Source organism: Stenotrophomonas sp. ZAC14A_NAIMI4_1 (assembly GCF_003086915.1).
In the GTDB taxonomy this organism is placed as follows: Bacteria; Pseudomonadota; Gammaproteobacteria; order Xanthomonadales; family Xanthomonadaceae; genus Stenotrophomonas.
In genome coordinates this window covers 1-114,764 of record NZ_CP026002.1, presented here as the reverse complement: position 1 = coordinate 114,764, position 114,764 = coordinate 1, and the positions used below count along the sequence as shown (strand labels likewise).

92 protein-coding genes are annotated in these 114,764 nt (G+C 68.0%); 27 read left to right on the top strand and 65 right to left on the bottom strand.

Annotation, left to right across the window (positions count from 1 at the left end; genetic code table 11):
- Positions 1-101: 101 nt before the first annotated feature.
- Complete coding sequence (locus C1926_RS00460; protein ID WP_108757897.1) at positions 102-1,208, bottom strand: SDR family oxidoreductase; 1,107 nt, start codon at positions 1,206-1,208, stop codon at positions 102-104.
- 196 nt (positions 1,209-1,404) lie between these two features.
- On the opposite strand from C1926_RS00460, the gene C1926_RS00455 reads away from it, so the two are divergent.
- Positions 1,405-1,749, top strand: coding sequence for a hypothetical protein (locus tag C1926_RS00455; RefSeq protein WP_108757896.1), 345 nt, complete (start codon positions 1,405-1,407; stop codon positions 1,747-1,749).
- Positions 1,750-1,782: 33 nt separating this feature from the next.
- On the opposite strand, the gene C1926_RS00450 is transcribed toward C1926_RS00455, so the two are convergent.
- Positions 1,783-2,835, bottom strand: coding sequence for a DNA topoisomerase IB (locus C1926_RS00450; protein ID WP_108757895.1), 1,053 nt, complete (start codon positions 2,833-2,835; stop codon positions 1,783-1,785).
- 116 nt (positions 2,836-2,951) lie between these two features.
- Here C1926_RS00450 and C1926_RS00445 point away from each other — a divergent pair, with 116 nt between their 5' ends.
- The 3 genes from C1926_RS00445 (at position 2,952) to C1926_RS00435 (ending at position 9,476) form a co-directional block, all read left to right on the top strand.
- Positions 2,952-3,341, top strand: a complete 390-nt coding sequence (locus C1926_RS00445; RefSeq protein ID WP_079225454.1) for an I78 family peptidase inhibitor — start codon at positions 2,952-2,954, stop codon at positions 3,339-3,341.
- Between the two features lie 173 nt (positions 3,342-3,514).
- The gene (gene gltB / locus C1926_RS00440) at positions 3,515-7,969 is read left to right on the top strand and encodes a glutamate synthase large subunit (RefSeq protein ID WP_108757894.1); all 4,455 of its coding nucleotides are present in this window, start codon (positions 3,515-3,517) and stop codon (positions 7,967-7,969) included.
- Positions 7,970-8,030: 61 nt separating this feature from the next.
- Positions 8,031-9,476, top strand: coding sequence for an FAD-dependent oxidoreductase (locus C1926_RS00435; RefSeq protein WP_108757893.1), 1,446 nt, complete (start codon positions 8,031-8,033; stop codon positions 9,474-9,476).
- Here C1926_RS00435 and C1926_RS00430 read toward each other — a convergent pair.
- On the bottom strand, positions 9,462-10,868 hold the full coding sequence (locus tag C1926_RS00430; protein WP_343125647.1) for an ATP-binding protein: 1,407 nt from the start codon (positions 10,866-10,868) through the stop codon (positions 9,462-9,464). The genes C1926_RS00435 and C1926_RS00430 overlap by 15 nt on opposite strands.
- 162 nt (positions 10,869-11,030) lie before the next feature.
- On the opposite strand from C1926_RS00430, the gene C1926_RS00425 reads away from it, so the two are divergent.
- Positions 11,031-11,903 carry a methylglyoxal synthase gene (locus C1926_RS00425; RefSeq protein WP_108757891.1) on the top strand — a complete coding sequence of 291 codons (873 nt, stop codon included), beginning with the start codon at positions 11,031-11,033 and terminating at the stop codon, positions 11,901-11,903.
- Positions 11,904-12,197: 294 nt separating this feature from the next.
- On the opposite strand, the gene C1926_RS00420 is transcribed toward C1926_RS00425, so the two are convergent.
- From C1926_RS00420 to ttcA, 3 genes are read right to left on the bottom strand one after another with little or no spacing between them, the layout of a single operon-like run.
- Complete coding sequence (locus C1926_RS00420) at positions 12,198-12,977, bottom strand: SprT family zinc-dependent metalloprotease (protein ID WP_079224586.1); 780 nt, start codon at positions 12,975-12,977, stop codon at positions 12,198-12,200.
- A 59-nt stretch (positions 12,978-13,036) separates the two neighbouring features.
- A complete protein-coding gene (locus tag C1926_RS00415; RefSeq protein WP_005411825.1) occupies positions 13,037-13,942 on the bottom strand; it encodes a recombination-associated protein RdgC in 906 nt (301 codons plus the stop codon).
- A gap of 36 nt (positions 13,943-13,978) precedes the next feature.
- Positions 13,979-14,908: a tRNA 2-thiocytidine(32) synthetase TtcA gene (gene ttcA, locus C1926_RS00410; RefSeq protein ID WP_108757890.1), complete on the bottom strand. Its 930-nt coding sequence runs from the start codon at positions 14,906-14,908 to the stop codon at positions 13,979-13,981.
- Positions 14,909-14,991: 83 nt separating this feature from the next.
- Here ttcA and C1926_RS00405 point away from each other — a divergent pair, with 83 nt between their 5' ends.
- Entirely contained in the window at positions 14,992-15,195 is a 204-nt protein-coding gene (locus tag C1926_RS00405) for a YdcH family protein (RefSeq protein ID WP_079224582.1), read from the top strand.
- 77 nt (positions 15,196-15,272) lie between these two features.
- Here the strand turns inward: C1926_RS00405 and C1926_RS00400 are convergent, their stop codons facing one another.
- From C1926_RS00400 to C1926_RS00375, 6 genes are all read right to left on the bottom strand, one after another.
- A complete protein-coding gene (locus C1926_RS00400; protein WP_108757889.1) occupies positions 15,273-15,584 on the bottom strand; it encodes a hypothetical protein in 312 nt (103 codons plus the stop codon).
- Positions 15,581-18,217 carry a glycerol-3-phosphate 1-O-acyltransferase PlsB gene (plsB, locus tag C1926_RS00395; RefSeq protein ID WP_079224579.1) on the bottom strand — a complete coding sequence of 879 codons (2,637 nt, stop codon included), beginning with the start codon at positions 18,215-18,217 and terminating at the stop codon, positions 15,581-15,583. Before plsB ends, C1926_RS00400 begins: the two co-directional genes overlap by 4 nt.
- The gene (locus C1926_RS00390; protein ID WP_108757888.1) at positions 18,217-19,170 is read right to left on the bottom strand and encodes a hypothetical protein; all 954 of its coding nucleotides are present in this window, start codon (positions 19,168-19,170) and stop codon (positions 18,217-18,219) included. Before C1926_RS00390 ends, plsB begins: the two co-directional genes overlap by 1 nt.
- Before the next feature lie 337 nt (positions 19,171-19,507).
- The gene (locus C1926_RS00385) at positions 19,508-20,329 is read right to left on the bottom strand and encodes a serine protease (protein ID WP_108757887.1); all 822 of its coding nucleotides are present in this window, start codon (positions 20,327-20,329) and stop codon (positions 19,508-19,510) included.
- A 219-nt stretch (positions 20,330-20,548) separates the two neighbouring features.
- Positions 20,549-21,274 (bottom strand): orotidine-5'-phosphate decarboxylase, encoded by a 726-nt coding sequence (gene pyrF / locus C1926_RS00380; protein ID WP_108757886.1) that lies wholly within the window; start codon positions 21,272-21,274, stop codon positions 20,549-20,551.
- The gene (locus C1926_RS00375) at positions 21,271-22,194 is read right to left on the bottom strand and encodes a 5'-nucleotidase, lipoprotein e(P4) family (RefSeq protein WP_079224572.1); all 924 of its coding nucleotides are present in this window, start codon (positions 22,192-22,194) and stop codon (positions 21,271-21,273) included. Before C1926_RS00375 ends, pyrF begins: the two co-directional genes overlap by 4 nt.
- 102 nt (positions 22,195-22,296) lie before the next feature.
- Here C1926_RS00375 and C1926_RS00370 point away from each other — a divergent pair, with 102 nt between their 5' ends.
- On the top strand, positions 22,297-22,953 hold the full coding sequence (locus C1926_RS00370) for a DUF480 domain-containing protein (protein ID WP_108757885.1): 657 nt from the start codon (positions 22,297-22,299) through the stop codon (positions 22,951-22,953).
- Positions 22,954-23,094: 141 nt separating this feature from the next.
- Here C1926_RS00370 and C1926_RS00365 read toward each other — a convergent pair whose 3' ends face one another.
- A complete protein-coding gene (locus tag C1926_RS00365) occupies positions 23,095-23,619 on the bottom strand; it encodes a GNAT family N-acetyltransferase (protein WP_108757884.1) in 525 nt (174 codons plus the stop codon).
- A 117-nt stretch (positions 23,620-23,736) separates the two neighbouring features.
- On the bottom strand, positions 23,737-25,713 hold the full coding sequence (locus C1926_RS00360; protein ID WP_108757883.1) for a UvrD-helicase domain-containing protein: 1,977 nt from the start codon (positions 25,711-25,713) through the stop codon (positions 23,737-23,739).
- Between the two features lie 101 nt (positions 25,714-25,814).
- Here C1926_RS00360 and C1926_RS00355 point away from each other — a divergent pair, with 101 nt between their 5' ends.
- Positions 25,815-26,435: a thymidine kinase gene (locus C1926_RS00355; RefSeq protein WP_079224565.1), complete on the top strand. Its 621-nt coding sequence runs from the start codon at positions 25,815-25,817 to the stop codon at positions 26,433-26,435.
- A gap of 83 nt (positions 26,436-26,518) precedes the next feature.
- The gene (locus C1926_RS00350) at positions 26,519-27,250 is read left to right on the top strand and encodes a sel1 repeat family protein (RefSeq protein WP_108757882.1); all 732 of its coding nucleotides are present in this window, start codon (positions 26,519-26,521) and stop codon (positions 27,248-27,250) included.
- Positions 27,251-27,314: 64 nt separating this feature from the next.
- Here C1926_RS00350 and C1926_RS00345 read toward each other — a convergent pair whose 3' ends face one another.
- From C1926_RS00345 to C1926_RS00320, 6 genes are all read right to left on the bottom strand, one after another.
- Positions 27,315-28,919 carry a glucan biosynthesis protein D gene (locus C1926_RS00345; protein WP_079224561.1) on the bottom strand — a complete coding sequence of 535 codons (1,605 nt, stop codon included), beginning with the start codon at positions 28,917-28,919 and terminating at the stop codon, positions 27,315-27,317.
- A 48-nt stretch (positions 28,920-28,967) separates the two neighbouring features.
- Entirely contained in the window at positions 28,968-31,433 is a 2,466-nt protein-coding gene (locus tag C1926_RS00340) for a serine/threonine-protein kinase (protein WP_108757881.1), read from the bottom strand.
- Between the two features lie 16 nt (positions 31,434-31,449).
- Positions 31,450-32,016, bottom strand: coding sequence for an ECF-type sigma factor (locus tag C1926_RS00335; RefSeq protein ID WP_079224557.1), 567 nt, complete (start codon positions 32,014-32,016; stop codon positions 31,450-31,452).
- A 67-nt stretch (positions 32,017-32,083) separates the two neighbouring features.
- Positions 32,084-32,896 (bottom strand): bifunctional DNA-formamidopyrimidine glycosylase/DNA-(apurinic or apyrimidinic site) lyase, encoded by an 813-nt coding sequence (gene mutM, locus C1926_RS00330; protein ID WP_108757880.1) that lies wholly within the window; start codon positions 32,894-32,896, stop codon positions 32,084-32,086.
- Between the two features lie 125 nt (positions 32,897-33,021).
- Positions 33,022-33,351: an EF-hand domain-containing protein gene (locus C1926_RS00325; RefSeq protein WP_108745616.1), complete on the bottom strand. Its 330-nt coding sequence runs from the start codon at positions 33,349-33,351 to the stop codon at positions 33,022-33,024.
- Positions 33,348-34,550 (bottom strand): fatty acid desaturase, encoded by a 1,203-nt coding sequence (locus tag C1926_RS00320; RefSeq protein ID WP_108757879.1) that lies wholly within the window; start codon positions 34,548-34,550, stop codon positions 33,348-33,350. Before C1926_RS00320 ends, C1926_RS00325 begins: the two co-directional genes overlap by 4 nt.
- A 153-nt stretch (positions 34,551-34,703) precedes the next feature.
- On the opposite strand from C1926_RS00320, the gene C1926_RS00315 reads away from it, so the two are divergent.
- Positions 34,704-35,525, top strand: coding sequence for an ATP-binding cassette domain-containing protein (locus C1926_RS00315; RefSeq protein WP_174208711.1), 822 nt, complete (start codon positions 34,704-34,706; stop codon positions 35,523-35,525).
- A 168-nt stretch (positions 35,526-35,693) separates the two neighbouring features.
- Here the strand turns inward: C1926_RS00315 and C1926_RS00310 are convergent, their stop codons facing one another.
- Together C1926_RS00310 and C1926_RS00305 are read right to left on the bottom strand one after the other, a co-directional pair.
- A complete protein-coding gene (locus C1926_RS00310; protein ID WP_108760593.1) occupies positions 35,694-36,896 on the bottom strand; it encodes a DUF4785 domain-containing protein in 1,203 nt (400 codons plus the stop codon).
- An 11-nt stretch (positions 36,897-36,907) separates the two neighbouring features.
- On the bottom strand, positions 36,908-37,786 hold the full coding sequence (locus tag C1926_RS00305) for a hypothetical protein (protein ID WP_108757878.1): 879 nt from the start codon (positions 37,784-37,786) through the stop codon (positions 36,908-36,910).
- A 243-nt stretch (positions 37,787-38,029) separates the two neighbouring features.
- On the opposite strand from C1926_RS00305, the gene C1926_RS00300 reads away from it, so the two are divergent.
- The gene (locus tag C1926_RS00300) at positions 38,030-38,869 is read left to right on the top strand and encodes a phosphatase PAP2 family protein (protein ID WP_108757877.1); all 840 of its coding nucleotides are present in this window, start codon (positions 38,030-38,032) and stop codon (positions 38,867-38,869) included.
- Between the two features lie 138 nt (positions 38,870-39,007).
- Here the strand turns inward: C1926_RS00300 and C1926_RS00295 are convergent, their stop codons facing one another.
- Positions 39,008-41,275 (bottom strand): TonB-dependent receptor, encoded by a 2,268-nt coding sequence (locus C1926_RS00295; RefSeq protein ID WP_079224549.1) that lies wholly within the window; start codon positions 41,273-41,275, stop codon positions 39,008-39,010.
- A gap of 160 nt (positions 41,276-41,435) precedes the next feature.
- Between C1926_RS00295 and C1926_RS00290 the strand changes: the two genes are divergently transcribed.
- Together C1926_RS00290 and C1926_RS00285 are read left to right on the top strand one after the other, a co-directional pair.
- Positions 41,436-42,482 (top strand): TIGR00266 family protein, encoded by a 1,047-nt coding sequence (locus tag C1926_RS00290; RefSeq protein WP_108757876.1) that lies wholly within the window; start codon positions 41,436-41,438, stop codon positions 42,480-42,482.
- Between the two features lie 133 nt (positions 42,483-42,615).
- Complete coding sequence (locus C1926_RS00285) at positions 42,616-43,608, top strand: patatin-like phospholipase family protein (protein ID WP_108757875.1); 993 nt, start codon at positions 42,616-42,618, stop codon at positions 43,606-43,608.
- Between the two features lie 41 nt (positions 43,609-43,649).
- Here the strand turns inward: C1926_RS00285 and C1926_RS00280 are convergent, their stop codons facing one another.
- Both C1926_RS00280 and C1926_RS00275 read right to left on the bottom strand, forming a co-directional pair.
- The gene (locus tag C1926_RS00280) at positions 43,650-45,647 is read right to left on the bottom strand and encodes a hypothetical protein (protein WP_108757874.1); all 1,998 of its coding nucleotides are present in this window, start codon (positions 45,645-45,647) and stop codon (positions 43,650-43,652) included.
- 87 nt (positions 45,648-45,734) lie between these two features.
- Complete coding sequence (locus C1926_RS00275) at positions 45,735-46,217, bottom strand: Lrp/AsnC family transcriptional regulator (RefSeq protein WP_079224542.1); 483 nt, start codon at positions 46,215-46,217, stop codon at positions 45,735-45,737.
- Between the two features lie 125 nt (positions 46,218-46,342).
- Between C1926_RS00275 and phhA the strand changes: the two genes are divergently transcribed.
- Positions 46,343-47,236 (top strand): phenylalanine 4-monooxygenase, encoded by an 894-nt coding sequence (gene phhA / locus C1926_RS00270; RefSeq protein ID WP_079224541.1) that lies wholly within the window; start codon positions 46,343-46,345, stop codon positions 47,234-47,236.
- A gap of 9 nt (positions 47,237-47,245) precedes the next feature.
- Here the strand turns inward: phhA and C1926_RS21385 are convergent, their stop codons facing one another.
- Positions 47,246-48,448, bottom strand: a complete 1,203-nt coding sequence (locus tag C1926_RS21385; RefSeq protein ID WP_159095011.1) for a Fic/DOC family N-terminal domain-containing protein — start codon at positions 48,446-48,448, stop codon at positions 47,246-47,248.
- A 136-nt stretch (positions 48,449-48,584) separates the two neighbouring features.
- On the opposite strand from C1926_RS21385, the gene C1926_RS00255 reads away from it, so the two are divergent.
- Positions 48,585-49,253 (top strand): DUF4375 domain-containing protein, encoded by a 669-nt coding sequence (locus tag C1926_RS00255; protein ID WP_108757873.1) that lies wholly within the window; start codon positions 48,585-48,587, stop codon positions 49,251-49,253.
- A gap of 46 nt (positions 49,254-49,299) precedes the next feature.
- Here C1926_RS00255 and C1926_RS00250 read toward each other — a convergent pair whose 3' ends face one another.
- The 10 genes from C1926_RS00250 to C1926_RS00205 form a co-directional block, all read right to left on the bottom strand.
- Positions 49,300-50,397, bottom strand: coding sequence for a GDSL-type esterase/lipase family protein (locus C1926_RS00250; protein ID WP_108757872.1), 1,098 nt, complete (start codon positions 50,395-50,397; stop codon positions 49,300-49,302).
- A 103-nt stretch (positions 50,398-50,500) separates the two neighbouring features.
- Positions 50,501-51,256, bottom strand: coding sequence for a 2-dehydro-3-deoxy-D-gluconate 5-dehydrogenase KduD (gene kduD, locus C1926_RS00245; protein WP_108745609.1), 756 nt, complete (start codon positions 51,254-51,256; stop codon positions 50,501-50,503).
- A gap of 81 nt (positions 51,257-51,337) precedes the next feature.
- Complete coding sequence (gene kduI, locus C1926_RS00240) at positions 51,338-52,186, bottom strand: 5-dehydro-4-deoxy-D-glucuronate isomerase (RefSeq protein WP_079224536.1); 849 nt, start codon at positions 52,184-52,186, stop codon at positions 51,338-51,340.
- Between the two features lie 205 nt (positions 52,187-52,391).
- Positions 52,392-53,438, bottom strand: coding sequence for a LacI family DNA-binding transcriptional regulator (locus C1926_RS00235; RefSeq protein WP_108757871.1), 1,047 nt, complete (start codon positions 53,436-53,438; stop codon positions 52,392-52,394).
- A 38-nt stretch (positions 53,439-53,476) separates the two neighbouring features.
- The gene (locus tag C1926_RS00230; RefSeq protein WP_108757870.1) at positions 53,477-55,069 is read right to left on the bottom strand and encodes a family 43 glycosylhydrolase; all 1,593 of its coding nucleotides are present in this window, start codon (positions 55,067-55,069) and stop codon (positions 53,477-53,479) included.
- Between the two features lie 40 nt (positions 55,070-55,109).
- Entirely contained in the window at positions 55,110-56,258 is a 1,149-nt protein-coding gene (gene pelA, locus C1926_RS00225) for a pectate lyase (RefSeq protein WP_254057352.1), read from the bottom strand.
- Positions 56,255-57,538 (bottom strand): TRAP transporter large permease, encoded by a 1,284-nt coding sequence (locus tag C1926_RS00220; protein WP_079224528.1) that lies wholly within the window; start codon positions 57,536-57,538, stop codon positions 56,255-56,257. The genes pelA and C1926_RS00220 overlap by 4 nt, the downstream gene beginning before the upstream one ends.
- A 3-nt stretch (positions 57,539-57,541) precedes the next feature.
- Positions 57,542-58,072, bottom strand: coding sequence for a TRAP transporter small permease (locus tag C1926_RS00215; RefSeq protein ID WP_108757868.1), 531 nt, complete (start codon positions 58,070-58,072; stop codon positions 57,542-57,544).
- Between the two features lie 10 nt (positions 58,073-58,082).
- Entirely contained in the window at positions 58,083-59,084 is a 1,002-nt protein-coding gene (locus C1926_RS00210; RefSeq protein WP_108757867.1) for a TRAP transporter substrate-binding protein, read from the bottom strand.
- 40 nt (positions 59,085-59,124) lie between these two features.
- Positions 59,125-59,952: a 2-keto-4-pentenoate hydratase gene (locus C1926_RS00205; protein WP_108757866.1), complete on the bottom strand. Its 828-nt coding sequence runs from the start codon at positions 59,950-59,952 to the stop codon at positions 59,125-59,127.
- A gap of 174 nt (positions 59,953-60,126) precedes the next feature.
- On the opposite strand from C1926_RS00205, the gene C1926_RS00200 reads away from it, so the two are divergent.
- The 4 genes from C1926_RS00200 to C1926_RS00185 all read left to right on the top strand — a co-directional run bounded on the left by C1926_RS00200 (position 60,127) and on the right by C1926_RS00185 (position 64,337).
- Positions 60,127-61,149, top strand: coding sequence for an alpha/beta hydrolase (locus C1926_RS00200; RefSeq protein ID WP_108757865.1), 1,023 nt, complete (start codon positions 60,127-60,129; stop codon positions 61,147-61,149).
- Positions 61,146-62,771, top strand: a complete 1,626-nt coding sequence (locus C1926_RS00195) for a carboxylesterase family protein (protein WP_108757864.1) — start codon at positions 61,146-61,148, stop codon at positions 62,769-62,771. The genes C1926_RS00200 and C1926_RS00195 overlap by 4 nt, the downstream gene beginning before the upstream one ends.
- 1 nt (position 62,772) lies before the next feature.
- Positions 62,773-63,630 (top strand): rhamnogalacturonan acetylesterase, encoded by an 858-nt coding sequence (locus C1926_RS00190; RefSeq protein ID WP_108757863.1) that lies wholly within the window; start codon positions 62,773-62,775, stop codon positions 63,628-63,630.
- A gap of 119 nt (positions 63,631-63,749) precedes the next feature.
- Complete coding sequence (locus C1926_RS00185) at positions 63,750-64,337, top strand: cysteine dioxygenase family protein (RefSeq protein ID WP_108757862.1); 588 nt, start codon at positions 63,750-63,752, stop codon at positions 64,335-64,337.
- Positions 64,338-64,452: 115 nt separating this feature from the next.
- Here C1926_RS00185 and C1926_RS00180 read toward each other — a convergent pair whose 3' ends face one another.
- From C1926_RS00180 to C1926_RS00170, 3 genes are all read right to left on the bottom strand, one after another.
- Positions 64,453-68,280, bottom strand: coding sequence for a LamG-like jellyroll fold domain-containing protein (locus tag C1926_RS00180; protein WP_108757861.1), 3,828 nt, complete (start codon positions 68,278-68,280; stop codon positions 64,453-64,455).
- A gap of 75 nt (positions 68,281-68,355) precedes the next feature.
- A complete protein-coding gene (locus C1926_RS00175) occupies positions 68,356-71,532 on the bottom strand; it encodes a TonB-dependent receptor (RefSeq protein WP_108757860.1) in 3,177 nt (1,058 codons plus the stop codon).
- Between the two features lie 225 nt (positions 71,533-71,757).
- On the bottom strand, positions 71,758-74,538 hold the full coding sequence (locus C1926_RS00170; RefSeq protein WP_079224511.1) for a TonB-dependent receptor: 2,781 nt from the start codon (positions 74,536-74,538) through the stop codon (positions 71,758-71,760).
- 285 nt (positions 74,539-74,823) lie between these two features.
- Between C1926_RS00170 and C1926_RS00165 the strand changes: the two genes are divergently transcribed.
- From C1926_RS00165 to C1926_RS00150, 4 genes are all read left to right on the top strand, one after another.
- Positions 74,824-75,843 (top strand): sugar kinase, encoded by a 1,020-nt coding sequence (locus tag C1926_RS00165; protein WP_108757859.1) that lies wholly within the window; start codon positions 74,824-74,826, stop codon positions 75,841-75,843.
- On the top strand, positions 75,830-76,468 hold the full coding sequence (gene eda / locus C1926_RS00160; RefSeq protein WP_079224507.1) for a bifunctional 4-hydroxy-2-oxoglutarate aldolase/2-dehydro-3-deoxy-phosphogluconate aldolase: 639 nt from the start codon (positions 75,830-75,832) through the stop codon (positions 76,466-76,468). The genes C1926_RS00165 and eda overlap by 14 nt, the downstream gene beginning before the upstream one ends.
- 488 nt (positions 76,469-76,956) lie before the next feature.
- Positions 76,957-77,352 carry a hypothetical protein gene (locus C1926_RS00155; protein WP_108760591.1) on the top strand — a complete coding sequence of 132 codons (396 nt, stop codon included), beginning with the start codon at positions 76,957-76,959 and terminating at the stop codon, positions 77,350-77,352.
- Positions 77,353-77,521: 169 nt separating this feature from the next.
- Positions 77,522-80,272 carry a TonB-dependent receptor gene (locus C1926_RS00150; RefSeq protein ID WP_254057351.1) on the top strand — a complete coding sequence of 917 codons (2,751 nt, stop codon included), beginning with the start codon at positions 77,522-77,524 and terminating at the stop codon, positions 80,270-80,272.
- An 88-nt stretch (positions 80,273-80,360) separates the two neighbouring features.
- On the opposite strand, the gene ligD is transcribed toward C1926_RS00150, so the two are convergent.
- The 3 genes from ligD to C1926_RS00135 form a co-directional block, all read right to left on the bottom strand.
- Positions 80,361-82,823 carry a DNA ligase D gene (ligD, locus tag C1926_RS00145; RefSeq protein WP_108757857.1) on the bottom strand — a complete coding sequence of 821 codons (2,463 nt, stop codon included), beginning with the start codon at positions 82,821-82,823 and terminating at the stop codon, positions 80,361-80,363.
- 3 nt (positions 82,824-82,826) lie between these two features.
- Positions 82,827-83,756, bottom strand: coding sequence for a Ku protein (locus C1926_RS00140; RefSeq protein WP_108760590.1), 930 nt, complete (start codon positions 83,754-83,756; stop codon positions 82,827-82,829).
- Positions 83,757-83,855: 99 nt separating this feature from the next.
- Complete coding sequence (locus tag C1926_RS00135; RefSeq protein ID WP_108757856.1) at positions 83,856-84,254, bottom strand: hypothetical protein; 399 nt, start codon at positions 84,252-84,254, stop codon at positions 83,856-83,858.
- Positions 84,255-84,402: 148 nt separating this feature from the next.
- Here C1926_RS00135 and C1926_RS00130 point away from each other — a divergent pair, with 148 nt between their 5' ends.
- Positions 84,403-84,726, top strand: coding sequence for a hypothetical protein (locus C1926_RS00130; RefSeq protein WP_108757855.1), 324 nt, complete (start codon positions 84,403-84,405; stop codon positions 84,724-84,726).
- Positions 84,727-84,843: 117 nt separating this feature from the next.
- On the opposite strand, the gene C1926_RS00125 is transcribed toward C1926_RS00130, so the two are convergent.
- From C1926_RS00125 to C1926_RS00110, 4 genes are all read right to left on the bottom strand, one after another.
- Positions 84,844-86,232, bottom strand: coding sequence for an ATP-binding protein (locus tag C1926_RS00125; RefSeq protein ID WP_108757854.1), 1,389 nt, complete (start codon positions 86,230-86,232; stop codon positions 84,844-84,846).
- On the bottom strand, positions 86,225-86,962 hold the full coding sequence (locus tag C1926_RS00120) for a response regulator transcription factor (RefSeq protein WP_108757853.1): 738 nt from the start codon (positions 86,960-86,962) through the stop codon (positions 86,225-86,227). Before C1926_RS00120 ends, C1926_RS00125 begins: the two co-directional genes overlap by 8 nt.
- A 62-nt stretch (positions 86,963-87,024) precedes the next feature.
- On the bottom strand, positions 87,025-89,340 hold the full coding sequence (locus tag C1926_RS00115) for a TonB-dependent siderophore receptor (protein WP_200732572.1): 2,316 nt from the start codon (positions 89,338-89,340) through the stop codon (positions 87,025-87,027).
- Positions 89,341-89,463: 123 nt separating this feature from the next.
- Positions 89,464-91,584, bottom strand: a complete 2,121-nt coding sequence (locus C1926_RS00110; protein ID WP_108757852.1) for a TonB-dependent receptor — start codon at positions 91,582-91,584, stop codon at positions 89,464-89,466.
- A 168-nt stretch (positions 91,585-91,752) separates the two neighbouring features.
- Here C1926_RS00110 and C1926_RS00105 point away from each other — a divergent pair, with 168 nt between their 5' ends.
- The 3 genes from C1926_RS00105 (at position 91,753) to C1926_RS00095 (ending at position 95,127) form a co-directional block, all read left to right on the top strand.
- Entirely contained in the window at positions 91,753-92,955 is a 1,203-nt protein-coding gene (locus tag C1926_RS00105) for an amino acid aminotransferase (protein ID WP_108757851.1), read from the top strand.
- A gap of 339 nt (positions 92,956-93,294) precedes the next feature.
- Complete coding sequence (locus C1926_RS00100; protein WP_108757850.1) at positions 93,295-94,311, top strand: class 1 fructose-bisphosphatase; 1,017 nt, start codon at positions 93,295-93,297, stop codon at positions 94,309-94,311.
- Between the two features lie 108 nt (positions 94,312-94,419).
- A complete protein-coding gene (locus tag C1926_RS00095; protein WP_108757849.1) occupies positions 94,420-95,127 on the top strand; it encodes a 2OG-Fe(II) oxygenase in 708 nt (235 codons plus the stop codon).
- A 62-nt stretch (positions 95,128-95,189) separates the two neighbouring features.
- Here C1926_RS00095 and C1926_RS00090 read toward each other — a convergent pair whose 3' ends face one another.
- From C1926_RS00090 to dnaA, 19 genes are all read right to left on the bottom strand, one after another.
- Positions 95,190-95,546 carry a hypothetical protein gene (locus C1926_RS00090; protein WP_216822037.1) on the bottom strand — a complete coding sequence of 119 codons (357 nt, stop codon included), beginning with the start codon at positions 95,544-95,546 and terminating at the stop codon, positions 95,190-95,192.
- A 614-nt stretch (positions 95,547-96,160) separates the two neighbouring features.
- Positions 96,161-96,769 (bottom strand): hypothetical protein, encoded by a 609-nt coding sequence (locus C1926_RS21380; RefSeq protein ID WP_159095009.1) that lies wholly within the window; start codon positions 96,767-96,769, stop codon positions 96,161-96,163.
- Positions 96,770-96,925: 156 nt separating this feature from the next.
- Positions 96,926-97,129, bottom strand: a complete 204-nt coding sequence (locus C1926_RS00085; protein WP_108757847.1) for a hypothetical protein — start codon at positions 97,127-97,129, stop codon at positions 96,926-96,928.
- A gap of 76 nt (positions 97,130-97,205) precedes the next feature.
- Positions 97,206-97,568, bottom strand: a complete 363-nt coding sequence (locus tag C1926_RS00080) for a hypothetical protein (protein ID WP_159095008.1) — start codon at positions 97,566-97,568, stop codon at positions 97,206-97,208.
- A gap of 160 nt (positions 97,569-97,728) precedes the next feature.
- Positions 97,729-98,841 carry a PA0069 family radical SAM protein gene (locus C1926_RS00075; RefSeq protein ID WP_108757845.1) on the bottom strand — a complete coding sequence of 371 codons (1,113 nt, stop codon included), beginning with the start codon at positions 98,839-98,841 and terminating at the stop codon, positions 97,729-97,731.
- Between the two features lie 246 nt (positions 98,842-99,087).
- Positions 99,088-99,831 carry a pyridoxine 5'-phosphate synthase gene (locus C1926_RS00070; RefSeq protein ID WP_108757844.1) on the bottom strand — a complete coding sequence of 248 codons (744 nt, stop codon included), beginning with the start codon at positions 99,829-99,831 and terminating at the stop codon, positions 99,088-99,090.
- 9 nt (positions 99,832-99,840) lie between these two features.
- Entirely contained in the window at positions 99,841-100,101 is a 261-nt protein-coding gene (locus tag C1926_RS00065; protein WP_079224468.1) for a hypothetical protein, read from the bottom strand.
- 41 nt (positions 100,102-100,142) lie between these two features.
- Positions 100,143-101,603, bottom strand: a complete 1,461-nt coding sequence (gene cls, locus C1926_RS00060; protein WP_108757843.1) for a cardiolipin synthase — start codon at positions 101,601-101,603, stop codon at positions 100,143-100,145.
- 225 nt (positions 101,604-101,828) lie between these two features.
- Positions 101,829-102,242: a biopolymer transporter ExbD gene (locus tag C1926_RS00055; RefSeq protein ID WP_079224464.1), complete on the bottom strand. Its 414-nt coding sequence runs from the start codon at positions 102,240-102,242 to the stop codon at positions 101,829-101,831.
- Positions 102,243-102,245: 3 nt separating this feature from the next.
- Positions 102,246-102,671: a biopolymer transporter ExbD gene (locus tag C1926_RS00050; protein ID WP_079224462.1), complete on the bottom strand. Its 426-nt coding sequence runs from the start codon at positions 102,669-102,671 to the stop codon at positions 102,246-102,248.
- 59 nt (positions 102,672-102,730) lie between these two features.
- A complete protein-coding gene (exbB, locus tag C1926_RS00045) occupies positions 102,731-103,492 on the bottom strand; it encodes a TonB-system energizer ExbB (RefSeq protein ID WP_079224460.1) in 762 nt (253 codons plus the stop codon).
- Positions 103,493-103,584: 92 nt separating this feature from the next.
- A complete protein-coding gene (locus C1926_RS00040; RefSeq protein ID WP_174208710.1) occupies positions 103,585-104,142 on the bottom strand; it encodes an energy transducer TonB in 558 nt (185 codons plus the stop codon).
- Positions 104,143-104,396: 254 nt separating this feature from the next.
- Positions 104,397-105,584 carry a tetratricopeptide repeat protein gene (locus tag C1926_RS00035; protein WP_108757842.1) on the bottom strand — a complete coding sequence of 396 codons (1,188 nt, stop codon included), beginning with the start codon at positions 105,582-105,584 and terminating at the stop codon, positions 104,397-104,399.
- Between the two features lie 131 nt (positions 105,585-105,715).
- Complete coding sequence (locus tag C1926_RS00030) at positions 105,716-106,522, bottom strand: M48 family metallopeptidase (protein ID WP_108757841.1); 807 nt, start codon at positions 106,520-106,522, stop codon at positions 105,716-105,718.
- Between the two features lie 69 nt (positions 106,523-106,591).
- The gene (locus C1926_RS00025; RefSeq protein ID WP_108757840.1) at positions 106,592-107,437 is read right to left on the bottom strand and encodes a CPBP family intramembrane glutamic endopeptidase; all 846 of its coding nucleotides are present in this window, start codon (positions 107,435-107,437) and stop codon (positions 106,592-106,594) included.
- A gap of 65 nt (positions 107,438-107,502) precedes the next feature.
- The gene (gene gyrB / locus C1926_RS00020) at positions 107,503-109,962 is read right to left on the bottom strand and encodes a DNA topoisomerase (ATP-hydrolyzing) subunit B (protein WP_108757839.1); all 2,460 of its coding nucleotides are present in this window, start codon (positions 109,960-109,962) and stop codon (positions 107,503-107,505) included.
- A 111-nt stretch (positions 109,963-110,073) separates the two neighbouring features.
- A complete protein-coding gene (gene recF, locus C1926_RS00015; RefSeq protein ID WP_079224449.1) occupies positions 110,074-111,168 on the bottom strand; it encodes a DNA replication/repair protein RecF in 1,095 nt (364 codons plus the stop codon).
- 888 nt (positions 111,169-112,056) lie between these two features.
- A complete protein-coding gene (gene dnaN / locus C1926_RS00010) occupies positions 112,057-113,157 on the bottom strand; it encodes a DNA polymerase III subunit beta (protein ID WP_108757838.1) in 1,101 nt (366 codons plus the stop codon).
- Between the two features lie 275 nt (positions 113,158-113,432).
- Positions 113,433-114,764, bottom strand: coding sequence for a chromosomal replication initiator protein DnaA (gene dnaA / locus C1926_RS00005; protein WP_108757837.1), 1,332 nt, complete (start codon positions 114,762-114,764; stop codon positions 113,433-113,435).

Sequence of the window (114,764 nt, the reverse complement as noted above, 5' to 3'; positions counted from 1 at the left end):
TCGTTGTCCGCTGCCCATCGAGTAGTTAACCAATGGGCTGAGGTCAAAGTGCGTCCCAGGGCTGGCAATAACGACTTGCGTCTACGCGGGCCACGTTCTCCCTATCCCCGCGGACCGCCCATCACTGGCAGGATCGCGCCGCTGATGTAGCTGGCGCACGCGGGCGAGGCCAGGAATACATAGGCCGGTGACAGCTCTTCCGGCTGCGCGGGGCGGCCCATGTCGCTGTCCTTGCCGAACTCGGCCACGTCCTCGGCCTGCTTGTCGGCAGGGTTCAGCGGCGTCCACACCGGCCCCGGGGCCACGCAGTTCACCCGGATGCCACGCGGCAGCAGCTGGCTGGCCAGCGCCTTGGTGAAAGCATGGATGGCGCCCTTGGTGGCCGAATAGTCGATGAGGGCCTTGCTGCCGAACAGGCCGGTTTCCGAGCCGGTGTTGATGATGCTGGCGCCCTCGCCCAGATGCGGCAGCACCGCCCGCGCCATCTGGATGTAACCGCCGATGTTGGTCTGCAGGGTTTCCTGCAGGTGCGCGTCCTCCAGATCTTCCAGGCGCTCGCAGTGCAGCTGGAACGCCGCATTGTTGACCAGGATGTCGATGCCGCCGAACGCCTTGGCCACCTGCTTTATCGCCTTGTTGCAGAAGCGTGGATCGCGCACGTCGCCGGCAATCACCACGCAGCGCCCGCCTTCGCGTTCCACGTGCTGGCGGGTGATGTCCGCGTCCTCCGCTTCATCCAGATGCAGCACGGCGACATCGGCGCCTTCGCGGGCGAACAGCACGGCCACGGCGCGGCCGATGCCGGAATCACCGCCGGTGATGATCGCGCGCATGCCCTGCAGCTTGCCGCTGCCGACGTAGTCCGGGGCGAGGAAACGCGGCGCCAGTTCCAATGCATGCTCATGCCCGGGCTTGGCCAGGTGCTGGGCCGGCATGGTTTCCGGCTGCCGGCGCGCACCCGCCTGGGTGGTGGTCTTCTTCGTCGCCTTCCTGGTGGCGCGTGCGTCCTTGGCCTTCTCCTGGTCCTGCAGGCGCCGCTGCCGCGAGGCCACCCGGGCCGCGCGAGGATCACTCGACGCGGCCTTGCGGGTGGCGGTCTTCACCACGCGCGGGCGGTCGGTTTCGGCGACGGTCTTTGCCGTGGTGCTGCCTTTGCGCACCTTGGGCGATGCCTTGCGGCGGGCGGGGGTCTTTTTGGTGGTGGCCATGCAGGTCTCCTCGGGAGGGGGATGGGGTTGCCGGCCAGCGGCCGGCACTACCGGGGGCGGCGTGCGCCGCTCGTGCAGTGTCCCTGCCCGCGCTGTCGGTGGCGGTGAGCGCACCGTGTCCACCGCGTGCATGGCATTCATTCCGCCACCACGCGTGTCGTCGCACTCTTCAGGCCAAGACACGAGGAATGCCCAGATGAAACATGCGATTGCCACCGCCGCCGTCTGCTTTGCCCTTGCCGCCTGCAGCAGCAGTCCGGTTGCCCAGATCCAGCCGATCGATGGCGTGATTTCCGGCCAGTGCCACACCAACATGGTGCGCGGCGCCGTGGGCCTGGCCGCTTCGGCGATGACCGTCGAGCGCGCGCGCGTGGACAGCGACAGCCTGCACGTGCAGGTCACCCGCGGCAGCCGCGAGCAGAGCGGCAACACCGCCAGCGGCAATGCCGATCCGGCGGCGGGTGCGGCGCAGGAGGGCGGTGATCGCCTGACCATCGAAACCGGCCGCACCAACAACATCACCGCCATCTATTGCGGGTAAGCGCCGTCGCGCAATCGCGACGCGACACAGCGCTCAGGCGCTGCGCTTGGCCAGCCGTCGCGCCCGGCGCAGTACCTTCAGCGTGGCCTGCTCCCACTGCCGCGGGCCGCGCAGGCCCGCCAGCGACGCAAGCTCGCCGCGCTCCCAGCCGGCAAACACGCAGGGGTCGATATAGGCCTTGCGGCAGACCGCTGGCGTATTGCCCAGCCGCGCGGCCACCTGGCACACCACTTCGCGCTGCGCCTTGGCCAGCGCGCGCTGGCTGGCCGGCTCCGGCAGCTCGGTGGCGGCGAAGGTCTGCACCGCCGCCAGGGTGCCGCCCCAGGTACGGAAGTCCTTGGCGGTGAAATCCTCGCCCATCACCTCGCGCAGGTAGTCATTGACCGCACCGGAATCGACCGGCTGCACGACACCGTCGTCGTCGCGGTACTGGAACAGCGCCTGCCCCGGCAGCTGCTGCACGCCGCGCACCAGCGTGCCCAGCCTGCGGTCGCCCACGGTCACCTCGTGCAGCTGCCCGGATTTGCCGCGGAAGCGCATGCGCACGCGGCCACCGCGCAGCAGGTCCAGGTGGCGGTTGCGCAGCGTGGTCAGGCCAAAGGATTTGTTTTCCTTGGCATAGGTTTCATTGCCCACCCGCACCAGGGTGTCGGCCAGCAGCGCGACCACCACCGCCAGCACCTTCCCGCGGGGGAAACCGCGCGGCTTTAGATCGCGGCTGAGCCTGCGCCGCAGGGTCGGCAATGCTTCGCCGAAGGCGATGGTGCGGTCGAACTTGCCCGAATCGCGCACCGCCGCCCAGTCGGCGTGGTAGCGGTACTGCTTGCGCCCGCGCGCATCGCGGCCGGTGGCCTGCAGGTGGCCGTTGGCATGGGCGCAGATCCACACGGCGGTGTAGGCCGGCGGGATGGCCAGCGCGCGGATGCGCTGCAGGGTGGCGGCATCGCGCACGGCATGGCCATCGGCATCGCGGTAGGCAAAGCCCTTGCCTGCGCGGCGCCGGCTGATGCCGGGCTGGGTGTCATCGACATAGCGCAGGCCCGCCGCGCGTGCGGCCTGTCGTTCGGGGGTGGGGGCAGGAGACATGCCGCCAGTGTGGCGATCAGCGCGGCGTGGCCACGTCAATAACGCAAGACAAACACGTGAGGGGCCACGGGCGGCTATGCTCGGGTCTTCACAGTCCCTTCCGTTCCGGAGTCATGATGCCGTTCCAGATCCGCGCCCGTTCGCTCTCCGCCCTGCTGCTGCCGGCCGTGCTGGCGTTGTCCGCCTGCCAGGCGCCCGCGCTGGATGAGCAGGATTCGGCCACCGCCCACGCCCAGCAGGCCGCCGAAGCCGCCAAGGCCCCGGCCGATGAAGCCGGCAAGGCCACCGAAGCACCGCCGGCCGGCAACTGCGATGCCAGCCAGGTGCAGAGCCTGGTCGGCCAGGCCTACACCGACGCGCTGGGCAAGCAGGCCCAGGAAGATGCCGCCGCCAGCCAGGTGCGCGTGCTCAAGCCCAGCGACGTGGCCACGATGGAGTTCCTGGGCGATCGCCTGAACATCGAAGTGGACGAAAAGGGCCTGGTCAGCGGCGCCCGCTGCGGTTGAGTGAAAGCCAACGCCGGCAAGGGTTTGCCGGCGTTTTGGTTGCACGCGCAACCGTGTATTGCGGCGTTGCAACAACTGTGATCTAGTCGAGGCATCCGGTGGCCTCATGATGCGCTCCAGGGATTGGGCGGGCACGAGTGTCCCTGCTCATTTCATTACGCATCGAGGTAGAGATGGCCCCCCGCAACCGCCAAGGGCTTTACGACCCGCGCTCCGAGCGCGATGCCTGTGGATTCGGCATGGTCGCGCAGCTTGACGACCAGCCCTCGCGTCTACTGGTCGACACCGCCATCGCCGCGCTTTCGCGCATGACCCACCGTGGCGGCGTCGCCGCCGACGGCCTGACCGGCGATGGCTGCGGCCTGCTGCTGCGCCGCCCCGATGCCTTCCTGAAACTGCTGGCCAGCGAAGCCGGCATCACCGTGGGCGCGCGCTTCGCCGCCGGCCTGGTGTTCCTGCCGCACGATGCCGACGCCGCCCAGGCCTGCCGCACGCAGCTGCAGGCGCAGGTGGAAGCGGTGGGCTGCAAGGTCGCGGGCTGGCGCGAGGTGCCCACCGATGACAGCGTCTGCGGCCAGCTGGCCCGCGACACGCTGCCGCGCATCGAACAGGTCTTCGTCGACGCCGGTGTCGGCCAGGATGACGGCGGCTTCGCGCTGGCGCTGTTCTTGGCCCGCCGCCGCAGCGAACAGCAGCTGCGCGAGCATGCCGATTACTACGTCACCACCCTCAGCCCCAACGCGATCAGCTACAAGGGCATGGTGCTGCCGGACAAGCTGAGCCGCTTCTTCCCGGACCTGCAGCGCCGCGAACTGGCCTCCAGCGCCATCGTGTTCCACCAGCGCTTTTCCACCAACACGCTGCCGCGCTGGCCGCTGGCGCACCCGTTCCGCATGCTCGCCCACAACGGCGAGATCAACACCATCGAAGGCAACCGGCGCTGGGCGCAGGCGCGCAGCAAGGTGTGGAAGACCCCGCGCTTCGACATCGGCGAATTCGATCCGGTCATCTCCATGCACGGCTCGGATTCGCAGAGCCTGGACAACATGCTGGAACTGATGGTGTCCGGTGGCATGGAGCTGATCCAGGCGCTGCGCATCCTGGTGCCGCCAGCGACCCAGTCGCTGGAGTTCAAGGATCCCGACCTGGCCGCGTTCTACGAGTTCCATGGCCTGAACAGCGAGCCGTGGGACGGCCCGGCCGGCATCGTCGCCTGCGACAGCCGCTATGCGGTGTGTACGCTGGACCGCAACGGCCTGCGCCCGGCGCGCTGGATGCTGACCGCCGACCGCCACTTCCTGGTCGCCTCCGAAGCGGGCGTGTGGGAAGTGCCGACCGAGCGCGTGGTGCGCAAGGGCAAGCTCGGCCCGGGCGAGATGATCGCCATCGACCTCAAGCGCGGCGACCTGCTCGATTCGGAAGCCATCGACCGCATCAACCGTGGCCGCGCGCCGTACAAGCAGTGGCTGCAGCAGGGCGTCACCTACCTGCAGACCGAACTGATCGATCCCTCGCTGGTGGAGGAACCCTTCGACGAGGGCACCCTGCGCAGCTACCACAAGCTGTACCAGCTCAGCAGCGAGGAAGTGGAGCAGGTGCTGCGGCCGCTGGCCGAGACCGAGCAGGAAGCCACCGGCTCGATGGGCGATGACACGCCGATGGCCGTGCTCAGCCAGCGCAGCCGCCCGCTGTACGACTACTTCCGCCAGGCCTTCGCGCAGGTCACCAACCCGCCGATCGACCCGCTGCGCGAAGACTGCGCGATGTCCCTGTCCACCCAGCTCGGCAAGGAGACCAACATCTTCCACGCCGGCCCGGAGACGGTGAACCACGTCATCCTCAACTCGCCGGTGCTGAGCCAGCGCAAGCTGCGCCAGCTGCTGAAGATGGACCAGTACGTGCAGGCCAACCGCCTGCTCGACCTGTCCTACAGCGAGGACGAAGGCCTGCGCGCCGGCATCGAGCGCATCTGCGCCGAGGCCGAGCAGGCTGCCCGCGAGGGCATGGTGATGCTGCTGCTGTCCGACCGCTACCCGGTGGCCGGGCGGCCGATGGTGCACGCCCTGCTGGCCACCAGCGCCATCCACCACCACCTCTCGCGCCTGGGCCTGCGCTGCGACGTCAACCTGATCGTCGAGACCGGCACCGCCCGCGACCCGCACCACATGGCCTGCCTGCTCGGCTTCGGTGCCACCGCTGTGTACCCGTACCTGGCCTACCAGACCCTGTTCGACCTGGGCCGCCGCGGCATCCTCAAGCTCAGCAAGGGCGGCGAGCAGTCGCAGATCGGCCGCCGCTACCGCAAGGGCGTCTACAAGGGCCTGTCGAAGATCATCTCGAAGATGGGCATCTGTACCGTGGCCAGCTACCGCGGCGCGCAGCTGTTCGAGATCATCGGCCTGGAACCGGAGGTGGTCGACCTGTGCTTCCCCGATACCGCCTCGCGCATCGGTGGCGCCGGTTTCGCGCGCCTGGATGCCGATGCGCGCGAGCTGTGCGCGCAGGCCTGGGATGCGCAGCAGGGCGTGGATGTCGGCGGCCTGCTGAAGTACGTGCACGGCGGCGAATACCACATGTACAACCCGGACGTGGTGACCACCCTGCAGCGCGCGGCGCGCAGCGGTGACCCGCGTGCGTGGCAGCAGTACTGCGATGCCGTGCATGCACGGCCGCCGTCGGCGCTGCGCGACCTGCTGGAACTGGTGCCGGCGGGCACGCCGGTACCGCTGGACGAGGTGGCCCCGGCCAGCGAACTGTTCCCGCGCTTCGACACCGCCGCCATCAGCCTCGGCGCGCTGTCGCCGGAGGCGCATGAAGCGCTGGCCATCGCCATGAACCGCCTCGGCGGCCGCAGCAATTCCGGCGAAGGTGGCGAAGACCCCGCGCGCTACGGCACGCAGCGCCGCAGCAAGATCAAGCAGGTGGCCTCGGGCCGTTTCGGCGTCACCGCCGAATACCTGGTCAACGCCGAAGTGCTGCAGATCAAGGTCGCCCAGGGCGCCAAGCCTGGCGAAGGCGGCCAGCTGCCCGGCCACAAGGTCAACGAGCTGATCGCTCGCCTGCGCTATGCCAAGCCGGGCATCGGCCTGATCTCGCCGCCGCCGCACCACGACATCTATTCCATCGAAGACCTCGCGCAGCTGATCTACGACCTCAAGCAGGTCAACCCGACCGCGCTGGTGTCGGTGAAGCTGGTCAGCCATGCCGGCGTTGGCACGATTGCCGCCGGCGTGGTCAAGGCCGGTGCGGACCTGATCACCATCTCCGGCCATGACGGCGGCACCGGCGCCTCGCCGGTCAGCTCGATCCGCTATGCCGGCGTGCCGTGGGAACTGGGCGTGGCCGAAGCGCACCAGGCGCTGCTGGCCAACGACCTGCGCGGGCGCACCCTGCTGCAGACCGATGGCGGCCTGAAGACCGGCCTGGACGTGGTCAAGGCCGCGCTGCTGGGCGCGGACAGCTTCGGCTTCGGCACCGCGCCGATGATCGTGCTGGGCTGCAAGTACCTGCGCATCTGCCACCTCAACAACTGCGCCACCGGCGTGGCCACCCAGGATGACCGCCTGCGCGAGAACCACTTCACCGGCCAGCCCGAGCGCGTGGAGAACTTCTTCCGCCTGCTGGCCGAGGAAGTGCGTGGCTGGCTGTCCTACCTGGGCGCGCGTTCGCTGGAGGAGATCGTCGGCCGTACCGACCTGCTGCGGCAGATCGAGGCGGCGCCGCGCGATGGCGTGCGCGTGGACCTGTCGCGCCTGTTGGCCGATGCCCGTTACGAAGGCAGCCACTGCGCCGCGCAGCGCCTGTACGAATCGCCGGACAGCCTGGCCACGCAGATGGATGGCCTGCTGGCCGCGGCCATCGAACACAAGCAGGGCGGCGAACACCGCTTCCTGATCCACAACACCGACCGCAGCATCGGCACCCGCCTGGCCGGTGCCGTGGCCCGCGCGCATGGCAACCAGGGCATGGCCGAGGCACCGCTGGAACTGCGCTTCCGCGGCAGCGCCGGGCAGAGTTTCGGCGCCTTCAACGTCGGCGGCCTGCATCTGGAAGTGGAAGGCGAAGCCAACGACTACGTCGGCAAGGGCATGGCCGGCGGCCGCCTGGTGGTGCGCCCGCCGCGTGGCGCGCGCTTCGAGGCCCGCAGCACTGCCATCATCGGCAACACCTGCCTGTACGGCGCCACCGGTGGCGAGCTGTTCGCCGCCGGCCGCGCGGGCGAGCGCTTCGCGGTGCGCAATTCCGGCGCACTGGCGGTGGTGGAGGGTGCCGGTGACCACTGCTGCGAGTACATGACCGACGGCGTGGTGCTGGTGCTGGGCAAGGTCGGCCTGAACTTCGGCGCCGGCTTCACCGGTGGCCTGGCCTACGTGCTGGACGTGGATCGCGATTTCGTCGACCGCTACAACCACGAGCTGATCGACATCCACCGCGTGTCGGCCGAGGGGTTCGAGAACTACCGCCAGCACCTGCACCGCCTGATCGGCCGCCACCGCGAGCTGACCGGCAGCATCTGGGCGCAGCAGATCATGGACGAGTTCCGCGATTACATCGGCAAGTTCTGGCTGGTCAAACCCAAGGCCGCCAGCATCGAGTCGCTGACTGAAACCCTGCGACGCGCCGCGTGATTCCGCCCGGTAGTGCCGGCCACTGGCCGGCAACGTTCCCCTTCGCATTCCAGAGCCAGCCATGAGCCGCAAGCACGCTTTCCAGTTCCTCGACCTGCCCCGGACCATGCCGCAGCGCATCCCGGTCGAACTGCGCACCTCCGGCGACTGGGGTGAGCTGTACGGCAAGTTCGGCAAGGAAGACGCCCAGTACCAGGCCGGCCGCTGCCTGGATTGCGGCAACCCGTACTGCAGCTGGAAGTGCCCCGTGCACAACGCCATCCCGCAGTGGCTGCAGCTGGTGCAGGAAAACCGCATCCACGAAGCGGCCACGCTGTGCCACAGCACCAACCCGCTGCCGGAAGTGTGCGGCCGCGTCTGCCCGCAGGACCGCCTGTGCGAAGGCAGCTGCACGCTGGAGGAATTCGGCGCGGTGACCATCGGTGCGGTGGAGAAGTACATCGTCGATACCGCCCTGGCCAGCGGCTGGCGCCCGGACCTGGGCGCGGTGCAGCCCACCGGCCAGAGCGTGGCGGTGATCGGTGCCGGTCCGGCCGGCCTGGCCTGCGCCGACCGCCTGGCGCGTGCCGGCATCACCGCCGTGGTCTATGACCGCTACGAACAGATCGGCGGCCTGCTGCAGTTCGGCATCCCCAGCTTCAAGCTGGACAAGGACGTGATCCACCGCCGCCGCGAGGTGCTGGAGGGCATGGGCGTGCAGTTCCGCCTGGGCGTGGAGATCGGCCGCGATGTCAGCGTGCAGCAGCTGCTGGACAGCCACGATGCGGTCTTCGTCGGCACCGGCGCCTACCGCTACACCGATGGCGGGCTGGACGGGCAGGACCTGAAGGGCGTGCTGCCGGCCCTGCCGTTCCTGGTGCAGAACAGCCGCATCGTCAGCGGCGATGATCCGAAGGGCCGGCCGATTGCCGGCTGGGAGGACACCATCGCCCTGCCCGACCTCAACGGCAAGCGCGTGGTGGTGCTCGGCGGCGGCGACACCGGCATGGACTGCGTGCGCAGCGCCGTGCGCCTGGGCGCGGCCAAGGTGACCTGCGCCTACCGCCGCGACGAGGCCAACATGCCCGGCAGCGCGCGCGAGGTGGCCAACGCGCGCGAGGAGGGCGTGCGTTTCCTGTTCAACCGCCAGCCGCTGTCGATCGAAGCCGGTGCCGATGACGAAGTGATCGGGGTGACCGTGGTCGAGACCCACCTGGGCGAACCCGATGCCAATGGCCGCCAGAACGCGGTGCCGATCGAGGGCAGCGAATCGCTGCTGGAGGCGGACGTGGTGATCATTGCCTTCGGCTTCTCGCCGACCCTGCCGGCGTGGCTGACCGAACACGGCGTGGAAGGCCAGTCCAACGGCCGCATCGTGGCCGGTGGCAAGGACCGGCTGCCGTACCAGACCGCCCACCCGCGCCTGTTCGCCGGTGGCGACGCGGTGCGCGGCGCGGATCTGGTGGTGACTGCCGTCGCCGAGGGCCGCGACGCCGCGGCCAGCATCGTGCGTCTACTGGCGCACTGATCCGGCCGTCGCCGCCGCCTGTGCGGCCCGTGGCGCCGACGCTGGAGGGGCGTCGCACGCGGGCAGGTACAGGTCGAGGCTGACAGTGGTGCCCTCGCCGGGAATGCTGTGCAGCTGCAGTTCGCCGCCCAGTGCGGTGGCCAGCTCGCGGCAGATGGCCAGGCCCAGGCCGCTGCCACCGAAGCGGCGCGGGGTGGACGCTTCGGCCTGGGTGTAGGGCGCGAACACCGCCTGCTGCCGCGCCGGGCTGATGCCCACGCCGGTGTCGGCCACCTGCACGCGCAGGTACTGGCCCGAGGCGGCCTGGCGAAGCACCTGCAGGCGCAGCTCCACCCCGCCGTGCGCGGTGAACTTGAGCGCATTGCCGGCCAGGTTGAACAGGATCTGCTGCAGGCGTAGGCCATCGACCCTCGAGCGGGCCTGCAGCGCCGGATCCAGCACGCAGCGCAGCTGCAGGCCCTTGCCCGCGGCCAGTGGTGCCAGCAGGCGCTGCACGCCCCGCAGCAGCGCGGCGAGGTCGGTCGGCACGGCCTGCGGGGGCCGGCTGCCGATCGGCTGCCGCGCGCTGTCCAGCACCTCGTCGAGGATCTGCCGGAGCATCACGGCGGCCTCCTCGAGGCTGGCCAGCAGGTGCCGCTGCCGCGGGTCCAGCCGCGTACCGGCCAGGCCATCGAGCATGCCCACCAGGGTGTTCATCGGCGCGCCGATCTCCTGACGCATGGCCGCCAGGAAGTGGGCCTTGGCCACGACCGCCTGCTCCGCCTCGCGGCGGGCCTCGTCCAGGGCACTCGCATGCCGCCGTGCTTCAGTCACGTCCATCCAGTAGCCACGCCATTCGACCGCGTGGCTGTCACCGTCGCCACGGGGCAGCGGTCGCCCGTGCGAGCGCACCCAGCGCCAGCCCATCCGCCCCTGGCTGCGGAAGGTGACGTCGATCGGCCCGCGCACCCGTGCCGCGGCCTCGACATGGGCCATCACCGATGCGCGGTCGTCGGGGTGCACGGCCGCCAGCAGGCGTGCGTGCTCGACGCGCGCGCTGTCCACGTCCATGCCGAACAGGGCGTGCACGTCACCCGCAAGGTAGGGCACGCTGTAATCGCCACTGCCGCTGCGCCGCACCCGATAGACCACCGCCGGCAGGCCAGCGCTGAGTATCTGCAGGCGCTGCTGCAGTGCCCGGCGGCGCTGCACTTCGCGACGCAGCCGCCAGCGTCCAAGGGCATGCAGCAGGCCCAGCCCGAGCAGGGCCAGCAACGCGACGGCCAACCCGCGCGGCCACGGCTGTGGATGGCTGGCGGCGACCGGCAGGGCCACCAGCAGGACCAGCAGCACGCCGCCACAACGCCAGCGACGGTGCGCAGCGGCGGCATCAGGACAACCAGCGACACTCACGAAGAACTCCTCACGCCGCAGGCCGGACACACGGCTGCACGACGCAGCAGCCACCTGCCACGCTAGCGACACGGCGCGCAGCAGCAATGAGGAAAATTGCAAAACGCTCCAGCGTGCTGATAGCGACATACACTGCCGCCTCTACCACTGAGGGAGCCCGCGATGCGCATCGGCCTGGCCGCCAACCGCCTGCACCACCATGACGCGCGCGCTGCGCTGTTCCGCTGGCTGCGTGCCAGCGAGCCGGGCCTGCGCGAGCTGGGCGTGTCCCTGCATGCGGTCGGGCGCACCCACGACGCCATCGAGCGCAACGGCTTCCTGGCCGGTTATGCAGGCCTGCGGCGCTATCCCTACGGGCGCCAGGGTGGCCTGATGAAGCTGGTGGCCGAAGTGGTCGGCATGGGCCCGGAGCGGACCCTCGATGGTGCGATCTACTTCATCGATCCGGTCGATCCTTCGTCGGTGTTTCCCGAAGCGACCGCGCTCAAGCGGCAGTGCGTGATCCACGGCAAGCCGTTCATTTCGACGGTGGCCACCGCGCGCGACTGGATCGAGAACGAACGCATCCACGCTGGGCTGGCGGCCGATACCGGCGCCGATGACCTGCACGCGTTCGAGGGGCAGACCCTGGCGCTGATCGCCCACGATGCGATGAAGCCGGCGATGCTGGCCTTCGCCGACGAGCACTTCGATGTGCTGGCGCGCTTCGGCGAGCGCGTGGCGACCGGCACCACCGGCCAGCGCCTGAACGAACTGGCCTGGAGCCGCGGCTGGCCAAGCGATGCGCCGTGGGTGACGCGCTACCAGAGCGGCCCGATGGGCGGTGATGCGCAGATTGCCGACCGGGTGCTGGAGGGGCGTTGCCAGCGCGCGATCTTCTTCGAGGATCCGCACGTGGCGCGCCAGCATGAGGCTGACATCCAGCTGCTGGAGCGGGCGGTGACGACGGTGACCGACGAGGCGGTGTGCATTACCGCACCGCGGGTGGCGGCACGCTGGGCGACGGCGGCGGCGCTGCGCGCGGCCCGGTCATGATTGCGGCCAACGGCAGGTAGAGTCGACTGTTAGTCGACTGGCGTCGTGGCTTGGCCGGGTGGGGTGGGCTGCGCAGGACACGCCGTAAACCCATCCCTGGGGGCTCGTAGGCGCCATCCATGGCGCCTGCGGTCCTGCGCAACCCACCCCACCCGGCCACGGACAGTTTCCGTGCCGCCACGGAAGAAGAAACAAAGAGCAGGAGCGGGTCGCGCGCTGCGCACGCTTCTGTAGAGTCGAGCTTGCTCGACTGGGCGCGGTGCCGGAATCAACCGCAGTCGAGCAAGCTCGACGCTACAAAAGCTGGCGCAGCATGGCCTTGAGTCTGCGGCCTTCCAGCTGGAAGTAATCGCGCTGTTCGCGCCAGGCGGGGAAGCGTTGTTCCACTTCGTGCCAGAACGCGGGCGAGTGGTTGGGCTGGATCAGGTGGCAGAGTTCGTGCACCAGCACGTATTCGAAGGCGTCCGGGCGGCCCAGCACCAGGGCCAGGTCCAGCGCCATGCTGCCGTCCGGGGCCAGCGAGCCCCATTGCGAGGACATCACCTTCAGCCGCACGCGGCTGGGTGCGCGTGGCAGGCCGGGCAGGTACTTCGGCAGCCAGCGGCCGACGTCGGCGCGGGTCTGCGCCTCGTAGAACTCACGCAGCAGGCGGCGCAGGGTGGCATCGCCGGCACGGGTCGGCCATTGCACGCAGGCGCCGTTGCCGTCGATCTCCAGCCGCGCGAAGCGGCCTTCCTGCCAGCGCACCGGCAGCAGTTCGCCGCGCAGCGGCAGCATGCCGCCCTCGCCCGGTTGCAGCGGCGCCGGCAGGCCGTTGTCCTGGTAGACGCGCAGCTGCTGCGCCAGCCAGTCGCGGTGCTGTTCGAGGAAGCGCTCGCCCATCACCAGGCTCGCCCGCGGCGGCAGGGTCAGGCGCGCACCGCGCTCGTCCACGCTCAGCTTGATGCGGCGCGCGCGTGGATCGCGCACGCGCAGTACCTCGATCTCGGCATCATCCAGGCGCAGGCGAACGGTGTCGCGCTGCACGGTGGCGGGCGGGGTCGGGCCGATCAGGCGGCGCAGCAGGCGGCTCATGTGCCCAGCATAGCGCTGCGCGGGGCCGCTGGATGACCGGCGGCCCGCGCAGTGCCTGTTCAGTCAGCCTTGCTGAGCTTGAAGGCTTCTTCCAGCAACAGGAACAGGCGACGGATCTCGGCGCTCTGCAGGGCGAAGCGGGCGTCGAACTCGGCGCGGCGGCCGTCTTCGTCGGCATGCTCCAGCTGGTCCAGGGCACCGTCGAGGAACTTCAGCTTGCGCACGATCAGGTCGTCGCCGATGACGAAGGACAGGTTGTCCTCGAAGATCAGGGCCAGCTTGGTCACCTGCTTGCCGGCATCCAGGTGCTTGTCGATCTCGTCGCAGCGCAGCTCCTGGTGCTGGCACTTGACCACCGCGCCGCCTTCCACCGGGTCCTTCATCTCGCACTCTTCGCCCAGGCTCAGGCCGGTCGGCAGCGGCTCGCCGGCGATCCAGCCGGTCAGGATCGAGCGCGGCGCGACTTCGGCGTTCAGCGGCATGGCCGGGAAGCTGCCGAGCAGGCCACGGATGTCGGACATGAAGTACTCGCCGGTCTTGCGGCTGGAGGTGTCCACCGCGACGTAGCCGTGCTGCAGGTCGATGAAGGCATCGTTGCGCGAGGACTTCACGAAGGCGCGCGGCAGCAGCTCATGCAGCAGGTCGTCCTTCATGCGCTTGCGCTCGCGGCCACCGGGGCGGCGGCCTTCCTTTTCCTCGATCTCCTCCAGCTTGCGCTCGAGCAGGTCGTTGACCACCGCCGCCGGCAGGATCTTGTCCTCGCCGCCCACGGTCAGCCACAGGTGTTCGGCGATGCGGTGCGACAGCAGTTCCTTCTCCTCGCGGCCGAAGGGCGAGATGAAGCCGCGCGAATTCATTTCCAGCGCACCGACCGGCTTGAGCAGGGCGTGCGGCAGCAGGGTGTCCACTTCGGAGAAATCGGTGGTGGTCGGGAAACGGAAGAACGTCAGGTTGCGAAAGAACATGGAATTCCGGATGGCGAAGAGGAAGGGCGTCCCACCTTAAGCGGCGGGCGTCTCGGGAACTGCGTCGGCGTCGGCCGGAAAACCGGCCAGCCAGGCATGGGCATCGGACACGGGTGCAGCGTCGCGACGGCCCAGCGCCATGAAGTCGAACAGGCTGGCATCGGCCAGCTGCGAGGGGTGGATCTGGCCCATGGCCCGGGCGATCTGGTCGATGCGGCCGGGATGGTCCTTTTCCCACTGCTGGAGCATCAGCCCGACCTGGCGGCGTTGCAGGTTTTCCTGGCTGCCACACAGGTTGCACGGGATGATCGGGAAATCACGGGCCCGGGCGTACGCGACGATGTCGTGCTCGCGTACGTAGGCCAGTGGGCGGATGACCACGTGGCGGCCGTCGTCGCTGCGCAGTTTCGGCGGCATGCCCGACAGCTTGGCGTGGTGGAACAGGTTCATGAAGAAGGTGGCCACCATGTCGTCGCGGTGGTGGCCCAGCGCGATGCGGGTGAAGCCGTGCTTCTCGGCGTGGTTGTACAGCGCGCCGCGGCGCAGGCGCGAGCACAGCGAACACATCGTGCGGCCTTCGGGGATGACCCGGCTGACCACCGAATAGGTGTCCTGCTCGATGATCTGGTACGGCACGCCCAGGCCGGCCAGGTACTGCGGCAGCACGTGTTCGGGGAAGCCGGGCTGCTTCTGGTCCAGGTTCACCGCCACCAGCTCGAACGGCACCGGCGCCTTCTTCTGCAGCTGCAGCAGCAGGTCCAGCAGCGTGTAGCTGTCCTTGCCGCCGGACAGGCAGACCATGACCTTGTCACCGGCCTCGATCATGCCGAAGTCGGCAATGGCCTGGCCGACCTGGCGGCGCAGGCGCTTTGCCAGCCGGTGCTCCGCGCCCACGTCCCGGCGCGGTGCGACAGTCGCACGCGGCAGGGGATCGGGCAGGGAAATCACGGCGCTCATGGGCTCCATTCTACCGGCTTGGGGCCGGCGCCGGCCGCGGCGCGGGGCCGCCCTCTCCCGATGGTCATCGGCGCTGTGTATGCTCGGAGGCTGTGGATACCTATAGCCCCGCCGAGATCGTCGAACGCCTCGTCGCCCTGCGCGCCGAACACCGCGTGCTGGATGAACAGATCACCCGGATGGCCGCCAATGGCGAGGACGAGCTGGAGTCGAAACGGCTGAAGCGGCGCAAGCTGCAGTTGAAGGACTGCATCGCCAAGCTGGAAAGCCTGCAGATTCCCGACGAGCCGGCGTAAGCGCGGTCCCCATCCACGCATGGCGTGGATCTACCTGTCCGGGATGTCGGCGTTCCACGCCGGTTCGCCGTCGACGCTCAGCGCGCAGCGGCGCACGGCCCGTCCACGCGGCAATGCAGGCGCAGCGGGTGGCCGTACCAGTCGCCCTGCAGGCCCGCGCCGGCGGCTGCGTCTTCATCGCCGGCAATGCGCTCGGCACCGGCCAGCCACAGGGTGTAGCGCGGCACAGCGCCGTCGCCGGCGTCCACGCACAGGCGCACCGGTGCATCGGCCAACCGCCCCGGCAGGGTGTCCTCCACGCAGGCCGGTGCCGCCTGGGCAGTGCCGGCGGCGAGCAGCAGGGCCGGCAGCAGCCACGCGGGGCTGATCCACCGGCCAGCGCGGTTCATGGCTGCGGCGTCGGTTCTTCCGGGCGCGCCGCTTCCGGGCTGACGCGCTCGATGGTGTGGCGCAGTTCGCGGCCGAGGATGAACTTGGCATCCTTGGCCCAGCTGTCCAGGCGGTCGTCGAACAGCAGCTTGCTGTTCTCGTCCGGCCACACCAGGCGCAGCTCGCGCAGCTTCTGGATGAAGCCACGGAACAGCGACTTGTCGAAGAACTCCGGCGCGGCCGGCGCGTACAGTAGGCTCAGGCGCTGCGCAGCCTGCTGGCACAGGCTTTCCAGCTCGGCGGTGCCCAGCGTGCCCGGGCCGTTCTTCACCAGCACCGAAATGGCGATGTAGTACCGCTCGAACGCCTGCTGCAGCGAATGGCCGATGGCACGCAGGCGGAACACCTCGTCGGTCTGCCCGGTGTTGCGGGTCAGCATGCCGCCGTCATCGTCGTTGACCTGCTGCAGCAGGCCCTCGCGGATGAACACGTCGATGGTCTGTTCGATGCGCTGGGCGAACTCGTCCTCGTTCCACGGCAGGAACAGCTCGGCCTGCAGGAACGGGTACACGGTGCGGCCCAGGCGGACCAGGCCGGTGCGGCTCATGCGGCGGTTGTTCTGGAAGCAGCAGGCCACCCACGACGAGGCGGTGAACAGGTGCACCACGTTGTTGCGGAAGTAGCTGAGCAGCACCGCGGTATCGCCGCTGACGCTGAGCACGTCGCCCAGCGGGTGCTTGATGCGGGTGAGGACGTTGATTTCCTCGGCGTGGGCGATGATGCGCTCCGGCGAGTGCGGGGTCACCGTCACCCGGCCCGAATACGGCATCTCTTCCAGCAGCGTCTTGCACAGCTCGATCTGCGCGATCAGGTCGGCCTCGCCCATCGCGTGCTTGGGCGTGGACAGCAGCGCCAGCGCCAGCAGGTTGATCGGGTTGACGTCGGCGGCACCGTTGATGCGCACCTGGATGCGGTCGGCCAGGGTGTCCACGGTGGTCGACAGCCACGACGGCTTCTCATCCTCCGGCACCGCCTCGCCGTTCCACTCCGGCGCCTTCTCGGCCAGCACGTCGTTCAGGGCGATCGGTTCACCGAAGTTCACCACCACCTGGCCGTAGTTCTGCTTGAGCACCTTGGGGATGCCCCACAGCAGCGACCAGATCGATTCCTTCTCCTTCGGCCGCCCGGACAGTTCGTCCAGGTAGCTGCCGCCTTCCATCAGCTTCTCGTAGCCGATGTAGATGGGCTGGAACAGCACCGGCTTGCGCGGCTGGCGCAGGAACGCGCGCAGGGTCATCGAGATCATGCCGCCCTTGGGCTGCAGCAGGCGCCCGGTGCGCGAACGGCCACCCTCGACGAAGTACTCGATGGAATAGCCGCCGGCCACCAGCTGCGCGACGTATTCGCTGAGCACGGCCGAGTACAGCGCGTTGCCGCGGATCGAGCGGCGGATGAAGAACGCACCGCCCTTGCGCAGCAGGGTGCCGACCACCGGCAGGTTCAGGTTGATGCCGGCCACGATGTGCGGCGGCACGATGCCACGGTCGTACAGCAGGTAGGACAGCAGCAGGTAGTCCATGTGGCTGCGGTGGCTGGGCACGTACACCACTTCGTGGCCCGGCGCGGCGGCCTTGAACTTGTCCAGGTGGTGCACCAGCACGCCGGCGTAGATGCGGTTCCACACGTGGCTGAGCATGAAGCTGGCCGAACGCACCACCGGGCTGGAATAGTCCGCGGCGATTTCCCAGGCGTAGGCGTGCGCCTTCTTCCAGGCGTCGGCGGGCTTGGAGTTGTCGCGCTTGGCCTGGGCGGCAATCGCCTCGCGCACCGGTTCGGCGGCCAGCACCTGGTCCACCAGCAGGCGCCGGGTGGACAGGTCGGGGCCGATGACCGATTCGCGGATGCGGCGGAAATGGGTACGCAGCACGCGCTGCAGCTTGCGCACGGTGCGTTCGGGCTCCAGGCCCTCGTCCACGGTGCTGCGCAGCGAGATCGGCGGGGCGAAGCGCACGATGGTGCTGCGGCCGTTCAGCAGCAGCCCCAGCAGGCGACGGAAGCGGCCGACCAGCGCCCAGTTTTCCGAGAACAGCACGGCGAACCAGCCGCTCTGCTTGTCCGGCGCGCGGCCGACGAAGATCGACACCGGCACCAGGTGCACGTCCAGGTCATCGCGCACGCGGTGCGCCTGCAGGACCTTGGCCAGCGAATCGGAGTGGGTCTTGGCGCCGCGCTGCTCGGGGATGAGCGAGTTGCTGGAACTGCGCCGCGACAGGGCCAGGTAGGCGCGCTTGCGGCCGGTCGGGTCGCCGGCCAGCGGCACCAGCGGCGACGGCAGGCCGGCCTGGCGGCAGGCCTTGTCCAGGATCAGCGCGTTGGACAGGCCGTAGTCTTCCAGCACGTAGACGACCGGGCGGCCATCGTTGTACTGGCCCGGGTCTTCCGGCTCGATCTTCAGGGCCAGCCACGGCTCGACCAGGCGGCCAAGCAGTCTTGCCCACAGGGGGCGGCGGCCAGCGGGACGGGCGTGCGCGGGCGGCGGCACCGGGTTGGGGCCGGTGCCGGTCGAGGGAGACGCCGCGGCCGGATCGGCGGGCGTCTGCTGGGGTTCTTCGCCGGGGAACGGCAGCGGGTTCTGTTTCGACATCGGCGCCATTATGGCTTAGGCGGCGTGGTTGCCGCTTCCCCGCTGGCGGCGGGGGCCTGCGCAGGCGCCGGCGCGGCCGCCGCGCGGGCCGCATCGGCCTTGCGCAGCAGGGCGTCGGTATCGGCCAGGGTGCGGGTCAGGTACCAGTGGCCTTCACGCCGGCTCAGCGGCAGCTGCAGCTGCAGGGTGCGCCCGGCCAGTTCGTACTCCATGCGCACCAGGGCGTTGTCGCCTTCCACTGAAAGCAGTTCCCCGCGCAGGCTGCGCAGGGCGTCGTCCACGCCCAGCCCGTAGCTGGCCAGGACCGCCTTGACCGTGTGCAGAAACGGCGCCAGCTGCTGCAGGCTGCCTTCCATGCCGGCTGCACGCAGGCCGTCTTCATCGTCGAAGCCCACCTTGGCGGCGGCCTCGACCAGCGCGGCGATGCTGCTGCGGGCGCGGGCCCGGTCGCTGATCGGCGCGCCCTGCGCCCAGCCGGCCAGGGTTTCCACCAGGGCGATGTAATGCGTCTGCTGGCTGGGGGTGTAGCCCTTCTGGTGGCGCAGGTACTGCACGCCGAAGTTGCCCATCGACTGGGCCGCCTGGCGCACCGCGCTGGCCTGGCCGGCCAGCTGGCGGTCGAAACTGCGCTGCAGCTGGGTGGCGGCCTGCGGCTCGCGCAGGGCGGCCAGCATCGGCAGCATCTGGTCGCCCAGAGGCAGCTCGCCCAGTGGCCACTGGCTGTGGCCCTCGGTCCAGGCCTGCTGCAGGCGCTGGTACTGGCCCGGCGGCACCGACAGGCGCGCGTACCCGACCAGATCATCCTCGACCAGGCGCTGGGCCATGGCCTGCACCGCCGCCACCGGCTCGGCCGCCGGCTTGGCCGGGTCGCTGCCGGATTGGCGGCACGCGGCCATCGCCAGAAGCACCATGGCTGCCAGCCCCCATCCACGCGCAGACCTTCGTCGCACTGCCACGCTCATGCAATCGGACTCCCCGTACCGGCCCGCATCTTGCGGCCTGCAAGGTGACAGCGGCAAGCCGTGCGATCACGGTTCCGCCAGGAAAGTGGGCCGGATCCTTGGGCAAACGGCCAAGCAGCGGGGTCAGAGCCCTTTCGCGCGCGAAAGGGATCCGACCCCGGGCGATAAAAAAAGAGCCCGGATCACGGGGATCGCAGGCTCTTCAAACCGGCGCGGGGGCCGGTGGACAGTTGTGGCACATCTCCGGCCCAGGGGCCGGATGGCGGCGATGCTACGCCGCCGCCGAAGTTAAGGCAATACGTCATGTAACATGACTTAAATAATTGATTTTATTGAATCAATCCTTCTGCCAGACCGATTCAATGAAATCTACGGCATGTTTTTCGGCGATTCGGGCATAAACGCCGGGGTAACCGGGCCGCGCGCAGCCCTCACCCCAGCTGACGATGCCGAACTGGGTCCAGCCGTCGCGCAGCTTGAGCATCAGCGGGCCGCCGGAATCGCCCTGGCAGCTGTCGACGCCCGCGCGCCCGGCGCAGATGACCTTGCCGCGCGCGAGCTCGCCGGCGTATGCGTGCTGGCAGTCGGCAAACGGCACGAACGGCACCTGCACCGTCTGCAGCTGGGTCGGCAGCTCGCTGGCGCCCTCCTCGGTGGTGCCCCAGCCGATCACGGTGAAGTCGCGACCCGGCTTGAGGTAGCTGGCGTCCGGGCGCAGGCGCAGGGTCACCGGCTGCGCATCGGCCAGCGGGGCGTCCAGCTGGATCAGGGCGAGGTCGTGTTCCAGCGAATTGCCGCTGTTGAAGGCCGGATGCACATGGATGGCCTTGACGTTGGAGGCGCGCGGCGCGGCGCCGGTGGACAGCGCAGTGACGTTGCCGGCCACCGCGATTCCGGCGGGCGCTTCACCCTGCATGCAGTGCGCGGCGGTCAGCACCCACGACGGCGAAATGAGGGTGCCGCCGCAGAAGTGGCGGTCATGGTCGGTGTCACCGTCGAAAACGCCCTGGATGCTGACCATGAACGGGTACTGCCCCGGCTGGGCGTCCTCGCCGCCGATGATGCGCGGCGTTTCGCGGGGCTCGGGTGCGGCGAAGGCGGGCGCCGCGCTGACAGCCAGCAACAGGCCGGCAAGCACTGCAGAGGTGCTGCGATACATATCCGTGTACTCCCTCTCTGATGGTTGGAACCGGCGCAGCCGTGGGCGGCGCCGGTGCATCGATTGGGAGGGAGCGGCGTTCCGATCCAGTGCGACCGTGCGCACGGTTTTTCGCTGCGGGGTCGACAGCGACAGCGCTGGGCCCACAAATGCGAACGCCATCCCACACGAGGCGGGATGGCGTTCGGTATTGCGCTGTGACCGGCGGCGCCGGCAGGCTCAGCGTGCAGCCAGAGCCGACGCGATTTCCTGCTGGATCGCCCGCGCAGCCGACTGCGGATCGGCGGCCAGGCGGATCGGGCGGCCGACCACGATGGCATCGGCGCCATCGGCGAAGGCCTGGGCCACGCCGACGGTGCGCTTCTGGTCATCGCCTACCGGGCCGCCCGGACGGATGCCCGGGCAGACGATCGAGAACCCGGCGCCGGTGGCGGCGCGGATCGGGCCAGCTTCCTGGCCGGAGGCGATCACGCCATCGATGCCGGCGGCCTGGGCGGCCAGCGCGCGCTCGACCACCACGTCCACCGGCTCGCGGTCGATGCCCATCTGCGCCAGGTCCGGGCGCCCCATCGAGGTCAGCACCGTCACCGCCAGCAGGCGCATGTCGCTGCTGTTGGCGGCCGCGCAGGCCTCCATCATCGCCGGGTGCCAGCCGTGGATGGTGGCGTAGCTGACCGGCCACTGCGACAAGCGCTTGATCACCGCCGCAGCGGTGGCCGGGATGTCGAAGAACTTCAGGTCGACGAACACGCGCTTGTCGCGGCGCGCCAGCTCCTCCAGCACCTGGAAATACTCGCCGGAGGCGAGCAGTTCCATGCCGATCTTGTAGAACGCCACGCTGTCGCCCAGGCGATCGACCCACGCCAGCGCCTGCACGCGGTCAGGCACGTCCAGGGCGAAGATCAGCCGTTCGTCATCGCGCAGCGGCAGCGGTGCGCGGCTCACGGTGCGTAATCCAGCGCCGCACGCTTGGCGTCGTGGCGGGCCTGGCGCGACTGGGTGTAGTCATTGTTGAACTGGGCCGGCTCGAAACCGCCGTAGGTCGGGTTCGGCAGCATCCACCAGCGCTCGCCGAACCAGTCGTGGTACTGCTGCAGCAGCGCGTCGCGGCCTTCGTTGGTGTTGGCGGTCACTTCCACGAAGTCACCCATCTGGTCACCAAACTGCATCAGCACGCGGTACTGCTGGCCGGCCAGGCGGCGGCGGCAGTTCTTCTCGCTGCCGTTCTGCTCGCAGTCCTTCACCACGGTGCCCAGGCCCAGGAACACGCTGTCGTCGGCCACCGGCAGGCCCTGCTCGCGCAGGTTGGCCAGGGTCGCGTCCTTCAGGTGCACGGCGCGGTTGGAGATGTACAGCAGGGTCACGCCCTTGGCGTTGGCGGCCTTGGCGAAATCAACCACGCCGGGGATGGCCTTGGCCTTCTTCTCGGCCACCCACTGGTCCCAGGTCAGCTCGTCGTATTCCTTGCCGTCGCGCACCAGGCGCGCCTGGTAGGGCGAGTTGTCCAGCACGGTTTCATCCACGTCCAGCACCACGGCCGGCTTCAGGCCCTTGGCCGCGTTGCCGCGTTCTTCCGGCACCAGCGCATCCCAGTGGGCTTCCTTCAGCGCGGCGTCCAGGTGGTCGGCGGCGGCGCGGTAGGTCTGTTCGGTGATCGCCTTGTACTCCTGCGCACGCTGCATCCACAGCACGGCATTGAGGTTGTCATTGGCGGTCGCATCAAGCGCACCGTCGGCCTTGGCGGCCGCGGCCGGGGCATCGGGGGCGGGGGTCTCGGCGGCAGGCGCATCCACGCGCTTGCAGGCAGACAGGCCGATCGCCGCAGTGGCGAGCAGGGTCAGGGACAGGGAAACGGGACGACGCATCAGGATTCACCGGCAATCAGATATACCCGGCCATTTTACCGGCAAAGATGACCGTGGCACGGCTATGCTTCGGGGTTGACCCGTTGCCTTGCGGAGGCCGCCATGACCGATCCCGTCCAGACCCCCGACGTCCCCCTGCTCGATGCCGTCCAGGCCCGCCTGCTGGGCTGCCTGGTGGAAAAGGAGGCGACCACCCCGGATACCTACCCGCTGACGGTCAATGCCGCGCAGTCGGCGGCCAACCAGAAGACCGCCCGCGAGCCGGTGATGAACGTCGATGCCGGCAGCGTGCAGCACGCCCTGCGCCAGCTGGAGACACTGGGCCTGGCGCGCCAGCACTTCTCCTCGCGCGCCGACCGCTACGAGCACCGCCTGCAGGGCGCGCTGGACCTGACCCGGCAGCAGACCGTGCTGCTGGCGATGCTGCTGCTGCGCGGTCCGCAGACCTTGGGCGAACTGGTCACCCGCAGCGAGCGCCTGTACCGCTTCGCCGACGTGGACGAAGCCCGCCACGCCATCGAGCGCCTGCAGCAGCGCGCCCTGCTGGTGGTGCTGCCGCGCGCCAGCGGCCAGCGCGAGGACCGCTACATGCACCTGCTGTGCGGTGAAGTGGACGGTGCAGCCCTGGCGGCGAAGTACGCCAGCAGCGGCGGTGGCAGCAGCGAAGCGGCCGACCCCGGCCTGGCCGAGCGCGTGGCCCAGCTGGAAGCGGCAGTGGCCGAGCTGCAGGCGCAGCTGGCCGAACTGCGCGGCGGTTGAGGGCATCCGCCGGGCATGGCCCGGCGCTACCGGATGCCGTGCGCAGGGTAGCGCCGGGCCATGCCCGGCGAGCACAGCGGCGCGTGAACCTGGCCATGGGGTCGGAGCCCGCCTTGCGGGATCCGACCCCAACCAGCACGGTCAGACCTCGGCCGCCCCCGCCGTGGCGTACAGCCGGCTGGGGCTGTCCACGCCCGGCAGCTGGATCACCCCGCGTTCCTGCATGCCCAGCCCCAGCAGGATCCGCCCGGAGGCCACGTTGTCCAGGTCGGTGATGCCGTACAGGTCCTCGATGCCCAGCTCGGCACGCGCGTGCGCCACGACCGCCCGTGCCGCCTCGCTGGCATAGCCCTGCCCCGCGAACTCCGACAGCACCGCATAGCCGATATCCGGCCCCGGCAGGCCATCGCGCCGCACCAGCCCGGCATTGCCCAGCCACGCGCCGTCGGCCAGGCGCTCGATCGCGTACATGCCGAACCCGTTCAACGCATAGCTGTGCAGCACGCGCAGCGCGATGTACTCCCGCGCCTGTTCCTCGCTGTGCACGTTGCGGTCGCCGATGAAGCGCACGAAGCCTGGATCATTGAGCAGCGCCAGCATCGGCGCAGCATCCCGGTCTGGTTCCAGGCGGCGCAGCCGCAGACGTTCGCTTTCGATGGGTTGCATGCACGGATCTCCGTGGACTGGCGGGGTCGGATCCCTTCGCGCAGCGAAGGGCTCTGACCCGGGTCAGTCCGGTCTAGGGGTCAGAGCCCTTCCCCATGGGAAGGGATCCGACCCCTGTTAGTCGAACAGCGCCTCGATCGCGGCCAACCCCGCCGTCGCGCGCTCCTTCTTCCGCGCCGCATCCGCCACCGGGTCCGCGCCATCGCGCTGGATCTCCTCGGCCGGAATCTCCTCGAAGAACCGGCTCGGCTTCAGCCGCACGTGCTCGCCGAACTTGCGCGTCAGCTTGCTGTAGCTCATCCACAGCTGGATCTTGGCGCGGGTGATGCCCACGTACAGCAGGCGCCGCTCTTCCTGCAGGTTGCCTTCGTCCAGGCTGATCTGGTGCGGCAGCACGCCGTCCTCGCAGCCAACGATGAAGACATAGGGGAATTCCAGGCCCTTGGACGCGTGCATCGTCATCATGCGCACCTGGTTGCCGCCCTCATCCTTGTCGCTGCGCGAGAGCAGCGCCAGCTGGCCGGCCAGATCAGCCGCGGTGGCGCCGCGCGGGCCGCCCTCGAACCACTGCGCCAGTTCTTCGATGTTGTTGGCACGGCGCTGGTAGCTGGCCTCTTCCTTGGCCTGCTGGCGCAGCTCGCTCAACAGGCCTGATTCCTTGGCGACCTTGCGGATCATGTCGCCGGACGTGATCTGCCGGGTCTGCGCGCGCAGGTCGCGCAGGATGTCGGTGAAGCGCGCCAGGCTGTTGGCCGCGCGCGGCGGCAGCTGCTGCAGCGCGCCGATCGCCTCGGCGGCATGCGCCATCGGGATGTCTTTTTCCTGCGCCAGCTCGGCCAGCTTGGCCAGCGTACCGGCGCCGACATCGCGCTTGGGCGACTGCACCGCACGCATGAACGCGGTGTCGTCGTCCGGGTTCACCAGCAGCCGCAGCCAGGCCAGCGTGTCCTTCACTTCCTGGCGTTCCAGGAACATGGTGCCGCCGGTCAGGTGGTAGGGGATGCGCAGCAGCTGCATCGCCTTTTCCAGCGGCCGCGACTGGAAGTTGCCGCGGAACAGGATGCAGAAATCACTCCACGGCACCTTGTGCGCCTGCGCCACGAAGGCGATCTCGGCAGCGACCTTTTCTGCTTCGTGTTCGCTGTTGCGGCACTCCCACACGCGGATGCGCTCGCCGTCGGCCTGGTCGCTCCACAGCTTCTTCAGGTGTTCGTGCGGGTTGTTGGCGATGAGTGCGTTGGCCGCGCGCAGCACGCGGTTGGAGCAGCGGTAGTTCTGCTCCAGCTTGATGATTTCCAGCGCCGGATAATCGCGCCCCATCTGCTGCAGGTTTTCCGGGTTGGCACCGCGCCAGGCGTAGATCGACTGGTCGTCGTCGCCCACGCAGGTGAAGTTGCCTTTCTCGCCGGCCAGCTGCTTGAGCATGCGGTACTGCGCGTCGTTGGTGTCCTGGCATTCGTCCACCAGCAGGTAGCCGATGCGTTCGCGCCAGGCCACGGCGATGTCCGGGTTCTCTTCCAGCACCTGCACCGGCAGGCGGATCAGGTCGTCGAAGTCCACCGCGTTGAACGCGGTCAGGCGCAGCTGGTAGCGCTCGTAGACGCTGGCCGCCTCCTTCTCGCGGTTGCTGCGCGCGGCGGCCATCGCCTGTTCGGGCGACAGGCCGGCGTTCTTCGCGCGCGACACCAGGTTCTTCATGTCCTCGATGTCGTCAGGCTTGGCGCCGGACATCAGATCCTTGATCTGCGCGGCGGCATCGTCGGCATCGAAGATCGAGAAGCCGCGCTTCAGGCCCACCGCCGCGTGTTCGATCTGCAGGAACTTCAGGCCCAGGGCGTGGAAGGTGCAGATGGTCACCTCGTCGGCGTCCTGCTCGCGCAGGCGCTTGGCCACGCGCTCGCGCATTTCCTTGGCCGACTTGTTGGTGAAGGTGATCGCCGCGATGCGGCGCGCGGGGTAACGCCCGCAGCCGATCAGGTGGGCGATCTTCTCGACGATCACGCGCGTCTTGCCACTGCCGGCACCGGCGAGCACCAGCAACGGGCCTTCGATGTGCAGGACGGCGGCGGCTTGGGGAGGATTGAGACCGTGCATTGGAGGGGGATTGTAGCGGTCCCGGGTGACGGCCACAGCCGTCGGCCGGTGGGGATGCTGAACGGCTTCGGCGCGCCGGGGCAGCGGCGTACAATCGGCCGATGGCCAAGCTCTATTTCTACTATTCGGCGATGAACGCCGGCAAGACCACCACCCTGCTGCAGAGCGCGCACAACTACCGCGAGCGCGGCATGCGGGTGGCGATCCTGACCCCGCGCCTGGACGACCGCGCCGGTGCCGGCGTGGTCGCCTCACGCATCGGCCTGCGCGCCGAGGGCATGGCCTTCGACCGCGACAGCGACCTGCAGCGCTGGGTGGCGCAGGACCTGGACGACAACGGCCCGATGGGCTGCGTGCTGGTGGACGAGGCACAGTTCCTGACCCGCGCGCAGGTCTGGCAGCTGAGCGAGGTGGTCGACCAGCTGCGCATCCCGGTGCTGTGCTACGGCCTGCGCACCGATTTCCGCGGCGAGCTGTTCGAGGGCAGCCAGTACCTGCTGGCCTGGGCCGACGAGATGCAGGAGATCAAGACGATCTGCCACAGCGGCAAGAAGGCGACGATGACCGTGCGCGTGGACGAGCATGGCCACGCCGTGCAGGACGGCCCGCAGGTCGAGATCGGTGGCAACGAGCGCTATGTGTCGGTGAGCCGGGCGGAATTCAAGAAAATCACCCGCGGTGAAGGCCGGATCGACCCGGCGCAGGCGCCCCTGCCGCTGTAGGCGGGCGTGACGTCCGGCCGTTTACAAGGCCGCGGTGACCGCCCTAGGCTGGGCCAACGTCACCGTTGATCGGGAAGTCCGTCATGCGCTCCGTCCTGTTGCTGCTTCCTTTGATGTTCCTGCCGGGGCTTGCCACGGCAGCCGGCCAGGCGGCTTCGCCGCAGGACGATGCGGCGCTGCTCGGCGCCGGCTTCCTGGATGGCCATCCGGACATGAAGTTCCGCCAGTGGGGAATGAATGCCCTGCAGCAGGGTGATGCCGAGGCGGCGATGGACAATTTCCGCAAGGCTGCCCGCTATGCGGACAAGCCGGCACAGGGCCTGCTCGGCGAGATGTACTGGTACGGCGTCAAGCGTGCCGCCGACCCGGTCATGGCCTACGCCTGGATGGATGTCGCCTCCGAGCGCGGCTACCCGCTGATGCTTGAGCTGCGTGACAGGTTCTGGGCCGCATTGCCGCTGGAAAAGCAGGCAGAGGCACGGGCGCAGGCACTGCGGCTGCGCGATGAGTACGGTGATGCAGCGGCCCGGCCGCGCCTGGCCGCCGAACTGCAGCGCGGCAAGCGGGCGATGACCGGCAGCCGCACCGGCTCGCTGTCCAACAACGTGGACATTGTCTACATGGACGGGGGCGTGAGCCGCACCATCAAGGCCGATCGCCTGTATGACCCCACCTATTGGGATCCCGACCGCTACCAGCGCTGGCAGGACGAAAACTGGATGAAGATCCGGCGCGGCACGGTTGACGTCGGCGTGCCCACCGTCGCACCTGCACCACCGCCGGTACCTGCACCGGCAGACACCGGCGGCAAGTAACACCGCCGGCATGGCGTGCAGGGCGGCGCCCTGCACGCCCACATGCTCCGGTTACAGCGCGGCCTCAGTACAGCGTGCGCTCCGGTGCGCCCGCCGGCGGCGGGGTGTACTGGTACAGCCAGGTTTCGGTGAGCGGCTTGCCGCCACTGCGCAGGTACAGGCGGATGTCGATCTGCTCGGTGCTGCCCTCCGGCGGCACCAGGTCGAACATCGCGCGGTAGCCGTTGATCTCGCGCAGCGGCCGCGCCGACACGATCTCCACCCGGCCGCGGCTGGCTTCCACCACCGCCTCCACTTCGCCCTTGTCGATCAGCCTGGCCAGCTCGCCGCCTTCGAAGTCCACCGCAAAGCGCCAGCTGAAGTACTCGCGCTTCTTGCCCACCACGCCGCCCAGGCCGGTGTGGGTGGCCACGCAGTGCGCCAGCGGCGTGCGTGCCGGCGGCTCGGCGCCCCAGAACAGGCGGTAGCCGACCAGCAGCTCCTGGCCCGGCTGCGGCTTTTCCTTCGGGTTCCAGAACGCCACGATGTTGTCGAAGGTTTCGTCCACGGTGGGGATCTCCACCAGCTGCACCGAACCATCGCCCCACTCGCCCTTCGGTTCCACCCACAGGCACGGGCGCTTCTCGTAGAACACGCCGTCATCCTGGTAATGGTCGAAGTTGCGGTCACGCTGCAGCAGGCCGAAGCCGCGCGGGTTGTGGTCGACGAACATGTTGAAGCGCAGGTTGCGCGGGTTCACCAGCGGTCGCCAGATCCATTCGCCGGCACCGGTCCACATCGACAGGCCATCGGTGTCGTGGATTTCCGGGCGCCAGTCCCACCCCATGCGGCGGTCGTTCTCGCCCACCTGGTACATGCTGGTGCACGGGGCGATGCCCAGGCGCTCGATCGCCTTGCGCGGGTACAGTGCACTGTCGATATCCATCAGCAGCACGTCGCCATTGGTGATGGCGAAGCGGTAGGCGCCGGCCACGCTGGGCGAATCGAGCAGGCCGTAGACCACGATCGTGTCCGAGTCGGCCGCCGGCTGTTCCAGGTAGTAGGCGATGAAATCGGGGAATTCCTCCGGCTTGCCCATGCCGGTATCGATGGCCAGCGCACGCGCGGACTGGCCGTACTGGCCTTCCTTGCCGACGGCGCGGAAATAGCTGGCGCCGAGGAAGGCGGCAAAATCGCGGTCGGTGTCCTTGCGGGTGTTCAGGCGGAACCCGGCAAAGCCCAGGTCGGCCGGCAGCTCGCCGTTCTTCAGGCCGCTCTTGCCGTAGTTGAACGCTGCACCGTCATAGGCCAGTTCCTGCGCCTTGCCGTCGACCACGTCGAACATCCGCACCGGCGAATGGAAATACAGGCCCAGGTGGAAGAACTTCGCCTGGAACTTGCCGGGCTGGTCGGCCCACAGCGCATGGTCCTGGCGGTAGCCGATGGATTGGTACTGGTCCCAGTCGAGGGCTTCCAGCGGCTTGGGCAGCACCCGCTTGTGGCTCTGGTACGGCGCCTGCGCCAGTGCGCGGGCCTGGCCCTTCAGGGTGGCGAAGTCGAACGGCTGCGGCTGGCCGAGCCGGCGCAGGCCGAGCTGGCCACTCTTCCCGGCCGCGCAGGCCGGCAGGGTCGGCAGGCCAAAGGCGGCCAGGGCCAGGGAGGCATTGCGGAGGAAGTCGCGTCGTTGCATGCAGGCGCGGAAGCAAAGGAAAGGTCGGCCATCATAGGCAGACAAACGTTAACGGGCAGCGGAGGGCTGTACGGCTGGTTCAGGCTGCGCCAGCGCGGCCAGCCGCGCGTCCAGCTCACGCAGTGCCGGGGCCTGTGCCCCGCGCTGGGCCAGCAGCAGCTGGCGCGCTTCGGCCAGCGCAGCGCGCGCGGGGCCCGGTTGCCCGGCCTGCTGCAGCGCGCTTGCCTGTGCCAGCAACGCCTGCGGCAGCAGGGCGGTGTGGTCGGGCTGGCGCCAGATCGCCACCGCCCGCGCGTAGTGCCTGGCGGCCAGGGCGGCATCCCCCCGATCGCTGGCCCATTGCCCCAGTGCGAACTCGCCCTGGCCCACTTCGCGGTGGGCCGGGCCCAACGCGGCCAGCAACTGCGCCTGGACCTGCTGCAGCTCCTGCCCTGCCTGTTCGCCCTGCCCGCGCTGCAGGGCCAGCATCGCGCGGGCGCGGCGCACCACCAGCGCCTCGGGATGGCGCGGGCCCCAGGCATCCTGTGCCGCCTGCCAGGCCAGGTCCAGTTCGCTGGCAGCGGCCTCGGTCCGGCCTTGCCGCGCCAACACTTCGCCCCGCTGGCGGTGCAGGCCGATCACCTGCGGGCTGCGGCCATCGCTCGGCTGGTCCAGCAGGCCCAACGCCTGCTGGTAACCTGCCAGCGCCGCAGGCAGGTCGCCGGCGCTGGCATCCAGCCCGGCCAGGTCGGCCAGCGATTCGGCGCGGCCAAAGCGCTGGCCGATGCCCTCGTGGCGCAGGGCGAGGGCCTGTTCGAATGACGCGCGCGCCGCCTCCGCATTGCCCAGCTGCGCCTGGCAGCGACCCAGCTGGCTGTGGAACTCGGCCACCGTCGCCGGCAGTGCGTCGGCTTCGCTGGCGGCCAATGGCTGCAGCGGTTGCAGGTGCGCCAGGCAGTCGCGGTCGCGGCCCAGCATGCGCAGCGCGCGACCCCGCTGGGTCACTGCTTCCAGCTGCAGGGCAGGCGGCACGTCGTCCACCTGCTGCAGGAGCCGGCGTTGCTGGTCCAGGGTCTGCAGGGCCAGCTGGTAGTCGCCCAGGCCGATCCGCAGGCGGCCGATCACGCCTTCCAGTTCGGCCAGCGCCAGGGGCTGGTCGGCCAGCTCTGCCTCACCGCGCTGCTGCCCGGTGGCCAGCAGCTGCGGCACGTCGAAATGGCCATGGCGCTCACTGGCCGCCTTGTCGAACAGGCTGACGGTGAAATCCTGCATCGCCTGCGCGCGGGCCATTTCCACCTGCGCCTGGCGCGCCTGCCACAACGCGATGGAGGTGGTACCGAGCAGGGCCAGCACCGCCAGCGAGGCCAGCGCCACGCCCCAGCGGTGGCGGCCGATGTACTTGTTCACCCGGTAGCCCACGCCGGGCGGCCGGGCCTGGATCGGCCGGCCCTGCAGGTAGCGTTGCAGGTCGCCGGCCAGCGCCTCGGCCGAGGCGTAGCGCTGTGCGGGATCCTTCTGCAGGGCCTTTTCCAGCAGCACGTCGAGGTCGCCGCGCAGCTGCCGGGCCTGCCGCTGCAGCGCGCGCCGGGCGGCACCCGGCTGGTCGGCCAGGCGCTGCAGCAGCGCCGAAGCGCGCGGGACCTGCACGTCCAGGATCGACCGTTCCCATTCGGCATCGCTGTGCCGGCGCAGGCGGTAGGGCTTGTGCCCGGTCACCACCTCGAACAGCACCACGCCCAGCGAGTAGACATCGGTGAGGGTGGTCACCGCCTCGCCGCGCACCTGTTCCGGCGCGGCGTAGTGCAGGGTGAACGCGCGCACCTCGGTGGGCGGGTGGGTGGCATCGGCATCGTCGTGGTCGAGCAGCGCGGCGATACCGAAATCGAGCAGCTTCACCGTGCCATCGGCGCGCACCAGGATGTTGGAGGGCTTCAGGTCGCGGTGCACCACCAGGTTGGCATGGGCATGGCTGACCACCGCGCAGACCTGCAGCATCAGCTGCAGGCGGGTTTCCAGCGGGGGCTGCAGGCGCCGGCAGTAGTCGCTGATCGGTTCGCCTTCCACGTAGTCCAGCGCCAGGTAGGGCTGGCCGTGCTGGTCCACGCCGGCATCCAGCAGCTGGGCCAGGTGCGGATGCTGCAGGCGGGCCAGGATCTGCCGCTCGCGGCCGAAGCGCTGCCGCAGCCCGGGGTCGGCCACGCCGCTGCGCAGCAGTTTCAGCGCCACCTGGCGCTGGTACAGGCCGTCGCAGCGCTCGGCCAGCCAGACTTCGCCCATGCCGCCTTCGCCCAGTGGGCCCAGCAGGCGGTAAGGGCCTACCTGGCTGCCGGCGCGCCCCGGTGGCGGTGCAGTCCACAGCGGCTGGGCCATGAACTCCTGGCTGTCGGCCTCCTGCAGCAGCAGGTGTTCCAGGTCGCGGCCCAGGGTCGGGTCATGCTCGGCCAGGCGCTGCAGGCGCAGCTTCCGCGCCTCCGGGGCCAGCTCCAGCAGCTGGTCCAGCCAGGACGACAGTTGCTGCCAGCGCGCGGCATCCATGGTCGGCCTGCGCGCCTCAGTCGCCGCGCATCGCCGCCAGCAGGAACAACCGCGCCTTCTGCCAGTCGCGGCGGATGCTGCGCTCCGAGCGCTGGCTGAGTTCGGCGATCTCCTGTTCGGACAGGCCGGCGAAGTAGCGCAGCTCGACCACCCGCGCCAGGTGCACATCGACCGCCTGCAGGCGCTCCAGGGCGACATCCAGCGCCAGCAGGTCTTCGTCCAGGCGCACGCCGCTGCTGCTGTTCTCGGGGATCTCGGCCACCCGCTTCAGGTCGCCGCCGCGCTTGCGCGCCAGCCGGTTGCGCGCGTAGTCGACCACCACGCTGCGCATGGCCGAGGCGGCATAGGCGAAGAAGTGCGCGCGATCCTCGAAGCGCGCCGCGCCGCGGCTGCCGAGCAGTTTCAGATAGGACTCGTGCACCAGCGAGGTGGCGTCCAGGGTGCGCCCCTGCTGGCCGGCCAGCTGGCGCCGGGCCATGCCGTGCAGTTCCTGGTAAAGCGTGGTCAGCACGCGGTCCAGCGCCGTGCGGTCGCCACCGCGCGCGGCATCAAGCCAGACAGTGATATCCGGTCCTTCGTCCATCGCAACCTCCCCCGCAGCGGATGCTGTGCGGACTATAACGCCGCCCGCGTCCGCTGCATGAAGATATTCAGCGCTGGCAGCGGCTGCACCACACGCTGGCGCGCTGGCCGATCATCGCGTGCTTGAGCGGGCGCCCGCACTGCGGGCACGGCAGGCCGTCGCGGCCATAGACCAGCAGCTCCTGCTCGAAGTAGCCCGGGGCACCATCGGGGCTGATGAAATCACGCAGGGTGGTGCCGCCGCGCGTGATGGCATAGCCGAGGGTGTCCTTCACTTCGCGGGCCAGCCGACGATAGCGTTCACGCGAGACCTTGCCGGCTTCACGCAGCGGGCTGATGCCGGCCTTGAACAGGCTTTCGGCAGCGTAGATGTTGCCCACCCCGACCACCACCGCCTGGTCCATCAGGAAGGTCTTCACCGGCGCGCTGCGGCCGCGGCTGCGTTCGAACAGGTAGTCGCCGTCGAAGGCGTCGTCCAGCGGCTCCGGGCCCAGCCCCTGCAGCAGCGGGTGGACCTCGCCGGCCGGCTGCCAGAGCAGGCTGCCGAAGCGCCGTGGGTCGTTGAAGCGCAACAGGCGGCCATTGTCCAGGCTGATATCCACATGGTCGTGCGCGCGCAGCGGCGTGTCACCGGGCAGCACGCGCAGGCTGCCGGACATGCCCAGGTGCAGCACCGCGCTGCCCACGGCGGTGTCGAGCAGCAGGTACTTCGCCCGCCGGCGCACCGCCTCGATGCGCTGCCCCGGCAACAGATCGGCCACCTCCGGCGGAATCGGCCAGCGCAGGCCGGCGCGGCGCAGGATCACCCCGTGGACGCGGCGGCCCTCCAGGTGCGGCGCCAGGCCGCGGCGGGTGGTTTCTACTTCGGGCAGTTCAGGCATGGGCTGATTCTACGCCCGCACGACACGCGATCCGTCACCAACCGGTAGCGCCGGGCCGTGCCCGGCGGCAGGCTTCCCGTCCACACCCCTGCGCTCGCCGGGCATGGCCCGGCGCTACCGCGACGTCAGCGCGGCGGCGCCGACAGTTCGCGAGCATCCAGGTAACCATCGCCATTGGCGTCCTGCTTGTGGAAGCGCTGCACGATCACCTGGCGCTGCTGCTCGCGGGTGATCGGCCTGCCCTTGCCACCGGGCAGTTCATCGGCGGTCAGCACACCGTCGCCGTTGCGGTCCATGTGGTCGAAGGCATACAGCATCCACTGCACGTATTCGGTTTCGCTGACCTTGCCATCGCCATCGCTGTCCATGCGCTGCAAGTAGGTGGCGGTGTCACTGACCTGCGCTGCCGCAGCCAGCGGCAGCAGGCACAGCAGCGGAACCAGCAGCTGCCTCATGCGCGCACCAGGGTGTAGCCCTTCAACCGGGCGGCGTACGCCTGCAGCGCAGCGATGCCGCTTTCCTCGGCCTCGTGGCACCACGCCTGCAGGTGGCGCAGGCGCTCGGCGGCATCGTGGCCACGGGCTTCCAGCAGCGCGGCAAGGCGCGCGCGGTATTCCACCAGGGTGCGGATGCGCGGGCGCTGCGCGACCCACGCGCTGAGCTGTGCGCGGCTGTCCGGCTGCAGCCAGCGGCCATCGTTGACCAGGCCACGGCGCAGGCGGCGCGGCAACAGGCGGCGCAGCTTCGCCCCGGCCTGCGTGGCTTCCTCGCGCAGGGCCGGCATGAACACGTTGCGCTGGTAATCGGTCATCGCCTGGAAGCGGTGCGAGAGCAGCGCCTTCAGGGTCTCGGCATCGGGCACGGCGATGTTCGGGCGCACGTCCATGGCCGGTGCAACGCGCAGCACCTTGGCCAGGCGCAGCGCCTGCAGCAGGCGGATCGCGCTCCAGCCGATGTCGAACTCCCAGCGCCGCATGGCAAAGCGCGCCGAGCTGGGGAAGGCATGGTGGTTGTTGTGCAGTTCCTCGCCACCAATCCAGAACGCCCACGGCGTGAGGTTGGTGGAGGTGTCGGCCGACTCGTAGTTGCGGTAGCCCCACCAGTGGCCCAGGCCGTTGACCACGCCTGCGGCCCAGAACGGGATCCACGCCATCTGGATCGCCCACAGGGCCACGCCGGGCAGGCCGAACAGCACGCTGTTGATGGCCAGCAGCAGGACCGGGCCGAGGGTGGCGCGCGGGGTGTAAAGGTGGCGCTCGATGGCATCGTCCGGGGTGCCACGGCCGTACTGTTCGATGTCCGCACGCATGCCGCGGGCCTCGCGGTAGAGCTCCACGCCGTGCCAGAAGACCTTGCCGATGCCGCGGGTGACCGGGCTGTGCGGGTCGTCCTCGGTTTCCACCTTGGCGTGGTGCTTGCGGTGGATGGCCACCCACTCACGGGTGATCATCGAGGTGGTCAGCCACAGCCAGAAGCGGAACACATGCGCGACGGCCGGATGGAAATCGACCCCGCGATGCGCCTGGCTGCGGTGCAGGTACAGCGTGACCGAGAAGATGGTGAGCTGGGTGAATACCAGCAGCACCGCCAGCATGGCCCAGCCACCCAGGCCGAGCACGCCACCGGTGAGCAGGGAGATCAGGGCATCGGGCATGGCGGCACTCCAGATCGACGCGGGGATGGCAGACATGATGGGCGCTTAAGTTGCAAACTGCACCCTCGCGACGGTCGTCGTGCACCGTCATAAAGTGGCACTGTTCACAGTTGGGGACCTGAGTTGTCGAGCCTTGATCCGCGCACCCGCGCCATTACCACTGCCCCGTCCGCTGCGGAGCTGCCGCCGCTGATCGAACTGGACCACGCCAGCGTGGTCCGCGGCCAGGTGAAGGTCCTGCACGGGCTCAGCCTGCGCATCGCGCAGGGCCAGCACACCGCGCTGCTGGGCCCGAACGGCTGCGGCAAATCGACGTTCATCAAGCTGATCACCCGCGAGCTGTACCCGCTGGCCCAGGCAGACGGCCGGGTGGCGGTGAAGGTCCTGGGGCAGAACCGCTGGCAGGTCGATCGCCTGCGTTCGCAGCTGGGCATCGTCACCGGCGACCTCAGCAGCAACCTGTCCGACATGCCCGGGCTGACCGTGGAACAGGCGGTGCTGTCCGGCTTCTTCGCCAGCTACGTGGTGCCGGCGTTCCGCGAGGTGACGGCGGACATGCGGGCACGGGTGGGCGAGACGCTGGCGATGACCGGCGCACTGGCCCTGCGCGAGCGCGCCTATGCCGAACTGTCGGCCGGCGAGACCCGCCGGGTGCTGATCGCCCGCGCCCTGGTCAACCGGCCGCAGGCGCTGCTGCTGGATGAGCCCTCCACCGGTCTGGACCTGGTGGCGCGCCAGCAGCTGGTGGCGACCATGCGCGTGCTGGCCCAGCAGGGCATCACCCTGGTGCTGGTCACCCACCATATCGAGGAAGTGATTCCCGAGATCGAACGCGTGGTGCTGCTGCGCGACGGCCGCGTGCTGGCCGACGGCACCCGCGATGAACTGCTGCGCGACGAACCGCTGTCCGCAGTATTCGGCGGGGCGATCAGCGTGGTGGAACAGAATGGGGTCTTGACCGCGTACGCGGGGTAGCGCGTCGGGACGGCGGGACGGCGGTAGAGTCGACTGTTAGTCGACTATCGCGCGCAGCGCGGGGTTCTCGCGGTCTGTTGGAAGGGCAGTCGACTAACAGTCGACTCTACCCCGCGGTCATGTCATGCAGGTGCAGCGGGCCAGGATATCCGGCCCGCCACCTTCTCCTCAGAACCGCAATGCCAGCGCGCGTGATTCGATCGGCGCCATCCGGCTCTGGTCCTGCAGCTGCAGGTCACGCAGTTCATACGGCGCGCCGAAGCCGGGCGGCAGTGCGGCCTGGTCGAACGGCAGCACCAGCGCGCCACGTCCAGCGCCCTCGAACCATGCGGCCGCGTGCGCCTGCGCCACCGGCTTCAACTGGCCGTCGGCGCCGGTGGCGTACAGCGTGCCGCGCGCCTCGTAGCGACCCACGGCGGCCACCTGCAGCGGCAGGCTGACCTGGCGGCTGGCCGCATCGGGCGTGGCCTGGCCGCTGAAGCGTGCGGTCGGCTGCGCCACCGCGAAGGCCACCTTGCCATCGCGCAGCACGCCATCGGCCTGGGCGAACACCTGCAGCTCCCACAAGCCCTGCACCGTGCTGGCCTCGGCCGGAATGCGCACCTGCGCGCGCAGGCTGCCATCGGTGGTGCGCAGCAGGCGCTGCGGCCAGCTGCGGCCATCCGGTGCCACCAGCAATGCTTCACCGCCGAGGCTGCTGCGGCGCGTGGCCAGCTTCGCGGCACTGGGGCCGTCTTCCAGCAGGCGTGCCTGCAGCTGCACGCTGCCACCGGCCAGCACCTGCGCCTGGCTGGCCTGCACCTCCAGCCGCACCGGGCTGTTGGGTTCCAGCACCTGCACCACGTAGCGGCCCTGCGCCTGCGCGCTCTGCAACCGGTACGTGCCCACCGCGCTGCTGGCGCCAGTGCGCAGCATGCTGCTGCCATCGGCCAATGGCATGCCTGCAGCCTGCAGCTGCCGCGCATCGACACTGCGCGCCACGCTGCTGCGACCGGCCGCATCGCGTACCTGCAGTGCCTCGGCAGGCAGCGCGCGTGCACCGGTAACCGGGCTGAGCTGGATCACGGCATCCGGTGCGGTCAGCGGCAGGTCTAGGCCGCGTTGCAGTTCGGCGGCGTCGACCTGCTGCCAGTAGCTGCGGCTGACGGCAGCGTACGCGCCCGGTGCCTGCAGCGGCTGCGCCGGGTCCAGCGCCCAGGCGAAGGCCAGCGGCACGCGCTCGCTGTCATCGGCCGGCAGCGGCGCGGCCACCAGTGACGCGGGCACCTGGTCACCGGCAGCGGCGGCACGCAGCGCCTGCGCGGCATGGGCCGGCACGGCGGCAAGTGCAGCCAGCATTGCCGCGGCCAGCAGGGTTGATTGGATCTTCATGGTCATCTCCCTCACTGGGTCAGGTCGTTGCGCAGGATCGTGCCCAGGCCGAAGCACTCGCGACGGCTCTGGTTGTGGCTCAGCGGCTCGGCGCCCTGGGTACGCGCCTTGTCGGTGAACCACAGCGTGCCGGCCGCCTTCTGGCTGCTGCACTCCAGGAAACCGTCCGAGCAGGACGACAGCCAGTTCTGGGTGAATTCCAGGCCGACGTTGGCCGGGTAACCGCCGCAGTAGCTGTTGCTGTCCCACACCGCCGATTCGACATCGCTGCCAACCACCGCGCGGAACGGCCTGGGCAGTGCCGGGCGCCCCGCCGTGCCGTACAGGTTCTGCGCGTTGTAGGTCGCCATGTGGCCCACCTGCTGCATGCGTACCGCATCGTTCTTGTAGCCCAGCAGCCAGCCCAGCGAGGTTTCGAAGGTGTTGCCATTGAGCACCGCGTCGGCCAGCGGCGTGCCGGCCGAGGACGGCGCCAGTGCGGTCACCTTGCGCAGGGTGCTGATGATCTTCGGGTAGCGGCTGTCGTAGGTGGGGTTGGACAGGATCCAGCGCACCACGTTGCCGCCGTTGGAATGGGTGATGACCACCAGCTGGGTGATGCCACGGCTGTCGATGAAGCCGGTCAGCTGTTCGGCCAGGCAGCCTGCGGCTTCCGGCTTCCACATGTACTGGGTGAAATCGCAGTTGATGACCACGTAGTTGCTGCTGTTCGGCAGGCCCTGGCGCACGGTGTCGATGATGGCCGGCTGCCAGTAGTCCTGGGTGGCGTTGGTCTGCGCGCCGGTGCCGTGCACGAAGGCCACGCCATACACGTCGGCGGACCAGGCCGGGGCGCTGGCCAGGCCCAGCAGCAGGGCCAGGGCGGTACTTCCTGTTGCGGTGCTGCGCATCGCATCTCTCCCTCGTCAGCGGATCCCCCCGGCCCGGCTGTGGGCCGATGCTGGCGGCGAACGCGCGTGAAAGTCCGTGCGCTGCGCCCGTATTCGGGAGATTGGCGACGATGGATGCCGTTGTTGCAGAATCGTGACCCCGGCGCGCCACCATGCCGGGTCTGGCCGTATGACCGATGGACGCTGCGGGCGGCGGGAGGGGCTGCGATCATGGCCGCTGTGTTTCCTGTCTCGAGCCTGCCCATGTCTTTGCCTGCCCTCCCCGCCCGCCCCCTGCTCGGCCTGGCCATCGCCCTGTCGCTGGCCGGTTGCGCGTCCACCGCCCCCGCGCCCACTGCGGTGGAAGCCACCATCACCACCAAGGCGGTGGGTTACCTGGACAAGACGGCCGTGCCGGCCAGCATCGCCCTGGTGCCGGCGCCGCCGGCGGCCGGTTCGGCCGGTTTCGCGCTGGACGAACAGGTCAGCCGCGAAGCCCGCGCCCTGCGTGGCACGCCGCGCTTTGCCCAGGCCACCAGCGACGCCGAACTCGGCTTCCCGGCCGGCGCCAACCAGTTCTCCTGCGCGGCCGACATCGACGTGGACGCGGTGAAGACCCCGGCCCTGTACCGCCTGCTGGAACGCAGCCGCATCGATGCCAGCGCGGCCACCAAGGCGGCCAAGAACCAGTACCAGCGCCCGCGCCCGTTCATGGTCAACGGCGAGCCGACCTGCACGCCGGACGATGAAGCCGGCCTGCGCAGGAACGGCTCCTACCCGTCCGGCCACACCTCCATCGGCTGGGCCTGGGCGCTGATCCTTTCGGAGATCGCCCCCGACCGCGCCGATGCCATCCAGGCGCGCGGCCGCAACTACGGCGAGAGCCGCCTGGTGTGCAACGTGCACTGGCAGAGCGACATCCTCGAAGGCCGCTTCATGGGCGCTGCCGCCGTGGCTCGCCTGCATGACAACGCGGCGTTCAACAAGGATCTGCTGGCGGCGCGCAAGGAGATCGCCGATGCGCGCAAGGCCGGCCTGCATTCCAGCCGCGACTGCGCGGCCGAGGAAGCGGTGCTGAAGATGCGGCCGCAGAGCGCGCTGTAAGGTCACGCAGATCCCCATGGGGTCAGAGCCCTTTCCTGCGGAAAGGGATCCGACCCCAGCAGGGTCAATGGGGCCGCAGAAAGCAGAAGGGCCGGCATTGCGCCGGCCCTTCTTCATTGCATCACGCCATCAACCGCCTCAGAACTTCGCGGTGAACTCGACGCCGAACGTGCGCGGCTCGTTGAGGAAGCCGGTCAGGTTGTTGAAGTCGATCGCGCCGACCACGCGGGTCTGGTTGGTCAGGTTGCGGCCGAACACGGCCACGTCGTACTGGCCGTAATCCCAGTTGTAGCCCACGCGCAGGCCACCTTCCAGCGAGCTGCGGCTGCGGAACTCCGGCGACTCGTACAGGAAGAAGTTGACCGCACTCTTGTACGCCCAGTCGGTGTACACGTAGACCTCGCTGGCATCGTTCACCGGGAAGCCGGCACGCAGGGTCAGGTTGTGGATCCACTTCGGCGCCTGCGGCAGCGGGTTGCCGTTGACCAGCGCGTAGGTGCCGCCGTTGATGACGGTGGTCGGGTCGGTGATGGTGCAGCCACCGCCACAGATCGCCACGGCCAGGTCACGGTCCTTGATCTCGGTGTCGTTGTAGCTGCTGCCCAGGGTCATCAGCACGTGGTCGGTCAGGTACGCCTCGAAGTCCAGCTCGAAGCCCTGGCCGATGGTCTTGTCGGCGTTGAGCAGGGTAGCGGTGTTGTTGCTGCCACCCACGGCGATCAGCTGCTGGCCATCGACGTTGTAGCGGAACACGTTGAAGCCCAGGCGTGCGCGACGGTCGAACAGGTCGGCCTTGATACCGGCTTCGTACGAGATCACCTTCTCCGAATCGGCCTGGGTGACGCCGCCGAAGGCCAGGCGGCCTTGGATCGACGGTGCACGGAAGCCCTTGGCCACGCGCGCATAGGCGTTGATGTTGTCAGTGATCTGGTAGACGCCGCTCAGGTCCCAGCTGACGTCGTCGACATCGCTGTTGGCCAGGTACGGGCCGCTGACCGGCGTGCCGCCCGGCACGGCCTGCAGCACGCTGGCGGTGAAGTCCTTCTTGTCCTGGGTGTAACGCACGCCGGCACGCAGCTTGAAGCGGTCGGTCACGTCCAGGTCGCCCGAGGCGAACGCGGCCCAGGCCTTGTTGCGCTGGCTCTGCACGGCGTGGCCGGTCTGCGGGTTGCCCGGGGTCAGCGAGTCGTAGTTGAAGCTGTCGATGGTGACGTCTTCATCGAAGTAGAAGACGCCGGCCTGCCAGTCGAAGCGGCCCCACTCGTTGGATTCGACGCGGAATTCCTGCGTCCACTGGCGGTGGTGCGGCAGGCCGTCGGCCGATTCGGACGGGAACGGAATCAGGCCCGGGCCGGAGTTGCCGGCACCCAGGAACGCCGCGCCGTAGCCGCCGTCGACGTCGCCGTGGTTCAGCGATTCGGCGGTTTCATAGCCGGTGATCGAGTGCAGGGTAACGCGGCCCAGGTCCCACTTGAGGCGTGCGCTGCCGCCCCAGGTTTCCAGGTTGGAGAAGTTCAGGCCATCGGTGGAGACCTTGTCGCGGTCGAAGTTCTCGACCAGCGCGTTGCTGCCCTTCTGGATGATGTTGGCGCGGAACAGGCGGGCGGTGCCGTTGAGCTTGCGCTTGTGCAGGTTGAACAGCGCTTCGACGTCGTCACCTTCGTACAGGAACTGCACGCGGCCAGCGGCCTCGTCATAGCCCTCGAAGCCCGAGCTGGGCGCGGTGGTGATGGTGTTGTCGACGTAGTTCTCGCGGCGCTGGTACAGCGCCGACACGCGCGCCGACCAGCGGCTGGTCAGCGGGCCGCCGTAGGCACCCTGCACGTTCCAGGTGTCATACGTGCCGTAGGACATCTTCACGTAGCCATCGGCGTCCTGCGACGGACGGGCCGAATCGAACTTCACCACGCCTGCCGGGGTGTTGCGGCCGAACAGCGTGCCCTGCGGGCCACGCAGCACTTCCACGCCGGCCAGGTCGAACAGCGGGAAGCCCTTCAGCAGCGGGCTTTCCTGCACCACGTCGTCATACACCAGCGAGACCGGCTGCGAGGCATTGAGATCGAAGTCTGTGTTGCCCAGGCCGCGGATGTAGAAGCGCGGGAAGGCACGGCCGTAGGACGATTCGATGTTCAGGCTGGGCACGCGCGCGGAAAGGAAGCGGATGTCATCGCCGGCGGAGCCGAGCACATCGAGCTTCTCGCCCTGGATCGCGGTGATCGCGACCGGCACGTCCTTGGCGTTCTCGACGCGGCGCTGTGCGGTGACCTGCAGGGCGTCGAGGGCAACCGGATCCTTGGCAGCGGGGGTTTCCTGGGCGGCTGCTACCAGCGGCAGCAGGGCGGAAAGAGCGGCAACGAGGGGACGCGCGACCGGAAATCGGCCACGGGAAGTGCGGGTCGGAGACATGGCGGTAGGCTGTGTTTGGAGGGGTGGTAAAACGGCGCTACCAGATAATTGTTGCAATACAGCACCTGCGCCGCAAATGCCGATCGTTCATGGCCCCTGCCCGCAGCGCCCCCGGCAGGCCGCTAGACTCGCGCTTTCCCCTTGCAACAGAGCTGCTGCGATGACCCAGTGGTACTTCCACGCCGCCGGCCAGGCCGAGCGCATCGGCCCGCTCGACGAGCACGCTGCACGCCAATTTGCGCAGGCCAACCCGGGTGCGCTGGCCTGGTGCCAGGGCATGAGCGGGTGGACAGCCGTGTCCGAACTGGCCGCATTGCACGCGGGCCCGGCAGCGCCTGCCGCCGCCGCACCGCCGGTGCTGCCCGCCGCAACGCCCACCGCCACGCAGGCAGCCAGCAGCAGCGGCGGCCACGGCGATCCCATCGATTTCCGCATCGTCGGCCATGAAATGCAGTTCGTGGAGATCGGCCTGGACCCGGGCGAAAGCGCGATCGCCGAAGCGGGCGCACTGATGTTCAAGGAATCGACGGTGCAGATGGACACCGTGTTCGGCGACGGCTCGCAGGCCGGCAGCGGCTTCATGGACAAGGTGATGGCTGCGGGCCGCCGCGTGGTGACCGGCGAAAGCCTGTTCGCCACCGTCTACACCCAGACCGGCACGGGCCGCGGCAAGGTCGCCTTCGCCGCGCCCTACCCCGGCACGGTGCTGCCGATGAAGCTGGACCAGCACGGCGGGCGCCTGATCTGCCAGAAGGACAGCTTCCTGGCCGGCGCGCGCGGCGTGCGCATCGGCGTGCAGTTCCAGCGCAAGATCATGACCGGCCTGTTCGGTGGCGAGGGCTTCGTCATGCAGAAGCTGGAAGGCGACGGCTGGGTCTTCATCCATGCCGGTGGCTGCGTGATCGAGCGCGAGCTGGCCGCCGGTGAACGCCTGGACGTGGATACCGGCTGCGTGGTGGCCTACCACGCGTCGGTGGAGATGGACGTGCGCCGGGTCAGCGGCATCAAGAGCATGCTGTTCGGCGGCGAGGGCGTGTTCCTGGCCACGCTGACTGGGCCGGGCAAGGTCTGGCTGCAGTCGCTGCCGTTCTCGCGGCTGGCCGGGCGCATGTGGATGGCCGCGCCGCAGGGCGGCGGGCAGAGCCGCGGCGAAGGCTCGATCCTGGGCGGGCTGGGCCGCGCACTGGGCGGCGACAACCGCTTCTGATCGCACGGGTAGTGCCGGCCGCTGGCCGGCATTTCCACGAGCTTGCCGGCCAGCGGCCGGCACTACCCACGGATTTTGCACCTTCGGTATGCTGGCGCCCTTTCCTGAATCCGGCGCCCTGAGCGCATTGCCGATGAGCCTGTTCCGCCCCCGCGTGCTGCTGTCCGTCGCCCTGCTCGGCCTGTTGGCCGGTTGTGGTGGCGAGGAGGTCCGCCCCACTCCGCCGCCGCAGCCGATCCTGGTACCGCAGGCCAAGCCGGTGAAGATCGGCATCGCTCTCGGTGGCGGTGCAGCCAAGGGCTTTGCCCACATCGGCGTGATCAAGATGCTGGAAGCCAACGGCTTCGAACCGGTGGTGGTGTCGGGCACCAGCGCCGGCAGCGTGGTCGGCGCGCTGTATGCCAGCGGCATGGACGCGTTCCAGATGCAGAGCAAGGCCGTGGCGCTGGATGAAGCCAGCATCCGCGACGTGCGCCTGTTCTCCGGCGGCCTGGTGCAGGGCCAGAAGCTGCAGGACTACGTCAACGAGCAGGTGGCCAACCGGCCGGCCGAGAAGCTGAAGAAGCCGTTCGCCGCCGTCGCCACCCAGCTGGAAACCGGCGAGCGCGCGATCTTCGTGCGCGGCAACGTCGGCCAGGCCGTGCGCGCGTCCAGCAGCATTCCCGGCGTGTTCGAGCCGGTGAAGATCGGTGGCCGCAACTACATCGACGGCGGCGTGGTCAGCCCGGTGCCGGTGGATGCCGCGCGCCAGCTCGGTGCCGAGTTCGTCATCGCCGTGGATATCTCCAGCAAGGCCAGCGGCAAGGCACCGACCGGCATGCTGGGCATCGTCAACCAGTCGATCTCGATCATGGGCCAGCGCCTGGGCGAGCAGGAACTGGCACGCGCCGACATCGTCATCCGGCCGAAGGTGCTGGACATCGGTGCCGCCGATTTCAGCCAGCGTGGCACTGCCATCCTCGAAGGCGAGAAAGCCGCGATGGCGGCGATGCCGCAGATCCGCGCGAAGATCCAGCAGATGCAGAAGGCGCGCGCGGCGGCATTGGCACCGGCTGCACCGGTCGTGCCGAAGTGTGATGAGCCCTCGCGCCTGGGCAGGATGATGGGCCGCAAGGAAAAGTGCTGAGTGTTCTGCCGCGTCGCTGCTGAGCGGCGCGGCATCCCGCGCTAGCGCACGGGCCGGTAACCGCTGGCCTGCTGCCGATCGCGCCGGCGTGCCTGGCGCGCCTGTTCCTGCAGCGCCGCGGTGTGCTGCAGCTGTTCCATGCCATCGGCGGGCACGTGCAGCTGGCGGCGCGCACGGGTCAGCGCCAGGTAGACCGCGCGCACCGGGTTGTGCCAGATGCGCCCGCCCTGCCCTGCGCTGAAACAGCCGGGCGACAGCGAGACAACGTCGAACTGCAGGTTCTTCGCGTGCTCGGCCAGGCACAGCACCACGCGTGCATCGGCGGGCGTGTCCTGGTCGTCCAGCGCCTGCAGCAGTGACTGCACGCGGTCGGCGGAGGCGAACAGGTCCGCCCATGCGCCCTGCCCGTCGCCGGCCTGCGTAGACAGGAAACGCTCCTGCATCTGGTTCGACCCGCTATCGCGGCGGCGCCAGGCATCCAGTGGCCCCTGCAACGCGCTGCGCAGCGCGCGCAACGAGGCCGGGTGCAGGTAGGGCCGCAGCCCCTGCGCCTGCAGCTGTGCGGCGTCCAGGGCCAGATCGGCGGCATTGCCATGGATGCGCAGGCCCGTGCGTGGCACCTGCGACCAGTCGCGGTAATGCAGCACACCCGTGGCGCGGTCAGCGGCACCCACAAACGGACCGCTGTCCGGGCCCAGGCCATCCAGCGCCAGCGCCTGATTGACCAGGCCATCGACCTGGTTGCCTTGGCGCACCGACTGGTGCATTTCCAGCACCTTCGATGCGGCCCAGCGCGGCACCGTGCCGGACAGGCACTGGTGCGGGTCGCCCAGGCTGACCACACCGGGGGCGTGGCCGGCCAGCAGCTGCTTCCACGACGGGCTCAGGTCATGCGCCTCGTCCACCAGCAGCATGCCCATGTCCTGCGGCGGGGTGACGCCGCGCAGCGCCAGCCACTTGCCGATATGGGCCGGGCTCAGGCTCAGCAGCGTGCCGCGCTGCAGCTCGGCATCGAACATGCTGCGCCAGACATGCTCGGCCGCCGCCAGGTAGGGCGCCACGTCGAGCATGGCGGCCGGCACCGAGCGGTCGAAATGCTGGAACGCCATGCGCGGTGCGGACGACGCGCACCAGCGGTTGATGGCCTCGAAGGCGGTCAGCAGCACCTGTTCCGGGCTGCGCCCACCGATACCCTGCAGGCCGATGCGGCCGGCGATCTCGCGCGGGGTGCGGGTGCTGCGCCGGTAGCTGGCGACGAAGCCGCCGGTCTGGCCATTGCGCGCGGCGTGCTGGGCCACGCGGTTGGCGAATTCGATCTGGGTCAGCAGGCGCACGGCCGTGCTGGCCGGCACGCGGGCGCGGAACGCTTCAACCTGGCCGCGCGACGGCGCAATGTAGGTATAGCGGCCCGGCCGCGCATCCATCAGCGCCAGCACCAGGTGGCCCTTGCCGGTACCGGCGTAGCCATCGAGGTCGATCAGTTCATCGGGATTGGCCGCGATGGCACGCAGCACGCGGGCCTGTTCGGACGTGTACAGGCCATGGTGTTCGACCGCGCGCGAATCGCTGGCAACGGCTTCGTCCTGGTCGTCGTCCTCATCGTCGCTGGCGAACGCGGCCGGGAAGCGGATCTCATGTTCGGCCAGGGTTTCCTGGCAGGCCTGCTGCAGGGCCAGGCCCGGGTACTCGCTGGGCGACTGCGCGATGAAGTCCTGCAGGATCTCCGCCGGTGCCAGCAGCACGCCATGGGCGGCCAGCGCGGCCAGCCAGGCGTCCAGCTCCGGCTGGCCACCGCCACCCGTACCGGTCAACTGCGTGGCGGCGGTTTCGCTGGTGGCGAACAGCGCACAGGCCTCGTGCAGCAGGCGCTCGATCTCGGCTGGCGCATGCAGGCGCGCGCGGCACAGCTGCGCGGCCATCAGCCCGGCCTGTTCCAGCGCGGTCTGCGGCGGCGTGCCATGGGCGATGTAGCGCGCCAGCGACTTGCGCTGCAGCGGCAGGAAGGTGGTGGTAAGCACCGGGTGCTGGAGTTCGGACATGCCTGGAACCGGAAAGGAACGCTGCGCCGCGCGCAGGGCGGTGATGCTCGGCTACCCGCCCGGCGCCGTCAAATCGCCGCGGCCGGTTTACTCCAGCTGCGACAGCGGCAGCGCCTGGAAGCCCTTCACCGTGCGCAGCACGAAGCTGGAATTGGCATCGGCCACGCCGCCGGCGTTGAGCAGCCGGTCCAGCAGGAAGCGCGAGAAGTGCTCCAGGTCGCGCACGTAGACGTGCAGCAGGTAATCCATGTCGCCGGTCAGGGCGTGGCAGGCCACCACTTCATCCCAGCCCTGCACGCTGTCCACAAAGTGGCCGATGGCGGCCTGGTCGTGCTTTTCCAGCTGCACGCGGACGAAGGCCTGCAGGCCCAGGCGCAGCTGGCGCGGTTCCAGGCGCGCGCCGTAGCCGACGATCACCCCTTCGCTTTCCAGCCGCTGCAGGCGCCGCAGGCAGGCCGACGGCGACAGGTTCACCCGCGTCGCCAACTCTGCGTTGGTGGCGCGACCATCACGCTGGATCTCGGCCAACAGGCGTATATCCGTGCGATCGAACTGGACTTCTCCGGCCATTGCTGCCCCGCAACACGGTGAGTACGCAAGGATATTGCGCCACGAGGCCCATTACGCGCAACTTTTGCAACCCTGTTGCGCGCGCCCTGCCCTAGCATCACCGATATCCCTTCAAGGAGTGCCCCATGGACCTCGCCCAGCCCCGCCGCGTCGAACACCAGCAGACCGACAAGGGCTACGTGCCGGTGTACACCACCGCGCTCGTCGAGCAGCCGTGGGACACCTATACCGCCGACGACCACGCCACCTGGAGCACGCTGTACCAGCGCCAGCGCGAGCTGCTGGTGGGCCGCGCCTGCCAGGAATTCCTCGACGCGCAGGACGAGATGGGCATGAACGCGCACATGATCCCGCGCTTCGACCAGCTCAACGAAGTGCTCGGCGCGGCCACCGGCTGGACCCTGGTGGGCGTGGAAGGCCTGCTGCCGGAACTGGATTTCTTCGACCACCTCGCCAACCGCCGTTTCCCGGTGACCTGGTGGATCCGCCGCCCGGACCAGATCGACTACATCGCCGAACCTGACCTGTTCCACGACCTGTTCGGCCACGTGCCGCTGCTGATGAACCCGGTGTTCGCCGACTACATGGAGGCCTACGGCCGCGGCGGCGTCAAAGCCCACGCGATCGGCCCGGATGCGCTGCAGAACCTGACGCGCCTGTACTGGTACACGGTGGAATTTGGCCTGATCGACACGCCCGACGGCCTGCGCATCTACGGTGCCGGCATCGTGTCCTCGAAGGGTGAATCGCTGTACTCGCTGGAATCGGCCGCGCCCAACCGCATCGGCTTCGACCTGCAGCGGATCATGCGCACGAAGTACCGCATCGACACCTTCCAGAAGACCTACTTCGTCATCGACAGCTTCGAGCAGCTGATGCAGGCGACCTCGCCGGACTTCACCCCGATCTACGCCTCGCTGGCCGACCAGGCGCACCTGCCCGCCGGTGACGTGCAGGCCGATGACCGCGTGTTCCAGGCGGGTACCGGTGAGGGTTGGGCGGACGGCGGGGACGTGTGAGGCGAGGGCTCAGCGCAGACGCTCAGGAAGTGCCGTTGGGAGCTGATTGAGCCGTTGCAGGACCGCGTGCGCGTGATAGGTGCGCCCCCAACGGCGATCATTGCCGGGGACGAGGATGCCTTGTGCCTCAAGCGCGTAGATCCCTGTCAGGGCCGAGCGATCAGAGACCCCCAGCAATGCAGCCACCTGGCCTGCCGTCACCACCGGGTGGCCAATCAACAGGGGCGGAAGCCTGCGCGCCACCGAGTCGCGACGATAGCCTTGAAGTTCAGTCTCCCACGCTGCAGTGAGCCGTGACATGTCATCGGCGATGGAAATCGCATCGTGCGCAGACTCCACCACGGCCTGGCACAGCATGTCCATCCATGGCCCCCACTCACCGCGAAGCTGCACCTGGTTGAGGGCGTCGTAGTAGGCGCTTTTGTTGCGCAACAAGGCACCTGACAGATAAAGCGGCGGGTGCTGTTCTGCGGCGAGGATCAAGGGCAGCAACAGCCTGCCCGTACGTCCGTTGCCGTCCTTGTAAGGATGGATGGTTTCAAACTGTGCGTGGGCAATGGCGAGCTGCGCAATGATGTTGAGTTCGAACTGCTCTTCATCGGCGGGCTCGTACTTCAACATGGCACGCTCGAGTTCACGCATCGCCGCGTCGATGCGATCGGGCGGCGAAGGGACGAAACGAGCATCTTCCGATCGTCCACCCAAAGGACCAATGATGGCCTGCTCCTGGCGGTAGCACCCCTTGGGAAAGTCTTCGGCAGCGTCCTGCATCAGGACCGCATGCAATTGGTTCACCAGCGTGAGATCGAGTGCATGGCGTCCGCGCGCCCGCACGGCATCCAGGCCCAGCTGCAGTGCCTGGACGTAGCGCTCGGTCACCACGACATCGGCGGGCAGACCGTCCAGGCCGAGCGTGGCCTCAAACACCAGCAGTTCGTCCAGGTTGGTCTGGGTACCCTCGATCTGGGAGCTCTGGACGGCTTCGCGCCTCGCGAGCGTCCGGGTCACCATGTCAGGGGCAGGCCATTGCTGCATTGCCTGATCCAGACGGCCCAGCGATGCATTTGCAGCGATGAGGCGCTGCCGGGAGCCCGTATGTCCTTCAGGCAACCGGCGAGGCGTCGGAGGGGGCGTCATGGCCAGCAGATTGGGGCGGCCATCCACGGGAACGAGGTAGGCCTGCAAAGGCCCTGCAATGTCTGCCCGACGCATCGGAAATCTCCAGTGGGATCGCCCCCTATCCTTCAAAAGCCTCCCATGTTTTTGAAGTTTATGCAAATAAACTTCAAAAGTGTCGGGGTATTTTGAAGTTTCCGGGCAGGCGGGCCGCGCCGCTATCCTGCACGGCATGTCTGACGTATTTGCTTCGCTGCGCGTAACCGACGTCGCCTTCAACGACGACTTCATCCTGCTGACCCTGGCCGATGGCCGCCGCACCCGCCAGCCACTGCGCTGGGCGCCCGCGCTGTTCGAAGCCACGGCCGAACAGCGCGCGCACTGGGTCGCCACCGCCGATGGCCTGGGCGTGAACTGGCCCGCACTGCTGCCGCCGCGCGAGACAGGCGTGGTCGATATCCCCAACCAGGTGTGGGATGACCGCTACGAGGCCGCGCTGGCGCGCCTGAAGGCGGCCGCATGGGCGCTGGATGCGCTGTCCGATGAAGACCAGCAGCTGGTGGCGCTCTGGCGCATGGAAGCGGACATCAACAACGGCGGCTTCATGCAGTTCCTGTGCAACTGGGGCGACCCGACCTGCCAGCTGGCGCTGCGCGCGCTGCAGGCGATGGGCGCGGTGCAGACCCACGCGATCCTGGCCGGCATGCGCGGCCTGCTGGACCGGCTGGAGGACGACCCGGCGATCACGCAGCTGCACGACCTGTACGGCGCGATGACCGAGGAGGAGCAGGCCGCCCTGCACGCCTTCGACGAAGCGTATTTCGAGCGGGCGGAAGACCTGGCGCGGTTGGGGCTGAAGCACTTCGGGCCGGAGCCGGTAGAGTCGAGCTTGCTCGACTGACGCGTTGCCAGGATAAGAAGCAGTCGAGCAAGCTCGACTCTACGGTTCACCGCGGGTACGCCAGCAGCACCACCAGATCCTCCTCACCCACCTGCTGCAGCGCGTGCGTGCTGCCGGTGCGCGTCAGCAGCGCGTGGCCCGCGCGCACGTCGTGCTGCTTTCCATCCAGCACGTAGCTGCCCTGCCCGCTCACGATGTAGTAGATCTCATCCTTGTGCTGCGGGTGCAGGCCGATGCCCGCGCCCTTGTGCAGCACGCGCTTGCGCAGCACGAACGGCAGATCCGCGGCGTCGGCGAAGAACGGATACGCGGTGGTCGGCCCCGCGCCACCGTGCGGACCCGGCTGTACGCGTGCAATCGCCTCTTCGTGCAGCACCTTTGAGGGGCGTGCTGCATCGGTGCCCTGCCCTGCACCCATCACGTCGCAGTCGATGTCGCGCACCAGCGCCGGTTGCAGTGCGGGCAGCAGTGAAACCGCCTCGCGCAGCACCAGGCAGGCCACTGCATTGGCACCAGCCACGCTGAAATGCGTGCCGTCTGCCTTGTTCTGCTCGGGCACGAACAGGAAATACGGGCGCGCGCCCTGCTCGCCCAGCGCACGTATCCAGCGCGTGCTGCGGTCGTTGAGTTCGATCAGCGCAACGTGCTCGCGCGCCGCCAGCTGCTGCATGTTCAACGTGTAGCGCGCGTGCGTATCCAGCAGCGATCCGAAGTCGTACAGCAGCCGCGCCACCGGCGTGACCAGCACCGGCGTGGCGCCCTTGTCACGCGCCACCTGCACATAACGCATCAGCAGGCGCGGATAGTCAGTCTCCGGATCGGTGTAACGCGTGCGGTCTTCGAACTTCGCATCGTTGTGGCCGAACTGGATCAGCAGCACGTCGCCGCGGCGCAGCTCGCTGGCGATCACGTCCAGGCGCCCTTCGTCGATGAAACTGCGCGTGCTGCGCCCGCCTTTGGCGTGGTTGTGTACTTCGAAACGTGCCGGGTCCAGGTAGCTCTGCAGCGCCTGGCCCCAGCCCGCCTGTGGCGCACGCTCGGGCCCATACTCGGCCGCGGTGGAATCGCCGGCGATGAACAGCCGCACCGGCGCCGCCTGCGCGGTGGTGCACGACAGCAGCAACAGCAGCAACAGCCTTCGCATCGCGGGCCCCCGGTAGTGCCGGCCGCTGGCCGGCAACCTCATGAACGGTGGACGCATCGCCTCGATGCCGGCCAGCGGCCGGCACTACCCAGGCCAGTGCGCGTCAGCGCGCCAGCCAGCCGCCATCCACCGGCAGCACGGCACCGTTGATGTAATCCGACGCCGACGACGCCAGGAACACCGCCGCACCGGCCAGGTCTTCCGGGTTGCCCCAGCGGCCGGCCGGAATGCGCTCGAGAATGGCTTTGTTGCGGTCTGCATCGGCACGCAGGGCGGCTGTGTTGTCGGTGGCCATGTAGCCCGGCGCGATGGCGTTGATGTTCACGCCCTTGCCTGCCCACTCGTTGGCCAGCAGGCGGGTGATGCCGGCGATGCCGCTCTTGCTGGCGGTGTACGACGGCACGCGGACGCCGCCCTGGAACGACAGCATCGACGCGATGTTGATGATCTTGCCGTGGCCCTGTTCGATGAAGTGGCGGCCGGCGGCCTGCGAGATGAAGAACGCAGACTTGATGTTGACGTTCATCACGTCGTCCCAGTCCTGCTCGCTGAAGTCCACCGCATCGGCGCGGCGGATCAGGCCCGCGTTGTTGACCAGGATGTCCAGCCCGCCCAGGCCTTCGATGGTTTCGCGCACCACGCGCGCCACCGGCTCGATGCTGATCAGGTTGGCTTCGATGGCCAGGCAGCGGCGGCCCAGCGCGGTGATCTTTTCGATGGTTTCGGTGGGCGGGGCGATGCCGGCCACGGCGACGTCGGCGCCAGCGGCGGCCAGTGCCACGGCGATGCCCTGGCCCAGACCGGTATTGCCACCGGTTACCAGAGCGACCTTGCCTTCCAGGCTGAAGGGATTAGCCATTGCGTTTGCGTTCCTTGGTAGAGGCGAGCGGGGGGTGCGGCGACGGCCGCCGGCGCGCGGTGCGCGGCGGCCGGGCAGGGCTTACTTGAGCTGGCAGATGTCCAGCACGTGCATGTCGGTGTAATCCAGGTTCTCGCCACCCATCGCCCAGATGAAGGCGTAGTTGCTGGTGCCGGCGCCCATGTGGATCGACCACGGCGGCGACACCACCGCTTCGTTGTTCTGCATGACGATGTGGCGCTGTGCGTCCGGTTCGCCCATGAAGTGGTAGACGCGGTCGTTGTCGCCCAGGTCGAAGTAGAAATAGACCTCGCTGCGGCGGTCGTGCAGGTGCGGCGGCATGGTGTTCCAGACGCTGCCCGGCTTCAGCACGGTCAGGCCCAGCAGCAGCTGCGAGGACTGGCAGGTGGCCGGCACGATGTACTGGTAGATGGTGCGCTCGTTGCTGGTTTCCAGCGCGCCGCGATCCAGCGCCACCGCATCCTTGATCGACAGCTGCTTGGTTTCAAAACGCGCGTGGGCCGGGGTCGACGCCAGGTAGAACTGGGCCGGGTTGGCGGCGTCCTGCGAGGCAAAAACTACATCCTTGCTGCCCATGGCCACGTACAGGCCGTCCTTCGGCCCCAGCGTGTAGACGGTGCCATCGACCGTGACGGTACCGGTGCCGCTGCCGACGTTGATCACGCCCAGCTCGCGGCGCTCGAGGAACGGGTGGCCGGCGGCCGAGGCCGGTTCGGTCTGCGCCGGCAGGGCCAGCGGGGCGTCGACCGGGGCGGCGCCGCCAAGCACGAAGCGCTCGTAGTGGGTGTACTTCAGGGTCACCTGGCCGGCATTGAACAGGCCGTCGAGCAGGTACAGCTCGCGCAGCTGGTCGTTGCTGGCGCCCTTGATGGCGTCGGGATGGGTGGCGTAGTGGGTCTTGCAGTACATGGCTTCTCCAGAGCAGGGGGCGGGCCGAAGGGTTCGGCCCCGGCGCGGTTCGTGGTCGATTCTAGCGGCGGTTGGTAACCGGTGTCATTTTGCGTCGCACGATAGGGGGGCTGGAGAGTCACGACCAACGGTCGTGACCTACCGGATTGAGGCCTGAAGGTGTCACGACCAACGGTCGTGACCTACAGGACTGATTCCTCCGGAATCAGTCCTCTGGCGGCTGGCAGGAGTCGCGCACGATCAGGTGCGGGCGCACGCTGGCGATCTGCAGCGCGGCCTGGCTGTCGGGCTGGATCAGCATCGCTGCGGCGGTGCGGCCGGTGTCGCGGGTATGGCGGCGCACCGAGGTCAGCGACGGCCACAGGCGCGAGGCCAGCGGGCTGTCGTCGTAGCCGACGATGGACAGCTGGCGCGGGATGTTGATGCCCGCACGCAGCGCCACCTTGTAGATGCCGGCGGCCATTTCATCGTTGCCGGTGAAGATGGCGGTCGGCCGGCGCTTGCCCAGCAGCAGCTTCTCGGCAGCGGCCACGCCCGATTCGAAGGTGTAGCCGGCCTCGATGATGCGGTCCTTGGGCAGCTCGATGCCGCGCTGGGACAGCGCGTCGATGAAGCCGGCGGTGCGCTCGTGCGCGGAGCGGTAGGCGCTGGGGCCGGTCACCAGGGCGATGTCGCGGTGGCCGAGCGAGAGCAGGTAATCGGCCGCTTCGGCCGCACCGTCGCGATCGTGGGTGACCACCATCTGCGAGGTTTCATCCAGCGGCAGTGCAGCCACGCGGGTGAAGCGGCAGCCGATCTCGTCCAGCATGTCGGCCAGCGCCTGGTCTTCCGAGGCACGCGGCACCAGGATCACCCCGTGCAGCTTCTGCTGCTGCGCGAAGCGGCGCACGCCGTCGATATAGCCGGGGCTGCGCGAATCGCAGGGGTGCACCACCAGTTCAAAGCTGGAGCCGCGCAGCGCGTCCAGCGCGCCGTACTGCATGTCCACGATGTACTGGGCGGTCGGGTTGTCGTAGACCATGCCGATCAGGAAGGAGCGGCGGAAGGCCAGGCCACGGGCCAGCGGGTCAGGCGTGTAGCCGACCTCGCGCATCAGCGCCTCGACCTTGTCGCGCGTGTCCTTGCGCACCAGGGGCGAGTTGTTGATGATCCGTGAAACCGTTTTCTTCGATACTCCCGACAGTCGCGCGATGTCGTTGATCGTGGCGGCCTTGCCTGGCGTGGCGGCATCGTTCTTGTTGCGCACTGACATGTAGTGAACCCGGTAAGTCTGGGGATTCCAGCGCGCGCTCAGTCCAGCGCGCGATAGCGGAAGCTGCGGAAGGTTACCGCACCATCGCCGGCCGCATACAGGGCCGGTTTCAGTGCCAGGAACTTGCCAGCCACATTGTGATGGTAACCGGACACTTCCATCTGAACCGGGTACTTCTCCCAGCGCTGGCCATCGGTGCTGGAGTGGATCGTCACGATGTGGCGGTTGTTGGTCACCCGCAGCCACAGCTTGCCGCCCTTCGTGCTGGCCGCCAAGCGGGTGGGGCGCTCCTCGCCGTAGCGGTGCATGATGAACTTCTCGCCGTTGCTGCCCACGCCCACGTACAGCCGGTCGCTGTAGAACAGCAGGGCGCCGCCCACCGCGCCCGGGGCGATGTCCATCTCCACCTCGAACTGGTAGGCCTTGTCGCCGGCGATGGCGGTCAGCGGCGAGCTGTCGCGCGGGGTCTGGCCCTTGCCCTGCAGCACCAGGCCCTGGCCGCTGAAGCCCAGCCGCCGGTATTCATCCTGGGCCGGGTTGAAGAACGACCACTGCGGGCCGAGCACCTTGCCGCGGAAGTCATCGGACAGGGCCATGCCGTGCGCGCCCACCGATTCACCGGAGGGCTTGCGCAGCGGCTGGCCGAGGTCGCCGCCCTTGGCCACGAACCAGCCGTCGGCGGTCCATTCGATCGGCTCCAGCAGGGCCTGCCGGCCCAGGGTCCAGTACCCGTTCTCGTAACCGTGGTACATCATCCACCAGCGCCCGTCGGTGCCCTCGATCACCGTGGCATGGCCGCGCGACCACCACGGCTCTGCGGCCGACTGCGTGCGCATGATCGGGTTGTTGGGCGCGTTCACCCACGGCCCATGGATCGAGCGCGAGCGCGCTGTGATCACCATGTGCCCGGTCGGCGGGCCGGCGGTGCCGCCCACTGCGGTGGTCATGTAGTACCAGCCATCGCGGAAGTGGATCTTCGGGCCTTCCTGCGCGTAGGCCTCCACGTCCCAGCTCTGCGGGTACTTCCAGCCGTCGTAGACGTGCTTCGGTGTACCGACCACGCTCAGGCCGTCGTCGGCCAGCTGCACGTAGTCGCCGCCGCCGAGGAACAGGTAGCGCTTGCCGTCCTCGCCCACGGCATGGCCGGGGTCGATGTAGCCGCCCAGGCCGATGTCGATCGGCTCGCTCCACGGCCCCTTGATGCTGTCGGCCCAGACCACGAAGTTGCTGCGGTGTTCACCGGTGCGGGCCGGGAAGTAGATGTAGTAGCGGCCTTCGTGCTTGACGATGTCCGGCGCCCAGATCGCGCCCACGTTCTTCGTGATCGCATGGCCCAGCGGTTGCCAGTTCACCAGGTCGCGCGAATGCCAGATCGGCAGGCCCGGGTAGGCATCGAACGAAGAGAGGGTGAGGTAGTAGTCCTGGCCGTCCTTCAGCACCGACGGATCGGGCCGGTCACCGGCGAACACCGGGTTGAGATAGGTGCCGTCGCCCAGGTCGGCCTGGCGCTGGTTCTCGATGCCACGTTTCCACGACGTGGCCGGTGCCTGCGCCGTGACCTGGGCAAGGGCGGGTACGGCCAGCAGCAGCGTGGCGGCAAGCAGGGACTTCAGAGCGGTGCGCGACAGCATCGGGTTCCTCCGTGGTGCGGGTGCGGTGGCAGGTGCAGCGTCAGGGGGCAGGGCGGCCGAGGCGCGCGCGCCAGGCCGGCGCATCGCGGTCGAGCAGGGCCTGTGGCCAGGTGCCATACCAGTGGTAGCCGGTGCGGCGCTCGCGGCCGACCTGCTCGTAGGTCTGCAGGCGTTCGCCCTGGCGGTTGGCCAGCACGACGCTGTTGTCGGCCAGGTCGTGGAAGCGGCCCCACAGCAGCGGCGCGGCCGGGTCGGCCAGCAGGCGGCGATCGACCGTGCTGCGGTGGTGCGCGAACTGTTCGGCCGGTGCGTCGACGGTCTGCAGCCGCAGGCCATGCAGCGCGTTGGCCTGGAACCACGCCAGCGCGCCTTCGATGGCCTGCACCGTCTGCGGCGACGGATCGGGAATGGACATCAGGTAACGCACCACGCCCACGCTCTCGTCGGTCACCAGCGCGGCCAGTTCAAACTTCCGCCCGGGCGCCGGCTGCAGCGTGCTGGCATCGTACTGGCCGGCCCAGAGCGTCGGCTGGCCGTGCTGGCGCACCTGCAGGCGCAGCAGGCAGGCATCGCCGCGCTGCACCGCCGTGGCCACCCGCGCGCGGCGCGCGGCATCGACGAAGGCGAAGCGCGGTGCGTCCTGCACCTGGCGCAGGGTGGTCAGCACGCCGCTGGTGACATCGTCGGCGAAGGTGATGCGGTCGTGGTAGGCGGTGCGTGCCGGCACCGAATGCGGCCAGCCGCCACAGCGCTCGATCTGCTGGTCGAGGATGAAATCCAGCCCGCGCAGCGCAGCGTCGCGATAGCGGGTGTCACCGCTGCGGGCGAAGGCTTCGGCCAGGTAGTCCACCTGGGTGTAGGTGGTGCGGTTGTCGAAGCTGCCGCCGGGCTCCTGCTGCGCTACGAGGGCGGCCGCGCGCGCTGCGGCGTCCAGCACCCGCAGCGGGTCCTGGTTGACCGGCCAGCCGCCGGAGCGGCGCTGCAGCAACAGCAGGTTGTCGGCGATCTGCCGGTACTGCTGCGGCTGCAGTCGCGCGTAGCCCTCGGCATGGCCGCTGCGCCAGTGGTTCACGCCGTCGTTGAAGCTGCCCACCGGAATGGCAGGTGCTGCCGCCGGCGGCGCAGCGTGGGCCGCCGTGGCGGCCATGCCCACGCCCAGCAGCAGCGGCAGCGCGCGACGCCGCATCATGCGCGCAGCGCGGCCGGCAGCCACAGCGACAGCTGCGGGAAGAAGGTGACGATCAGCAGCACCGCCAGCGCGGCGAACCAGAACGGCCAGATGGTGCGCATGCTCTGGCCGACGGTGATCTTGCCGATGGAGGTACCGATGAACAGCACCGAGCCCACCGGCGGCGTCACCAGGCCGAGGCCGCCGGTCAGCACCAGCACCAGGCCGAAGTGGATCGGGTCGATGCCATAGGCCTTGGCCACCGGCAGGAAGATCGGCGTGCAGATCAGGATCATCGGCGCCAGGTCCATGAAGGTGCCCAGCAGCAGCAGCATCACCACGATCATCAGCAGCACCATGAACTGGCTGTGGGCGAACGACTGCAGGAAGTCCACTGCGGCGGTCGGTACCTGCAGGTAGGCCAGCAGCCAGCCGAACACGGCGGCGGTGGCGATGACGAACAGGATGACGCCGGTGCTGCGCGCGGCATGGATGACCGTGTCGAAGAACTCGCGCCAGCGCAGCTGCCGGTACAGTACGGTGGTCACCAGCAGGGCGTAGACCACGGCGATGGCCGCACTCTCGACCGCGGTGAAGATGCCCGCACGGATGCCGACGAAGATCAGCGCGACCAGGCCCAGGCCGGGCAGGGCGGAGACGATGCGCAGCAGCACCGCGCGCCACCCCGGGAACACTTCCACGCCGTAGCCGCGGCGGCGTGCCACGGCATAGCCGGTCAGCATCAGGGCGACGGTCATCAGCAGCGCCGGCACGATGCCCGCCGCGAACAGATCGGCGATGGACAGGCCACCGCCGGCGGCGGCAGAGAACAGGATCAGGTTGTGCGAGGGCGGCACCAGCAGCGCCACCAGCGCGGCGGTGATGCTGACGTTCACCGCGAAATCGCGGTCATAGCCGCGCTTGACCATCTGCGGGATCATCGTGCCACCGACCGCCGAGACGTCGGCGATGGCCGAACCGGACACGCCGCCGAAGAACAGCGAGGACAGGATCGACACCTGGCCCAGGCCACCGCGCATGCGGCCGACCAGCGAGGACGCCAGTGCGATCAGGCGCTCGGAAATGCCACCGCGCATCATGATCTCGCCGGCGAAGATGAACAGCGGAATGGCGATCAGCGAGGCCGAGCCGGTGCCGGCCGAGATCTGCTGCACCAGCACGATGCTGGGAATGTCCAGGTAGAGCAGGGTTGCCAGCGCGGCCGCGGCCAGTGCGTAGGCCACCGGCACGCCGAGCAGCAGCAACACGGCGAATACGGCGAACAGGATGGTGATGCCCATGGGTCAACGATCTCCTTCAGCGTCGTCGCTGCCAGCGTCGCTGGCCTGCAGCGCTTTCCACGCACGGTTCAATGCGAACAGCACCATCAGCGCACCACCCACCGCCAGCGGCAGGTAGTTGATGCTCTGCGGCAGCGGGGCACCAGCGGCCTTGATGCCCAGCCCGTCCAGCAGCAGGTCGGCCGACCAGAAGGCGATGAAGCCACCGAGCACCGCCACCACCAGCTGGATCAGTACGTCCACCGCGCGGCGCAGGCCGGGAGCCATGTAGGCGTGCAGCAGGAAGAAGCCGAAATGGCGGTTGGTGTGCACGCCGCAGGCCGCACCCAGGCTCATCGCCGTGGCCAGCAGCAGCAGCGTGACCGGCTCGGTCCAGCTGGGCGAATCGTTGATGACGTAGCGGGCGAACACCTGCCAGCCCTGCACCACCACCAGCCCGAGGAGGGCGGCGACGGCGCAGTAGATGGCGATGTCGGCGATGCGGTCCAGCAGGCGCTGTCCAGGCCCGGCAACGGGCGGCAAGGTCTCGGTCATGGCAGGGTCCTCAGGCAGCGCGGATGCGGTCGACCAGCGCGGCGATGTCCGGCTGTTGCAGGTACTCCTTCAGCAGCGGCTGGGCCGCGGCGCGGAAGGCGGGCATGTCCACTTCGTTGGCTTTCACCCCGAAATCGAGCACCGCGCGGCGCGCAGCGCTTTCGGAGGCATCCCACTGCTCGCGCATCACCCCCACCGAGGCGCGCGCGGTATGCAGCAGCAGCTGGCGGTCATCGGGGCTGAGGCGCTCGAAGCTGGCGCGCGACATCAGCAGCACGTCCGGTGCGTAGGAGTGATCGCTCTGCGACCAGTAATGCGCGGCCTCGAAATGGCGGCTGGAATGGAAGCTGCGCATGTTGTTCTCGGCACCGTCGATCATGTGCGTTTCCATCCCCGAGAACGTATCGCCCAGCGACATCGGCGTCGGGTTGGCACCGAGCAGGCGCATCAGCTGGATGAAGATGTCCGAGGAGGCCACGCGCAGCTTCAGGCCATGCAGGTCCTTCGGCGAAACGATCGGATGCTTGGTGTTGTAGAAGCAGCGCGCGCCGGAATCGTAGATCGCCAGGCCGACCAGGTCGCGGCTCTCGAAGCCGCGCAGCACCGCGTCGGCCACGCCGTCATCCAGTGCAGCGCGCTGGTGCGCGACCGACTTGAACACGTAGGGCAGGCACAGCGCCTGGGTCAGCGGGAAGGCGTTGTTCAGCGCACCGGCGTAGACGCGGGTGATGTCGATGGCACCGAAACGGGCCATGTCGATCGCTTCCGATTCGCGGCCCAGCTGGCCCGAGTGGTACTGCCGCAGGCGCAGCCGGCCCTGGGTTTCGCGTTCCAGCGTTTCGCCGATCCACTTCACCGCAGTGACGGTGGGGTAATCGGCCACGTGCACATCGGTGGCGGTCAGCAGGGTGCCGCCGTCCACGCTGGCGCCCGGCCCGCGGCCACAGGCGGCGAGCATCGGCGTGGCCAGGGCAGCAGCGCCACCGGCCAGGAAGTTACGTCGTGTGATCATCTGCGCCCTCCCGCGCGTGTTCACCAGGGCAGGCCAGCGGTTATCCCGCTGGCACGGCCCGGCAGGCAATGTCGCCGAAGCCGGCGAAACGCACCAGCGCGGTCTGCCCGGCGGTGATGTCATGGATGCCGGTCGCGTTGCCGGTGGCGATCAGGTCGCCCTTGCGCAGCGGCCGGCCACGCAGGGCCGAACGGGACAGCGCGAAGGCGTACGCAGCACGCAGGCCACCTGGCAGGCGCGTGGCGCCGCCGGTGCCGACCACTTCGCCTTCGATCAGCGTCTCGGCGCGCAGCGAGGTTTCATCGCGTGCGGTCCAGTCGGCGATTTCCGGCCCCAGCACCAGGCCGTTGTTGTTGCCGAAGTCGGACACCACCACGCGCGGGCCGAGTTCGTTGATGGTGGCCAGCGGGCTGCTGGCCACTTCCACGCCGATGTACAGGCGCGCAGGCAGGGCCTCGGCCTGCTCCGGCGACCAGTGCAGTTGTCCGGCCGGAGCGTCCTCCAACAGCTCCAGCACGTACTCCGCTTCGACCGCGGCAAAGCCGCCGACGAACACCGGGATGTCCGTTGTTCCACCGGTAGCATTTTTCAGCTGGCGGGAAAAAATGGGGCCCAGCAGGCGGTCATCCGCGGACACGTCGCGGCGCTCGGCGGCGATGTAACCCACCTTCCAGCCGACCACGCGGTCATCCCAGGCGGCGATGGCCAGGTCCTGCACCTGGTAGGCGCCTACCAGGGTGTCCGGGATGGTGCCCGGGAATGCGGCCAGCGACTGCCCGGCGCGGCGGGCGGTGGTGAAGGCCTGGGCGATCGCGGCCGCATCGTCCGGCGGCGGCGTCTGCCCATGTGTGCCGTGTTCGTTGCTCAAGAACGGTCTCCCTGTGTTTGTTGCACTGCCCATCGACAGCGTCTGCAGGAGGTGTATATGGTAAACCGGTGTCATCGTGCAAGCCGCAGCGCATCACGTGCTGCCACCGGATGCACCAGGCACCCTGTCCCCGTCCTGCCGGAGCCGTTGCCTGCCATGCGTCTGCGTCCTGTCATGCTGTTGTTCTGCGGGCTGTTGCTGGCCCTGCCGCTGACCACCTCCGCCGCGCCGCCGCGCGACAACGAACGCCCCGGCCAGGAGCTGGCCGGCGAACGGATCGCGCTGTGGCCGGCCGGGCAGGTGCCGGGTGAGCAGGGACCGGTGCGGCCGGCACGGGTGGTCGAGCGCAGCCGTGATCCGGCGCAGCCCGACCGCTATGTCGACCAGATCGATGCGCCCTACCTGCTGGTGCATGCGCCGGCGCGGCCGAACGGGCGCGCACTGCTGGTCATTCCCGGTGGCGGTTACCAGCGCGTGGTGATCGACAAGGAAGACAGCGCCCTGGTGCCGGAGTGGGTGGACCGCGCCGGCTACACCCTGTTCGTGCTGCGCTACCGCCTGCCGCAGGCCGGCCGTGACCGCCAGGCCGCGCTGGCCGATGCGCAGCGTGCGCTGCGCGTGGTGCGCGGGCAGGCCGCACAGCGTGGGCTGGATGCTGGCAGCGTGTCGGTGATGGGCTTTTCCGCCGGCGGCCACGTCGCCGCGCGGCTGGCCACCGCCTTCGATGCCCCGGTGTACCCGGCGCGCGATGCGATCGATCGGTTGAGCGCACGGCCGGCGCGGGCGGTGCTGGTCTATCCGGTCATCGACATGGGCGCGCATGCGCACAGTGGCTCGCGCGGGCGCCTGCTGGGCGAACACCCGGATGCGGCGCTGGCCTCGCAGTATTCGATGCAGCAGCAGGTGCGCGCGGACATGCCGCCGACCCTGCTGATCCACGCCAACGACGACCGCGTGGTGAGTGTGCACAACAGCGAACTGATGGCCGCGGCACTGGCCGACGCCGGCGTTGAACACGAACTGCACCTGTTCGCCCACGGCGGGCATGGATTCGGCATGCGCGTGCCGCCGGGTTCCACCCTGGCGGCGTGGCCGATGCTGGCGGAAGCGTGGCTGGCGGCTGCGGGCACGGGGTGGGATGAGGGGTCAGAGCCCCTCTCCGGTGGCGAGGGGATCCGACCCCGGGGTAGCCGATGAACACCGCGCCGAACGATCTGCAGCGCCGCCGCTTCCTGCGCGACAGCGCGCGCTGGGCCTTGGCCACGGCCACCGTGGCATCACTGCCGGCGGCGCTGGCAGCACCCGGCCCGCGCGACGACACCCAGGTGCTGGCGCGGGTGCGCGGCGGGCGTGTGCGCGGCCAGCGCGAACAGGGCGTGCTGGTGTTCCGCGGCCTGCGCTACGGCGCGGACACGGCCGCCTACCGCTTCCAGCCACCGCGGCCCGAAGCGGCCTGGCGCGGCATCGCCGACGCACTGGAGTACGGCGCGGCGGCACCGCAGGGCGGCAGTGAAGGCCCGGGCAGCGAGGACTGCCTGTTCCTCAACGTGTGGACGCCGGCGCTGGATGCGCGCGCGCGGCGGCCGGTGCTGGTCTACATCCACGGCGGCGGCTTCAACAACGGCTCCGGCAGCGACCCGCTGTACGACGGCAGTGCGCTGTGCCGCCGTGGCGACGTGGTGGTGGTCACCCTCAACCACCGCCTCAATACCTTCGGCTACCTGTACCTGGGCGCGCTGGGCGACCCGCGCTACGCGGCATCCGGCAATGTCGGCCAGCTGGATCTGGTGCAGGCGCTGCAGTGGGTGCGCGAGCACGCTGCGGCGTTCGGTGGCGACCCGGGCAACATCACCGTGTTCGGCCAGTCCGGCGGCGGCGCCAAGATCGCCACACTGATGGCGATGCCGGCCGCGCGCGGCCTGTTCCAGCGGGCCTGGACGATGAGCGGGCAGCAGGTCACCGCCGCTGGCCCGCGCGCAGCCGCGCAGCGTGCGGCGGTGGCGATGGACGCAGTGCGCGCGCCGGATCTGGCCGCGCTGCTGCGCCTGCCCGCGGCCGATCTGCTGGCCGCGACGCGTGCCCGTGATCCCTCGCGGGTGGAGGACAGCGCCCTGTACTTCGGGCCGGTGCTGGATGAGGTGGTGCTGCCGGTGCATCCGTTCTGGCCGCAGGCACCGGCGCAGTCGGCGGCCATCCCGATGGTGATCGGCAACACCCGCGATGAAACCCGTGCCTTCCTCGGCAACGACCCGGGCAACTTCGCGCTGGACTGGACCACCCTGCCGGCGCAGCTGGAGAAGCAGCAGTTCGTCGATCTGCTGCCATCGGTGGTGATCGAGCATTACCGCCGCCTGTACCCGCACTACACGGCGTCGGAGGTGTTCTTCGCGGCCACCACCGCCGGGCGCTCCTGGCGTGGCGCAGTGGAGGAACTGGAAGCCCGTGCCCGCCAGCCGGCCACGGCGGCGCCCACCTGGGCCTACCAGCTCGACTGGCCCTCGCCGGTGCAGGAAGGGCGCCTGCGTGCCTTCCACACCCTCGACATTCCGCTGGTGTTCGACAACGCCGGCCTGCCCACGGCGCGCACCGGCGGCGGCGCGGATGCACGCGCGCTGGCCGCGACCATGAGCGATGCACTGGTCGCCTTCGCCCGCCACGGCAATCCCAACCACGCCGGGCTGGCGGACTGGGCGCCGTACACCCTGCCGCAGCGGCGCACGATGCTGTTCGACGTGCGCAGCCGCGGCGCCGATGACCCGCGCGGCGGCGAGCGCGAGCTCTATCAGCGCGTCCCCTTCCTGCAACGAGGTACCGCCTGAGATGCGCCCGCTGCCTGTTCTGCTGGCCCTGGCCGTGGTCGGCGCGGCCCACGCCGCCGTCGACCCGTCGATCAGCGACCGTCCCGCCCCCACGGCGATCCGCGCCAGCAAGATCGTGCTGGTGGGCGATTCCACCACCGCCGTGCAGGGCGGCTGGGGCCCGCGCTTCTGCGCCGACCACGTGACCTCGTTTGCCGCCTGCCTGAACCTGGCACGCGGTGGCCGCAGCACGTACAACTACCGCGCCGAGGGTTCGTGGGCCCTGGTCGAGGCGGAGATGCGCACGCCGGGTTATGCCGCCACCTGGGTGCTGATCCAGTTCGGCCATAACGACCAGCCGGGCAAGCCGGGGCGCTCGACCGACCTGCAGCAGGAGTTCCCCGACAACCTGCGCCGCTACGTGCAGCAGGTCCGCGCGGCCGGCGCGACGCCGGTGCTGCTGACCCCGCTGACGCGCCGCCAGTTCGTCGATGGCGTGCTGGTGGACGATCTGGCGCCCTGGGCCGACAGCGTGCGTGCGGTGGCGCGCGAACTGCAGGTGCCGCTGGTGGATCTGCATGCGCGCAGCCGCGCCCTGGTGCAGGCACTCGGGCCGGTGCCGGCGATGCGGCTTGCGCAGGCACCGGCGAGCCAGGCACAAGTGGCCAGCGCACTGGGCGGCACCACGGTGGGCGCCAGCCCGGGCCTGGCAGGCGCGCCGGCGGCGGTGCAGAACGCGGCACTGGAACCAATGGGCCAGGCCAAGCAGGCCTTCGATTACACCCATCTGGGCGACGAGGGCGCGCAGGTGTTCGCGACCCTGGTGGCCACGGAACTGGCCCGCGAGGTGCCGGGGATGCGCGCACTGCTGTTGCCTTGATGCGGCCAACGTCGGGATACGTCGGCCAATTGCGTCTAACGCTGTCGTACTTGGCCTTTCGGGCGCTGGCCGCACGACTGAAAACATTCTGTTAACCCGGCTCGCCTAGACTGGCTGGCATGGGAGCAGCATTCACATCATTGCCGTTCACGGGCCGGGATCGCCTGCTGGCGGCCATCGACGGCGCGGTCTGCCTGGCCGACCCGCCGTTGATCACCCACGCGCTGCAGAAGGTGCTGCGCGAGGCCATCATCGATCCGCTCATCGAACTGCCCGCCTGCGTACGCCGCCCGGTGGACGGCCATTACGCGCGCCGCGAACTGCACCGCAGCCCGACCCTGGGCTACAGCGTCATCGCCATGTGCTGGGGCCCGGGGCAGGGCACGCCGCTGCACGACCACGATGCGATGTGGTGCGTGGAAGGGGTCTGGCAGGGCGAACTGATCGTCACCCCGTATGCGCTGCTGGAACGGCAGGGCGAACGCCACCGCTTCGCCGCGCAGGAGGCGCTGTACGGCTACCGCGGCAGCGCTGGCAGCCTGATCCCGCCGCACGAGTACCACACGCTGCGCAACGCCAGCGATACCGACGTGGCGGTGTCGGTGCATGTGTACCAGGGCGTGATGGAACGCAGCGCGGTGTTCGATCCGCTCGACGATGGCTGGTACCAGCGCCGGGTGAAGATGATGGAGACCGACGCGGCCTGACGTCGCGCATGCGCATCGCTCTCCGTAGAGTCGAGCTTGCTCGACTGCGCTTTGCAGGGCACCAACAACAGTCGAGCAAGCTCGACTCTACGCAGGCGAGGCAGCGGCACTCCCATCAACGCGGCACGTCGGCCACGTTGTTCAACCGGGTCACTTCCTCGCCGTCATCGGCCAACGCCACGCGCACGCGCAGGCCGCTGCGGTCACCGGCGGGCAAGGGCAGCGACACCACCACCGTCTTCGGCTGCAGGTCGGCCGGTGCGGCCAGCGCCGGCACCTCGGTGCGCGCGATCTCGCGGCCACGTGCGTCTTCCAGCACGGCCACGCCCACGCCGCTGCCGGCATGGCCCAGGCTGTGCACGGTCACGTGCACCTGGCGCCCGTCCACCCGCACATCGCCGCGACCGATGCCCAGGTCCGCGCGCATTTCCACCGGCGTACCGGCGGTGATCCGCTCGAACTCGAACACTTCGGTGCGGCCCGGTCGGAACTGCATCGGCACCGAGACACTGGTCTCCAGCTGCACGCTCCGTTCGGTGGCGGTGCCGTCGATGCGGCCATCACCATCGGCGTCCACGCCGCTGCGCACGCGCCAGGTGCCGCTGGCCACGTTCCAGCCGGTCATGTCGGCGGCGATGGTGCGCGTGCCCAGGTTGTGGCTGGTCACGGTGAAGCGTTCGCGTGACGGCGCGTGCACCAGCAGGGCCACCTGTTCGGCGGCGCCGTCGCGGTCGAAGCGCCAGCTGACGGTGTGGCCGGGCCAGCTCTGGTTGCGCTTCAGCGCGATGCCGCCCAGGCGGGCGCGCTGCAGGAACTCGCTGGGCGCTTCCACGCGGTCGGACCACCAGTGGCCCTCGGTGTTCATGTAGGCGCGCTGCACCTTGACCTGCAGGCCGTCGGCGTGCAGCGCGTCGATGTACTTCGTATCACCGCTGGCCTGCCACGCCATCAGGCTGGCGAAACCGGTCTTTCCAGCATCGGCGTCGGCGGTCAGCAGCGGGTACCACTCCTGCTGCCTGCCCAGCACGTCTACATAGTTCTCGCCGAGGTTGGCCAGCGCGCCCGGCCCGCCACGCGCCACGCGGTAGTCCAGCGCCTGCAGGTACTTCGCATCACCGGTCCAGCGCCACGCCGCCCAGAAGGTGTGCATCGTGTCGCCGCCGCCGGAGCCGTTGTTCAGCTCGCCGCCACGGGTGGCACCGGTGGCCCAGTTGATCTCGTTGGGCAGGGTGAAGCGGCCCTTCCCGTCAGTGCCCGCGTGGGCCAGGTAGCCATCGGCCAGGCCGATCACCAGTTTCCGGCCGGTCGCATCAGCGTTGTACTGGCCCAGCAGGAACGCCGGGTGCAGCACCGGGAACGAATAGGGCTTCTGCCACTGCCAGTTCGGTTCGCGGTAGACCTTGTTGCCACCAAACCAGTTGCTGGAGAACAGCAGGTTGCCCTGCGGGTTGCGCAGGATGATGCGCTCGTCGAACGCTTTCACCGTTTCCATCAGGCGCTCCAGCGTCAACGGGTCGCCCCAGTTGAGGTAGAGCATGGCGCTGTTGGTGTTGATGCCTTCCTCGTAGGAATGCAGCTCGTCGGTTTCGATCGTGCTCAGGCCGTTGCTGAACATGCCATTGCGGTACACCGCATCGGACAGCGCGGTCAGCGAGGCATTCAGCCGGTCCGGCTGCACGCCCATCAGGGCCAGCCCCGGCCACTGCTGGGTCAGGTCGGAATCATCGGAAATGCCGCCGCCGAAATCGCCATAGGCCACCTGGCGCTGGTCGATCCACCAGTCGACGAACTGCCGCACCTGGGCCAGGTCCTGCACCTGGTTGAACGCCCACGCCGGTACGCCCGTGGGCACGGCCGGTGCGGTGTAGGGCGGGCGGCCCTGGCTGTTGTAGCTGATGTAGTTCCAATACAGGCGGCCAAGTTCGTGGTCCGGGTCCACCCGCAGCAGATCGCTGAGGTCGGCGTACACGCGCGCATACAGGCGCTGGCGCTTGGAGGTGGTGTGCTCCTCCACCAGGAAGCCCCAGTTGTCGCGCACCTGGTTGAAGCGGTCGGCGACGTGCTCCTTCAGCGCGTCCGCGCGCGGCTTGAACACCAGGCGGATCTGCGCGCCATCCAGCGCGGCGGCATCGAAGCCCGGCGCGGCCGAGGCGATGCTCAGCCACAGGCTGTCCGGGGTGAGGATGCGGTCACGCAGGTCCAGCCAGAGCGTGCGTGCCTGCCCCGGCTGCACCGACACCGAAACGTCGATCATGTCGCGCGCCGGCCAGATCGGGTCCTTGATGCGGATGTTCAGCGGGATCAGGCCTTCGTGGGTAGCCGGCAGGTCCAGCGCGGGAATATCGATGGCCACGCCATCCAGGCCGTCGTGCATGTTTTCCCAGCTGTAGGCCCAGCTGCGGATCAATGGCTGGTTGGCCGGCGCATCGCCCACGCCGGAGGGAATCAGCACGTGCACGATCGGCCGCAGCTGCGCTGGCAGGGTGTCGGGGCTGCGGCGGCGCGAACCGGCGCCCTTGGGCAGGGCCATCACCGTGCTGCGCTCGGCCACCGGGAAGCGGCCATCGATGTAATGCCGCAGCGCCTCCAGGTTGGTGTAGTCGGGCAGCGCCTGGCTGTCGATCACGTAGGCCTGCTTCACCGTGCCTTCCGGTTCGGCGCCTTCGCTCACGTTGTAGGCCCAGATTTCCTGGATCGGCGTTTCCTGTTCGACGTTGCTGAAACGCAGCACGCCGCCCTGCTGCGCGGGAATGTCCTGCACGCTGCGCACCACGCCGCGCGGGCGCGTGGCCAGCACCTGCGTGGCGTGGGCAGCGTCGGCGCCGTGGGCCAGCGTGCCGAAGGCCGCACCGCGGATCTCCATGCGGTTCACCGTCTCGCCGGCCGGCAGGGTCAGGTCCAGGTGCTGGCCGCTTTCCACGTAGGTGTTCCAGTCCGGCAGCTGGAAATAGTCGTTGCGGCCGGGCAGGCGCGAGCGGTTGTAGACGCCCGGCCAGGTGGTTTCGGCGATGCCATCGGTGGCCTTCCACATCCATGCCTTCAGGTCACGGGTGTCGGCAAACTCGATCTTGCGGATGCGCGTGCCGGCCGATGCCAGCGCCGGCGGTGCCACACCTTCCCAGCCGAAGCGATGGCGCCAGGCACGCTCGTCGGTGGCCGCTGCCACCGCGCTGGCCGGGGCCTTGCCGCCCGCCAACGCCTGCACGGCAGGGCCATCGAGCATGCGGTCGTAGACGCGGATGTGCTGGAAATCGCTGCCGCGCAGGAAGTTGTAACGGCTCTGCACCTGGTAGGGCGCCATCACCCGTCCGGCCAGGCCGAGCTGGTCCAGCGCCGCATCGTAGTCACCGGTGGCCTGTGCACGCGCCACTTCGCGGCCATCGACGAACAGGCGCACGCCCTGGTCCTCGTCCCAGGCAAAGGCGAGGTGCAGCCACTGCTCCGGCCGCGGCGGCGTATCCATGCGGAACGACACGCGGCTGCGTGCGAGGTTGGCATCGGTGACGAACGCATCGAAGCCGTGGCCGTTCCAGTCGATGCGCAGCCATGCCATGTCCCAGCTGCTGTGGTCGGCATAGCCGACGCGGAAGATCACGAACGGCGCTTCGCCCACCGCGTAGCGCGGACGCCAGTCGAAGGCGAGGGTGCCACGCTGGGCCTGAATGTTGCCGGGCGCATCCCAGGCCAGCACGCCATCGTCTTCCCACTGGATGGCCTTGCCGCGTGCACCGTCATCGACCACCGCCGCCTTATCGCGGAAGTTCGGCACCGCTTCGCCCTGCGCCGTCACGGCGGTAAGCCCCTGGTTGGCGTCGACGTGGAACAGCAGCGTCGGCGACGGTGCGGCCAGCGCGGGCAGCGCGGTGGCCAGCGACAGCGCGGCCACCAGCAGGCGGCGGCGCGGGCGGCACAGCGGGGTGGGGGCAGAAGCGGTACGGTGCATGGAACCTTCCTTTCAGCAGCATTCGACGGTGCAGCGGCATGGCGGCGGTGCGGTACGGCGGGACAGGGTGCGTGCTCAGAACTTGTAGCGCAGCCCCAGGTAGTACTGGCGCCCGGTGTGGGTGTAGCGATCGGGCAGTGACAGGGCCGAATCGACGAAGCGCTCGTCGGCGCTGTCCAGCAGGTTGATCGCCTCGAAGCTGACGGTCAGCTGCTTGTTGAACTTCCAGGACATGTTGAAATCCACGTTCTCCACGCTGTACTTGCCGGTGACATCGGCGGTGGCGTACTGGTTGCCGTCCAGGTCCCAGACGTTCTCCTGGGTCAGGATCTGGTTGATGTAGGCATCGCGGTAGCTGGTGGATACGCGTGCGCTGAAGCGGCCGTCGTCGTAGTACAGGGTGGCGTTGTACGAGTTCGGCGACAGGTTCAGCAGGTCGTTCTCGGTATAGGTGGTGATGATGGTGTCGCCGCTGCCGGAACTGAAGAGGTATTTGATCTTCGAGTCGACGTGGGTGTAGTTCAGCTGGATGCCGAAGTTCTTCCAGAAGCCGGGCAGGAAACTGAAGGGCTGCTGGTAGGTCAGCTCGTAGCCCTTCAGCGGGCCACCCGGGGTGTTGAAGTAGCTCTGCACGTTGAACAGCGTGTTCGGGCTGAAGCCCGCCGGCAGCAGGTCCAGCGAGTAGCCCATGTCGCCCCAGGTGGTCAGCAGGCGGGTGCGCTGCACGTAGGTTTCGATGTCCTTGTAGAACACCGCCGCCGACAGCAGGGCACCTTCCTGGAAGTACCACTCCGCGCTCAGGTCGTAGTTGGTGGAGCGGAACGGATCCAGCTTCGGGTTGCCCAGGTTGATCGAGTAGTAACGGTCCTCGTCGAGGAAGCTGGTCGGGCCGCCGCTGACGCTGGGCGACAGGTTGGACAGGGTCGGCCGGGCCATGGTCTTGGCCGCACCGAAGCGCAGCACCACGCTGTCGGTCAGGTCCCAGGCCAGGTTCAGCGAGGGCAGCCAGTCGTCATAGCGGTGCCCGACGGTGGTGGCCACCAGCAGGCGCTCGCCGGCATCGGCGGTGGCGCTGGCCACGCCCAGGAAGGGTTCGCATGCCGCCGACAGGTCGCTGCTGCTTGCCGCCTGGCACGGTGCATAGCCACTGGCATCGATCTCGGTGCGCACGTAGCGCAGGCCGAGGTTGCCGCGGAACGGGCGGTCCCAGAGTTCGGTGTTGAAGTCCAGCTGCAGGTAGCTGGCGTAGCTCTTCTCGGTCACGTCGAAGTTGTTGTTCGATGCACCGAAGTGGCCGACGCCGGCCAGGCGGTAGTCGCCGCCGAGGGTGCCGGTGTTGCAGTTGCAGTAGATGTCCAGCAGCTCGGCGATGCGGTTGAAGTCGGGGATCAGCCAGCTGCCCGGGGTGCTGCCGTCCAGGCCCTTGCCGAAACCATCGAGGCTGGTGGACAGGTCGCCCACGCCGACGCCATCGGGCAGCGCCTGCGACATGCGGCCATAGCTGATGTTGCGGTACTCCTGCGTGCGCATGCCGTAGTCCTTGTAGGCCAGGCCGCCGCGCAGGGTGAAGGTGGGCGACACGTTGAACGTCAGGTCGACCTTGGCGGTGTCGAAGCTGTTGTCGACGTACTGCGGGTTCAGGCGCACTTCGCTGATGTTGCCGCCGCGCGCGGTGCCGTTGGCGTTCACCGGCGCGGTGCCGTAGCCCAGCCATTGCCACGATGCCGCATCACCCAGGGCAAAGGGGAAGGTCATCGACGGCATGCTGGCGCCGTTGCGCATGTCCAGCACGAAGCCATCCAGGTTGCTATTGTCGAAGCTGACCATGGAAAACACCGGCCGCTCGAAACTGGATGAGGAGTGGCCAACCAGTGCGTCCAGGCGCACGGCATCGTTGAAGCGGTGCTCGAAGTTCAGGCTGGCCTGCTTGAACTCGGTGCTTTCCTCGATGGCGGTCGATTCGGTGCGGAAGTCGACGTTGTCGAACACGCCGTAGACCAGCCGGTTCTGCGCATCCACCTGCGCCTCGCGCACCACGATCTGGGTCTTGCCGCCGTACTGCGCGGTGCGATGCAGGTTGGCGCCGATCGAGTCCTCGCGCTGGTCCTTGTCCAGCTTCGAGTACATCAGGTCGAGGTTGAGCAGGCTGTCGGGGCTGAAGCGGAACTGCAGCGCGCCGGTGACGCCCAGCCGCTCGATCTCATGCTCGGTGCGGATGTAGCGCGGGTAGCGCGGGATCCACGCATTGGTGGCGGTCTCGTAGGCGGCGATGTTCTCTGCCGTCGCGTCGGGGCGGTCGATGCCGGTGCCGCAGTGGGTGGCGTCGATGCCGTAGCTGCCCCAGCCGTTGCTGCGCGCCTGGTTGGCGGCGCTGCCGACGCCCTGCGCGGTTTCATTGGCGGCCGGGTTGCGCGGCGTCTGCGGGTCATAGCCGGCCGGGCTGCAGAAGCCGTAGGTGCCGTTGTTGGCGGCCGTGGCCTGGTTGGAGTTGCGGTAGTTGCCGTGCTCCCAGCGCACCGGGTTGTAGCCTTCCTCGAAGATCGTGCGCTTGCTCCACGCCGCCGACACCAGCGCACCGAAGCGGCCGTCGGCCCAGGTATTGCTCAGCAGCGCCGACACGCGCGGGTCCTTCGAGCGCGACAGTTCGTTGTAACCGTATTGGCCATTGAGCGAGGCCTGGAAACCATTGAAGTCGAACGGCCGCGACGCGCGCAGGTCGACGGTGGCGCCGAGCGAACCTTCGTCCATCTGCGCCGACTGGGTCTTGTTGACCTTGACCCGGCTGAACAGTTCGGAGGCGAAGGTGTTGAAGTCGAAGCCACGGCTGCGGTTGACGCCGGTGCTGCCGCTGCCGGCGGTGGACAGCGCTTCCAGGCCGTTGATGCGCACGCGGGTGAAATCCGAACCGAGGCCGCGCACGGAAATCTGCTGGCCCTCGCCGCCTTCGCGGTCGATGGAGACACCGGCAATGCGCTGCATCGACTCGGCCAGGTTCAGGTCGGGGAACTTGCCGATGTCCTCGGCGTAGATCGCATCGACCTGCTCGACGCTGTAGCGCTTTTCGTCCAGCGATTGCTGCAGGCTTTCGCGGTAGGTCGCCTTGACCTCCACCTTGTCCAGGTCGACCGCATCGGCGGCGGCCGCTTCCGGCGTCTGTTGTGCATGCGCGGCGTGGCTCAGCGCCAGTCCGATCGACAGGGCAAGCACGGTGAGCGGCGCGCGGCCGCAGTGAAGCGCGAGCGACGAATCCATCTGTAATCCCCTCCCAGGGTGTCCTCAAGCGTTGCGAAGGCGTTCTAGCGTGCGTACCGGCCTCCTCCGGTACGACGCAGGTGCAACGACTTGCTGACACCGCGGGTCACGCGTGAACGTAACAAAGCGCATGGCGCGCGGCATCTTGCGCCGCAGCAGCTGCAGCGGCGTTTCTTCGTTGCACTCGAAGTGCGGCGGCGTGCTGCCACGCCGCCGCGTCGGCGGTCAGAACTTGTAGCGCACGCCCAGCAGGAACTGGCGGCCGGTTTCGGTGTACTGCAGCGGCAGCTGGCCGGTGGTGGGCGAGTACACCCACTCATCCGAGGCTTCGTTGGTCAGGTTGATGCCTTCCAGGCTCAGTTCCAGCTGGTCGCTGATGCGATAGCGGATGGACGCATCGAGGACGGTGGTGCCGGTCATGCCGTGGTAGCCGTCCAGGTTGAAGCCGGTTTCCTGGCCGGGCGCCTGGGTGAGGTAGTCGCTGCGGTTGGTGGCCGAAACGCGGCCCGACCAGGCATCGCCTTCGTAGAACAGCGTCGCGTTCCACGCGTTCTTCGAGGTGCCGGTCAGCTGGTTCTTCATCACCGCTGCACCCGCGCCATTGACGTACTGGATGCTGGTGTCGACCCAGGTGTAGTTCAGCTGCACGCCCAGGTTGGACCACTTGCCGGGCAGGAAGGTGAAGGGCTGGGTGTAGTTGGCTTCCACGCCATACAGTTCGCCGCCGGGGGTGTTGAGCGGGATGCTGAAGGTGAAGTCGTCGTTGACCGAAGCGCCGGTGCCGTCGAGCAGGCTGGCCGGCAGGCCGCTGCTGGAATACGGGCGCACTTCGCGGGTGGTCTGCACGAACGAGTCGATGTCCTTGTAGAACAGGCCGATGCCGGCCATCGCACCTTCGGCGAAGTACCACTCGAAGCTCATGTCCACGTTGGTGGCGCGGAACGGATCGAGGTTGGGGTTGCCGCCAGCCACGGTGCGCGCACCGCCGGCCACGGCCACGGTCACGCCCGGGGTCAGGTTGCCCAGGCCCGGGCGGCTCATCACCTTGGCCGCACCCAGGCGGATCAGGAAGTCCGGGGTGATCTCGGCCACCAGGTTGAACGAGGGCAGGGTGTCGTTGTACTTGCGGTTGGTGGTGGCATCCACCAGCACGCCGCCGACCGTGGCCGCGCCGCTGGAGGTCTGCTCGGTCTGCACATAGCGCACGCCGAAGTTGCCCGACAGCGGGATGGCGCCGAGGTCGGTGGAGAACTCACCCATCAGCCAGACGCCGCGGTCCTTCTCTTCGACGCTGCGGCTGTTGTTCGCGCGCGGTGCGACGGCGAAGGTGCCGCTGTTGCTGTAGATGTCCAGCAGGTCGGCGATGGCACCCAGGTTGGGCACCACCCAGTTCGACGGCGAGCCGTTGATGCCCTTCAGGCCAGCCTGGCTGGTGAGGTCGGCCGGCACGATGCGGCTGCCGTTGGCGATCACCGGCACCGCACCTTCGCTGGTGCGGCGCAGCTCCAGCGTGCTGAAGGTGTAGTCCTTGGCCAGCACGCCGCCCTTCAGGCGGAAGCCGGGGCTGAGGTTCCAGTTGAAGTTGACTTCGGCGGTGTCGAAGTCGTTGTCCACGTACTGCGGGCGCAGGCGGATCTCGGCCAGTTCCCAGCCATTGGGATTGGTGGGGTCGATGCCGTAGTTGATGATCGGCGCCCGGCTGTTGCCACGGTAGTCGTAGCTGTAGCCGTCCACATCGTACTTGTCCATGATGATGGTGGTCTGCACCGGGTTCTCGTGCGCCGAGCGCGAGATGCCGACCTTGCCGGTCATCTGGAAATCATCGGTGAAGCGATGATCGAAGTTCAGGCTGACCTGCTTGAACTCGGTGTTCCATTCGTCGTGGCGGTTCTCGGTGCGCAGGTCGACGTTGTCGAACTCGCCGTACAGCAGCGCGTTGTTGCGGATCTCACCGTTGCGCACGATGGTTTCCGGCTTGCCGTCGCGGTCGGGGCGGCGGTTGGCGCCGGTGGCCGAGTCGCGGTTGCGGCTGAAGGAGATCGCTTCGATGTAGTGCTCGTCGCGCGTGGCGTCGATCTTCGAGTACAGCGTGTCGAGCGAGATCTCGGTGCGGTCGGAGGGCTTCCACTGCAGCGAGCCGGTCACGCCCAGGCGCTTCTGCTGGTGTTCCATCTGCACGTAGCGCGGGAAGCGCGGGTGGTAGACATCGGCACTGCGCGCGGCGGTGAAGGGCGAGGCCGCACTGAAGCCACCGTTGCTGGGGCCGTTGGCCCAGCGGCCGGTGTTGGAACCTTCCTCCAGCGCCTGGCGCTCGGAGTAGGCCACCGACAGCAGCGCGCCGAAGGTGCCATCGGCGAAGGTGTTGGAGATCAACGCGGCCAGGCGCGGGTCGGCCTTCTCGGCCATCTGGTTGTAGCTGGCCTGGCCACTGGCCACGAAGGTGAAGCCGTCGTAGTCGAACGGGCGCGCGGTACGCAGGTCGACCGTTGCGCCCAGCGAGCCTTCCTCGACGTCGGCCGAGGCGGTCTTGCGCACCACCATCTGCGAGAACAGGTCCGAAGCGAACACGTTGAAGTCGAAGCCGCGGCCGCGGTTGGTGCCGCCGCTCTGGTCGCCGGCGCCGACGGTGGTCAGCGCTTCCATGCCGTTGATGCGCACGCGGGTGAAGTCCGGGCCCAGGCCACGCACCGAGATGTTGCGGCCTTCACCGGCCTCGCGGGTGATGACCACGCCCGGGATGCGCTGCAGCGACTCCGCCAGGTTCAGGTCCGGGAACTTGCCGACATCCTCGGCCACGATGGCATCGACCACGCCGGCCTCGCCACGCTTGATGTCCAGGGCCTTCTCGACGCTGGCGCGGTAGCCGGTGACGTTGACCGTATCCAGGTTGGTGGCGCTGGGCGCCTCGCTCTGCTGCTGGGCGGCGGCACCCGCCGAAAGGGCCAGGCTGACCGCCATGGCCAGCAAGGTAACCGGTGTCTTTTTTGCGTGGTTCCGAGAATGCATGCCTTTCCCCTCTCCCAAAGGTCTGGTCTCGCGAGTGTTTCAGCGGAATGACACCGCTGGTCAGAGCCGACGGTAGCAGCACGTTCCCTCTGCGGCATCTTGCACCGCAACAGACCTGTAATGTCTCCAAGACGCTTGCGGGACAATGCTTCCGACAGTTTGGTAGGCTGTGTGCACGGCCGGTCGGTTTCGCGATGACACCGATGGTCAACCGCCACGCGGCTGCGTGGCGCGATTCCACGCCGCCCAGCAGTACCCGCTGGCGGCCAGCGTAAGGGAGCGGAAATGGGTCGTGTCGTATGTTTCGGGGAATTGCTGCTGCGCCTGGGGGCGCCCGGTCACGAACTGCTGATGCAGTCGCCGCAGCTGCAGGTACACGTGGGTGGGGCCGAAGCGAACGTGGGTGTCTCGCTGTCCCGCTTTGGACATGAGGTGGCCATGGTCAGCACCGTCGCCGGCAACGCGCTGGGCGCCCACGTGCTGGGTGAACTGCGCCGGCACGGGGTCGACACGCGCAGCGTGCGGCAGGACCCGGACGGGCGCATGGGCCTGTACTTCCTCACCACCGGCGCGGTGCAGCGTGCCAGCGAAGTGGTCTATGACCGCGCCGACTCGGCCTTCGCGCACAGCACCGCCGCCGACTACGACTGGCCGGTGCTGCTGCAGGGCGCGCAGTGGCTGCACCTGTCCGGGGTCAGCCCGGCGCTCGGCCCGGACGTGGCCCAGGCCACCCTGGCGGCGGCGCGTGCGGCGCGCGAGCTGGGCGTGCGCGTGTCCTTCGATTGCAACTTCCGGCCCAAGCTGTGGCAGCGCTGGGGCGGCGATGCGCAGGCGATCCTGCACGCGCTGTTCGCCCAGGCCGACATCGTCTTCGCCGATTACCGCGATATCGAAGTGATCCTCGGCCAGCGCTTCGAGCAGGCCGACGTGGTGGCCAAGGTCGAAGCCGCCGCCGCCGCCGCGTTCGCCGCATTCCCGCAGCTGCAGTGGATGGCCTGCACCCAGCGCCAGGCCCTCAGCGTGGACCACCACGCCCTGGGCGCGCTGCTGCTGGGCCGCGACGGCACCCGCGCGCAGGCACCGGTGCGCCAGCTGCAGGGCATCGTCGACCGCATCGGCGGTGGTGATGCATTCGCCGCAGGCATCCTGCATGGCATCCTGTCCGGCTTCGATGCCGACGCCACCGTGCGTTTCGGCCTGGCCGCCGGTGGTCTGAAGCACTCCATCCCCGGCGATTTCAACCCCGTCAGCGAAGCTGACGTACTGGCCCTGGTGGGCGAGGAGCGATTCGATGTCCGGCGCTGATCCGCGCGTACGTGCGGTACTGAAACTTGCACCGGTGATTCCGGTGTTCACCCCTGATGACATCGACGATGCGGTGCAGGTGGCCCAGGCGCTGTTCCGTGGCGGCCTGCCGGTGATCGAGGTGACGCTGCGCACGCCGCGTGCGCTGGACGCGATCAAGGCGATGGTCGAGGCCGTGCCCGACGCCGTGGTGGGCGCAGGCACGGTGCTGACGCCGGCGCAGATGGAGGCCGCCAAGGCAGCCGGTGCGCGCTTCGCGGTGTCGCCCGGTGCGACGCCGACGCTGTACGCCGCCGCGCGCGACGCCGATCTGCCGTACCTGCCCGGCGTGGCTACCGGTTCGGAACTGATCCTCGGCCTGGAGCACGGCCTGGACACGTTCAAGTTCTTCCCGGCGGTGCAGTCCGGCGGTGCGCCGCTGCTGTCGGCGTGGCACGGCCCGTTCGCCGATGTGCGCTTCTGCCCGACCGGTGGCATCAGCGCGCAGACCGCGCCGCAGTTCCTGCACCTGCCCAACGTGCTGTGCGTGGGCGGTTCGTGGCTGACCACGGCCGCGCTGATGCAGTCGCGCGACTGGGACAGCATCGAGCGCCTGGCCCGCGAAGCAGCGGTGCTGGCCGGCTGACCGGGCTTCGGTAGCGTCGAGCCATGCTCGGCGGCTGCTCTCCGTAGAGTCGAGCTTGCTCGACTGGCTTCTGGCAAAAAGCAGTCGAGCAAGCTCGACTCTACGCTGCCTTGATCCATTGATCAGGATCAAGGCAGCGCCAACGCCGCCCCTGCATGCTCTCCCTCAAGCGGAGGGCATCGCCTTCCGCGAGTTCGGCACGCCACGGGCATCGACGCCCGGTGCCATGTCCGGGGGCGGGCATGGCGCTGGAATCTTCGATACCCGAGGCCTCTGCCACACAGCCATTGCCATGCGGCATGGCTGGCGGACCGGACCCGCCGCAGTTCCCCGGCCATGACGGGCGTGGGGCACTTCGTGGCCGTGGGAGGCGGGTCGGGCACGCCAACATTGCGAATCCGCCTGCGCGTGGCCGCCGCTCCGTTTCCCTCTCCCACGGATGCGGCGGCCATGCCGCTCCTGTGCACGCTGCGCCGTACAATGCGCACATGCCCGAGATGCTCAAGACCGCTTTCCTGTCCGTCGTCGCCCTGATCGGCGCGCTGCTCGCGCTGGCCCTGGTCAGCAGTGCCGGCGGCTGGCTGCCGTCGTTGTTCGGCCTGCACCCCGGCAGCGAAGCGCAACTGGGCTGGGACCTGGCCTTCACCGTGCTCGGCGGCATCGCCGGCATCGCCTTCGCCACCTACTACGCACCGTGCTGGCCGCGTGCGCATGGCACGTCCATCTGGACGCTGCTGGTGGTCGGCAGCGGCTACGGCCTGTGGGTGATGGGCGGTGATTTTCCGCGCTGGTTCGCCATCTCCCTGCTGGTGTCGCTGCCGCTGCAGCTGCTCGGTGGCTGGTGGTTCGGTCGTCGTCCGTCCCGCAGCGCAACACAGGCTTAACAATTCCCCCCTAGGCTCGGTGCCCGCCGAAGGTCGGCAACGCGGCGCAGGGGCCTGCACCCACGGATAAAGGGGCAGGCGCGGCGTAAGACACCACAGGGAACCGGGAAATCATCCGATGCGTTACCAGAACCGGGAGGCTGCCGCTGCGGCCCCCCATGCGAAGCTTTTGTCCCGCGCCGTGCATGCGGTGCTGATCGGCGGCCTCGCCGTGCTGCCCATCGATGCAATGGCTGAAGAAGCCGCCGATGGCGATACCCGCGAACAGCTGCAGCAGCTGGACACCGTCACGGTCTCTGGCAGTTATGCCAAAAGCCTGGAACGCGCCGTCGACCTCAAGCGCGCCAACATCGGCTTCTCCGATTCGATCGTCGCCACCGACGTGGCCGACTTCCCCGAGCAGAACCTGGCCGAAGCGCTGCAGCGCATGCCGGGCGTGACCATCGAGCGCAACAAGGGCCTGGGCAGCAAGGTCAGCGTGCGTGGCCTTCCCAGCGAGTTCACCCTGGTGTCCATCAACAACCTCGCCACCGCCTCGGGCAGTGGTGGGCGCGACGTGCAGTTCGACATCTTCGCCGCCGACGTCGTGCAGACGGTGACCGTGCAGAAGTCGCCGACCGCAGCCGACGAGGAAGGTGGCATCGCCGGTTCGGTCTACATCGAGACGGCCAAGCCGTTCGACTTCCCCGAGCCCAAGTTCAGTGCCTCGGCCGAAGCCTCGCACAACTCGATCAACGGCAAGATCGATCCGAAGATCTCCTTCCTCGCCAGTGACACCTGGGGCGACTGGGGCGGCCTGGTGTCGTTCTCCAAGGCCAAGCGCACCAACCGCACCGACTCCAACTCGGGCATCAACTTCCGCCCGATGGGCCGCTTCCTGGAAGCGTCGGGCACGCGCGGTTCGCAGGCCGCCGCCGTGCTGGCACGTGATGCCGGCATCGTCGTGCAGGACCGCATGGACAAGGACGAGACCAGCCGCATCATCTTCCAGGACAAGGTCGGCGACCGCGTCTACCTCAACGAGCAGGACCAGTGGGGCGCCACCGCTTCGCTGCAGTTCAAGCCCAGCGATACCTTCTCGCTCAGCTTCGATGCGATGTTCGGCGGTTATGACACGCACGAGGACGAGTACGATGCCGCGGCCTACTCGGCATCCAGCCGCAGCACCCTGGACCGCATCTACGACTACGACAACACCACGCTGGGCGACTACGGCATCACCGTGCTGAAGGACGTGGCCTACACCGCCACCCAGCACGAGATCCTCAGCAAGGAACGCAACGCCAACACCGACTACCGCCAGTTCAGCAGCAAGCTGGACTGGAAGGTCGGCGGCTGGGACATCGACGCGCTGGTCGGCTATTCCGGTGCGCGCAAGGATTCGGACTACGCCAACCTCAAGCACGTGGCCTACGCACCGTCGCGCACGCGCTGGACCAGCAACGGCGGCGAGACCGTGCCCAGCACCACCGGTGGTTTCGACATGTACAACGCTGCGGACAAGTACCTGTTCGAAGCGTACGAAACCGAGCTGGAGAAGGTGAAGGATGACAAGTACGCCGCGCAGCTCGACCTGCGCCGGCAGATGAACCTGGCCTTCTTCCCGGCGTTGAGCGGCGTGCAGTTCGGCGCGCGCTACACCGACAAGACCAAGGAACGCGAGTTCGGCAGCGGCAAGATCCAGGGCCCGACCGCCGGCAGCGCCGCGTGGGTGAATACCCGCACGCTGGCCGACAGCAACCCGGTGTGGATCAGCCAGCTGGCCCCGGGCGGCGCCTATCGCCCGAGCGACCTGGACTGGCAGCAGGTGTCCAACGCCTATGCGCGTGCCACGTTCCGCTACCCGGGCTATGAAACCCCGATCGATCCGGGCCAGTACTACGAAGTGAAGGAAAAGACCCTGGCGCTGTATGCCATGGCCGACTTCTACTTCGATATCGGCGCCGTGCCGGTGTACGCCAACCTGGGCGTGCGCTCGATCGACACCGACGTCGATTCGGCCGGCTTCCACCCGGTGCAGAACGCCGACGGCAGCAACGGCTATACGCCGTCGCCGATCTCCAGCAGCGGCGACTACAGCAAGATCCTGCCCAGCTTCAACATGACCGCCGAGATCGCCGACGGCCTGGTGCTGCGCGGTGCCGCTTCGGAAACGCTGATGCGTCCGTCGCTGACCGACATCGCCTACCGCCGCACCGTCAGCTGGAGCAGCTTCCGCTTCATGGACGGCAACCCGGCGCTGAAGCCGACCACCGCCAAGCAGTGGGAAGTGGGCCTGGAAAAGTACCTGCAGAACGGTGGCCTGCTGGCCGCGTCGTACTTCTCCAAGAAGATCGACGGCGTGGTGCGGCAGTCGCTGACCGGCATCGTGCCGAACGTCGAGAAGCTCAACGCCAACGGTTCGCTGGACGGCTACTACGACTTCGAGGTCTACCAGCCGGTCAACGCCGACGGTTCCTACAAGGTGACCGGCGTGGAGCTGGTCGCGCAGCTGCCGCTGTCGATGCTGCACCCGGCGCTGGAAGGCTGGGGCATCAATGCCAACTACACCCAGCTGGACAACTCGCTGACCGGTGCCTCGGACCTGGATATCCCGACCCCGCCGGAAGGCCTGGCCGAGAAGGCGTACAACTTCACCCTGTACTACGAGAACGACCGCTTCAGCGCGCGCGCCTCGTACAACTACAAGGACAAGTACGTCGAGTACATCCACCTGAACATGTATCCGGTCTACCGCGATGCCTATGGCCAGCTGGATGCCTCGATCGGCTTCCGCCTCAATGACACCTGGAAGCTGAACCTGGAAGCGATCAACCTGCTGGACGAGAAGACCAGCGGTTACACGATCGACAAGGCGTTCCCGACCCAGTACGAGTTCTCCGGACGCCGCGTCACCTTCGGCATCCGCGCGGACTTCTGATCCACGCTGCATTGATCTGGTAGCGCCGGGCCGTGCCCGGCGACACGCAACGTATCCGCGCTGCGCGCTCGCCGGGCGTGGCCCGGCGCTACCGATTACCGGTCGGCAACACCTGCTTCACGCGTTCGATGCCCTGCCACGGATTTCCCTTCAGGCGCTTCGCGCGTGCCAGCGCCTTCTGCATCGGGAACGCATCGGCGGCGCTCACCTTTGCCAGTTCCTCCCAGCGCAACGGCACCGCCACGCCTGCCGCCTCACGCGCGCGCAGCGACCACGAACACACGCTGGTGGCACCACGGGTGTTGCGCAGCCAGTCGATGAAGATCACGCCCTCGCGCTTGGCCTTGCTCATGGTTGCCACGTAGCGATCGGGCTGCTCCAGCGCCATCGCCTGCGCAAATGCTTCGCAGAAGGCCTTGGCCTGTTCCCAGCCGGCCTTCGGCTGCAGCGGCACCACCACGTGCACGCCCTTGCCGCCGGACAGCCGCACGAAGCTCTGCAGGCCGACCTGCTGCAAGCGGTCGCGCACCTCGCGCGCACCCGATTTCACCTGCGCCCAGCTCACGCCGTCACCGGGATCGAGGTCGAACACCAGCCGGTCCGGATGCTCGGGATCCTCGACCGTCGCGCCCCACGGGTGCAGCTCCAGCGTGTTCATCTGCACCAGCTGCAGCAGCCCGCGCGCATCATCGATGTACACGTAATCCTCGCGCCCGCTCTTCTGCTGCAACGGCACCGCATGCACGCCATCGCCCAGGCCGGGGCCATGGTGTTTCTGGAAGAAGCAGGCCTTGCCGACGCCGTCGGGACAGCGCAGCAGCGACAGCGGGCGGCCGGCGATCTCCGGCAGGATCCAGCGCGCCATCTGCTGGTAGTAAGCGGCCACATCGCCCTTGCTGAGCTTCTGCTTCGGGTACACCACCCGCTCGGGATGGCTGATGGCCACCGCCGCATCATCGCGCTCCACCGCCTTTGCCACGCCCAGGTCCTCCCTGCGTTTGTCGCTGCGCAGGCGCTTGAAGCTGGCCTGGCGCAGCAGCCCTTCCTTGCCCCAGCCACGGAACGCGATTTCGGCCACCACCACCGGCTTGACCCAGCGCACGCTGGCGGCACGGAACGGCACGTGCGCGGGCAGCTCCAGTACCGGCGTCTTCACCGCCAAGGGGGCCAGCACGCTGCTCAGCGCCTTCAGCCCCGCATCGTCGAAGCCGGTGCCGACCCGGCCGACGTAGCGCAGGCCACCCGCATCGGGCGTGGCCAGCAGCAGCGAACCGAAGCCGACCCGGCTGCCCTTGGGCGCCGTGTGGCCGATGATGATGAACTCGTCGCTGTCCTCGTGCTTCACCTTCACCCAGCTGCGCGCACGGGTGTTCACGTAGGGCGCATCGACCTGCTTGCTGACGATGCCTTCGAAGCCGGCATCACCACTGGCGGCAAAGACCGCCGGGCCGTGGTCGACCACATGGTCGCTGAAGGCCAGCGTGCCCGGCGCCGGGCCGATCAGGGCCTTCAGCAGCGCCTTGCGTTCCCGCAGCGGTGCGCGGCTGATGTCCACGCCGGCCACACCGGGCAGGTCGAACACGATGTAGCGCAGCGGCTGTTTCGAGCTGCCATCGATGACACGCTGCAGGGCGGCGAAATCGCTGCGTCCCTGTGCGTCGAGGACCACCAGTTCGCCATCCAGCCGTGCATCGTGCACGGGCAGCGCGCGCACGGCCTGGGCGACTTCGGGAAAATCACCGGTCCAGTCCAGGCCATTGCGCGAGCGCAGCTTCACCTCGCCGTCGTGCAGGTCGGCCAGCAGGCGGTAGCCATCCCACTTGATCTCGTGCAGCCAACGTTCGCCGTCCGGCGCGGTGTCGCGGTGATCGGTCAGCTGCGGCTTGAAGCCACGCGGGTAGGGATGGTCGCGTGCACCGGCCAGCTTCAGCGCGCGTGCATGCCAGCGCGCCTCTGCCTTGCGTGGGGTCGCGAGCGCGGCCTTCTTCGCCCGCTTTGCTGCAGCCCGGGGTGCAGGCATGGCGTTCTCCAGAAGATCATCGGCCTCGGCATCGCGCGCATCGGCATCATCGCGCTTGATCAGCAGCCACTGCACCTGGCGCCCTTTCATGGCCGTGCGCACCAGCTTCCAACCGCCACTCAAGCGCTGCCCGTGCAGCACGAAGTCGATCTTGCCGGCGGCCAGCGCCTGCAGCGGGTCGCCTTCGCAGGCCCAGCTACCGTGGTCGAACACCTGCACATGGCCGGCGCCATAGTGGCCTTCGGGAATATCCCCTTCGAAGCCGGCGTAGGACAGCGGGTGGTCCTCGACCTCCACCGCCAGGCGCTTCTCGCCCACCCGCAGCGATGGGCCTTTGGGCACCGCCCAGCTCTTCAGCACGCCGTCCATTTCCAGGCGGAAATCGTAGTGCCGCGCGCTGGCGTGGTGCAGCTGGATGACGAACTGCGGCCGCCGCTTTGGATTGCCCGCAGCCGGGCCATCATCCGGCTCCGGCGTCTGCCCGCTGCCACCGCCCAGGCGGCGCTTGCGGCGGTACTGGTGCAGCGACATGGCTCAGCCTGCCTTGCGGCGCGGTGCGGTCTTCTTCGTCGCCTTGGCTGTCTTGGCTGCGATCTTCTTGGCGGCTTTCTTCGCAGCCTTCTTGGCCGGTGCCTTGCGTGTCGCGGTCTTCTTCGCCGGCGTGCGCGTGTTGGCATCCAGGCTCTTCTGCAGCAGCGCCATGAAGTCCACCACGTTGGTGCTGGCGTCCTCGTGCGGCGCCGGCTCCTCTTCCACCTGGGTGGTGCCGCCCTTGGTCTTGATGCGCTTGTTCAGCACCTGCTGCAGGCGTTCGCGGAATTCATCGTGGTACTGCGAGGGGTCCCAGTCGGCGGCCATCGATTCGATCAGCTGCCCGGCCATCGCCGTTTCCTTGGCAGTGATGCGGTAGTCGGACAGGCTGCCGGTGGGCAGCTTGTAGTCTTCCGGATCAACCAGTTCCTGCGGGTAGCGCAGGATCATCAGCACCAGCGCGTGGCCCTGCGGCATCACCGCGCACAGGTATTCGCGGGTACGCACCACGACCCGCGCGATGCCGGCCTTGCCGGTACCGCGCAGGGTTTCGCGCAGCAGCACGTAGCCCTTCTCGGCCTTCTTGCCGGGCAGCAGCAGGTAGGGCTTCTCGAAGTAGCGCGGATCGATCTGGGTGGCATCGACGAAGGTTTCCACCTCCACCGTTTCATGGCTTTCCGGCGCGGCCGAGCGGATATCGCCTTCTTCCAGCACGACGTAGCTGCCCTTGTCGTACTCGTAGGCTTTGACGATGTCCTTCCACGGCACTTCCTCGCCGGTATCGGCGTTGACCCGCTCGAAGCGGATCGGCTTGCGGTCGCGCGAGTCGAGCATGCGGAACTGCAGGTCGACCTTGCGTTCGCCGGACATCAGCGAGACCGGCACGTTCAGCAGGCCGAAGGAGAGGGAACCGGTCCAGATCGGGCGGGCCATGGCGCGCACCTGCATTGCGGCGGGGCGGCCAGCTTCGGACGCCCACCGTGAAACGGCTGTGTCGGCCCCGTGCAGGCCGGGTGGCGCAGGGCGGCCTGGTTACTGCAGCAGGGGCCGCACCGCCGCCGCCGGAATGTGGTCCAGCGCGCGCCAGGCATCCTCCACCACCGGGCGTGCCTGCGACCAGCCCAACCGCGACTGCCCACGCATCTGCTCCCAGTGCGCGGCCAGTTCCTCGCTGGTATCGGCGTCGCCGCCGCGCGGCCAGTCAGCGGCGTGGGTGGTGAGGGCAAAGGCGTACACGGGGCACAGGTCGCGCCAGTTGCGGTGGCCGTTGGCGCGGCGCCGCTCGTAGTCGTTGAGCATGTACTGCAGGTAATCCTGCGCCACCGCCTGCGGGTCCTCATGGCGGCGCGTGCGGCGCAGGGGCGTGCGGGCGCCGAGCGGATCCAGCAGGGCGTTGAACACGGACGGGGCGGGGCGTTCAAGACGGGCCATGGCCGGCTCCTGCAGCAGGGCGGGTGGGCAGGAATACCGGCGGTGCCGTTATCCAGCCGTGACAGAGATGTTCATGACGCGGGGTTCGCGGCGGCTTTACCTCTGCCGCGCTGTAGTGGAGCCCCCCGCCCACCGCCAGGTAATCGCCATGTCCAACCGTGACCCGCTGCGCCAGACCCACGCCCCCGTGCCGGGCGAATCCCGTGCCAAGCACGATCTGGCCGATGCCGAGGACCGGGGCGCCGGCATGCAGGTGCCGCACGAAGACGCGCTGCCGGCCGTCCATCACCCTGAACAGGCCGCGCAGGACCGCAAGGACTGCGGCGACCGCCACCGCGGCGGCCAGGAAAGCCCGCTCAAGCGCCGCGAGCGCAAGCAGCACGCCAGCGACAACCAGGACCAGGCGCTGGAAGAAACCTTCCCGGCCAGCGATCCGACCTCGCCGTTCGTGCCGGCCAAGGCACTGGATTGAGCCTGCGGCCGCGCGACGCGCTCGCCGGGCACGGCCCGGCGCTACCGTCCGTGCAGCCGTAGAGTCGAGCTTGCTCGACTGGCGGTTACCGGCACAAGCAGTCGAGCAAGCTCGACTCTACGATTGCGGCAGGGTGATCCGCACGCACAGCCCGCGTCCGCCCGGCCCGTCCTCCAGCGCAAGCTGGCCGCCATGCGCCTGCACCACGGCCACCGCGATGCTCAGGCCCAGCCCGGTGCCACCATGGCGCGCGCTGCGGGAAGCCTCCAGGCGCTGGAAGGGCTGCAGCATCCGCTCCCGTTGTGCGGCCGGTATGCCTGGGCCCTGGTCGGCGATGCTGATGTGGATGGCCTCGGCATCGCTCCAGGCCTCGACCTGCGCGCCGCCGCCATAGCGCCCGGCGTTGTCGAGCAGGTTGGCCAGCGCGCGCTTCAGGCTGCGCGGGAAGCCGGGGTAGGCTACGCCCACCCGGCCCTGCAGCTGCACGGCATGGCCGGCCTCGCGTGCATCCTCCACCACGGTACGCAGCAGGGCATCGATGTCGATCGGCTCGCGGTCGCCGCGCAGCTGGGTGGCACTGCTGTAGTCAAGGATGGAATCCACCAGCTCCTGCATGTCGTCCAGATCGGCGCGCCAGCGGGTGCGTGCGGCCTCGTCGGCCAGCAGTTCGGTCCGCAGGCGCAGGCGGGTCAGTGGCGAGCGCAGGTCGTGCGAGACCGCTGCCAGCAGCTCCTCGCGGCCCTGCGCGGCCTGCTGCAGCTGCTGCTGCATCTGGTTGAAGGCTTGGGCGGCCTGGCGCACCTCGCGCGGGCCTTCCAGCGGCAACGGCGGTGCGTGCAGGTTGCGGCCCAGGGCCTGTGCGGCAGCGCCCAGCCGGGTCAGCGGCCGGGTCAGCCAGCGCACCACCAGCAGGGCCAGCAGCACGATCAGCAGGGTGCGCAGGCCGTAGATACGCAGCAGGTAGTCGCCCAGCGCATGTGCCGGCTCCAGCTGCAGGCCGGCCTGGCCTTCGCGCACGTCGAACTGCAGCCAGTCGCCCTGGGCACTGCGCACGCGCAGCTGGAACTGGCCGGCGACGTGGCGCGCCGACAGCACCTTGTCATCCTCCCGGCCCTGCGCGTCGTACAGCCGCAGGCGCTGCAGGTGCAGCTCGCGCGGCATGCCCAGCTCGCCCTGCAGCGAAGCGCGCAGCAGCTGTTCCACCGCGCGGTCGCGCGGGCGCAGCGAAACATGGCCGCTGTCCTCCACCGCGCGCACCGTCAGGTCGGCCGTGGACAGCACGGCGGGGTCGGCGCCGGCCAGCGGCGAGGCCGGCGCCTCCAGCAGGCGCAGCGTCTGCGCGACATGCGCGGCAGCCAGCCGCGCGGGGATCTCGGCCACCCGCTCGTAGCGGGCGTCATGCCAGACGGTGCCGGTCAGCAGCTGCGCCAGCAGCATGCCGGCCACCAGCACCAGCACCAGCCGCCCGTACAGCGTGCGCGGCCAGCCCAGGCGTGCCTCAGCCATCGGCCTGCACCGGGCCGGCCAGGCAGTAGCCCCGGTTGCGCACGGTGCGGATCAGCAGCGGCGCGCGGCTGTCATGTTCCAGCATCTGCCGCAGCCGGCTGATGCACATGTCGATGCTGCGGTCGCTGGGCATGCGGTCGCGGCCGTACACCTGCTCCACCAGGAAATCGCGCTCGAGCACTTCGTCGGGGTGCCGCAGGAACAGCTGCAGTGCGCTGAAGTCGGTCTCGCCCAGCAGGTGGCGGCGGCCATCCTCGGCCTGCAGCAGATGGGTGCGCGGGTCCAGGGTCCAGCCGGAGAAGCGCAGGCGCGCGACGTCCGCCGTGGGGGCCAGAGCCGCCTGCACGGGCGCCTGCCGCCGCAGTACCGCGCGCAGCCGCAGCAGCAGCTCGCGCGGGTCGAACGGCTTGGCCATGTAGTCATCGGCGCCTTGTTCGAGGCCGAGGATGCGGTCGGCCGGGCGGCCACGCGCGGTCAGCATGATCACCGGCAGCGCGGTCTGCTCGCGCAGTTGCTGGCACAGGGCCAGCCCGTCCTCGCCGGGCAGCATCAGGTCCAGCACCACTGCGTCGAAGGCCTGTGCCACCAACGCCGCGCGCATGCCATCACCATCGCCGGCGACGACGGTCTGCAGTCCCTGCTGGCCGAGGTACTGGGCGAGCAGGGCGCCGATCTCCGGATCATCATCGACGACCAGGATGCGGGCGGGCGGGGGTGGGGACTCGGGCATGGACGCATCTTCCCAGATGCAGCACCGGCCTGCAGGGCTGCAGGCCGGTGCCGCGGCGGCGCTTAGAAACGAGCGCGGATGCTGAAGGTGGTGGTGCGCGGCTCGCCGAAGATCAGCCCGTCGTAGAAGCCGTACTGGGTGTAGTACAGCTTGTCGGTCAGGTTGTTCACGTTCACCGCCAGCTGCACGGTGTCGGTCAGGGCGTAGCGCGCCATCAGGTTGACCAGGGTGTAGCCGCCCATCGGCAGGTTGCTGGCGTCGTACTTGCCACCGCCCAGCGGGCGCCCCGGGTTGGTCGACATCACCGTGCCGCTCTGCATCGACAGGCCACCGCCCACGGTCAGCTTCGACAGCGCACCGGGCAGGGTCCAGGAGGTGTTCAGGCGCAGCAGGTGGCGCGGGTCCTGCTGGTAGGACAGGCCATCGACCTGCAGCCAGGTATAGCCGGCATACACGTTCCAGCCCTGCGCCAGGCGCCCGGAGACTTCCAGGTCGGCACCCTTGGACACCACGCCGTCCACCGCGCGGTAGATGTTGAAACCAGTCACCGGATGCACTTCGCCAGTGCTCTCGGCCACGTTGTTCTGCTCGTTGCGGAACACGGCCAGGGCAGCATTCAACGCACCGTCGGCCCATTCACCCTTGATGCCGGCTTCGTAGCTCTTGCCGGTCACCGGGTCGAGCAGGGTGTCGTTGGCATCGCGCACGTTGCCCTGCGGGCTGAACACATCGGTGTAGCTCACGTAGGCCGAGTAGTTCGCCGCGAAGTCCCACACCAGGCCCGCGTACGGGGTGACCACCTGCTGGTCGCCCGTGGCAGCACCGCGGGTGCGAACGTCGGCCTTGGTGTAGACCTGGTTGTAGGTCTTGTAGTTGCTCACGCGGGTGCCCAGCACCAGCGACAGCGGCTCGGCCAGGCTGAAGCGGCCGGCCAGGTAGCCGCCCACGTTCTGGGTGATGGTCTTGGTGCGGGCCGGGGTGCGGAAGGTTTCGTACGGCGCGTAGCTGCCGTCCCAGGTGCGCCAGTCATCGATCGGCAGGCCCACCGCACGGTACTGGCAGCCACTCCACGGGGCCACGCCGCCGATGGTGCAGTTGCCCAGTGCGGCGCTGAAGGCGTAATCGGTGATCTCGCTGCGGTAGCCGTTGAAGCCGGCCATCAGCTGGTGCTCGCGGCCGAACAGCTGCAGCGGGCCGCTCACGCTGATGTCCAGGTTGTCGCGGCGGGTTTCCGATTCGTTGTGGATGGCGTTGAGGAAGGCGCCGCTGCCATCGGGGTTCCAGAAGCCGGCAAAGCCCTTGCCCGGTGCCGCGTTGTTGACCTTGGCCACGCCGTAGTTGGTGTAGCTCTCGCCGCTGTCATGGGCGAAGGCCACGCGCAGCTTCCAGTCCGCGCCCAGGCCCTGTTCCACGCTGCCGAACACCGAGGTGTTGTCACGCTTGGCCACGCTCCAGTCGGCGGCCGGGTTGGTGCTGCGCGGCAGGTGGGTGCGGGTGCCGTCGGCCCACCAGATCGGCACGTTGCTGCCCCACGAGCCACCGCCGTTGCGGGTGCGCTCGTACTGCACGCCCAGGTTCACCACGGTGGCGTCGCCCAGGTCGGCCTCGAAGCTGGCCAGGCCGCCCAGGCGCTGCAGGTCCTCGCGCTGGCGGAAGCTGTCCGAATCCTCGGCACTGACCACGAAGCGGCTGCGCACGCGGCCATCGGCGGTCAGCGGCACGTTGACGTCGCCCATCAGGCGGCGCTTGTCATGGCTGCCCAGGGTCAGCGAGGCGGCCCCGCCGAACTCGCGGGTCGGGCGCTTGCGCTCCAGGTAGATGGTGGCCGACGGGTCGCCGGTGCCACCGAGCAGGCCGTTGGCGCCGCGCACCACCTGCACGTGGTCGTACAGGTCCATGTTCAGGCCCGCGCCGCCGCCGCTGAAGCTGCTGGCGCCGTTGATCAGCATGCCGTCGACCTTGAAGTTGCCGATGTCGAAGCCGCGCGCACGGAAGGTGGTGCGGCCGGCGTTGTCCAGCGAATAGGTGGTGATGCCGGTGGTGCTGGTCAGCACATCGTTGATGGATTCGATCTGCAGGTCATCCATCTGCTGCCGGGTGACCGTGGTCACCGACTGCGGGGTCTGGCGCAGGCTCAGGTCCAGGCCGATGGCCGCCTTGCTGATCGGCAGGGTGTAGCTGTCCGCCTGCGACTGGCGACGCGCGGTCACTTCCAGGCCATCCAGGGTGGTCGGATTGGCATCGGCGGGTGCTTCGGCATGGGCCGCCAGCGGCAGCGCCAGGACGACGGCCAGGGCAAGAGCGCGTCGGCCGAAGGCAGGCGGGCACGGCAGGGCAGCGCGCGGCAGGCCCGCGCGGGTGAGGGCATCGGCAGTCACAGGGGGGAGTCCTTATCGGAGATACAAATGGGATCGATTCCCATTTGCGTCATGATACCGACGCGCTCCGCGTTACCGGTTCGTGAAGATGTAAGCGTATGTAACGCAGCGCGTCCGAACGGGTCAGCGCCACGACCACTGCAGGCCGACGCTGGCGCGCCGTTCCGGGCCCGGTTCGTAGAAGCGGCCGTTGCCATCGTTGACGATCACCGAGCCGATGTAGGCCTGGTCCAGCAGGTTGTCCAGCCGCGCGAACGCGCGCAGGTCACCGCCGGGCAGGGTCCACCGGCGGCCGGCTTCCAGGTTCAGCACCGTGTAGCCGGGCGCGCGCTCGGTGGCCAGGTCGTTCACCACCGTGTCGCTGCTGGCATTGGCTTCCAGCGCCCACTGCCAGTCGCCGGGCGACCACTGCAGGCGGGCGAAGGCCTGCTGCCGCGGCACACCCGGCAGCCGGCTGCCGGCCGCCACCACCGTGTCGGGCACGCGGCAGCCGCTGCCGCCGCAGGTCAGGTACGGCGAGCGCACCTGCGCCTGCAGCCAGGTCCAGGCCAGCTGCAGTTCCCACTGCTCGGCCAGGGGCTGGTGGTACTGCAGCTCCACACCCTGGCGGCGGGTGCGGCCGATGTTGCGGTAGGTGCTGCGGCCATTGGTATTGCTGGCAACGGCCAGCTCATCGTCGGTAACGGCGCGGAACACGCTGACATCGAGCTGGGTTCCGCTCTGCGCATGCCACTTGCTGCCGACCTCGATGTTGCGGCTGCGCGCGGCCGACAGGTCCAGCGCCAGGCCGGCCTGGCCGTCGCTGCGGTAGCCCAGTTCGTTGAAGGTGGGGGTCTCGAAACCACGCCCGACGGCCGCGTGCAGGCGCCACTGCGGGGTCGCCTCGAAGCTGACCCCGGCCACCGGCGTGGTCGCCTGGTAGCGCCGGCGGCCACTGTCGTCCGGGTTGCTGCCGGTGATGTAGCGGTCATCCGATTCGAAGCGCACGGTGCTGTGCCGCACCCCGGCCAGCAGCGACCAGCGCGGGCTCCACTGCCACCACGCCTGGGCGAACTGGTCGACGTTCTGCACGATGTCGATCTGGTCGCGGCGCTGCCGTCCGCGCACGCCCAGGGTGCTGCCGACGAAGTTCTCGTAGCCGGTGCGGTGCTGGCGCTGGCGGTCGGCGCTGATGCCCGCCACCACGTCCAGCGGGCGCCCGGCAAGATCGCCGTTCCAGCCCCAGCGCGCGTCCATGCCGCCATAGCCACCGTCCAGGTCGATCACCCCGCCGGCGTGCAGCGGGTTGGCCTGCGCGGTGGGCGGGATCGGCAGGAACTGGGTCACCGCGCGCTGCCCGGCATAGCCCATCAGCTGCCAGCGCTGGGCGCCGCTTTCGCGCGTCCAGCGCAGGCCCGCCTGCTGCTGGCGCACCGATTTGCGCGTGTTGTACTGCTCGGCCACGGCCGTGGCCTGGCGCGGATTGGCCGCCACCTGCGCGCGGGTCAGGCCCAGCGGGTCCTGCGCGTCGGGCGCATCAAGTGCGTTGAGCAGCAGCTCCAGGCGGCCGCCGCCCACTTCAGCGCCGAGCCGTGCGTTGAGCGATTCGCGCCGCGCCCGGCTGTGGTCGCGCCAGCCGTCGGTGCGGAAGTGGTTGGCCGCGATGTTGTAGTCCACCACCGGGCCGGCACCGCGCAGCTGCGCCCCGACGCTGAGGGTGTTGTCGGCCCCGGCGTTCACCCGCAGCCGCCACGGGTCGCCGGCCTTGCCCTGCGCGCTCCATACCTGCAGCACGCCGCCGGAGGAGTTGCCGTACAGGGCCGAGAACGGCCCGCGCAGCACCTCGATGCGCTCGGCGCCGAGCAGGCTCGCATGCGAAAGCTGGCCCTGGCCGTCGGGCATGGTGGCCGGCACGCCGTCGATCAGCACCCGCACGCCGCGCACGCCGAAGGTGGAGCGCGCGCCGAAGCCGCGGATCGACAGCTGGGTGTCCTGCGCATAGTTCTGCCGGTCACGGGCCAGCACCCCCGGCACCCCGGCCAGCGCCTCGGACACCTGCACGCCGGGCCCGCTGCGGTCGTCGCCCACCCACACCGTGTCCTGGCTGGCCGGCAGCGCGAACGGATCGATGCCCTGCACGCGCGCGGCCTGCACTTCCACGGTCGGCAGCTGTTGCGGGGCGGGGGCGGCGGTCTGCGCCAGTGCCGGCAGCGGCAGCAGGGCGATCAGCAGGGGCAGGCGGTGGGGCGCCAGAGGCTCGTTCATCGTTCAGCTATACGCACGGCGGGGAAACAACACGGCATGGTACGGGCTGCAGCGTGACGATGGCCGCCGCGCCGGTGGCACGCTTTGTTACGATGGCAGGGCTGCGGCCGACGGCCGCCGCTTCACGACCCGCGCTTCTTCTCCCCCTCAAATAGAACGAGTACCGCCGTGTCCTTCTTTGCAAACGTGGAACTGGTCCCGGGCGACCCGATCCTGGGCCTGACCGAGGCGTACAACGCCGACAGCCGCCCGACCAAGGTCAACCTGGGTGTGGGCATCTACTACGACGAGAGCGGCCGCATTCCGCTGCTTCGCGCCGTCAAGCAGATCGAGCAGCAGCTCGCCACCGAAGCCAAACCGCGTGGCTACCTGCCGATCGACGGCCTGCCTGCCTATACGCAGGCGACCCGTGAGCTGGTGTTCGGCAAGGACTCGCCGCTGCTGGCCGCCGGCCGCGTCACCACCGCACAGACCGTCGGTGGCAGCGGTGCGCTGCGCGTCGGCGCCGACGTGCTGAAGAAGCTGCTGCCGCACGCCACCATCGCCATCAGCAACCCGAGCTGGGAAAACCACCGCGCCGTGTTCGGTGCCGCTGGTTTCGACGTGGTCGAGTACACCTACTTCGACCCCGCCACCCATGGCGTGGATTTCGACGGCATGCTGGCCGATCTGCAGAAGCTGCAGGCCGGCACCGTGGTGCTGCTGCACGCCTGCTGCCACAACCCCACCGGCGCCGACCTCACCGTCAGCCAGTGGAAGCAGGTGGCCGAAGTCCTGAAGGACAAGCAGCTGTTCCCCTTCATTGACATGGCCTACCAGGGCTTCGACAAGGGCATCGAGCAGGATGGCGCCGCCGTGCGCATCATCGCCGAAGCCGGCATCGACAGCTTCATCGTCGCCAACTCGTACTCCAAGTCGTTCTCGCTGTATGGCGAACGCGTGGGTGCACTGTCGATGGTCGCCCCGACCGCCGCCGATGCGAAGGCCGTGCAGTCGCAGGTCAAGCGTGTGATCCGCACGATCTACTCCAGCCCGTCCACCCACGGTGCCGCGCTGGTGGCCGGCGTGCTGACCAACCCGGACCTGCGCGCGATGTGGGAGCAGGAACTGACCGAGATGCGCGAGCGCATCCACGCCCTGCGCCAGGGCCTGGTCGAAAAGCTCGCCGCCGCCGGTGCCCCGCAGTTCGCCTTCATCAACGAACAGGCGGGCATGTTCTCCTACTCCGGCCTGAGCCGTGAGCAGGTCGACCGCCTGCGCGACGAGTTCGGCATCTACGCCGTCGGCACCGGCCGCATCTGCGTGGCCGCGCTGAACCAGAACAACCTGGAATACGTCGCCAAAGCCGTGGCCACCGTCTCCAAGGGCTGAAGCAACGCCGCAAGGTACTGGAACAAAGGCGCCGAAAGGCGCCTTTGTTTTTGCTTCCGCCTCTGCCTTTGCCACCCCCACCGCGCTCGCGGCGAACCCTGAAGCGCGCGGGAGGGACAGGCTGCGCGGGACCGCAGGCGCCATGGATGGCGCCTACGAGCCCCCATGGATGGGTTCACGGCGTGTCCCGCGCAGCCTGTCCCTCCCGCGCGCCTCGAACAAAAGAAGGCGCCACGCAGCGCAACGCCCCTGTAAACGATTTCGCCTCAAACCAATCACGCACGCGCCGCGCACAGCAGCGACAATAGGCGTTTTCCCGCTGCCGAGACCTGCCCGCTCATGTCCCGTACTTCGTTGACCCGCTTCCTGATCCAGGAACAGCACGCCGGCCGCATCAACGCCGACCTGCGCCAGCTGATTGCCGTGGTCGCCCGCGCCTGCACCAGCATCTCCATCGCCGTCAGCAAGGGCGCCCTCGGCGGCGTACTCGGCGAAGCCGGCACCGGCAACGTGCAGGGCGAAGCACAGAAGAAGCTGGACGTCATCAGCAACGAGATCCTGCTGGAAGCCAACGCCTGGGGTGGCCACCTCGCCGCCTGCGCATCGGAAGAGATGGACCACAGCCAGCCGGTGCCGGACATCTACCCGCGCGGTGATTTCCTGCTGCTGTTCGATCCCCTCGATGGCAGTTCCAACATCGACGTCAACGTCTCCGTCGGCACCATCTTCTCGGTGCTGCGCTGCCCGACCAACGTTGAACTGCCGGGCGATGAAGCGTTCCTGCAGCCGGGCAGCAGGCAGATTGCCGCCGGCTACTGCATCTACGGGCCCAGCACCCAGCTGGTGCTCAGCGTCGGCCACGGCACCCACGCCTTCACCCTGGACCGCGAGACCGGCGAGTTCGTGCTGACCACCGAGAACATGCAGATTCCGGCGGCCACCCAGGAGTTCGCCATCAACATGTCCAACCAGCGCCACTGGGAAGCCCCGATGCAGGGCTATGTGCAGGACCTGCTGGCCGGCAAGGAAGGCGCGCGCGGCAAGAACTTCAACATGCGCTGGATCGCCAGCATGGTCGCCGACGTGCATCGCATCCTCACCCGCGGTGGCATCTTCATCTACCCGTGGGACAAGAAGGAACCGGACAAGGCCGGCAAGCTGCGCCTGATGTACGAAGCCAACCCGATGGGCCTGCTGGTCGAGCAGGCCGGCGGTGCCGCGTCGACCGGTCGCGGGCGCATCCTCGACATGCAGCCCAACCACCTGCACCAGCGCGTGCCGGTGTTCCTCGGCTCGCGCGAGGAAGTGGCCGAAGCGGTGCGTTATCACCAGGAGCATGACGCGAAGACCGTTTGAAGGCGGCCATCCCTACAGCGGTCATGGCAGTACGATGACATGACCGCGGGGTGACAGCAGCGGCGGCAAACGGCACCATCAAGCCCTTGCCGCCGAAGGATTGCACGCATGCACGAGCCGGGCCCGGTCGATTTCATCGAAGTCATCCACAACGCCGTCCCCAGTGACGTCTGCGCCGCCATCGTCGCCCGCATGCGCGGCAGCCAGGGCCTGAAACCCGGTGCGGTAGGTAGTGGCGTATTCCCCGAACTCAAGCACAGCAAGGATCTGCGCGTCAGCGGGCTGGATGCCTGGCGCGACGTGGACAACGCGCTGCAACAGGCGGTTTTCGCCGGGCTGCAGACTTATCTACGTCGTTATCCACAGGCACTGATCGCACCGTTGATGTTGCAGATCCAGGACAGCAACGGCCAGCCGCGCCGACTGTCAGCCGAGGATTTCCCCGACATGGCACCGGAGCAGCTGGCCGAGCTCGCCCGCACCTGCCTGCGCCCGGGCGCCATCAACCTGCAGTGGTACGCGGCGGGCGAGGGCGGTTACCCGTACTGGCACTGCGAGCTGTACCCGAAGGATGCGCAGGCGGAAACGCTGCACCGGCACGTGTTGTGGACGCTGTACCTCAACGACGACTTTGAAGAGGGCGAGACCGAGTTCCTGTTCCAGGGCCGCAAGATCGCACCGCGCACCGGCAGCCTGCTGATTGCACCGACCGCGTTCACGCACACCCATCGCGGCAACCGGCCGCAGGGCGGCGACAAGTTCATCGCCACCAGCTGGATCCTGTTCCAGAGCGCGCAGAAGTTGTTCGGCGGGTAACGCCCTTTGTAGAGTCGAGCCATGCTCGACTGCTCTTCGCTTTCAGTCGAGCAAGCGCGACGCTACGAGACCTGCTTCCGCCCATACCGCTTCGGTCGCTCGTTGACGACAGGTAGCGTGGCGTTTCGCGAGTGGAGATACATCACCGGCACCCAGGTCAGAACGCCTTGCGCGATCAGCGCCGCAATGCCCCAGAACCATTGCGCTGTCAGGATGCTGGCAACGAGGATCAGTCCCAGAGGCGCTAAAGCCATCAGCGACAGTACATGCCAGATGGCGGGCGCTACGTGGCCAAGCTCCGACACCACTTCCGATCCACAGCTGCTGCAGCGGGTGCGTGTCTTCCTTTCAATTGCCTGGTAGATCGGAAACCTCTGCCCGGCTGCCCTGCAGGCCGGGCAGGAGAAGGTGAACGGCAATCTCATTTCTACGTCCCGGTTCCAAACACCAGTGAAAGGCCGGCATCAGACCAGCGGCAACGAACACCAGCGCCGGCAGACGTCTCGGGTGCCTCGCGGATTGTGGCGTGGAAGCGAAGCATTCGAATCTATTCTCCTGGTGCCACTTGTTGCGCTCCTTCTCTATATACAAGCTGCAGCAGAAGCACGAGGACTTCAAACACCAGGTAGGTTGCGCCAAGCGCTGCCAGGTAACTCCATCCGCTTGCTACACCAGGACCACAGTACGCTCCAGTAAGGCACCCGAAGAGCTGCCGAAGGATCTGAGCTTCGACCAGCAATGCAGCGGCTGCGATAGCGAGCTTCGCGGCTACGGCTGATGCCTTCCTGAGCATGCTCCCTCGAACACTGCGGAGATCCCGCAGGATTCTCATGACACGTACCGGAAGGATACCAACGGCACCTGCGCCGATGAGTCCAAGAAGATAGATCAAAGCGGTGGGTGTCACGTGGCCCATATGCCTCCCTTGAGCGCGATTCCAGTGATCCAGTCAAGCGGATGTCCAGATGTCCTTGATGCAAGGTCGAAGCAGCGAAAACAGCGGAAGGTATCAGCCTGGCTCCAACTACTTTTTTTAGGGATGCGCCTCTACAAAGGGAGAGTCATCGGCATGCGGCCTCCCCTCCCACGCACCGAGTTCGGCGATGTTCGCGCTTCTGGCCTTGATTGCACGATGGATACTGACAGGAGCGTTGCAGTCTCCGGGCCAGTCCAAAGGGCTTGCGAGCGTGAACGTCGCCCGCAATGAAACCTCAACACTTTGACGCTCGACTGCGTCGACGGTGACCTCACCCGTGGCGGCCGTGCTGTAGCAGCCACTCTTGCCTGCAAAAGCGCTTGCTCCGTTGCTGAAGAACGCGCGAACTCCCTGCTCTCCGATAGTGAAGACCTGTCCGACACGCGGGGATTCGGGAAGTAATACCGTCAGCTTTGAGAAACTCGAACGGTCGGCATTCCAGGTACGCTTGAAGTCCCTCACAGCGACGACGGTTTGTTCACCATCGGAAACTCTGTGGCATGAGAAGGGCAGGCTTCTCGTATCAACGTCAAGGCACGTGTCTTCAATCGATGACGCATGGCTGACGAAGAACGCAGATCGATCCGCTGCGGCGGCTGGCGTCGGAAGCCAAGCCAGCATCGCCAACGTAATGGATCGCGCGTGCAAACTACTGAGTACGATCACACCCGCCTCCTTGTAGATCTGCGCATGGGGCCCTCATTGCATCGCCCTCCGCGTGAGTTGTTTGGGGGGTGACGTATTCGTAGTGTCGTTCTTGCTCGACGGCTCTTTGTCGCGTGCTCAGTCGAGCAAGCTCGACTCTACAATCGAGGCGCAGCATCAGGTTTCCGGCTTTCTCCAAAGTCTGATCAGGACCTTGTACATCACCCAGGCGATCCAGCCACAGACCAGGCCGATGCCAGCGACAATGATTTCCTCGTCGCCGAACGGCGATCCATTCAATCCTTGATAGACAACGAAGCCGATTGCCCGCAAGGAAATCAGTGCAAACAGCACGATAGGTGCCCAGAGAATTATCTTCATCGTTGTCTCAGAGGATAGGTAGAGTCGAGCTTGCTCGACTGCTCTTTGCTGCGCGCTCAGTCGAGCAAGCTCGACTCTACAGGGCCAGCGCTACGCCCACGGCGATCAGCACGATCACCAGAACGGGTACTACGTAGCGCAGCAGCACGCGGTTGAGGCGCTCGGCCGATCGATCGTCGTCCTGCACGCGCTGCAGCAGCGTCTGCCGGTCCAGGTAGCAGCGGTCGGTCGCCACGACCTCGACCAGGCCGTCGTCGATCATGTCGTACAGCACCTCTTCCAGCTCCACATCGAATGCGGCCAACGGAATCGAGGTCGCCTGCGAAAACGCCTGCCGCTGCTCGAAGTACTCCAGCACCTGGCGATGCTGCGCCTGCATCCAAGGATGGGTGTTGGCAGCGGAGGCGGCGATCGCCGCGGCAAGTACACCATCGTTCACGGACATCTCCTGTCCGGCCCTTCATGGGCCTCGCCCCGATTCTTGGCCGAAGCGGGGCGGCACGTCCACCCCGTCGCGGCGAGCGCACTCGACTGCCTCCGCCCCGTAGAGTCGAGCTTGCTCGACTGCCTTCAACATCCGTCGAGCAAGCTCGACTCTTCTAGAACAACGACCCCTGTGGAGATTCCTTCCGCGGCGGCAACGGCTTCAGGAACCGGCTGCAATCCAGCTTCGGCCAATGGCTGTTCTGCGCGTTGAACCCGAGGCGCTTTCGCGCCAGCTTGAACCGGTTGTTCAACAGATCCGCATACACGCCCTGGCCGCGCATGCGCGTGCCGAACTGGCTGTCGTAGTCCTTGCCGCCACGCAGCTGCTGGATGGTGCTCATCACGTGCGCGGCGCGATCAGGGTGGTGCGTGTCCAGCCAGTCGCGGAACAGCGGCGCTACCTCCAGCGGCAGGCGCAGCAGCACGTAACCGGCGGTGCCGGCGCCGGCATCATGCGCGGCTTCCAGCACGGCCTCCAGCTCGCTGTCGTTGATCCACGGAATGACCGGCGCCACCATCACGCCCACCGGAATGCCTGCCTCGTGCAGGCGCTTCATCGCGCGCAGCCGGGCATGCGGTGCCGACGCGCGCGGTTCCAGCTTCGCCGACAGGTGCGGGTCCAGCGAGGTCACCGAGAAGTGCACGCTGACCAGGTTCTCTGCCGCCAGCGGTGCCAGCAGATCGATATCGCGCTCCACCAGCGCGTTCTTGGTGATCAGCGAGAACGGATGCTTCGTCTCCAGCATCACTTCGATCAGCTGGCGGGTGAGTTTCAGCTTGCGCTCGATCGGCTGGTAGGCATCGGTGTTGATGCCCAGCGCGATGGGCTGCGGCACGTAACCGGGCTTTGACAGTTCCTTGCGCAGCAGTTGCGGTGCGTTGGTCTTGGCGAACAGCTTGGTCTCGAAGTCCAGGCCCGGCGACAGGTTCAGATAGGCGTGCGAGGGCCGTGCAAAGCAGTATGAGCAGCCATGCTCGCAGCCGCGGTAGGGATTCACCGACTGGCTGAAACCCACGTCCGGGGAGGTGTTGCGGCTGATGATGCTACGCGCGGTCTCGGCACGCACCTCGGTGCGCAGGCGCGGGGCGAGGAATTCGTCGCTTTCGTCGATGGCCCAGCCGTCATAGACCGCTTCGCTCACCGTGCTTTCGAAACGCCCCGCGAGGTGGGACGTGGAACCCCGGCCCTTGATGGCGGCCTGGGCATTGCGAGGGTGGGGTTGCATGGCGCCCTCCGGCCGTTTCAGGGACGTTAGTATTATTGCTAACCACAGGCGGCGCAAGCGGCCAGGATTCACGTAGCTGTAGGCGTGGCGGTGGATGTGAGCGCGCGTTGACCCCAGGCTTATCCACAGGTTTCACGGGTCACGCAGGCGCCATCGCCGCAGCAGGCCGAGAGGATGGGCCACGGGGGTCTCAGCAGCTGCGATGGGGGACGGCCGGTAGCGCCGGGGCATGCCCGGCGCCGGCGACTACAGCAGGGCGAGGTAGCCGCGCACGGTGGTATCGAGCCCGTCGTACAGGGCCTCGCCGATCAGCGCGTGGCCGATCGACACCTCCAGCACCTCCGGCACCGTGGCCAGGAAGTCGCGCAGGTTGTCCTGCGAAAGATCGTGGCCGGCATTCACGCCCAGCCCGACCGCCTGTGCGCGCCGTGCGGCGGTGGCGAACAGCTCCAGCATCGCAGTGGCATCGCCGACCGCATGCGCTTCAGCATAGGGGCCGGTGTACAGCTCGATGCGGTCGGCACCCACGGCAGCGGCCTGTTCCAGCAGCGGGTTGCCGGCATCCACGAACAGGCTGACGCGGCAGCCCATCGCCTTCAGCTCGGCCACCAGCGGACGCAGGCGCTCGCCATCGCGCTCGAAGTCGAAGCCATGGTCCGAGGTGATCTGGCCATCGCCATCAGGCACCAGGGTGGCCTGCGCGGGGCGGGTCTGCGCGCACAGCGGCAGCAGGCCCGGATAGCCTTCGCGCGGCGGGGCGAACGGATTGCCTTCGATGTTGAACTCGACACCACGGGCGCGGGTCAGCGTCGAAAGCGACAGCACGTCCTCTGCAGTGATGTGGCGACGGTCCGGCCGCGGGTGCACGGTGATGCCGTGGGCGCCCGCGTCCAGGCACGCCTGGGCGGCACGCACGACATCGGGTTCGGCACCGCCACGCGAGTTGCGCAGGACGGCGATCTTGTTGACGTTGACGCTGAGCTGGGTCATGGAACGGGACTACGGGGCAGAAGGGGGTGGGGGAGTGCCGTCATGGGCCTGCGCCCGGGCCTGCTCGCGCAGGCGCCGCAGTTCCTCGGCATCGATCAGGGTGGACGGGTCGCGCTGCAGGTCGCCGAAGCGGGCCACATAGCGGCCGCGCACCCACGCCAGCAGGAAGCCGAGGGCGGCCAGCAGGGCCAGCGACATCAGGCCCATGTTCGGGGTTTTCAGCGCGAAGGCGAAGCAGCCCAGCGCCAGCAGCAGGTACAACCAGTACATGTTCCATCCTCCCCAGGCATCGGCCGCAGTTTAGCGCTGCCTTACAGCAGCGGCGAGGCCAGGCGGGCGAAGGCCTCCGGCAGGCGGTGCAGCCACAACGAACGCCCGGCCTCATTGTGCACCTGCGTGGCGCTGTCGAATTCGGCCTGCAGCAGGGTGGCCAGCTCCGCCACGCGGTCCTGGTCGCTGATCATCATCGACAGCTCGAAGTTCAGCCGGAAGCTGCGGTGGTCGAAGTTGGCGCTGCCGACAATGCAGACGTCGTCGTCGGCGATGAACGCCTTGGTGTGCAGCATGCGCGGGCCGTACTCGTAGATCTTCACCCCGGCGTGCAGCAGTTCGTCGAAGTAGGAACGCGCGGCCTGGGTCACGAACCAGGAATCGCTCATCTTCGGCACCAGCAGGCGCACGTCCAGGCCGCCCAGCGCCGCCGAGGTCAACGCCATGCGCGCCGCTTCGCCGGGCACGAAGTAGGGCGTCACCAGCCAGACCCGTTCGTGCGCTTCCTGGATGGCCGCCACGTGCAGGCGGTGGATGGTTTCCCAGCCCGAATCCGGGCCGGACACCAGCACCTGCGCATCAATGGTGCCGTCGCCGCGCAGCGGCATGTCGGCCGGCCACAGGCGCGCGATATCGAAGCGCGAAGGCTCCTGGCCGCTGGCGTAGAGCCAGTCTTCGGCGAACACCAGCTGCAGGCTGCGCACCACGTGGCCACGGATGCGCATGTGCAGGTCGCGGTAGGCGTTGGGGTTGCGGCTCTCGTCTTCCTCATCGGTGATGTTGATGCCGCCGGTGAAGGCCAGCTGGCCATCGATGATCACCAGCTTGCGGTGCGTGCGCAGGTTCAACCATGGGCGCTTGAAGGGTTTCAGCAGCTGCCGCGGATGGAACCAGACGGCTTCGCCACCGGCCTCCAGCAGCGGCTGCAGGAAGCGCGCCGGCAACGCCGAGGAACCCACCGCATCAAGCAGCAGGCGCACCTGCACGCCGGCGCGGGCGCGCTCGACCAGGGCATCGCGCAGGGCGGTGCCGGCGTGGTCCGGGTTGAAGATGTAGTACTCCAGGTGCACGTGATCGCGCGCCCCGGCGATGGCCTCGATGAGGGCCGCATAGGTCGCCGCGCCATCCACCAGCCAGGTCACTTCGGTGGCGCTGCTCGGCGCCAGGCCGGTGGTGGCCTGGGCGACCTTGGCCAGCTCGGTGCAGCCGGCATCGGGCGGGCAGACATCGCTGTAGTGCTCCATGCCCGAACGCGCGCGGCCACGGCGCAGGCGCTGCCGCTTCACTTTCTGCGGGCCCAGCAGGTAGTAGATGAAGAGGCCGAGATAGGGCAGCAGCGCCAGCGACAGGATCCAGCTGAGCGTGGCCACCGGCTCGCGCTTCTGCAGCATGATCCAGCCGGTCAGCGCGAGCAGGTAAAGCAGATAGGCCACCGCCAGGATCGTTCCCAGGTGGGCAATGCCATCGAGCCAGAGGCGCAGCGAATCGAAGAGGGCGAGCATGCGCCGATCATAGCGGGCGCGGGCGTGGTGATGGGGTCAGCGGTGATGGGGTCGGATCCCTTTCCGCAGGAAAGGGCTCTGACCCTGTCGGCATCACGTGGCAGGGGTCAGGCCCCTTCCTGCAGGGAAGGACTCTGACCCCACCCGGCCGGGCACAAAAAAGACGCCCCTGTTTCCAGGGGCGTCTGCAGTCGCGTCATGACTGTTGTGCTGCTGTATTGCGTATTACTGCTGCACGAAGCCGATCTTCTTCATCTGAGCATTCTTCGCGGCGGCCAGAACCTTGGCCATCACGTCGTACTCGGAATCCGGGCTCGCGTCGATGCGCAGTTCGGGCTGGTTGGTCGGGTCACGCTGGACCTCCTGTTCCATCCGCTGCTGCAGATCGTGCGTGCCGATCGGGCTGTTGTTCCACGAGACCTGGTTGCTGGCGTCGATCTTGAGTTCGATCGGCGGCGGCGGTTCGACCAGCTGCGGCGGTGGGTTGAGCACGCGCTGCGGCAGGTCCACGGCGATCGGGTACGTCATGATCGGCGCGGTCACGATGAAGATGATCAGCAGAACCAGCATCACGTCCACGAGGGGCGTGACGTTGATGTCGGCCATGGGGCCCTTGCCACCACCACTACTGAATGCCATGGCTTATTGCCCCTTCTCTTTGGTCGCGACGAAGCCGACGTCCAGCATGCCCTGCTCCTGCGCGACCTTGGTCAGGTCGTTGATGACGCGCATCTTGGTGGTGCGGTCACCACGCAGGTTCAGCGGCGGCTGCGGGGTCTGCTGGGCGGCGGTCGCCAAGCGCGACTCGAGAGTCTGCTTGTTGATTTCTTCGTCGTTCCAGTAGATCGAGCCATCTTCCTTGACTGCCAGGGTGATGGGACCCTTGCGATCGTTGGTGTCGTCCGGCTTCTGGACCAGGTTGGCCTCCGGCAGATCCACCTTGACCTTGTGGGACATCAGGGGCGCCGTGATGATGAAGATGATCAGCAGCACCAGCATCACGTCCACGAGGGGCGTCACGTTGATGTCGGCCATGGGGCCGCCGCTGTTACCACTACTGAAAGCCATAACGGGCTCCGTCTAGATCTTGGTGACTACGTCGTTCGTCGCAGGGTGGCGCGCCGCAATCAGCGGACGCGCGAACCGGTGGCGAAGAAGTCGTGCAGGTCGTGCGCGAAGGTATCGAACTTGCTGATGGTCGCGCTGTTGACCTTGCTGAAGAAGTTGAAGGCGAACACGGCCGGGATTGCGACGAACAGACCGATGGCGGTCATGATCAGCGCTTCACCCACCGGGCCTGCAACGGCGTCGATCGAAGCGGAGCCGGTGGCACCGATCTTGATCAGCGCGCCGTAGATGCCCCACACGGTACCCAGCAGACCGACGAACGGAGCGGTTGCACCGACGGTGGCCAGCAGGGTCATGCCCGACTGCAGCTTGTTGCTTTCGCGGGTCACGGCCTGACGCAGGGCGCGGTCGACGAACTCCGAACGGCTCAGGTTCTCACCCAGACCACCGGTGGCGCCGCCTTCAGCGCGCTGGTGGTGGGCAGCAGCCTGGGCAGCGTCCAGGGCGATCTTGGAGAACGGCTCGGAAGCCGGCTGTTCTTCCATTGCACGGATGGCGTCCTGCGCGTTCGGGGTGTCCCAGAACAGGCTGACGACGCGATCGGCAGCGCTCTTCAGGCGGACCGAACGGAAGATGTTGATGACGGTCCAGTACCAGGACATGGCCGACATGACGATCAGGGTCAGCAGCACCACCCAGGAGACAGCGAAGTCACCCGGCTGGGTGGTCATCTCGTGGATCAGGTGCTCGAAGCCCATCTGCGACAGGGCGTTGGACGGATTGCCCCCGGCAGCAGCGGCGATGAAAAGTTCCTGCAGCATGACGCTTACCTTTGTTGTGTGTGGTGATAAAGGGTGTAGCTAAGCTAAACAATCGAACCGGAGGAGGGGTGGCCGGCGGCCACCCGCTCGCATCAGTTCAGTGCAAAGTTGACCGGGACGCGGACGCGGCCAGCAGCCTTCTTACCGCCAGATTCAGCGGCGTTGAAACGCCACTTGCGGGCAGCTTCCATCGCAGCACGGTCCAGGTCGCGGTTACGGCTGGACTTTTCCACCGTGACATTGGTGACGTTGCCCTGGGCATCGACATCAATGATCAGGATCACTTCACCCTGGATACCAGCGCGGAAAGCGGCCGGCGGGTAGCGCGGCGGATTCATGGCCTTCGACGAGATGTCCACGCTGGCCTCGATCGAGGTGGCGGGGGCAGGCGGCGCAGGCGGCGACGGCGGGGTGACGATGTCGTTCGGGCGCGGCTCCGGCACGTCGACGACCGGCGCCTGCGGCGGCGGCGGGACGGGCGACGGCTTCGGCGGCGACAGGTTCTTCACCGGCGGCGGCGGCGTTTCAGTCGGCGGCGGCGGCGGCGGCGGCGGCGGCGGAGGCGGCGGCGCGTCGACGATGGTCACCATGACGTTGCGCTCCTTCTCAGCCACGGCCTTGGGGGCCACAGCGGGGATCAGGAGCATCATGAAGGCGGCCAGATGCAGGGCGATTACAAACGCGATGCCGACGATGCGAGGCCAGCTCAGCCCCTTGTCATCGGGTTGTTCGTACCGGTGAACGACTAGTTGTTCCGTCATGCGCCAAGAGCTCAATAGTGGGGCCGGAATCCCGGGGGCGGGATCCCTGATCAGCGGTGCATGACACCGCAGGAACCTCCAAGCTTATACCAATCCTGAGCGCCTGCGCATCAACTGTGCAGGCGTTCAGGCGTTATTCCTACTTACTTCAGGTTGATGATTTTTTTGGCATCAGCCTGGTTCTTCACGCCCTTCGCCAGCGCTTGCTGGGCGGCCTGCTTGGCCTCCGGGACGCGACCTTCGGCATGCAGGACGCGTGCCAGGTTCAGGTAGGTCTCACCGTCCTTGGACAGCGGGGCAGCCTTCTGCCACGCATCGATCGCCTGCGGCACCTGGTCGGAATAGTAGTAGGACTGGGCCAGCGCCAGGTAAACCTGGTAGTCCGGCTTCAGGATGCCCTTCTGCATTCCTTCGTTGATGACCGCGATGACGTCCTTTTCCTTGTTCTCGGTGTTGGCATAGATCGAGTACAGCTGCTTGTACTCGCGCTCTTCGGTGAGCTGGCCGCTGCTGCGCAGCTTGTCCATCACCGCGGCTGCCTTGGGCATCTGGTCGGCCTGCATGTACATGTTGGCCAGGTTCAGCTGCGCCTTCTTGTCGTTCGGGTTCTTGGCCGCCAGTGCTTCAGCGGTCTTCAGCGCCTCGCCGGTCTGGCCCGCTTCGGACAGCGCGGCCATCAGCAGCTGGTTCCAGTTGTCCTTCGGCTCGGGCGAAGCGGCGATCGCCTGCTGCAGCACCGGGATCGCTTCCTGGTAGCGCTCCAGCTGATACAGGGCCTGGCCCTTGGCGATCAGTTCTTCCGGCTTGGTCGACTTGCTCTCGGCGAAGTACTTGTCCAGCGTGACCAGGCCTTCGGCGGTCTGGTCTTCCTGCAGCTGCAGCTGGCCCAGCATCAGCATCGCCTGGAAGTGGCCGTTGTTGTCCAGGCCGTTGAGCTCCAGCGCCTGCTTCAGGTAGCGGATGGCGCCGGCGGTGTCGTCGGTCTGGTAGGCAGCCTGCGAAGCCAGCTGCGCAGCCAGCGACTTGTCGTAGTTGTTCGACGCGCTGTTGCCCAGGATCTCGCCTGCGACCTGCAGGGTCTCCGGGAACTTCTGGTCGTTGTAGTTGTCAATGAGCTTCTGCAGCTTGCTGCTCATCTTCGAGGACGCCTTTTCCTTCGGCTCCTCACGGGTGGCGTTCGGGAACAGGACTTCGGCCTTGGCCTGCTTGCCACCGCGGTTGCCACGCTCGGACGACCGCGAGGACTGCGCGAAGGCATCGGTGACCACGGCGCCGGTCAGGGCGGTCGCGATGAGGACGGGAAGCACAGCTTTATGGTTGCGGAAAATCATCGTTCACCTCGATCGAACCGCCGTCAGCGGCAAAGTCGGACTGTCAGAAAAATCTGAGCCGCCAAACGTATCAGAAACAGATGGCGTGAGAAATCGTTTTATGTGCTGCAGTACAGCATTGATCTGCGCACTTACCCACACTTTGGCCTGCGTCCGGCGGCCTGGGCCTGCTGGTAGGCGGGCAGAAGGGAGGGGGCGTCACGTTGCAGTTCGCGGATCCGGTTGGCCGGGTCGGGGTGCGTGGACAGCCATTGCGGGCTGCGTCCGCCACTGGCCGCCATCATGTTCTGCCACAGATCGACCGCCTGCTCGGGGTTGAACCCGGCGTCGGCCATGAGCCGCTGACCGATCACATCGGCCTCTGATTCCTGGGTGCGCGAACCGGGCAGCAGGAAGGCGGTCTGCGCGCCCATGCCACCCAGCTGGTTCACGGTGCTGGCCGCGCCTTCGCCGTAGGCCGCGCCAGCCAGTGCGCCCAGCACGGACAAACCGGTCTGCGCGCCCATCTGCCGGGTGATGCGCTCTTCGTGGTGGCGGGCGATGACGTGGCCGATCTCGTGGCCGATGACGGCCGCCAGCTGGTCCTGGTTCTTGGCCACGGTGAAGATGCCGGTGTTCACCCCGACCTTGCCACCGGGCAGGGCGAAGGCGTTGGGTTCCTTGTCGACGAACACCGCCGTCTCCCACCGTACGCCACGGTACTGTGGGGGCAACTGCGCAACCAGCGCATTGACCACGCACTGCACGTAACCGTTCTGGCGGCCGTCGGTGCTGATCTTTTCCTTCTGCTTGGTTTCGGCGAACGCCTGGGCTCCCAGCTGGTCGAGCTGGGCCTGCGACACGCCGCCGACCATCTGCCGTCGGCCGGTCGGTGAGGTGGTGGTCGCGCACGCACTCACCAGGGCGGTAATGAGCAGGGCGAGCAGCAGTGATTTCATGGAATCCCCCGTGTTCATGCAGGCAGTGTGGACTGGGCCCGCTTAATTTTTCGTCAAGCGGCCACGGCCTTACATTGACCCGAAGAACACCAGCGCGGCCAGCGCCACGGCGTTGTTCAGCCCGTGCGCGATGATCGCCGCCCACAGCGTGCCGGTGCGCCGGTACAGCCAGCAGAATGCGGCGCCCATGCCACCGTAGACCAGCCACAGCTGGGCGATCTCAGCCGGGCCGTTGGCGCTGGTGCCGGGAATCTCGTGGATGAGGGCGAAGGCCAGGCTGCTCAGCAGCATGCCCAGCCAGGGCCGGCCGGCCTGCCACAGGCGTCCGAACAGCACGCGGCGGAACAGCAGTTCCTCGTAGGCGGGCGCAAGCACCACCGCGAACAGCACCAGGAACAACGGGAAACGCTCGATGGCGTGCTGCATCAGCGCCAGGTTGGTCGGCACCGGTTCCACGCCGAGCTGCTTGGCCAGGAAGGCGATGCCGTTGCTGCCGATCACGATCAGCGTGGCTACCAGCAGGGTCCAGCCCCAGGTGGAAGGGCGCCGCAGCGCCTGCGTCGACGCCTGCCGTTCGGCCGCGTTGGCCGGCCGGCGCCAGAAGTACAGCAGCAGCGCGGCACCGCCGGTGGAGACCAGGGCCATCAGCACCTGTGCGAGCGCGCCGGGCGTGCCCAGGGCTTCGGTCACGCTGGCCGGATCGATTCCAGTGCCGTTGTTCTTCGCGCTGGCGTAGCCGACCTGGATGCCGCGATACAGGCCCCACGCCAGGCCGCTGACCAGGCTGAGGATGAACAGCGTGGCTGCGCCGATGCCCAGGTCGATGAAGAACCCTGCCACGGGCGAACCGCGACGCGGCGCAGCGGTCGCAGGCGGAACAGGCGGCGGAGCGGAAACCGGGACGGAAGCGGACATCGATTACCTGCAGTCAGGGGGCGAAAGCCGGCGCGCATCCCCGCGCCGGCCACGGTCGAAGCGTGTCAGATATCCAGGTTGGCGACCTTCAACGCGTTGTCTTCGATGAAGTCACGACGCGGTTCGACGACATCGCCCATCAGGGTGCTGAAGATCTGGTCGGCTGCGACAGCGTCCTCGATCCGCACCTGCAGCAGGCGACGGGTATCGGGATTGACCGTGGTATCCCACAGCTGTTCCGGGTTCATTTCGCCCAGGCCCTTGAAGCGCTGGATCTGGCGGCCGCGCTTTGCTTCCTCCAGCAGCCAGCTCTGCGCCTTGGCGAAGCTGTCCACTTCGATCGACTTGGCGCCGCGGCCGATGGTGGCGCCTTCGCGCACCAGGCCGTGCAGCAGGCTGGCGGCCTGGTAGATGGCGCGCAGTTCGCCGCCTTCAAAGGCAGCCAGCGGCAGCACCTGCACGTGCTCCTCGCCCATGTGGCGGCGGGTCACCAGCACGGCGGCCGGACGCTCGTCGTTCGGTTCCTGCAGTTCCAGGCTGAAGCGCGCACTGCCCAGGCTGCCCTGGTTGAGGCGCTTGGCCAGTGCATCCAGGCCCTGGCCTTCGCCGGCATTGTGCAGGCTGGCCAGGTCCATCGGTACGAAATCGACCAGCGCTTCGAGCAGGTTGCGGTCGTAGCGGTGCGCGTTGCGTTCGATCGCATCGCGTGCACCGGCAAAGGTCAGCAGCAGCCTTTCCAGTGCGGCACCTTCGATGCCGGGTTCGCCTGCGGCCGGCACCAGCACCGCGTTCTCGACGGCGTTGCTGGCCAGGTAACTATCCAGCGCCGGGTCGTCCTTCAGGTACAGCTCCTGCTTGCCCTGCTTGATCTTGTACAGCGGCGGCAGGCCGATGTAGACGTAGCCGCGCTCGATCAGCTCCGGCATCTGACGGTAGAAGAACGTCAGCAGCAGGGTGCGGATGTGGGCGCCGTCGACGTCGGCGTCGGTCATGATGATGATCTTGTGGTAACGCAGCTTGTCCGGGTTGTATTCGTCGCGGCCGATGCCGGTACCCAGCGCAGTGATCAGCGTACCGACCTGGTCCGAGGCCAGCATGCGGTCGAAGCGGGCACGTTCCACGTTGAGGATCTTGCCGCGCAGCGGCAGCACCGCCTGGTTCTTGCGGTTACGGCCCTGCTTGGCCGAACCACCTGCCGAGTCACCCTCGACGATGAACAATTCGGACAGCGCCGGATCCTTTTCCTGGCAGTCGGCCAGCTTGCCCGGCAGGCCGGCGATATCCAGCGCGCCCTTGCGGCGGGTCAGGTCGCGGGCCTTGCGCGCCGCTTCACGTGCACGCGCCGCGTCGACGATCTTGCCGGCGATGGCCTTGGCTTCGTTCGGGTTTTCCTGCAGGAACTCTTCCAGGCGCGCACCGAAGGCGTTTTCCACCGCCGGGCGCACGTCGGAGCTGACCAGCTTTTCCTTGGTCTGGCTGGAGAAGCTCGGGTCCGGTACCTTCACCGACAGCACCGCGATCATGCCTTCGCGCATGTCATCGCCGGTCAGGTTGATCTTGGCCTGCTTGGCGATGCCGTTCTGCTCGATGTAGTTGTTGAGCACGCGGGTCAGGGCGCCGCGGAAACCAGCCAGGTGGGTACCGCCATCCTTCTGCGGGATGTTGTTGGTGAAGCAGTACATCGTCTCCTGGTAGGAGTCGGTCCACTGCAGCGCCACGTCCACCACGATGTTGTTGTGTTCGCCGGTGACCGAGATGACGTTCGGGTGCAGCGGGGTCTTCAGCTGTGCCAGGTGCTCCACGAAGCTGCGGATGCCGCCTTCGTAGTGGAAGTCGTCGCGACGGCCTTCGCCACGCTCATCGGCCAGCACGATCTTGACGCCGGAGTTGAGGAACGACAGTTCGCGCAGGCGGCGGGCCAGGATGTCGTAGTGGAATTCCACGTTGTCATGGAAGGCCACGGTCGACGGCCAGAAGCGCACGGTGGTACCGCGCTTGGTGGTGTCTTCCAGCTTGGCCAGCGCAGTCACGGCCGCGCCGTTGCTGAATTCCTGCTGGTAGTGGGAGCCGTTCTGGAACACGTCCACCAGCAGCTTCTGCGACAGTGCGTTGACCACGCTGACGCCCACGCCGTGCAGGCCGCCGGACACCTTGTAGCTGTTGTCGTCGAACTTGCCGCCTGCGTGCAGCACGGTCATTACGACTTCGGCCGCCGAAACCTCGCGGCCCAGCTTGGCGCTCATCTGTTCGTGCTTGCCGGTCGGGATACCGCGGCCGTTGTCGGACACCGAGACCGATCCGTCAGCGTGGATCGTCACCGCGACATGGTCGGCGTGGCCGGCGAGGGCTTCGTCGATCGAGTTGTCGACGACCTCGAACACCATGTGGTGCAGACCGGTGCCGTCATGGACGTCACCGATGTACATGCCAGGACGCTTGCGGACAGCCTCGAGCCCTTCCAGGGCGGTGATGCTGTTGGCGTCGTAGTTGCCGTTGTTTGCCGGGGTGTTCTGTTCGTCGGTCATTGCGCTTGCCGTAGGCTCCGCAGATCGGTCACCGCACGAAGCGATGCGCCGGGTAAGAAGGGGTGCAACCTGAATTATACCAGCCGGGCCTTGCCAGCCCTGATGTAGCCACTATGGCACAGCCACGATCCGTGCATGTTCCACGTGGAACCGGGTGATGTCTGCGATATCCACCAGCGCCGCCGGGGTCTCGGTGGCGGTAACGAAGATCTGCGCCGGACCAGCCAGCAACCGCTCCAGCACACGGGCCTGGTGGGTGCGGTCCAGTTCCGATGCCAGATCGTCCAGCGCGATGACCGGCCATTGCCCGCGCTGCTCGGCGTAGTCCTCGGCCTGGGCCAGAAGGCAGGCGAGGGCGGTGAGCTTGGCCTGGCCGCGCGAAAGCGCATCCCGGCCGGGAATGCTGTGGAAATCCACGCTCCAGTCCGCCCGATGCGGGCCCACTGAGGTGTAGCCCGCCTGGCGGTCGCGCTCACGGGCCAGCAGCAGGGCATCGGCCAGCGGAAGTTCGTGCCGGCGCCAGCCCGGGCTGAGATCCAGGCCCTGGATGCCCAGTTGCGGTGCCAGCGCGGACGCCAGGGCGATCGCCCGCTCCTGCAGGCGCTCCAGGTAATGCTGGCGTCGGCTGGTCAGCGGTTCACCCGCCTCCGCCAGCTCGTGGTCCCACGTATCCAGCATGCGCGACGGTCCGCCCTGCTTCAGAAGGGCATTACGCTGCTTGAGTGCGCGGGAGTACCTGCGCCACAGCGAAAGGAAGTCTGGTTCCACGTGGAACAGGCCCCAATCGAGGAAGCGACGGCGTGGTTCGCCACCACCGCTGACCAGCGCATGGCTGCCAGGCTCGAAGGTCACCACGGCCAGGGCCGCGCAGAGGTTGCCAAGCTGGGCAACGTCCTCACCATCCAACCGCCCCTTCCAGTCCTGCCCACTATGGCGAAGACCTGCCTTTCGGCGGTGCGGCGGATGATCGGCGCGCTGTTCGTCCCATTCCACGAAGATTTCCAGCGCATCCTGGCCCTGGCGGACCAGGCCATCGCGAACGCGCCCGCGGAAGCTGCGCCCATACGCCATCAGGTGCAGGGCCTCGAGCACGCTGGTCTTTCCCGCACCGTTATCGCCCGTCAGCAGGTTCAAGCCCGGCTGGGGTGACAGTTCCACGGCACTGAAGCGGCGCAGTTGGTTCAAGGCGAGGCGGCGGATCAGCATGGGACGCGGGGGACCATCCGCACGAGGCGGTAGCAGGGCAGGGAATCCATCAGCTTACTGCATCGGTCAAGACCGCCGCTGCGGGCAAGGCGGGGCCGGCAGGGCGGGCCGCGGCGGACATCACCTGGCCGTTCCACGTGGAGAATCCCGGCGCAGGCCCGTCCGAGGGCGGCCCCGGAGACTGTGAATTTCTTGAAATCTGCAGCACCGGGCACGGTATTGGCCCCCAGAAATCAGCGAATTTTCAGCGGTTGGCACCTTGGTACTGCGCTGCCATGCCTAGGCATCGATGGCGCCCGCGGTGAATTGCTTGAAATCTACAGGGCAGGGCACTGCAGGGTTCCACAGATTTCAAAGAATTCAGACCGTGCGTTCCACGCTATCCACAGCGGGTCTGTATGACTTATACACAAGGTATGGGCAATCTGTGGATAAAAAAGCCACTTTCAGCCGCTGGGAAAACTATCCACAGCTTCCCCCCCAGCCCCAAGGGTCCATATACAGGGGGTTTCAGGTGCATAAATCCTATTTAAATCAAATAGATAGCTATGTTTTCCACGAAATCTGGCCCTACCATCACCACCATGCTTTAGATTTATACCCAGATTTAAAAGCTAGGGCAGCGCCCTGCGAGCAGAAATCCGGGCTGTGGACAGTAGCGTCAGCAGAAGGCGGATCGGCTTGCTGAAACCATCCCTGGTATCCGTTGAACCTCGGGCGAGGGCAGGTATCGCAACTCGCGCTGATCGACCTCGCCCCAAAGAGAACCGGTAGATCGAAGCGCGAAGCGCCACAAGGAGCGGATCCGTATCAATGCTCCACGTGGAACCAAAAAAAAACGCCCGGAGCAACCGGGCGTTTTCCTGTTTCACGTGGAACAGCGCATTGTCAGAGACGCAGCGGCATCACCACGTGGCGCGACTTCTCGCTGCTGGATTCACGCACCAGCGCCGACGAGTTGGAATCACGCAGCTGGATGATGACTTCCTCGTCGCGCAGCGCGGACAGGGCATCCAGCAGGTAGTTCACATTGAAGCCGATGGCCAGATCGCTGACGGTGGTGTCGGCTTCGATCTCTTCCTGGGCCTCTTCCTGCTCCGGGTTGTGCGCGCTGATCTTCAGGTTGCCCGGCGAGACTTCCACGCGGATACCGCGGTACTTCTCGTTCGACAGGATCGCGGCACGCTGCAGCGAAGCACGCAGGGCTTCACGGTCAACCTTCACTTCGCGATCGGCACCGATCGGGATCACGGCTTCGTAATCCGGGAAGCGGCCATCGATCAGCTTCGAGGTGAAGGTGACATCGTCGCGCTTGACGCGGACGTGGCTGCGGCCGACTTCCAGCTCGATCTCGCGATCGCCGCTTTCCAGCAGGCGCTGCAGTTCGGTCACGCCCTTGCGCGGCACGATGATTTGGCGCTTGGAACCGCTGGGCTTGGCCAGGTCGGTTTCACACAGGGCCAGGCGGTGGCCGTCGGTGGCCACGGTACGCAGGGCATCACCGCGCAGGTCGAACAGCAGACCGTTGAGGTAGTAGCGCACGTCCTGCTGGGCCATCGCGAACGCGGTGCGTTCGATCAGTTCCTTCAGGGTCGCTTCGCCGATGGCCACGCGCTCGGTGGCTTCCACTTCGTCAACCGACGGGAAGTCGTTGGACGGCAGGGTTGCCAGGGTGAAACGGCTGCGGCCGGCCTGCACGGTGATCTTGTCACCGGCCTGCGAGACGGTGATCCGGCTGCCGTCAGGCAGGGCGCGGATGATCTCGAACAGCTTGCGGGCGGGAATGGTGGTTTCGCCGTCCTGGGCATCTTCAACCGCGATCCGCGACACCATCTCCACTTCCAGGTCGGTACCGGTCAGCGACAGCTGGCCGTTCTGCACCTGGACCAGGAAATTGGCCAGAACCGGAAGGGTCTGGCGGCGTTCGACCACGTTGACGACCTGTGCCAACGGCTTGAGAAAGGCTTCGCGCTGCAGTGTGAAACGCATGTGGTTCCGTGCCCCTATGCTTTAAAAAATGTGGAATAAATCAAAAGCTTGGTGGTGCTGGTAGAGACAGAATCGCTGGAAAACAACGCTAAGTCTTTGTAATAAAAAGAGTTTTCAGCCTCGAAACCCTCTGCATTACCGCCCCCCAGGGGGTGGGGAAAGCTGTGGATAAATTCGACGCGATTTCAGACGCCATTCTTATCCACAACTCATCCCGCGCTTGCTACCGGATTCTGCACCGTTTTGTGCGATGACGCCTCATCAGCGTCCGTGCATCATTCGCTCAGCTTCCGGATCAGCTTGTCCCAGTCCTCGCGGAGCTTGCCGTCGGTCTCCATCAGGGTGCGGATCTGGCGGCAGGCGTGCAGCACCGTGGTGTGATCGCGACCGGCAAACGCGTCGCCGATCTCGGGCAGGCTGTGCTCGGTCAGTTCCTTGGTCAGGGCCATGGCGACCTGGCGCGGGCGGGCCAGCGAACGGGTCCGGCGCTTGGACAGCAGATCCTTGATCTGCAGGCCGTAGTAGTCGGCAACGGTTTTCTGGATGTTGGGAATGCTGATCGCCTGCTGCTGGGCGCGCAGCAGGTCGCGCAGGGTTTCCTGGGCGAATTCGGTGGTGATCGCGCGGCCGGTGAAATTGGCGCGGGCGGTCAGGGTATTGAGCGCGCCTTCGAGGTCGCGCACGTTGGAGCGCATCTTCTTGGCGATCAGGAACGCAACATCATCGGGAATCTCGGCACCGCGTTCGCGGGCCTTGGCCAGTACGATCGCGGCGCGGGTCTCGAAGTCCGGCGGTTCGATCGCGACCGACAGGCCCCAGGCAAGCCGCGACTTCAGGCGCGCTTCCAGGCCTTCGACTTCGCGCGGGTACCGGTCGCAGGTCAGGATGATCTGCTGCTTGCCGTCGAACAGCGCGTTGAAGGTGTGGAAGAACTCTTCCTGGGTGCGGTCCTTGCCGGCGAAGAACTGGATGTCATCGATCAGCAGCGCGTCCACCTGCTGGAACTGGCGCTTGAACTGATCCATGGTCTTTTCCTGCAGGGCCCGGATCATCGCGCTGAAGAACTGTTCCGAACGCAGGTACAGCACCTTCGCACCGGGGTTGGCCTGGCGCATGGCATTGCCGGCGGCGAACATCAGGTGGGTCTTGCCCAGGCCGGTGCCCCCGTACAGCAGCAGCGGGTTGTGCGCGCGGTCGCCCGGCTTCTGCGCCGCCTGGAAGGCAGCGGCCAGGCCGAGCTGGTTGCTGCGGCCTTCGACGAAGTTGGCGAAGGTGTAGTGGTTGTCCAGGTTGCCGGCGAACGGCACCTGCGGTTCGGCCACCACCGCCGCCGACGCGCTCGAAACCGGCGCGTTCTGCGCCTCCGAGGGCCGCGGGCGCGAGCCGATTTCAAGAAAAACGTCGCCGAAACCCGCGAAGTGCGTCAGCAGCTCGCGGATCCGGGCCAGGTACAGCTCGCGCACCTGGTCGACGATGAAGGCGTTCGGGGCATACAGCACCAGGCTGTCCGCGCGCAGATCGGCCTGCAGCGGCTTCAACCAGGTGTGAACATCTTCCGGCGGGAACTCCGCTTCGAGGCGTTCGAGACTTCGGGACCAGGCATCCAT

What these genes read in the sequence shown, in the direction of transcription:
- C1926_RS00400 (WP_108757889.1), bottom strand. Translation starts at nt 15,584, where the DNA reads ATGAACCGCGCTGGCCGGTGGATCAGCCCCGCGTGGCTGCTGCCGGCC.
- C1926_RS00200 (WP_108757865.1), top strand. Translation starts at nt 60,127, where the DNA reads ATGCTGTTGTTCTGCGGGCTGTTGCTGGCCCTGCCGCTGACCACCTCC.
- C1926_RS00070 (WP_108757844.1), bottom strand. Translation starts at nt 99,831, where the DNA reads ATGACCCAGCTCAGCGTCAACGTCAACAAGATCGCCGTCCTGCGCAAC.
- C1926_RS00250 (WP_108757872.1), bottom strand. Translation starts at nt 50,397, where the DNA reads ATGCGAAGGCTGTTGCTGCTGTTGCTGCTGTCGTGCACCACCGCGCAG.
- C1926_RS00055 (WP_079224464.1), bottom strand. Translation starts at nt 102,242, where the DNA reads ATGGCATTCAGTAGTGGTGGTGGCAAGGGCCCCATGGCCGACATCAAC.
- C1926_RS00215 (WP_108757868.1), bottom strand. Translation starts at nt 58,072, where the DNA reads ATGACCGAGACCTTGCCGCCCGTTGCCGGGCCTGGACAGCGCCTGCTG.
- pelA (WP_254057352.1), bottom strand. Translation starts at nt 56,258, where the DNA reads ATGATGCGGCGTCGCGCGCTGCCGCTGCTGCTGGGCGTGGGCATGGCC.
- C1926_RS00210 (WP_108757867.1), bottom strand. Translation starts at nt 59,084, where the DNA reads ATGATCACACGACGTAACTTCCTGGCCGGTGGCGCTGCTGCCCTGGCC.
- C1926_RS21385 (WP_159095011.1), bottom strand. Translation starts at nt 48,448, where the DNA reads ATGCGTCGGGCAGACATTGCAGGGCCTTTGCAGGCCTACCTCGTTCCC.
- recF (WP_079224449.1), bottom strand. Translation starts at nt 111,168, where the DNA reads ATGCTGATCCGCCGCCTCGCCTTGAACCAACTGCGCCGCTTCAGTGCC.
- C1926_RS00065 (WP_079224468.1), bottom strand. Translation starts at nt 100,101, where the DNA reads ATGTACTGGTTGTACCTGCTGCTGGCGCTGGGCTGCTTCGCCTTCGCG.
- phhA (WP_079224541.1), top strand. Translation starts at nt 46,343, where the DNA reads ATGGACCTCGCCCAGCCCCGCCGCGTCGAACACCAGCAGACCGACAAG.
- C1926_RS00120 (WP_108757853.1), bottom strand. Translation starts at nt 86,962, where the DNA reads ATGCCCGAGTCCCCACCCCCGCCCGCCCGCATCCTGGTCGTCGATGAT.
- C1926_RS00335 (WP_079224557.1), bottom strand. Translation starts at nt 32,016, where the DNA reads ATGGACGAAGGACCGGATATCACTGTCTGGCTTGATGCCGCGCGCGGT.
- C1926_RS00355 (WP_079224565.1), top strand. Translation starts at nt 25,815, where the DNA reads ATGGCCAAGCTCTATTTCTACTATTCGGCGATGAACGCCGGCAAGACC.
- C1926_RS00435 (WP_108757893.1), top strand. Translation starts at nt 8,031, where the DNA reads ATGAGCCGCAAGCACGCTTTCCAGTTCCTCGACCTGCCCCGGACCATG.
- eda (WP_079224507.1), top strand. Translation starts at nt 75,830, where the DNA reads ATGTCCGGCGCTGATCCGCGCGTACGTGCGGTACTGAAACTTGCACCG.
- C1926_RS00135 (WP_108757856.1), bottom strand. Translation starts at nt 84,254, where the DNA reads ATGGCCCGTCTTGAACGCCCCGCCCCGTCCGTGTTCAACGCCCTGCTG.
- C1926_RS00165 (WP_108757859.1), top strand. Translation starts at nt 74,824, where the DNA reads ATGGGTCGTGTCGTATGTTTCGGGGAATTGCTGCTGCGCCTGGGGGCG.
- C1926_RS00365 (WP_108757884.1), bottom strand. Translation starts at nt 23,619, where the DNA reads ATGCAACCCATCGAAAGCGAACGTCTGCGGCTGCGCCGCCTGGAACCA.
- C1926_RS00280 (WP_108757874.1), bottom strand. Translation starts at nt 45,647, where the DNA reads ATGTCCGAACTCCAGCACCCGGTGCTTACCACCACCTTCCTGCCGCTG.
- C1926_RS00175 (WP_108757860.1), bottom strand. Translation starts at nt 71,532, where the DNA reads ATGGATTCGTCGCTCGCGCTTCACTGCGGCCGCGCGCCGCTCACCGTG.
- C1926_RS00295 (WP_079224549.1), bottom strand. Translation starts at nt 41,275, where the DNA reads ATGTCTCCGACCCGCACTTCCCGTGGCCGATTTCCGGTCGCGCGTCCC.
- C1926_RS00425 (WP_108757891.1), top strand. Translation starts at nt 11,031, where the DNA reads ATGCGCATCGGCCTGGCCGCCAACCGCCTGCACCACCATGACGCGCGC.
- C1926_RS00195 (WP_108757864.1), top strand. Translation starts at nt 61,146, where the DNA reads ATGAACACCGCGCCGAACGATCTGCAGCGCCGCCGCTTCCTGCGCGAC.
- C1926_RS00220 (WP_079224528.1), bottom strand. Translation starts at nt 57,538, where the DNA reads ATGGGCATCACCATCCTGTTCGCCGTATTCGCCGTGTTGCTGCTGCTC.
- C1926_RS00320 (WP_108757879.1), bottom strand. Translation starts at nt 34,550, where the DNA reads ATGCCCGATGCCCTGATCTCCCTGCTCACCGGTGGCGTGCTCGGCCTG.
- C1926_RS00325 (WP_108745616.1), bottom strand. Translation starts at nt 33,351, where the DNA reads ATGAGGCAGCTGCTGGTTCCGCTGCTGTGCCTGCTGCCGCTGGCTGCG.
- C1926_RS00050 (WP_079224462.1), bottom strand. Translation starts at nt 102,671, where the DNA reads ATGGCTTTCAGTAGTGGTAACAGCGGCGGCCCCATGGCCGACATCAAC.
- C1926_RS00360 (WP_108757883.1), bottom strand. Translation starts at nt 25,713, where the DNA reads ATGCACGGTCTCAATCCTCCCCAAGCCGCCGCCGTCCTGCACATCGAA.
- kduD (WP_108745609.1), bottom strand. Translation starts at nt 51,256, where the DNA reads ATGGCTAATCCCTTCAGCCTGGAAGGCAAGGTCGCTCTGGTAACCGGT.
- C1926_RS00180 (WP_108757861.1), bottom strand. Translation starts at nt 68,280, where the DNA reads ATGCACCGTACCGCTTCTGCCCCCACCCCGCTGTGCCGCCCGCGCCGC.
- C1926_RS00390 (WP_108757888.1), bottom strand. Translation starts at nt 19,170, where the DNA reads ATGAGCGTGGCAGTGCGACGAAGGTCTGCGCGTGGATGGGGGCTGGCA.
- C1926_RS00140 (WP_108760590.1), bottom strand. Translation starts at nt 83,756, where the DNA reads ATGGCCCGCCCGATCTGGACCGGTTCCCTCTCCTTCGGCCTGCTGAAC.
- C1926_RS00170 (WP_079224511.1), bottom strand. Translation starts at nt 74,538, where the DNA reads ATGCATTCTCGGAACCACGCAAAAAAGACACCGGTTACCTTGCTGGCC.
- C1926_RS00040 (WP_174208710.1), bottom strand. Translation starts at nt 104,142, where the DNA reads ATGATGCTCCTGATCCCCGCTGTGGCCCCCAAGGCCGTGGCTGAGAAG.
- dnaA (WP_108757837.1), bottom strand. Translation starts at nt 114,764, where the DNA reads ATGGATGCCTGGTCCCGAAGTCTCGAACGCCTCGAAGCGGAGTTCCCG.
- C1926_RS00285 (WP_108757875.1), top strand. Translation starts at nt 42,616, where the DNA reads ATGAGCCTGTTCCGCCCCCGCGTGCTGCTGTCCGTCGCCCTGCTCGGC.
- C1926_RS00030 (WP_108757841.1), bottom strand. Translation starts at nt 106,522, where the DNA reads ATGAAATCACTGCTGCTCGCCCTGCTCATTACCGCCCTGGTGAGTGCG.
- C1926_RS00420 (WP_079224586.1), bottom strand. Translation starts at nt 12,977, where the DNA reads ATGAGCCGCCTGCTGCGCCGCCTGATCGGCCCGACCCCGCCCGCCACC.
- C1926_RS00340 (WP_108757881.1), bottom strand. Translation starts at nt 31,433, where the DNA reads ATGGATGCCGCGCGCTGGCAGCAACTGTCGTCCTGGCTGGACCAGCTG.
- gyrB (WP_108757839.1), bottom strand. Translation starts at nt 109,962, where the DNA reads ATGACCGACGAACAGAACACCCCGGCAAACAACGGCAACTACGACGCC.
- C1926_RS00300 (WP_108757877.1), top strand. Translation starts at nt 38,030, where the DNA reads ATGTCTTTGCCTGCCCTCCCCGCCCGCCCCCTGCTCGGCCTGGCCATC.
- C1926_RS00130 (WP_108757855.1), top strand. Translation starts at nt 84,403, where the DNA reads ATGTCCAACCGTGACCCGCTGCGCCAGACCCACGCCCCCGTGCCGGGC.
- C1926_RS00445 (WP_079225454.1), top strand. Translation starts at nt 2,952, where the DNA reads ATGCCGTTCCAGATCCGCGCCCGTTCGCTCTCCGCCCTGCTGCTGCCG.
- gltB (WP_108757894.1), top strand. Translation starts at nt 3,515, where the DNA reads ATGGCCCCCCGCAACCGCCAAGGGCTTTACGACCCGCGCTCCGAGCGC.
- C1926_RS00385 (WP_108757887.1), bottom strand. Translation starts at nt 20,329, where the DNA reads ATGTATCGCAGCACCTCTGCAGTGCTTGCCGGCCTGTTGCTGGCTGTC.
- C1926_RS00290 (WP_108757876.1), top strand. Translation starts at nt 41,436, where the DNA reads ATGACCCAGTGGTACTTCCACGCCGCCGGCCAGGCCGAGCGCATCGGC.
- C1926_RS00075 (WP_108757845.1), bottom strand. Translation starts at nt 98,841, where the DNA reads ATGCAACCCCACCCTCGCAATGCCCAGGCCGCCATCAAGGGCCGGGGT.
- ttcA (WP_108757890.1), bottom strand. Translation starts at nt 14,908, where the DNA reads ATGGAGCCCATGAGCGCCGTGATTTCCCTGCCCGATCCCCTGCCGCGT.
- C1926_RS00450 (WP_108757895.1), bottom strand. Translation starts at nt 2,835, where the DNA reads ATGTCTCCTGCCCCCACCCCCGAACGACAGGCCGCACGCGCGGCGGGC.
- C1926_RS00095 (WP_108757849.1), top strand. Translation starts at nt 94,420, where the DNA reads ATGCACGAGCCGGGCCCGGTCGATTTCATCGAAGTCATCCACAACGCC.
- C1926_RS00455 (WP_108757896.1), top strand. Translation starts at nt 1,405, where the DNA reads ATGAAACATGCGATTGCCACCGCCGCCGTCTGCTTTGCCCTTGCCGCC.
- mutM (WP_108757880.1), bottom strand. Translation starts at nt 32,896, where the DNA reads ATGCCTGAACTGCCCGAAGTAGAAACCACCCGCCGCGGCCTGGCGCCG.
- cls (WP_108757843.1), bottom strand. Translation starts at nt 101,603, where the DNA reads ATGCTCGCCCTCTTCGATTCGCTGCGCCTCTGGCTCGATGGCATTGCC.
- C1926_RS00345 (WP_079224561.1), bottom strand. Translation starts at nt 28,919, where the DNA reads ATGCAACGACGCGACTTCCTCCGCAATGCCTCCCTGGCCCTGGCCGCC.
- C1926_RS00190 (WP_108757863.1), top strand. Translation starts at nt 62,773, where the DNA reads ATGCGCCCGCTGCCTGTTCTGCTGGCCCTGGCCGTGGTCGGCGCGGCC.
- C1926_RS00305 (WP_108757878.1), bottom strand. Translation starts at nt 37,786, where the DNA reads ATGCGCAGCACCGCAACAGGAAGTACCGCCCTGGCCCTGCTGCTGGGC.
- C1926_RS00350 (WP_108757882.1), top strand. Translation starts at nt 26,519, where the DNA reads ATGCGCTCCGTCCTGTTGCTGCTTCCTTTGATGTTCCTGCCGGGGCTT.
- plsB (WP_079224579.1), bottom strand. Translation starts at nt 18,217, where the DNA reads ATGGCGCCGATGTCGAAACAGAACCCGCTGCCGTTCCCCGGCGAAGAA.
- C1926_RS00275 (WP_079224542.1), bottom strand. Translation starts at nt 46,217, where the DNA reads ATGGCCGGAGAAGTCCAGTTCGATCGCACGGATATACGCCTGTTGGCC.
- C1926_RS00310 (WP_108760593.1), bottom strand. Translation starts at nt 36,896, where the DNA reads ATGAAGATCCAATCAACCCTGCTGGCCGCGGCAATGCTGGCTGCACTT.
- C1926_RS00035 (WP_108757842.1), bottom strand. Translation starts at nt 105,584, where the DNA reads ATGATTTTCCGCAACCATAAAGCTGTGCTTCCCGTCCTCATCGCGACC.
- kduI (WP_079224536.1), bottom strand. Translation starts at nt 52,186, where the DNA reads ATGTACTGCAAGACCCACTACGCCACCCATCCCGACGCCATCAAGGGC.
- C1926_RS00085 (WP_108757847.1), bottom strand. Translation starts at nt 97,129, where the DNA reads ATGAAGATAATTCTCTGGGCACCTATCGTGCTGTTTGCACTGATTTCC.
- exbB (WP_079224460.1), bottom strand. Translation starts at nt 103,492, where the DNA reads ATGCTGCAGGAACTTTTCATCGCCGCTGCTGCCGGGGGCAATCCGTCC.
- C1926_RS00255 (WP_108757873.1), top strand. Translation starts at nt 48,585, where the DNA reads ATGTCTGACGTATTTGCTTCGCTGCGCGTAACCGACGTCGCCTTCAAC.
- ligD (WP_108757857.1), bottom strand. Translation starts at nt 82,823, where the DNA reads ATGTCGCTGCACCAGTACCGCCGCAAGCGCCGCCTGGGCGGTGGCAGC.
- C1926_RS00235 (WP_108757871.1), bottom strand. Translation starts at nt 53,438, where the DNA reads ATGTCAGTGCGCAACAAGAACGATGCCGCCACGCCAGGCAAGGCCGCC.
- C1926_RS00025 (WP_108757840.1), bottom strand. Translation starts at nt 107,437, where the DNA reads ATGTCCGCTTCCGTCCCGGTTTCCGCTCCGCCGCCTGTTCCGCCTGCG.
- C1926_RS00110 (WP_108757852.1), bottom strand. Translation starts at nt 91,584, where the DNA reads ATGAACGAGCCTCTGGCGCCCCACCGCCTGCCCCTGCTGATCGCCCTG.
- C1926_RS00230 (WP_108757870.1), bottom strand. Translation starts at nt 55,069, where the DNA reads ATGCTGTCGCGCACCGCTCTGAAGTCCCTGCTTGCCGCCACGCTGCTG.
- C1926_RS00185 (WP_108757862.1), top strand. Translation starts at nt 63,750, where the DNA reads ATGGGAGCAGCATTCACATCATTGCCGTTCACGGGCCGGGATCGCCTG.
- C1926_RS00375 (WP_079224572.1), bottom strand. Translation starts at nt 22,194, where the DNA reads ATGCGTCGTCCCGTTTCCCTGTCCCTGACCCTGCTCGCCACTGCGGCG.
- dnaN (WP_108757838.1), bottom strand. Translation starts at nt 113,157, where the DNA reads ATGCGTTTCACACTGCAGCGCGAAGCCTTTCTCAAGCCGTTGGCACAG.
- C1926_RS00370 (WP_108757885.1), top strand. Translation starts at nt 22,297, where the DNA reads ATGACCGATCCCGTCCAGACCCCCGACGTCCCCCTGCTCGATGCCGTC.
- C1926_RS00415 (WP_005411825.1), bottom strand. Translation starts at nt 13,942, where the DNA reads ATGTTCTTTCGCAACCTGACGTTCTTCCGTTTCCCGACCACCACCGAT.
- C1926_RS00155 (WP_108760591.1), top strand. Translation starts at nt 76,957, where the DNA reads ATGCCCGAGATGCTCAAGACCGCTTTCCTGTCCGTCGTCGCCCTGATC.
- C1926_RS00100 (WP_108757850.1), top strand. Translation starts at nt 93,295, where the DNA reads ATGTCCCGTACTTCGTTGACCCGCTTCCTGATCCAGGAACAGCACGCC.
- C1926_RS00125 (WP_108757854.1), bottom strand. Translation starts at nt 86,232, where the DNA reads ATGGCTGAGGCACGCCTGGGCTGGCCGCGCACGCTGTACGGGCGGCTG.
- C1926_RS00460 (WP_108757897.1), bottom strand. Translation starts at nt 1,208, where the DNA reads ATGGCCACCACCAAAAAGACCCCCGCCCGCCGCAAGGCATCGCCCAAG.